This is a genomic window from Ruegeria sp. YKSD179 (genome assembly GCF_059612885.1).
In genome coordinates, this window is the sequence record NZ_JBXWRL010000007.1 from 1 (window position 1) to 112114 (window position 112114).

Genomic DNA, 112114 nt, shown 5'->3' on the forward strand with positions numbered 1-112114 from the left:
GAGTGCCGACCTCCGGCATTTCAATCAAAATGGTTGCTGCGGCCACTTCGCCTATGCCCGGGATTGATCGTAAAATTGCGTTGGCCCGGGCGCGGCTGGGGCAGTCTTGCAGCCTTACGTTAATGTCTTGTTGTAATGCCTTCAGCTGACGCGTTAGCTGTTCTATCCGTGCTTTGGTTTGCCGCCTGACGAGAGCAAGAGTTTGCGTTTGCAGACGATTTATCAATCGGGTGCGGTCCTTAATAAGAGCCCCTCGGGCACTGAATAACTCTCTGAGTTCATATTGTTTTTCGTCGGTGGGTTGGTCCGGTTCTAAGGCAAACGCATTTCCAAAGCTTGCGAGCATGCGCGCATCTACTACATCTGTCTTCACCCTGGTGCCGCAGGCCTGAGCGAACCGGCGCGCCTGCAAAGGGTTGACCTTTACCAAAGGGAGTTGCCGCGAAAGTGCGCGTTCAAAACGTCTGTGATACGGACCAGTGGCCTCAAATACGACACGGGCAGGTATGTCCTCGCCCAACCATGCTGAGAGGGCACGGAAACCGGTAGGTGTATTGGGAAAGCGCGCTGCGCCTCCATCGCTCAACCGATGCGCATCCAGAAAGTCCTTCGAAATATCAATGCCTATGCTATCATCTGTCATCATCGTCATGTCCTATGCTTGTCATGCAACCCATGAAAAATCCAGCTTGCGTATCCGTTCAGGCCTCATGCGAAGACGGCGGCTGACCATACTCGAAAACGGTCCCTCACGACCAAGCCCAAAGCGATCCAGCCGCCGCCACTGCCAGCCATAAATGGCGTGACCGGCAGTGGCTCAATCTTTGCAGATCGATAAGGAAAGCATAAGACAAGCCCGAAGCGGACATCGGAGCACCCTCCGACTTCCGCTCGGCGGCGCAACCTGAATTCAGGTCAGTCCATCCAGCAGTGCTCTTGCCTCTTTCAGGTCCGGGGTATCAAACCCCTCAGTGAACCAGTCGTAGACCGCCTGCAGCAAGTCTCCGGCGTCGTCCGTCTTTCCCTGCTGAACCCGCATACGGGCGAGGTTGGTGGCGGTTCGAAGTTCCCAGGATTTGGCCTGTTGGTTTCTGGCGATGTCCAATGATTGGAGGAAGAGCTTTTCCGCTTCCTCTACGGCGCCTGATCCATCGGCCAAGATTAGCTGTTCACCCTTCAGACGGTACAATTCCGCTTCGAAAAAGCGTTCTTCGGAGCGACCTACAGTCTCCAGCGCCGCGTCCAACAAACCGAGCGCTTTTTCGGGTTGCCCTCCGGCTGCGAGAACCTCAGCTGTCTGACCCATCACCATCGGTTGGAGGAAAAGAATGCCCGCTTTTCGCAGATTCTCCAAGCCCGATTGCGCCGTGACAATTGCTTCGTCATGGCGGCCTTGCTTTGACAGGAGCCATCCAGCGTTAACATCAGAAAACCAATTGAAAAGAGGAAAATTCTGCTCGTCGGCCAGTTTGATGAAGGAAGCGTTGCTTCTTTCGGCGTCGTCAATATCACGGCGAAAGAAGGCGTTACAAAAGTCCCCGAAGCAGCGCACGTAGCCGGTCGTATAAGCATGCTCCATCTCCTCGGCATGATCCAGTGCGGCAGTTTCCATTGTTTTAGCCTGATCCGGGTAGCCCAAAATGTGCAAAGTGTTGCCGAGGAAAGCCAAGCTGGCGGACTTGGGATTTTGCCCGAATTCGAAAGTCGAGTCCCTGTGTTGCTCTTCATCATAATAACTGATTGCTGTCTCAAATCCGGTTTTGGCTTGAGAAAACTCACCAAGAGAGTACTGGCTGGTCGCGGTGATGCGATGACCGAGAACCTTAGGCAAAGTAGCCTGCTGGGCTTCTGCCATTTCAAGGAACTGGCGAGCAATCCTAAGCGTCTCAGGCATTCTTGCGCCAGAATGATTGATGAGATTGAATACCCACTGCTGGTACAAAACCGGAAACATCAGGGTCGGATCATTGACCTGGTTTGAAAGCGCATGGGCGTGTTTGAACACCGCCACTGTTTCAGGGTCGCTGTACCCCTTAGTGGCAATCAACGGACCGGCCAGCATTGTTTGCAGTTTGAGTTCGCGTAGCGCCAAGTCGTCGCTGGCGGGGGCCGCGCGGATTACGCTGACACCAAAATTCAAATGGGCGATCGCCTCGGCATTCGCCGATCGCTCGATGGCCCGCTGTCCGGCCAGTTGCCAGTAGTCGACCGCGCGATCAACGACATCCGCTTCGCTGTAGTGGTGCGCCAGCAGTTCGGGATTGGCCTCCACCGTCTCAGGGAAATGCTTCTCTAGAAGCTCGGCGACTTGCCGGTGATACTGCTGGCGAGGGCGACGCAGGAGCGAGCCGTAGGCTGCGTCCTTCACTAGGGCGTGCTTGAAGATGTACTTGGCGGTGGGTGGGCGCCCACGCTGGTAGAGTAGTTCGGCATCGACCAGTTGACCCAATCCCTCCTTCAGCACTGTGTCGCCAATGTTGGATAGCCCCGAAATCATCTCGTAGGCAAACTCACGGCCCAGCACCGAGCCCAGCTGCGCCAATTCACGGACCTGTGGCAGGCGATCAAGCCGAGCCATCAGCGATTCCTGTAGCGTCTCGGGAATGCTCAACGACGTCAGCGGGCCGGTCAGCTCGTAGCTCTTGCCGGTGTCTCGCAGAATGTCTGAGGCGAGGATCGTCTTGGTCAACTCCTCGACATAAAGCGGCACACCGTCAGTCTTGGTAGTAATGTGATCCACCACCTCCTCCGGCAGCGGTCTAACCCCCGCAATGCGGGCGACAAGCGCCTCTGAATGGGGACGCTCTAGCCGGTTGAGTGTAATCGGCGTGATGTGGCTGCGCGCTGGCCAGGGCGGCACGAATTCCGGCCGCGCCGTTGCTACCATCAAAAGCGAGACAGTCGGTGCCTGCTCGATCAACAGAGCGATCAGCTCCAGTGTAGAGGGATCGGCCCAGTGCAGATCCTCCCAAAGCTGCAGGAAGGGCTGATTTTCCGCGACCTCCATCGTGATGCCGGTGATCATGTCCTGGGTCTGCTGCTTTTGCTGCTGCGGGCTGAGTGCCAGCGCCGGATAACAGTCCTCCGGCACTTCCAGCGATAGCAGCGAAGCCATCAGCGGCACGCTCTCACTCAATGGCTGTGTATAGTGGCAGAGCATCGCCTCAAGCTTTGCCAGACGGCTCGCCGCGTCATCTTCCGGCTGCCAACGTGAAAGCCGCCGGAAGTGCTCGATCACTGGGTAGAGCGCTGAGTTGGTGTGATAGGGCGAGCAGCGCATAGTCAGCTGTGGCCGGCCCTCGGTCCGCACCTCGGCCTTGAGCCTGTCAATCAGCGAGGACTTGCCGATCCCAGCCTCACCCGAAAGTATGACGACCTGGCCGCGGCCTTCGTCCTTGGTGCTCTGCCAAGCCCGGCGTAACAGGCCAATTTCCTCGTCGCGCCCGACCAGCACAGGGGCGGTGATGACATCATGATCGTCGCCATGAGCAACGCCGGTATCATCGTGCAGCCTAGTCACGCCCCAGGTCTGGACGAGCCCGGTGATCCCCTTCAGTTCGTGCGATCCGAGGTCCTCATAGTCGAAGGCGTCGCCAGCCAACTCACGCGTCAGCCGGCTGACGACGATGCCATTGCGCCCCGCTAACGCCTGAAGCCGGGCAGCCATGTTCGGCGCCTCACCGATCACGGTACGCTCTTGTGCCATGCCTTGACCAACAATTTCACCAACCATCACCATGCCGGTGGCGATTCCGAGCCGAACGGCGATCTCAATGCCCTTGTCTTGGCCCAGCGTCTGGTTCAACCCAACCATCGCCGCGACGATGTCCAGCGCACTGCGCACCGCCCGCTCGGCATTGCGCTCTAAAGATTTCGGGTAGCCGAAGTAGACCAGGATGCCGTCGCCCATGTATTTGGCGACAAATCCCTCATACTCCTGAATGTGGCGGGCGCAGGTTTCCTGATAGGTCCGAATGACGTCCTGCAAGTCCTCTGGATCTAGACGGGTCGACAGAGCCGTTGAATCGGCCAGATCGCAGAACAACACAGTCAGCGGGCGCCGCTCCGCGTCGCTGGTGGGCAAGATGGCTTCGGGCGGGTCGGTCAAAGGCGACACCACTGCCGGTTCGATTGCGTTCACCAATTCATTTTTCGGCGAAGCGACCTCGGGAAGGGCCAGCGGCCGCAACGCACTAATCCGCGAGCCGTCACTTTGCGCTGACGGCGATTGCGCGTTTTCCGTCGTTCCGGCCCATGTCAGAAACTCACCATCCTGATCGGCGGCGCAGCCCTTGACCTGAATGAGTTCATGACGGAGATCCTCGACCGCAGCGGCATCTAGATTATATTCCCGCTTGATGCGCCGATAAGTAAGCCTGCGCTCGCAAAGCAAAAGCCATGTCACTTCGGCCAGCACCTTGCTAAATTTCACCGCCTGACTCCCTTCGACCAATCCGCCTCCTTGGCGTAATGCAAATCTCTGGCGTCGCGACGCCAAATCGAAATAGGCGGTCTGCCACCTATGCTTCAACATCGCACAATCCGAAAAAAAAGCCAGAAATTGGTAAGACTTGTCCAGATCGAAGTAATCCGAGCCAGATTGCAAACAGTCGTTTGTCACTTTGGATCAGGACCGGCCATACCGAAGAACGCGCGAACGGAAACCTTTTCCGCAGAGCATACGTCCATCCGACCTTCGAGTGCCGCGTCAGCAAAAGGCCGGAAAGTCCCGCGGGGCAGTCATTCAAACAGTCTACCCGTTCCGCATTGCAGCGAACGGCGGGATTGTCCGCAACTGAGACGTCCGCACAGTCATTTTCGCTGCGGTTGGGCTGAACGTCTGCTTTTCTCTCTGCGGCGCGGCTAACAATTTTGGCGTTCGCGTTGCTGCATATGCGAGCGGCAGCGCAGGACCGCTTCCGGTTTGGGCTCATTCCGGCTCTTAGCCGCGATTTGCACCAAGGTCCGGTCCTGCCTGTTGCTCTGGGCAGATTGTCGATCGAAGCTGGCCGTCTTCGTGCAGCGCGGCCTGCGTGTCGCCGTTATCCCACAGATAAAGTAGGCCGATTTCGACGCCTGTTTTGATGCACGTAATCCGGCCGATGGCTTCGGCTGTTGTGCGACCACTCTCAAATTCGGGCAACACTAGCCCCTCTCGTTAAACAATTCCTTGGGAGCGACCTCGAGAGCATGCGCGATCCGCTCTAGAACATCGATCGATGCTGAGAATTTCGCGAGCTCGATCTCGCTGATATAGCTGCGATCCAGGTCAGCAGCTAAAGCTAATTGTTCTTGGCTCAATCCTTTGGAATTTCTTAGATTCCGAATATTTAACCCTACTGTTTCCCTCAATTTCATGGCCTGTATTCGGCCAGATCACAAGAATTGAGCTACGGAATATATTCCACAAAATGCGCGCGAGTGGATCTAATCCCTTTCTCGCATATGGTGTGCGGGGCGAAGTTGGGCAACAACCATCAAGATTATAGTAATGAAGTCGAAAGGCGCTTATTGATATGTGGCTCAAATCCATCCGAAATTTGCTTGGCGGGGTCGCCATAAGTGTCGTTTCTAGCTTGGCACCGCAGGCAGCAAAAGCCTACCAAGTTGATTGCGCCATTCTGCTTTGCCTGGCTGGCGGTTGGCCAGCTTCAGCAGAATGTGCCCATGCTCGTGCGGTTTTCATTAGGCGGATTACGCCTTGGCCGATCGAGCCGCCGTTGCAAATCTGGCGCTGCCCGATGGGTGTTTCTGAGCGGGTGCCTTTGCAAAGCACGGCCCCAAAGATCTGGGAGGCCAGCAACCAAACAGGTCAGACGCTCGGCCAAGTCATTCTGACACAGATGGCTGAAGGCGGTGCCGATATCGACATCAGTGGTCTGGAATTCGATTTCGTGCGCTCGATCCGCGTCTGGGATGTTCGGTACTACAGCCATCGCGAACGCGGTCGCGACGATGACTGCTCTGAGAGCTACAATATTCGCCTCGGGACCTATGGCACGCAGGGCGAATTCGGATGGCAACGCACGACACCGGCGGCCGCCCCGCAGTGGGTGTTGCCGTCGCGGCGCTGTTCGTCATCGAATTGGCGACGCGGGGTTGGCGTTGAATGGGAAGATCACGAAGGCAACCATGGATACGAGTGGGTGGCCTACTAAGGCTATTCCCCGATATCCTTCATGCGTTCCGATATATCGCCCGCAATACGCTCGTATAGGGCGGCTTGCTTGTCTCTGGGTGAGCCCGGTTGCGGGCTTCTCCGTCGGATTCGTTTGGCGAGCCAGAATAGCATTCGGGCTGCGGGGTCGCTGATGTTTTCCGGGACTGGCGCGGGGTAGTTTTCTTCAAGGACGGCAACGACCTCAGCGTTCATGCTACGGTGGTTGCTCTCGGCCGCAAGCCGTATCCGGTCACGAAGGCCATCCGGCAATCGCACGATGAACTTGTCCTGATTTTGAGCACTTTGTTCTGACATGGTGGCACTGTGCCATAAGATTCGATTGACGCAATAGTGGCTAAGTGCCACTAACGGGGTATGTTTTCAACCTGGAGGCGTTTCATGAATAGTCGTAAACCAATGCAGCTTCGGCTTCCGCAAGAGCTCAAGGAGTGGATCAAGGCGGAGTCCGATCGCAATGGCAACTCCCAAAACTCTGAAGTTATCCGAGCCATTCGCGCGGCGAAGGACAGGCGTTCCACACTCGGTTCAATTGGAAATATCAATATGAATCAGTGTGATAATGCGCGTTGTTAACGAGGTGAGAGAGGTGTCGAGACGATGACCAAAGCAAGTGCACAGACGAAAGCGAAACAAGCGGCCTCAGCCTTTATCCGCGAGGCGCGGGAGGCAGGTTGGCAGCGTGCAAAGTTCGAGATCAAGCCTGATGGCAGTGTCATCGTCGATGCGAATATGGTCGCGCCAGAGGCCGCCGACGACTTTCTCAACAGCGACTTGAGAATGGGCGAATGACCCGCAAGAGCCTGCCAAAATACGTCTATAGTGACAGGGGTTACCTACGGTTCATCCGGCGATCGCGCGGCATCTCTGTTATGATGCACGAGGAAGCGGGCACACCGGAATTTTGGGATCACTACAATCGCTTGCTGAAGGGAAAACCAGCGCCTGCGCCGGTGAAGCGCAATTTTGAGGCGTTGATTCTCAGCTACTATGAGAGCGATGCCTACAAGAAGCTGAAGCCCCGGACGAGATCCGACTATCGGCGTTACATCAGCCACATTCGTGAGATATGGGCGGAGAAAGACCCGGCCAGGATCGAAACCCATCACATTTACGAATTGCACCGCGCCAATGCGGATCACTGGCGGCAAGCCAACTATCTCGTCCAGGTCATGGTCGTCTTGATGAACCACGCCCGTCTGATTGGTTTTATCAAGAAAGAGCATGGCAATCCGGCGAAGGGCATTCCGCTCTTCAAGCAGCAAAGCGACGGGTGGGAGCCTTGGCCAAACGATGTTCGAGCAGAGTTCGAGGCCCTGGCTTCAAAACGCGCGCGGCTGGTCTACGAGCTTTGCGTTGGCACGGGCCAGCGCATTGGCGATGTCGTGAAGATGAAGTGGGCGCATTTTTCGGATGAGGGATTCGATTTCACTCAAGGCAAAACCGACAAGCCGCTGTGGATCCCGCTCACCGATCGCCTCAAGGCCCATCTCGACGGACTCGCGCGAACGGATGGTACTGTCGTGACCGATCCCAAAGGTCGACCGGTGAGCTACCGCATCGTTGCGGAGGAAATGCGCACCATCAAAAAGAAGATGAAGCATGAGAAGGCGAGCTACTACAAAACGCACGGGCTCAGGAAAAACGCGACGATCGAGCTTTATTTGGCTGGATGTGATGACGAGATGGTCAAGGCTGTCACCGGGCACTCAGGCGTTGAGATGCTGAAAAAATACGGCGGGCCGATCCGGCAAAGGGAGCTCGCGAAGCGCGCTCAAGAGGCGAGAAATCAAATGGAACGAAGCAAGAGCGAAACGTGAAAGTTTCAACGGTTGTTTCAAAAATGGCAGTGAAGGAGAGGTGGGATGACGCAAGTCATTGATTTTATTGGAGGCGAGTACCGGAATCGAACCGGTGTACACGGATTTGCAATCCGCTGCGTCACCACTCCGCCAACTCGCCTTTTCTAGCAAAATCAATTACTTGCTGTGGTGTGGTGGGCGTTCTACCAGCTTTCTAAGAAGACGTCCAGTGGTTTGAGCGGAAATCTGACGACCGGAGTCATATCAAGCTTTGGCCAGGTATCTATAGACTCGCAGTACTGTTTCGGTCTTAACGACGTTGCCGCAACCGAATGGATGTGGCACAAGCCGCAGAAAGATGGAACATGAACGAGCGATGACATGACAGATTTCGCATCCCGCCGCCTTACAATGGTTGATACTCAAGTCCGACCTTCAGATGTGACCAAGTTTCCCATCATAGACGCAATGCTGTCAGTTGAGCGCGAAAACTTCGTTCCCGACGCACAGCGCGAGGCCGCTTATGTTGAGGATTTGATCGATCTGGGTAACGGGCGCTGTATTCTAGAACCACGGACCTTCGCCAAGATTTTGGACATACTGAATATTTCCAACGACGAGGTTGTCTTGGATATTGCCCCCGCACTTGGCTATTCAACGGCGGTGGCAGCTCGAATGGCTCAGTTGGTGGTTGGCGTCGAAGATGACGAAGAACTTGCGGTAGATGCGCAGACAATTCTAATGAATGCAGATGTTGACAATGCAATTGTGCACACTGGTCCGTTGGAACTGGGCGCTGCGGAGCATGGTCCCTATGACGTCATTATGATCCAAGGCGGTGTCGAGCGGGTTCCCGAAGCAATTCTGGATCAACTAAAGGATCAAGGACGTATCGCCTGCATATTCATGGAAGGAGACTTGGGAACCGTAAAAATCGGACACAAGTCGGCCGGGCACGTTACTTGGCGATATGCATTCAACGCATCGGCCCCAGTTTTAAGTGCTTTTTCCAAAATGTTTGCATTTTCGCTATAGTCGTTCAGCAAAATTTTTTGTTGCCTTGATTACTTGAAAACAAAGACGCAAATTGTTCCAGTCGCTGCCTAAATTTGGTTTGAGAGGAATTTGACATGCGTGGGACGGCAAGTAAAAAGCTGATCAAAGCAATTGCTTTGACAGCAAGCATTGCTATGGTGGCCCTTCACGGGCGGCCTGCCTGGGCTGATAATCTAACGGACGCATTCATTGGCGCGTACAACACAAGTGGTTTGTTAGAACAGAACAGGGCTTTGTTGCGTGCAGCGGATGAAGATGTCGCAATTGCGCTTTCTGCTCTGCGGCCGATCATCGACTGGACGGCACGTGTTCGTCAGGATTTTTCGCGCGCTCGCACCGGTGGTGTTTTGACCACGGATGAACCGTCGACCTTTTTCACCGGGTTGACGCTCAGCCAATTGATATACGACGGCGGAGCATCTGTTCTGGGAAAGCAATCCGCGCAGGAAAGGGTACTTTCAACACGGCAGTCCCTTATCGATATCGAACAACAGGTCCTTTTTCGTGCAGCAAGGGCCTATTTGGGCGTGCTTTTACAGGAAGAAACGGTCGGCATCCGTCAAAACAACGTTGACCTGTCGGCTGAGGAACTTCGGGCCTCGCAAGACCGTTTTGAAGTAGGTGAAGTTACACGGACAGACGTTGCCTTGTCGGAGGCCCAGCTTGCCAGCTCTCGTGCGGACCTGGCAGGGGCACGCGGCGATTTAAGCACCGCTCAGGCGGAATATGTTAATGTTGTCGGAAAGTTACCCGGACGCACGACAGGACAGCCCGGCTTGCCAAACCTTCCAAGTTCGGAATCCGAGGCGCAGTCTCTGGCTCAGCGTAATCATCCGGCTATCTTGTCTGCCCAGCACCAGGTACGAGCATTAGACCTATTTGTTCAGCAACAAAGGTCGAATTTAGGACCCAACGTCAGATTGAACGCGGACGCTGGAATTACTGAAAGCTACGACGACGACGACTATAGGAATGACGCAAGAGTTTCTTTGGATCTAACGCAACCAATCTATGCGGGCGGGCGGTTGGCTGCGTCAGTCCGGCGGGCAATGGCGGAGCGGGACTCTTCGCGAGCGAACTTGCTGATTGTGCAAAAGGACATTACCCAAGGTGTCACGGATGCTTATGTTCGCTTTCAGACAGCAACTGCCAGCCTGACGGCTTCGACAGAACGAGTTCGTGCTTCGCAAGTCGCGTTCGATGGAATTCGCGAAGAGGCAACTCTCGGCGCTCGGACAACGTTGGACGTCCTGGCGGCGCAGCAGGACCTTTTGGACGCGCAATTGGCCGAAGTAGTTTCACGTACCGAGCGGTCGCTGGCAGCTTACCAGTTGCTTCAGGCGCAGGGTTTGCTTACCGCAGAGCGTCTTGGCCTCGCGGTGCAGATTTATGACCCTACACTGTATTACAACCTAGTCAAAAGGGCGCCTGCGCAGGTCAGCAAGCAAAGTCGTGACCTTGACCGCGTTCTCAAGGCATTGCGACGCGAATAAGAGATAATACAATCGGTTGTGAGTGCGGTCCGGATTGGGTACTATTGTTCTCAAAGGTTAGAGTGATTGAGAACTATGTCTGACAGTGTAACGAATGCGGATGTTGAAGATGTTCTGTCCTCGGTTAAGCGATTGGTCAGTGAAGAAGTACGCGAAGAATCGGAGTTCATTTTTATTCCGACGGCCGCGCGCAAACCGGGCAGGTTGGTTCTGACCGAAGCGCTTCGTGTCGGCGAGGAAGAAAAATCCGCGCCACTGAAGCTGGTCACAGAATCTGAGGGTGTCGAAGAGGCAAAGAAAGCTGAGGCTGAGACAGCAGGCATCGCTGCGCCAATGCGCTTACACCTCAGTGATATTGTTCGACCACATGCTGAAACGAGCGAACCTGACATTCAAGACGAAGAGTTCGACGACGGGCCAATGCCCATCGTCCCTTTAAGGCTTGGTGAAAGGCGGGATCTCGCGGGCAGCCTTAGCGCGAAGATCGAGGCGCTAGAGGCCGCGATAGCCAGAACTGAGGATCAGTGGGAACCGGATGGCGAAAGTGATGACGCTTATTCCGGAACGCCGAACCAAGCTGTTGAATGGCCGCAGGATCCTGCCGATCAATCGGCAGAGGAGGAAACGGAAACGCCTTTGATTTTCAGCCATCGTGCCGATGCTCCTGCGTCGGTGGAAGAGGGTTCGAAGGCGTTGGACGAAGACGTGCTTAGCGAATTGGTGGCTCAGATCGTTCGTCAGGAACTACAGGGTAAGTTGGGCGAAGGCATCACGCGCAACATACGCAAAATGGTACGACGAGAGATTAACAAGGTTATCGCTTCGCAGGAAACGAGTTAGCATCTAAGCGCGTTTTGGATTTTCTGCCATAGAAAGCAGCAAATCTAAGTCCATGTGTCTTTCCAGATGCTCAGCAAGTTCGTCCAAAATATTCTCTACGCCGTCTTCATAGGCCAGGTCAGATTTTGCGCCCAAATTTTTGAGAAAGCTGGAGCGAAAGGCATCTGACGCAAAAATTCCGTGTAAATAGCTTCCGCGAACTCGTCCATTAGGGCTGGCCGCACCTTCGGGGCGACCGTCAATCTCCAACCATGCGCGGGTGCAATCGGGTCCTTCGGTCCGACCCATGTGAATTTCATATCCGCTGACACTTTCCTTGCCTGGCATAGCGATCGCGTTGCGTAAGCTCACCTTCTTTTGCCCGGACATTGTGGTGGTTACATCAAGCATGCCCAATCCGGGTACATTCCCGGGTCTTCCGTCTACTCCGTCTGGGTCTGATATTGATTTACCAAGCATTTGGTAGCCACCGCACAGACCTAATACATGCCCCCCACGCCGCACATGCGCATAAAGATCCACATCCCAACCCTGAGCGCGAAAGAAAGCAAGATCCCCGATTGTTGACTTGCTTCCGGGCAGCAACACCAAATCAGCGTCCCCGGGCAAGGCTCGGCCGGCGGGCACAATTTCAACTGAAACTTCGGGTTCTGCAGACAGGGGGTCGAGATCGTCAAAATTGGCCATTCGCTCCAGCTGTGGCACCACTACCTTCAGCGCGCCTACGGGGTGAGAACGGATATCCATCATATCCTCTGCCGGTAGCCTCCATGCCTGATCAAACCATGGCACAACACCCAGACATGGCCATCCCGTGCGAGCCGCAATTACATCTCGTCCTTCATCAAACAAAGATACATCGCCCTTGAATCGGTTTATGGAAAAGCCGCGGATCATTGCGAGGTCATCAGAATCCAGAACGGCCTGCGTTCCAACTATTTGCGCGATGACGCCGCCACGGTGGATATCGCCGACCAAAATGACCGGAACACCAGCTGCACAGGCAAAGCCCATGTTGGCTATGTCTCCCTTGCGTAGGTTGGTTTCAGCCGGGCTACCAGCCCCTTCGATCAGAACTAGATCAGCATCTGCGCATAATCTGTCAAAACTCTCCAGCGCCGCACCAAGCAGTTTGGATTTGTCTTTTCGGTAGTCTGCGGCTCTCATCGTTCCGGCGCGTTGACCGTGCACGATGATTTGTGCTCCAGTATCTGTTTCCGGCTTTAACAGAATTGGGTTCATATCGGTGTGCGTTTTTCGTTTCGCTGCGCGGGCCTGCAATGCTTGAGCCCGTCCAATCTCGCCGCCGTTTTCGGCAACCGCAGCATTGTTTGACATGTTCTGAGGCTTAAATGGCGCCACCTTCAATCCGCGACGGGTGAAGGCGCGTGCCAGACCGGCCACAAGAACCGATTTCCCGACATTGCTGCCGGTGCCCTGTATCATAATGGACCGAGCCATAAGTTGCCTCCAGCATTTACGCGCAGATGACCTGATTTATGGACAAAGGAAAAGCCAAAGTTGAACAAGTCCGCCCATGTTTTGACAGGCGCCACAGCTTTTATCGACCTGCTTTGGATAGTTTCCTTTGGCCGGTGATAAAAGGGTCGCGGTTTAAAATCTGTTTCGTAAATTGTTTGGCCGGGGTTTCGATTTACCCTTCTAGCATCCGGTGATCGCCAATTCACTGTCACTCAAAGGGACTGGCCCTTCTGCCATGGGTCGGTTAACGCCAGCATAGGCGGATTCGACAAATCCGGCTTTATTTGCCGCACGCTGTTCCAAAGAAAAACGCGCCCCAGTTTAAAGAGCGCGTTTTTTCCATCAAATTAAGTGCGATCAGGCAGCTTCGGCCTGATGCGCTGCATTACGGCGTTCGCTTTCTTCGCGTGACAACGCGACAGAGGTCCTGACGCCACGACCGACAAACTCCATCAGGCCGCTGACGACGCGTTCGTTTGGGTCGATCCCGGCGCACGACAGTACCTCGCGTCCATCGCGCGAGCGGGCCCATCGGGCAATCTGTTCAGGGCCATTACCGTATTTCTTGTCGTCGGCTATGGCATCATCCAGTGCGGCCAGTACGACGGCCGCGAATAGTTTCCGAGCACGGTTGCCTTGCTCATTGTTAAAGGCTGTGCCGTCAACGAAATCTCTCATCTCGTTTTCCCTATTTTTCTTGCTCTTGCATTTTTCGGCGTGACGGTCCTTATGACCTATTTGTTGCGATTCGGATACACCTAAAATGCATAGTTGCGTTGCGTAATTTGCATGGCTCTCTGCAGGTGCAGCACTAGGTTTCGTTGTCTTGCCAGGGGTGTTCCCGCCAGATATAGGGACGACAACTGGCGCATCAACCATTTGTGAAGGATTTATGTCATGCCCAAGATAAATGGGAACGAAATTCGCCCGGGCAATGTGCTTGAGCACAATGACGGACTTTGGGCAGCAGTCAAAGTAGATCACGTAAAGCCCGGTAAAGGCGGCGCTTTTGCTCAGGTCGAATTGCGTAACCTGCGAAATGGTTCGAAACTGAATGAACGCTTCCGTTCGGCAGACAAAGTCGAGCGCGTGCGCCTTGAACAGAAAGATCAGCAATTTCTTTATGAAACCGACGGAATGCTGGTGTTCATGGACACCGAATCTTACGAACAGATCGAACTGCCTGCTGACCTGCTGGGTGAACGCCGACCATTTCTGCAGGACGGCATGACCATAGTTGTGGAATTCTACGAAAGCGAGGCGCTCAATGCGACGCTACCGCAAAAAGTCACTTGCAAAATCGTTGAGACTGAACCCGTAGTCAAAGGACAAACCGCAGCAAATTCGTTTAAGCCAGCGGTTTTGGACAATGGCGTCAAAGTTATGGTCCCACCATTTATCGGTCAGGACGAGATGATCGTGGTTAACACCGAAACCATGGAGTATTCGGAACGCGCCTGACTTATACATCCAGTTGGCAACAAGGACCGCTTTGGCGGTCCTTTGCGTTTTTAGGGACGCCGTATTCTGCGGTACTGCTCGGGATGGTCGCCAAATAGCTCCAACAAAAGATCGTATTTTATCCGGTTGGCGCTGACCTGACGGTAAAACGCAATAAGGAACGAAGTCGGGCCCTGAATACGACCAAGACCGCTGGTCGCCGCCACAACTGTTCCGACATCAGTTTTTCCGTTCAGAACCAGCCAACCGCCTAACATTAGGACGCCGACTGTCCCAGCGCCATTGATAACGCTAAGCAAAAATTTGGCGGACAGTTTCCATATGAACATCTTGCGACGCGTTTCAAAAATCTCATCAAACTGTACGTCGATTTCTTTCGCCAATTCATTAATGTCGCCAATTGTCAGTTTGTCCGTGGCGCTGCGTAAGATGTGGACCCTTTCGGCGACAAAAGTGTTAACTTTGCGTTGGGAGACGAGAACTATGATGATCTGAGGAATGATCATAGAAAATGCAATTAGCCCCAGACCGGGTTGGGTGGACGAAATATAGCCAATCACACTGATCAGGGTTCCGATCTGCACGACCGGATCGGAAAATGCGCCACCGGCAAATTTTCCAAGTTCCTCTGCTTCGGCGGATATGGCGGTGGTCATTGTGCCTTTGCGGACATCCTCACCCGTTTCGTTTACGTCGATGGCACGAACCAGAAGGCGTTGACGGATCAGACGAATTAGATCCTCACCCAGTGTTCCGGCGCGAAATCCGAGTATCCACTTTAAAACCAGGCTCAATAGAATGACCCCCATCATACCGGTTCCCAGCATAATGAGGTGGTCAGTTTTGATTTCTTCGCTTGTCAGGTGGTTGATGATGTCGCGCTGAAACTCCAGTGGAACTGCAGCCAACGCTGCGATCGCAAGAGAGAGTAGAATTAGGATGATCTGCCGTCCGGCGCTGGCGCGCCAGATCGCGGCGTAAAGGCGAAACATGCGAATATCCTGACCAGTTATTTGTATCCAGTGATACCGTGCATATCGCCAGGGTCAAACGAACTTGACTTGAGTTTACAGAACAGCTTGTCGGCTTGGAGGCAATTAAGGTTATTCAACTAGTCGAATTTTGGCGTCACCTGCGCGCATGTCGTTGCCTGCTCGGTCGAGGCGAAGAAAAGCTATTGCCCGATCTCCCGACTGCGTAAAAAGTGTTCCTGCTGATTTTCCGCCCGAAGTGATTTCAGTGCCAACCGGTGCCGCGCCGTCAATGGCGACTTGCCGCAGGCCCTTGCGCAATGCGGTTTTGTGCTTCATGCGGGCAGTTACTTCCTGCCCAACATAACAGCCCTTTTTGAAATCCAGACCGTTTAACGCCTCGAACCCGGACTCCAGGATATAGCTGTCAGGCGTCAATTCGATTCCCGGTTCCGGAATGCAGTGGCGAACGCGAATTTCATCCCAATCGGTTCCATCCTCGCTGGGTGCCGCACTGGTATAGGCGCGCCAGCCCAAATCCGGATGCCGAGGGTCGGGCAGGGCGCCTGCTGGCGTTTCCCCCGTTCCACGTTGCAAATTTAAGTTAGCGTCTTCTATCGATACATCCGCCCGCAATTTATACATATTTAGGCGTTTGATTAACCCATCCGCCAAACCGCCAGATACGTCCAGCAAGACGTCCGATCCATGCCGCATAAGAAAGAAATCGGCCAAATACTTGCCTTGGGGAGTCAGCAATGCTGCATAGACCAAACCGTCATCCAACCGGTTTACGTCATTAGTGACGATGCCTTGCAAAAAACTATCTGTATCTGACCCGGTTAGGCGCAATATGCGGCGGTTGTGCATTGAGTATCCTCGTCTTTCGTCTTGGCACCGTGATATAGGTGATCGCATCGCCGTGACCAGAGGGTTTCGTGAATGACCGCTCCGATCAGCATCGTGATCCCGACCTTAAACGCAGGCGCCGAACTACCTGCGACCCTGCAGGCTTTGTTCGAAGGGGTGCAAGCCGGTCTTATACACGAACTGATAATCAGTGACGGTGGGTCCACCGATTCTACTATTGAGTTGGCCGATCAAGCCGGAGCGGTCATTGTTGCCGGTGCCGCTTCTCGCGGGGGACAATTGCGTAGGGGGTGTGATCCCGCCAAGGGAGAATGGCTGCTGATACTACATGCCGATACGAGATTGCAGGAAGGCTGGAGCGAGGTCGTAGCTGATCATCTACCTTTAGGGCATCCGGCTACATTTCGTTTGCGATTTCGTGCCACTGGTTTCGGCCCAGATTGGGTAGCTGGGTGGGCGAACCTGCGCAGTCGGCTGTTTGCTTTGCCCTATGGGGATCAGGGACTGTTAGTTCGTAGGCAAGATTATTGCGCAGCTGGAGGTTTCCCAGATCAACCATTGATGGAAGATGTAGCCCTTGTTAGGGCGCTTCCGAGCGTAACCGTGCTGGATGCAGACGCAGTCACGAATGCGGAACGCTATATTCATCATGGTTGGCTGCGGCGGGGCGCTCGGAATCTTTGGGTTCTTGCCCAGTACTTTCTTGGGGCTGACACTGAGCAATTGGCCCAGAAGTATCGCCGCTGAGAGATGCGCGCAGCTCTACAACTGATTTACCCAATCGGAACGGAGCGGCAAAGCTGACCAAGCACAAAGCAATAATTTGCAAAACCAAAATATGCGCGTTCTCTTGTAAGAATTCCCATTCATCTTTCAGTTTGCTTACCTGTTCGATCAGATCATCATAGCTTTGCGCCAAAATCATGTAATCTCCGGCTATGGCGGGTACTTTGCGCCGTAAACTTTCGATAGCGGATTGGGTTGCATCATCTAACGATGTGAACACAAGAAACTGTTCAATATCGAATGCATCTGCCTTAGCAGCCATGCCGCGGGCCCCATCCATTTCGTCTTTAGAGCCGCGCCCGAACAGCAGATGAAGCCCTTGGAGCGGTGCGACTTCGTTTGTAACTGCGATAAATAGCGGGAGGTCGGCGTTGCTGGCCGTTGATGCAGACAAGAATTCGACCTTGTCGCACAAGACGGCAGTGTCCGGATCATAGGCCGGATCGCAAAATCGCAGGCGAAACCGGGCTGCATCGCGGTCAAACGCCAAAGTCGCGGCGTAGGCAACATCGATTTGGCGGTCCAGTCGTGAGCTATCAGAGGTATACAGACCAGCCAGTACTGCAACCAACGCTCCGATTCCTCCTAACACGACCCAAACCAGATCGGCGAGTTTCCAAGCGCGATGTCCGGCGGGTTTGCGGAACAAAAAGGCAGTACCGATCAAACCGGCGAGAAAAAAGAGGATCAGCAAGGAGAGTTGGTTTTCCGCAACAAAGGTCATGGGACCGAGTGTACGTCTTGAGTGAAGGCTGGCAACAGTCCTCACGCGCAGTTGTATTCGCTAAACCCGGCCAGCGATCATGAGCTGGCACTTTGACCAAATTTGCGGAATAGTTTTGTTCGATCAAAAGCCTTTTCCAGTGCGTCTGTTCGTTCCTTTACGCTGTCCCAAAGTCGTTCTTGAACCTCTGCAATCACGCATTCCAATAAAACCAACAGTGCAGCCATTGAGTCCCATGCAGATGGAACGGCGATACGCGCTGCAAATGTGTGCTTCGCCAGCCGATGGATAGGTGAACGCCACTGATCTGTAAGCAGTACAACTTCCGCCTCACGCTCGTGGCACAGTTGCCCGATTAGCAACGTGGTATTTTCGTAACGGCGAACATCCAAAGCCACTAAAATATCACCCTTGCGCACCTCTAACAGATCATGTGTCCAAGACGCGGCATCAGCCAGCAGTTTAACATCTGGCCGTATCATTTGCAGGTGCAGGTACAGATATCTCGCTAGAGTTCCGGTGATCCGGCCGCCAGTTATGAACACGCGTCGATCGGGGTCGCACAACATTCGGCAGAAGCTGTCGAACTCCTCTGGGTCGATCTCGTCGATTGAACGCTTTTGGTTTTCGAGTGCCTGACGCGAATAACGGTTGAGGATGTGTTCTTCCGGAAGGTCGTTCTGCCAGACGTCGCGCTTGGCTTCTGGCCCAGAAATCATCTCTTTGACTTCGCCACGCACGGCGGCTTGGAACTGCGGGTAGCCCTCAAATCCTGTCTTTTGCAACATGCGTGCAACGGTGGTTGTCGAAACCGAGGCGATACTGGCCAGCTCAGTTATGCTGCCAAGACCCGCCATAGGATAATCATCGAGCAACACGTTTACCAATTGACGTTCCGACGGGGTCATATCCTCCCGGTGTGCAAGGAGCTTTTCTGTCACTCGCATGGATCACTCCCTAGTTTGCAAAGGCCGGTTTGTCCATTTTTTGACATGAGAGGCAAGCCTGAATAAATTTGTACAGGAAAAATATTGACAGGTGAACATCCAATGTAGAGATTTTTCCGCATGAGCCAGATGGAATCGCATCAAGGTAAGTCAGGGTATGGCCCGGTCGTGCACAAAGTGTCCGCTCAGGGTGCGCCTTCGATTGTGGTGGTGTGTGAGCATGCGTCTAATCGGGTACCTGGGTTTCTGGATAATATGGGGCTGAGTCGTGACGCGTTGCGCACCCACATTGCCTGGGACCCCGGAGCGTTATCAGTAGCACGCGGCATCGCAGGTAGCATGTGTGCTTCACTAGTTTTCGGCGGGGTATCGAGGCTGGTTTATGACTGTAACCGCCCGCCTGATGCCGATGACGCGATGCCGTCTCAGAGCGAGGATATCACAATACCGGCGAACGCGCGTATGACCCAAAAGGAAAAGTCGAATAGAGTTACCGAGGTCTACCACCCTTTTTTTTCTGTTCTTTCTAACGAAATCGCAAAAAACCGCGAAACCTTGGAGTTGATGGTTACAATACACAGCTTCACCCCTGTCTTTCGCGGCAAGACACGCACGGTCGAGTTGGGTCTCTTGCACGGAAAGGACGCGCGGTTTGCTGAGGCAATGTTAGCGAACCGTCCCGTACCACAGCCTTACACCATCCGGTTGAACGAACCGTATTCTGCGGTCGACGGCGTTGCGCACACTTTGGATGTACATGCGGTTCAAAACGATCTGCTGAATGTAATGATAGAAATCCGAAACGACTTAATTGAAACGCCCCAACAACAAAAGACTATGGTTGACTGGTTAACGCCGTGGATTGGGCAAACGCTCGCTGGTTTGAACGAAAGGCGCTCAGCGTGATCGGATTTATGGCCAGATATGTCCGGATCGTGGACGCGGTAAATTACCGGGTTGGCCGCGTTATGATGTGGGGTCTTTTTGTGATGATGGGGATCTTGTTGTGGTCCTCAGTATCAAAGACTTTTTTTACACCATCTCTTTGGACGCTGGAAATGGCGCAGTTTGCTATGGTCACCTATTACATTGTAGGTGGGCCATATTCGATCCAATTAGGGTCCAATGTGCGAATGGACCTTTTTTACCACAATTGGAGCCCGCACAAAAAAGCGTGGTTTGATGCGTTCACTGTGCTGCTTTTGATTCTGTATTTGGGCGTATTGTTTTACGGAGGCATGGGTTCCACCGCTTACAGCCTAGGGTATTGGGGCGATGCGCCGTTTTCATATTTCACGGGGCTTTTGACTGGCAATGAGGAAATTGGACGCCTGGAACGCTCGTCCACGGCGTGGCGCCCATACATCTGGCCAGTCAAAGTCATCATGGTCTTCGGCTTTTTTCTGATGCTGCTTCAAGCGGTTTCCGAATTCTTCAAAGACATTGCCCGAATAAACGGGCAGGAAATCGGGGTCAGGCGGGCATGAGCCAGGAATACATCGCCATTTTCATGTTCGCGCTAATGATGCTGATGCTCTTTACGGGTCAACGCGTCTTTGGCGCAATCGGGGCTGTGGCGACAATTGCGGCGTTGGCGCTGTGGGGCACTGGCGGGCAGGACATAACGTTTTCTGCAGCGATGAAGCTGATGAAATGGTACCCGCTGCTGACATTGCCGATGTTCATTTTTATGGGCTACGTGCTTAGCGAGAGCCGTTTGGCCGACGATCTTTATCGCATGTTCCATGTCTGGATGGGGCCAGTGAATGGCGGTCTGGCCATAGGCACAATTGGCCTGATGGTATTGGTCTCGGCGATGAATGGTCTCAGTGTGGCAGGAATGGCCATTGGCGCGACGATAGCTTTGCCCGAACTTTTGCGGCGAGGTTATGACAAGACAATGGTGACGGGAGTCATTCAGGCCGGTTCAAGCTTGGGGATACTTGTTCCGCCATCGGTGGTGTTGGTTTTGTACGCGATGATTGCGCGCCAGCCCGTTGGTCAGCTTTGGTTGGCTGGCATCGTACCGGGGTTGATGATGGCGGGCATGTTCATTCTTTACATTTGGATTCGCTGTCGAATTCAACCGCATCTTGGTCCTGCAATGGAGGACGTGCACGAAGTAACGCAAACCGAAAAAATACGGCTGCTTGGGGCAGGGGCGCTGCCGCTAATCATTTTTGCCGCGATGATGGTGCCTTTCGTGAACGGGTGGACCTCGCTTGTAGAAAGCTCGGCCATCGGTGCGCTGACTGCTCTTGTTATTTCTGTCCTAAAGCGTCGAATGACGTGGAAGATTTTCGAGACATGTACCAAGCAGACATTGGCGATTTCCTGCATGTTCATGTGGATCATTTTGGCCGCGCTTGGGTTTGGTGCTGTGTTTGATGGTCTGGGTGCTGTGAAAGCCATCGACAATCTTTTTACAGAGCAGCTCGGTCTTTCTCCCTGGATGATCCTGATCCTGATGCAGCTAAGCTTTATTGTAATGGGGACATTTCTGGATGATACGGCGATGTTGGTTATCGTGGCGCCATTGTATGTGCCGTTGGTCGGAGCACTGGGCTTTGATTTGATTTGGTACGGTGTTCTGTACACGATCACCACGCAGATTGCCTATATGACGCCGCCATTCGGTTACAACCTGTTCCTGATGCGTGCGATGGCCCCACCTGAAATCGGGCTCAATGACATTTATCGGTCGATCATACCGTTTGTGGGCGTGATGGTTTTGGCCTTGATCATAATAATGGTTTTTCCGAAGATCGCTCTTTGGCTGCCCGGATACATTTATGGAAACTAACAAGAATGCCCGGCGAACGGGTGCGGGAACTTTAACGGAGAGGAAATTGACATGACGACAAGACGTAAGTTTCTGAAAACAGCTGGGGTTGGTGTGGCTGCTGCCCCCTTGGCAGCGCCAGCATTGGCGCAGAGCACGATAACATGGCGGATGCAGACCTATGCCGGACCTGCACTGGCGGCGCATGTGATCGATCCTGCAATCGAAATGTTCAACAAGATCGCCGGTGACAGGATGCAGATCGAACTGTTCTATGCCGACCAACTGGTTCCTACGGGTGAACTGTTCCGTGCCATGCAGAAAGGCACGATCGACGCGGTGCAATCTGATGATGACTCGATGGCTTCGCCGACAGAGGTTACGGTTTTCGGGGGATACTTCCCATTTGCTTCGCGCTATTCTCTGGACGTTCCGGTGTTATTTAATCAATGGGGCCTGAACGAGATCTGGGACGAAGAATACTCCAAAGTCGGCGTGAAACACATCAGTGCTGGCGCTTGGGACCCGTGCCACTTTGCAACAAAGGACCCAATCAACTCGTTGGAGGATATGAAGGGCAAACGTGTCTTTACATTCCCAACAGCTGGCCGTTTCCTCAGCCAGTTCGGTGTGGTTCCAGTAACTCTGCCGTGGGAAGACATTGAGGTTGCTGTTCAGACGGGCGAGTTGGATGGTATCGCGTGGTCGGGCATCACCGAAGACTACACCGTCGGTTGGGCAGATGTGACCAACTATTTCCTGACCAACAACATCTCGGGTGCTTGGGCGGGTCATTTCTTTGCCAACATGGACCGTTGGAATGAATTGCCCGAAGATCTGCAGACCCTGTTCAAAGTGTGCTGCGATCAATCGCATTATTATCGCCAATGGTGGTATTGGGGCGGTGAGGCCAACCTACGTGTGAACGGAACCAAGATGCAGCTCACCACCATTCCAGACGAAGAATGGGCAACTGTTGAAGAAGCCGCTGTGAAGTTCTGGGATGAGATAGCCGCTGAATCTGAGACTAAAGCCAAAGTCGTCGATATCTTCAAACGCTATAACGCCGAAATGCTCAAGGCGGGTCGGCCATATCGCTACGGCTGAGACGAAACGGGGCAGGCGAGGGCGCCTGCCCTGAAACTCTGGGAATGAGGCTTAAATGACGCTGGACGATCTCAAGACGCAGGTGGCAGCTGGTGAAACTGATACAGTGCTGGTCTGCATGGTCGATATGCAGGGGCGCTTGATGGGCAAGCGGTTCCACGCTGGCCACTTTGTAGCTGGGGCTTGGGAAGAAACCCATTGCTGCAATTACTTGCTAGCCACGGATATCGAGATGGGTACACCGGACGGATATGCCTCGACCAGTTGGGAAAGGGGGTACGGCGACTACGTAATGAAGCCCGACCTTGGCACTCTGCGCCCGGTTCCGTGGTTGGATGGCACAGCGATGGTAATGTGTGATGTGTTGGATCACCACACCCACGAAGAAGTTCCGCACGCGCCCAGGTCAATCCTGAAAAAGCAGGTTAATCGACTGAAAAATATGGGTTTTGAGGCCATGTGTGCTACAGAGCTGGAGTTTTTTCTTTTCGAAAAAAGCTTTGACCAGATCCGAAAGGAAGGCTTTCGCGATCTGGAACCTATTTCGGGTTATAACGAGGACTATCACATACTTCAGACCACCAAAGAAGAACATGTGATGCGCCCGATCCGCAATCATCTATGGAATGCGGGTATACCGGTAGAAAACTCTAAGGGTGAGGCCGAGACAGGACAGGAAGAGCTGAACATCAAATATGCGCCAGCGATGGCTACAGCTGAATACCACTCAATCGCCAAGAACGCGGTAAAGGAAATCGCGTGGCAGCACGGCCATGCCGCCACGTTTTTACCGAAATGGCATCACGACAAAGTTGGTAGTTCCTCACACGTGCATCAATCGCTTTGGTTGGATGGGCAGCCAGCGTTTTACGACAAGTCTGACGATCTGGGCATGTCTGCACTAATGAAAAACTACATGGCTGGATTGCTGAAATACGCTGCCGACTACACCTATTTCATGGCGCCCTACGTCAATAGCTACAAGCGCTTTATGAAAGGCACCTTTGCGCCTACAAGAATCATTTGGTCGGTAGACAACCGAACGGCTGGTTTCAGACTTTGCGGGGAAGGAACAAAGGCAGTCCGGGTCGAGTGCCGCATCCCGGGTTCCGACATGAATCCTTATCTTGCGATGGCAGGGATGCTGGCGGCAGGTATCGCCGGCATTGAGGAAAAGCTGGAGTTGCAACCGCCAGCCAAGGGCGACGTTTATCAGGGAGAAACTGGTATGATCCCTGGAAATCTGTGTTCTGCAAGGGATGCGCTCAACGATTCCAAAATGCTGCGGTCAGCGATGGGTGATGAAGTCGTAAACCATTACGTTCGCGCAGCCGAGGTCGAAATCGAAGAGTTCGATCGCGTAGTGACGGATTGGGAGGTGGCCAGGGGGTTCGAACGGGCGTGAGCTCTGATCAGGTATTCGGGCGCATCCTTTAGCCTCGGGCACAGTTTTTGGACATGGTGACGCAGTTGATCTGCATTTTTTTGATAATGGAGAGACCATGGGTCAGGTGTTAAAATGCATTTCGCCGATTGACGGATCGGTTTATGCCGCGCGTAACGTTCTGTCCCGAGATGAGGCGTTCGAGATCGCGTCAAATGCACGTGCTGCACAGCCAGCATGGGCGGCGCGGCCGTTGAGCGAACGGATTGATCTCGTGATGGCTGGCGTTGCCGCCGTCGGCGCGATGAACGAGGAAGTTGTGCTGGAACTGGCGCATATGATGGGCCGTCCTGTCCGTTATGGTGGTGAGTTTGCGGGGTTCAACGAGCGCGCAAGCTATATGGCGGAGATCGCAGACTCTTCTCTTGCTGATATAGAGGTCGGAGAAGACGAATCTTTCAGACGCTATATCAAACGCATTCCGCATGGAGTCGTCTTTGTTGTCGCGCCTTGGAACTACCCCTATATGACGGCCATCAACACAGTTGCTCCGGCACTTATTGCGGGCAATACCGTCATCCTGAAGCACGCAACACAAACCCTTTTGGTGGGCGAGCGTATGGCAAATGCCTTCCAAGCCGCAGGGGTACCCGAGGATGTCTTTCAGAACGTTTTCTTAAACCATGACCTTACCAACGAGCTGATCTCAGGTAACGCGTTTGACTTTGTGAATTTCACGGGGTCCGTTGGCGGAGGCAAATCAATGGAACTGGCAGCTGCGGGAACATTTACAGGCGTCGGAACTGAGCTGGGGGGCAAAGACCCAGGATATGTAATGGACGATGCTGATCTGGATGCAGCAGTCGAAACCTTGATCGATGGGGCAATGTTCAATTCAGGGCAGTGTTGCTGCGGGATCGAAAGAATCTATGTCCATGAAAGCCTCTATGACGATTTCGTTGGCAAGGCGATTGAGGTGGTTAAAGGATACAAATTGGGCAACCCCCTGGACGCGGAAACGACGATTGGTCCGATGGCAAATATCCGATTTGCAGACGAGGTTCGGGCCCAGATTTCTGAAGCAGTCGCGGCAGGCGCAGTCGCGCATATAGACAGAATGCCGGAAGATGACGGCGGTGCATTTGTTACACCGCAAATCCTGACTGACGTGTCCCATGACATGCGTGTAATGCGGGACGAAAGTTTTGGTCCCGTCGTCGGCATAATGAAAGTGTCTTCTGATGAACAAGCGATTGCTTTGATGAATGATAGTGAGTTTGGGCTTACCGCATCGCTTTGGACCCAGGATTTGGATCGGGCAGAGCGCGTGGGAAACGAGATTGAAACTGGGACTGTTTTCATGAACAGGGCTGACTATCTGGACCCCGGTTTATGCTGGACGGGATGTAAAAATACTGGGCGCGGGGGCGGTCTGTCTGTCATTGGATATCATAACTTGACACGTCCCAAATCGTTCCATTTGAAAAAGGTAACGGGCTGAATTCTCTATTTTAGCCCGAAAAATCAATTCTTTAGGACACCGCAAAGCAAAAAAGGAAAACAGAAATGTCTCTTGTTGGAAACTGGTCTTATCCGACCACGATCAAGTTCGGGGCAGGTCGTATCCGGGAGCTGCCAGAGGCTTGTGCAGCGGCGGGTATGAAAAATCCTCTTTTGGTTACCGACAAAGGACTGGCAGACCTTCCTATAACGCAGTCAACGTTGGATATCTTAGAAGACTCTGATCTGGGCCGCGGTTTGTTTGCCGATGTGGACCCGAACCCCAACGAAAAGAACCTCGATGCGGGCGTGGCTGCTTATAATGCAGGCGGTCATGACGGTGTGATCGCATTTGGGGGCGGATCTGGGCTGGATCTGGGCAAAATGGTTGCTTTTATGTCCGGTCAAACACGTCCGGTTTGGGACTTCGAGGACATCGGCGATTGGTGGACCCGCGCTGATGCCGACGCAATCGCACCAATTATCGCGGTACCGACAACCGCTGGAACAGGCTCTGAAGTAGGTCGCGCCAGTGTTATTACCAACTCTCAATCCCATGCCAAGAAGATCATTTTCCACCCCAAGGTCTTACCGACGGTAGTAATTTGCGATCCAGAACTGACGGTAGATATGCCAAACTTTATTACCGCCGGTACTGGGCTGGATGCGTTTGCCCATTGTGTCGAGGCGTTTTCCAGCCCGCACTACCACCCGATGAGTCAGGGGATTGCTTTGGAAGGCATGCGCCTTGTCAAAGATTATTTGCCGCGCGCATATGCTGATGGAACAGACATCGAAGCCCGGGCACAGATGATGAGCGCGGCAGCCATGGGCGCAACAGCGTTTCAGAAGGGTCTCGGCGCGATCCACGCGATGAGCCACCCGATTGGTGCAGTCTTCAACACCCACCATGGCACAACCAATGCAGTGTGCATGCCTTCGGTGCTGGATTTTAACGCAACGGCAATTGCGGATCGCTTCCAAGCCGCCGCAGCTTACCTCGGCATCGGCGGAGGTTTCGACGGATTTCGTAAGTTTGTTCAGGACTTTAACGATAGCCTTGGCATACCTCGCGGACTGTCAGAATTGGGCGTGACCGAGGCGGATATCCCCGAATTAGTGCGGGGGGCCATCATAGATCCGTCTTGTGGCGGCAACCCGATTGAGCTGACCGAGGCCAATCTGACCGCTCTGTTCAAAGCTGCGCTCTAAGGCTCTTGCGGAACATCTCCCTCACCTTTCATACTGCTATGAAACGAGGGAGCATTTTCCATGGCGAAAGAGATTGTTCTGATCCACGGTGCATTTGCCGGACCGTGGTGTATGGCGGATTACGCTGGTTTTTTTCGCGACCGGGGTTGGACTGTCCATACGCCAGCGCTGCGATATCACGGTGGTAATCCAGAGGCCGCGCCTGATCCGGGACTGACTGATACCAGTGTCATGGATTATTCAAATGATATCGCGCAATTCGTGGAAGGGCTTGATAGCAAGCCGGTTATTTTAGGCCATGCTATTGCAGGCGTCGTGGCGCAGCAGGTGGCGTCTCTCGGGTTGGCCAGCGCAATCGTACTGATCAATCCCAACGCGCCGTGGGGCACTTTGCCAGAAACTGACGACGAACGTGCAGTTCCGCGGGCGCTGATGGAGGGTGGGGCGTTTTGGAAACAGCCCATGCGCGTTGAATTCGATCTGATGGCACCCTTTGCTCTCAATAAGATGCCCGAAGCGCAGCAGCATGAGGTCTTCGATCAGTTAGGTGCCGAAAGCGGGCGGGTCATGTTCGAGATGTTTTTTTGGATGTTTGACGACGACCATGCGATGAAGGTTGATATCGAAAAGGTCGATTGCCCGGTCTTGATCGTTTCGGGGACCGAGGATCGCGCAGTGAACCCTAATACCTGTCGTGCACTAGCTAAACTGTACGGAGACCGTGCCACTTTCTTGCCTGTAAAGAACCACGCGCATTTTCTGTTTATGGAGCCCGGCTGGGAAAAACCTGCCGGGCAAATTGTGGATTGGCTTGAAAACAAGGTAAGCTAAAATACTCACCTTTCAGCGGGTTACTTGTTCAACTAGAAAGTGCTCTGAGGTCGCCACGAGAGGGATCCGTCATCGTTGCGATGGCACCGCAACAACCGCTCCTCAATCTTGCTGACGGTAGAGGTCACGGTGTTATCACCCACAAGCAGGATAAATGAATCTGGTGAATAGGCCATACCATCGTAATAGCAAAACCGCGTCTCGGCACCGTCTGGAATGGGTGAAGCGGTGCTCAGCATCTGTTGCGCCGATGCATGCGAGGCCAGCAGGGTCAGGGCCAGCCCAAGGGTCAATGTCTTCATGTCGTCCTCCCGTTCGAAAGTTTGTTGTCGTTCAACTTGGGTCTTGGACGCTCGGAACCTCAAATATCGTTCTTGGTTGACGGTTTGAGGGTAAGTGTGAACGGGATCAACAGGTTAGGCAACGAGAATTTTGCGAACCGCGTGCCGAGACGTCCTGCGCCACCAAGATTTTTTATGATGCATGGCACCATGCACGAACCCGACCCGACTTCGAAGGCGGGCCCCTTCCGTACCCTCGTGGGTAGGGCGCGTGGGTAGTGTTGGCGAAAACGGTCGCATACAGTTCGCAATTTCATAGTTTGACCGGGTTGAATATCAGTCGTAAACCGACGCTCAAGTTCGGTTGGTTGTCTTCAAGGCTTACTCCATTGTTCCAGCCGGCTTACAAGTGAATCAACATCTGCTTTGATTGCACTATTCTTAATTTCCAACGGTCGAATGCAGATTCCGCGTTCACGAACATTTACGTCATTTCCTTCCGGCACCGACCACATGATATCCACAAGCGCGTTCAATAGAACCGTCCCCACTTTGTCTTTATCAGGCTCGTTAACGACAAACCGGAAGGCTCCGGTTATGACGTCTGCAATAGACGTTAAATGAGAATGTCCCATTGCTGTATTGTCGATGTGAACTATGCGTTTTAGTTTCCTTCTTGTTTTTTTTGTTCCGACCATATCCCAAGCTTAAAGGCGTCTTTGAGGTAAGTCTTTTGTTTGTAGTCTTCCGATTTGTCGAATAGCGCTACGCCACCATCAACATTTTGTTCAAACATGAATTGTTCGAATTTATAAAGCAGGGTGTTGACGCCAAATTTAAGTTTTTTTTCATGTGGTTGTCGCTTTGCGATAACGTGAGGAACAACGTAGCAGCAAATCTTGCAACCATGTTTCGCGGCGGACGAAAGTATGCCGTTCTTAATTGCAGTGTGTTTACGACCTGAATACCCTTTGGGACTACTACCTGTTGAAAATTTCAAATCATGCTCTGAAGGAAATTCGTTTTCCTCTAATAGTGAAGCAACTTCGTCGGAAAGACTTTGAACATTTCTAAAAGGAAAAAATACACCAGTATAAACTAAGAATTCCTTTGAGCCATCTTGATCAGCCTCGTCGGCTACCATCAAATACAATTAAATCTCCTTAAACATCCAACTCTTCCACAAACCGCGCGTTCTCCTGAATGTATTGGAACCGCAGTTCGGGTTTTTTGCCCATCAGGCGTTCGACAAGGTCTCCGGTCTCACCGGGTTCGTCCTCGTCTATGGTGACCCGGATTAATTTCCGGGATTTGGGGTCCATCGTGGTTTCCTTCAGGTCCTTGGCATCCATCTCACCCAGACCTTTGAAGCGGGATACGTCAATCTTGCCCTTGCCGCCCAGACCTTTTTCCATCCACTCGTCACGCTCGGCCTCGTCCAGGCAATAGACGCGTTTCGCGCCTTGGGTCAGGCGGTATAGGGGTGGGCAGGCAAGGTACAGGTGGCCTGCATCGATCATCGGGCGCATCTGGGTGAAGAAGAACGTCATCAGCAGAGAGGCGATATGCGCCCCGTCCACATCCGCGTCTGTCATGATGATAATCTTGTCATAGCGCAGGTCATCGACATTGAAACGGGTGCCGAGACCCACGCCCAGCGCCTGCGTCAGGTCATTGATCTCGGCATTTGTGCCCAGTTTCGAACTGGCCGCGCCCAGCACGTTCAGAATCTTCCCGCGTAACGGTAGCAGGGCCTGAGTTTTGCGGTCGCGTCCCATTTTGGCCGAGCCGCCAGCCGAGTCGCCTTCGACAATGAACAATTCCGTACCGTCGCGGGTCTGCGAAGAACAATCCACCAGCTTGCCGGGCAGGCGAAGTTTCTTAGTGGCGGATTTGCGGGCGGTTTCCTTTTCCTGACGGCGTCGAAGGCGTTCTTCGGCCCGAAGGATGAGAAAGTCGAGAATCGATCCGGCGGATTTCGTATCGGCAGCCAGCCAGTTGTCGAAATGGTCACGAACCGAGTTTTCAACAAGCCGCTGCGCCTCGACCGTCGCTAGACGGTCTTTGGTCTGGCCCACAAATTCCGGTTCTCGGATGAAACAGCTGACCAAAGCGCAACCACCGGTGATCAAGTCATCGCGCGTGATTTGACCAGCTTTCTTGTTGTTGATCAGTTCACCGTACGCCTTAATACCCTTAAGGATCGCCGCCCAGAAACCCGCTACATGCGTACCGCCTTCGGGTGTTGGGACAGTATTACAATAGGACTGGATGAACCCATCGCGCGAGGGTGTCCAGTTGATTGCCCACTCGACCTTGCCGGGGGCGCCGAACTTTTCCTGAAAATCCACGGTTCCGGCAAACGGCTGATCGGCATAAGTGGACGATCCGTTCATCGTCTCGTTCAAATAGTCCGACAGGCCGCCAGGGAAGTGAAAGCTTGCCTCGGTGGGGGTTTCTCCATCGTCGATAGCTGATTTCCAACGGATTTCCACGCCCGAAAACAGATAGGCTTTGGAACGTATGGATTTGAAAAGACGCGCGGGTTTGAACCTGTGATGCCCAAAGATTTCTTCGTCCGCGTGGAAGGTAACTGTTGTACCGCGCCGGTTTGGGGCGGCCCCAAGTTTTTCGACCGGGCCCAGAGGGACGCCTCGCGAAAATCTCTGCTCGAACAATTGTTTGTCGCGAGCCACCTGAACAACCATCGAGTCGGACAAAGCATTGACCACAGATGCGCCAACCCCGTGCAAACCGCCTGACGTTTGATACGCTTTGCCTGAGAATTTGCCGCCCGCGTGCAAAGTGCAAAGGATTACTTCCAAAGCTGACTTGTCAGGGAACTTTGGATGCGGATCTATCGGTATTCCCCGACCATTGTCGCGAACAGTCAGTGCGTAATCCTCATGCAGCTCTACTTCGATCCTGTTGGCGTGTCCCGCCACGGCTTCGTCCATCGAATTGTCGAGGATTTCAGCGACCATGTGGTGCAGCGCACGTTCATCCGTGCCGCCGATATACATGCCAGGACGTTTGCGTACAGGTTCAAGTCCCTCAAGGACTTCAATCGAAGAGGCGTCATAGGCGGCAGTGGCTTCGGGCGTCAACAGATCGTCTGGCATGGGTGCTGCTCTTACTTATTTGTTTCCCACATTATGGCAGGTGATGTGGTCTGGGGGAAGGGGGGCGCGAGGTGTTGTGGATTTGTAACCGCAAAACATCATTTTCGACCTATGGGTCGTTTCCTGATAGCTTGGAAGGAACACTTCACCTTGATTGCATCGGAGACTTCATATGAGTACGAACGCTTCTGGATTCATTGGTGACATACCTAATCACTACGACAAGGGTCTGGGTCCAAATATTTTTGAGGATTATGCCAATTACCTTGTCGAAGCGTGTTGCAACGAAACAGTACTATCCGCGATCGAACTGGCGGCGGGAACCGGCATCGTCAGCCGAAAGCTGCGAGACAGCTTGTCTAACGAATGCTCCTTGGTTGTTACCGACCTTAATGGACCGATGCTGGACGTAGCAAAAGCGAAGTTTGGCGCGGGAGAAAGCGTAAAATTTTTAGTGGCAAATGCTATGGATTTGCCAGTTGAAAGCGCAAGTTTCGACCTCGTGGTCTGTCAGTTTGGCGTAATGTTCTTTCCAGACAAGGTTGCCTCGTTTCGCGAAGCCCTGAGGGTTGCGAAACCCGGCGGCCGCTATGTTTTCAACGTTTGGAGTCCAATGGAGGAAAACCCCTTCTCTAAAATGGCAAATGATGTAGCGGCGAGCTTTTTCCCCGATGATCCGCCGGGGTTCTACACAGTACCATTTCACTACGGCGATCCGAAAGTGGTATTGGCGGACCTGGCGAATGCAGGATGGCAAGAAGTCGAATATGAGACCATCCGATTGGAAAAGCTCATAAAGGATCCGGAATCTTTTGCCCAGGCCTTGGTGTTTGGCAATCCATTGATCGATGAGATAAAGGAACGGGGTCGCGTTTCACCCGAAGAAGTAGCCAAGAAAATGCTGGCTTCGATACACCGCAGTTTTGGTGCAACGGATATGAAAATGCCACTGTCTGCTACGACATTCGTGTGTCGCAAACATGGGGCCTGATTGCTTTGCCATCCTGCGAACCAGTAGATAACCTATTGTAAAAGCAGAATTTCAGAGATTGTATTGTCGCTGAATCTTCGGGGCGCAGTAGTGTTTTCTCAAAGCAGGCACTGGGAAAGAAAGGACATAGATTGACTTGGATAGAAACCATTCCTTTTGACAGGGCAACAGGCAAACTTAAGAAGCTGTACGACCGTATCACTGGCCCTGACAACAATGTCGATAATATCATGATGGCGCACAGCCTTCGGCCGCACTCGATGGAAGGTCATATGGCTATTTACAAGTCAGTCTTGCATCATTCTGGCAATAGGGTGCCCAAATGGTTTCTTGAGGTTCTCGGTGTTTGGGTGAGTTCGCTCAACTGCTGTTCCTATTGCGTCGAACACCATTTTAACGGGCTTCGACGTCTGCTAGCGGACGACCCTCGCGTTCGCGAAATTCGGATTGCGATTGAGGCCGGTGAGCCCGAGCAGGCACCGATAGACACGGCGCAGGTCAAGGCTATGAAATATGCGCGCAAGTTGACAACAGATCCAGCTGGAATGACCGAGGCAGACGTCGACGCTCTGCGCAAAGTTGGTTGGGATGATGGCGAAATTCTTGAGATCAATCAGGTTTGCGCTTATTTCGCCTATGCCAATCGCACGGTATTGGGTTTGGGATGTTCGACCGAAGGGGACGTGTTGGGGCTGTCCCCGAACAACTCCGATAACCCGGAAGACTGGGGTCACCGCTGAGCATCTCGTTTTGTTGGCTCAAAATTTACTTCAGCCAGTTAAAAATCTCTTTTGCGACCAAATCTGGTTTTTCGTGGTGAAGCCAATGGTCTGTGCCGGGAATTGAGACGCGAGTAAGGTTTGGCGCAAAAGTTTCCAGCCCTTCAGTTGATTCGGGTAGCAGGGCTATGTCATCGTCCCCCCAGAGCAAAAGATGTGGGCAAGGAACTTGCAGGCGGTTAATTGGCAATTCCGGTATATCGGTCTGCGGCTTTCCCGGCTTTGCAACAACAAGAGGCGAAGCACGGTACCAGTTCAACATAGCCTCAAGTCGACCTGGTCGAGCCCATTCATCGCGGTATTTGACCATTCGATCTTGAGTGAGCCAATCCAATCCCATGCCGTGACGAAAGAAATGTTCGAGTTTAGAAAAATTATCCTCTGACAGCGCAGCGGCGGCGTCGGGAGCCCGCAATCGATTGATGTATTGAGATGCTCGAGTTTGCGCCTTGCCAGCTGCTAATGCGCGTTGAAATGGCGCTGGGTGAACCCCATTCGCTACTATTAGGCGATCCACCAGTTGACCCCTGAACATTGCAAGGCCGTAGGCGACTGAAGCCCCCCAATCATGGCCCAGAACATTTACTGGTGATTTGAGGGTCGAAATCAGAGCCGCCATATCCGCGACAAGATGTGAAAGTGTATAGTTTTCTACGCCGTCGGGTGCCCAGCTTTGTCCATATCCGCGTTGATCAGGAGCAATGCAATAAAACCTATCGGCCAGAAACGGGGCAAGATCAGACCAGGCACCGCCGTATTCTGGAAATCCGTGCAGCATGAGTAGCGGAGGATTGTCTTCGCTTCCCCAAGTTCTGACAAAAAATGGCCGTCCGTTCAGATCGACGAATCTGCTGTCCATTGTTGGCCTTCAAATACTGTGTCGCGGTTCCGACGTTATTTCGTGATGTTAGTGTAAATCAACTTGGTGCAATCAAGCGACAGAACAGGTTCTGGAAAAACATGCTGCCTGTGAAACTTCGCAATAACGTAGTCTCAAATTGAAATTTAATCGATCTGCTCTTGTCCCGCGGTTTGGCCGGGAATATGGCTGAGACGATGAACAAGACCATGACATATCCCGGCCATTTCCGAGCCATTGCCATTTTGGGTTTGCCGTTGGTTGGCGGGCACCTAGCCCAATTCGCCATAGGACTTACAGACACTGTTATGTTGGGGTGGTATGGGGTCGAGGCTTTGGCTGCTGTGACCCTGGCTAGCAGCTATTTCTTTGTGCTTTTTTTATTCGGTGCCGGGTTCGGTTTGGCGGTCATGCCAATGGTGGCAACTGCTGCGGCGGAAGAAAATGAAACTAGTATTCGTCGCTCAACCCGCATGGGGCTTTGGCTTTCCCTTATTTACGCAGCACTAACGATGCCATTGCTCTGGTGGTCTCACCCGATTCTTGTAGCCCTGAAGCAAGAGCCACAGGTGGCACAAACCGCTTCGGAATATTTGCGTGTAGCAGGGTGGGGAATAATTCCCGCTCTACTAGTGATGGTTTTGAAATCGTACCTCGCCGCACTCGAGCGTACTCAGATCGTTCTTTGGATAACCGTCGCAGCAGCGTTGGTGAACGCTGTTACTAATTACGCGTTGATTTTTGGTAATTGGGGCGCGCCGGAACTGGGTGTTATGGGTGCTGCAATTGCCTCAGTCGTAACGCAAATTGTTTCCCTGCTTTGCGTGGTAATCTACGCGGTACGCGTATTGCCCGAACACAGCTTGTTTCAAAGGTTTTGGCGTCCTGATTGGGAGATGTTCGCAAGTGTTCTGAAACTGGGTGTACCCATCGGCCTGACGCTTTTGGCCGAAGTTTCATTGTTTGCGACTTCTGCCTTTATGATGGGGTGGATAGGTAAGGTTCCGTTGGCCGCTCACGGCATCGCGCTAAATCTCGCCTCGGCTACGTTCATGATCCATTTGGGGCTTTCTAACGCGGCTACGATCCGAGCCGGCAACGCTTTGGGTCGTCGCGACCGGGCACATCTGGAAAGAGGTGCAATTGCTGTGACGGTAATGTCATTGGCCGTGTCTATCCTGACGATTATCCTATTTTTGACCTGCGCCGAGCCGCTTATTTCCTTGTTCATGGAACCAGATAACCCGCAGCGCACACAGATTTTGGCGATCGGTTCGGGTCTTTTGGCAATGGCTGCTTTATTCCAGTTGGTGGACGGTGCACAGGTGATCGCGTTGGGTCTGTTACGCGGACTACAGGATGCGAAAATCCCTATGATAATGGCAGCGCTCAGTTACTGGGCTGTGGGTATCCCCTCGTCCTATTATTTTGGATTCGTTCAGGGGATGGATGGTATTGGAATATGGCTGGGTCTTGTGCTTGGGCTGGCATGTGCCGCGGTTTTGCTTATGGCACGGTTTTGGCTGCGCTCTGTCCGCACTGTCGCAGCCTCGGCAGGATAGGTTAATCAGTCTTTCGCAACCGATCCGCTTTTTTCCTTACAAGTACTGAGCGAAGGTCGTGCATCGCCATCAACAAGTTGTCTGTTATTTCTTCAAGCTGATCTTCCGTAGCCTTTGATTGCGCCCATTGCGCCGTCAAGTTCAGGTGATCGACAGCCCGATGGATATCGTCGATGTCCCTTCTTTCCAAAAGGTTCTTGCGGCTTGCCACCCATCGCGCGATTTCTGCGTTATCAGCCTCGGACAATATACGTTGCCCGTGTGGTTTGACCTCACCATTTCGAATGTTGATCACAGCAATCTGGTCCATTTCGATCCGACGCTGGCGATTTTCGGTGTCGATCTTGAAAACCACGGCGCCATTTTCACGTACCCGAAAGTAATATTCTGGCAACTCGGTTGACATAATAATACTCCGTCAGGTCAGTGCTGCGCAAAAGCGTTGAATCCGCAAGCAAGCCTCTTTCAGCGCTTCGTCAGAGGTCGCATAGCTAACCCGGAAATTCGGAGACAGGCCAAATGCCGCTCCAAACACGACCGCTACATCTGCTTCTTCCAGCAGGGCTGATGCAAAGGTTTCATCATCGACGATGACCGTCCCCGCTGGCGTGATTTTCCCGATTAATCCCGAAATCGACGGGTAAACGTAAAATGCGCCCTCGGGTGTTGGGCACGAGATACCTTCCACTGCATTCAACATCTCCACGACAAGGTCGCGGCGCCGTTTGAAAGTTTCATTGTTCGGCGCCAAGAAGTCCTGTGTCCCGTTTAGGGCTTCGACTGCTGCCCATTGACTGATCGAGCACGGATTCGACGTAGATTGAGACTGAATTTTTCGCATCGCGGCTATGATTTCAACCGGACCAGCCGCATACCCTATACGCCAGCCAGTCATGGCATAGGCTTTGGACACGCCGTTGCACGTGAGAGTGCGGTCATAAAGACGAGGCTCAACTTCTGCTGGTGTGCAGAATTCGAAGCCATCATAGGCCAGATGCTCGTACATATCGTCGGACATGATCCAAACGTGCGGGTGACGCATCAGCACATCAGTCAACTCTTTCAACTCTGCCCTACTGTATCCGGCTCCGGTGGGGTTTGACGGTGAATTGAAGATGAACCACTTGGTTTTGGGTGTGATTGCTGCTTCAAGTTGATCTGCAGTCAATTTGAAATTGGTCTGAAGAGATGTTTCAGCAATCACAGGAGTTCCGCCCGCCAGAAGAACCATATCGGGATAGCTGACCCAGTAAGGGGCGGGAATTACCACTTCGTCTCCTTCGTTCATGGTGGCCATCAGTGCATTATACAGCGTCTGCTTGCCGCCAGTCCCGACTGAAATTTGTGCAGGTGTGTAATCAAGCCCATGATCTCGCTTCATTTTAGCGCAAGCGGCCTGTTTCAGTTCAGGAATTCCGTCAGGAGCGGTGTATTTCGTTTTTCCCGCTGCAATGGCTGCAACTGCTGCGTCTTTGATGTTCTGAGGAGTATCAAAATCCGGTTCGCCGGCGCTTAGACCAATGACGTCGCGCCCAGCGGCTTTCAACTCGGCTGCCTTTGCTGTCATCGCAATGGTGGGCGATGGTTTTACGCGTGACAATGTCGCAGACAGGAAACTCATGGGCGGCCTCGGTTTGTATGTTCAGCCTGACTGTCATAGGGTGCGCCCGAACAACGATCAAGCCAAAGAAAAATACGAGTTGGAGGCTCTGATGAGCACGGAAAACGACTGGTTCGGACCAGACGCAGCGACCTTTGGGGACAGGCTGGCCGGCGCACGTGAGGCTGCGGGAATGACCCAGTCGGATCTCGCTCGTCGGCTGGGGGTAAAAAAGTCGACTATCGCGGCGTGGGAAAATGACTTGTCCGAACCACGCGCGAATCGCCTTTCAATGATGGCGGGCATGGTCAATGTTTCGATCATGTGGCTATTGACCGGCGAAGGTGAAGGAATGGACGAACCCTTCGATGCCGATGAAGAGCGACCGGAACTGGCAGGCGTCGTAGCTGAACTACGTGCGATCCGCGGCGAGATGCGGGCAAGTGCTGAGCGAGCCGCCCGACTTGAGAAAAAACTTCGGCTGATGTTGGAAGAGACAAAGTGAACGAAACCAGAGAGACGCGGATCAAGCGCATGAAGATGCGTTCGATGCGGCGCGGTATTAAAGAGATGGATTTGATTCTGTCAGCTTACGCTGATCGAAACCTGCAAAATATGGATGCTGTGGGGTTGGCGAACTATGACGCGCTTCTGCAAGAAAATGATCAAGACCTTTATCAATGGGTGACCGGACAAACCTCACCACCTGAACAATTTGTCGATTTGGTCGCAGACATTTCAAAGACATTTCAAAAATAATGCAAAATTGGCTTAACTGAATTTTGGGAATTTCCTCTCATCCTGCCTGAAACAGTACGATTGAATCGGAGGGTTAGATGAGTATGGAAATGCAGGTTTCAGTGCCAGGAACTAAAGGGTTCATGACCAGCTATCTTGAGTCGCTTGCTTTGGTAGAGCGTCTGCACCGTTTGCTTTTGGATGTCATCAAGGATGAATTCGAGCGCGTCGGTGTGTTGGAGATCAACGCTGTTCAGGCCTTATTGCTGTTCAACATCGGTGATCATGAGGTAACAGCAGGGGAGCTGAAAAGCCGTGGATACTATCAGGGCAGCAACGTTAGCTACAACCTGAAAAAACTGGTGGAAATGGGTTATATGCATCATCAACGATGCGAGATTGACCGCAGGTCAGTCCGGGTGCGGCTTACGCCTAGAGGACGTGAAATTCGTGACGTTGTTGCAGAGCTTTTTGCCCGTCATGCAGAAGGTCTGCAAAGTCGCGACGTATTGGGCCCCGGGGTGATAGATGAGATCACTGGATCGTTACGCAGAGTCGAACGATATTGGACCGATCAGATCCGGTATATTTATTGATTTGGCAAGCTGAGCTGTGACAGGCTCAGCCCCTTAAGTTCACGGATCAGTTTGCGGGTCATTGCTGCCTCGTAGTCGTCAAATCCCAGCGCCACCTCAATAAACGCGTTGGGACCCAAAATAACCCATGTTTTGTAGTATGCAGAAAGTTCTCCTACTTGAACGTAGCGTTTATCGCCATTGTTCGGATCATCGGCTCCGACCACCAGTCCGTTTATCGTTATTCCGGCCGTTTGAAGTGCAGATTTGACTTCGCGCGGGTGCGGTCCGAGATTGTGCTTGCCGTCACCGGACAGGTCCAGCGTACGTTTCCAACAGTTACCTTGATCTGCAAGAAGGTTGGCTCCGAAAAGCATTGCCGATCCAACAGCAGTGCCAAGCGGTGCGTTGCTACGTGGCGATGCCTCCAGCGTTTGCGCAATTTTCAAAATGTCATCTGGCGATTGAACAGTGGTCCATTCTATCAAAACGCGTTGGTGTCTTGGTTCGCTCCATTCAAAAACCGCCAATCGAACTGGTGCCTTTGGGTTTGACAGGATCAGTTGCATAACCTCTGGCTGTCGCATCGCGGCGGCTAACCCGTTCAGTTGTAAACGATATTCGGACCCATCTACTGAACCAGAAACGTCCAATCCTAAAACCAAGGCCTGGCGGCATTGGGCGGTCAGAGATCCGGCCAAAAGGCAGAGGAAAAGAACCATTATCCGCATCATTGAACCGTCGTTTTCCGCATCTCGCTTAGCTGAAAACTCTTCAACTCACGCTCTAATTTGCGGCGCATGGCACGTTCGAAATCTTGAAATCCGTCAGCGATTTCAAGAAAGGCTCCGGCGCCGTGCAGGACGTTTTCCCGAAAGAACGGAATAAGATCGATCTCGCCTTCGAAATCTGCAGCATTTATGACCAGCCCATTGACCGTGATGTTGTGAAATGGAAAGTGTCGATATGCGATTTGCGGCGCATAACCATCGTTATTCTTGCCGTCACCAGAAATATCTATGGTTTGATACAAGCACATAGGTGCGCGCTGCATAAGTGTCGCGCCGTACGCCAAGGCATGGCCCATAGCGGTCGGAGAGTCCTGCGCTGAACGTTCTGACGCGCTGATCTTTTGAGCGACGAATAGAAGGTCATCCTGGGAATCCACCAAATGCCAGTCCAACAGCAAAGTTTGGTTGAAACTCCCTGACCATTCGTAGACTGCCAAAGCTACCGGTGATGGATTCGACAAAAAGGCGTCAACAACCTCCGGAGCGATCAGGGCTGCAGCCAAGCCGTGTCTTTGTAATGCGTCTTCCTGGGCATCTACTGACGTCGAAATGTCAATGGCTAGCGCCAGCGCGAGGCGACATTGTTCGGCTTGGACCGGGCCGGCCAAACCGACCAGCCCAATGGTTATCAATCTGGGAATCACCAGTGGCCGACGCTTTCCATGCTCACCCAAGGCTCGGCCGGTGCTAACGAGTCGCCATTCTGTAATAGCTCGACTGAGATATTGTCAGGCGAGCGAACAAAGGCCATACGCCCATCCCGTGGGGGACGGTTGATTACAACGCCATTGTCCTGAAGATGTTGGCAGGTCTCGTAAATATTATCGACGCCATAGGCCAGATGACCAAAGTGGCGGCTGTCGCTTGGCAAGTCGGCGTCACCATCCCAGTTGTAAGTCAGTTCGATCGGCGCATCCTCTTGCCCGGGTGGCGCCAGAAAGATCAATGAAAAACGGCCAGCTTCGCTGTCGTAGCGGCGTGTTTCCTTCAGGCCAAGCAATTGGTAAAAAGCAAGGGATTTCTCTAGGTCCTTCACGCGAACCATAGTGTGAAGATATTTCAGCCCCATCGTGGCTTTCCTTATGTCAATTTAGATTGGTTGCAGCTTAGCGCGCAGCGGGAGCGTGTCGAGAGGGCAAGGGAAATACAATTTAGATGTTACTTCGCGAGCCGCACATATCGCGGTTTCGAAGGCGCTTGTATCGATATATAGTGGTCGGCGACTCATTTCTGGAAAGGACCGTTTCATGCTGCTGTCTTCCGAGCAATTGGCCGAAATCGAAGAACAACGTGCGCAGGTGACACAAACCCGCCGCGTCGTTTCTGAGGGTATGGAAGACCACCTGTACACAGCGCATCAGGTTCTGGATCACGGATTTGTCCGCGTAATCGATTATATGGGTGACGACGCTGCAATCTGTCAGGCTGCTCGGGTGTCATATGGCAAAGGCACAAAGTCGGTGCAGAATGACGAGGGGTTGATCCGCTATCTTATGCGGCATTGGCATTCGACACCGTTTGAAATGTGCGAAGTCAAGTTGCACGTCAAGCTGCCGGTCTTTGTCGCTCGTCAATGGATTCGCCATCGTACTGCTAATGTGAACGAATACTCAGCGCGGTATTCGATACTTGACCGTGAGTTCTATATTCCGGCGCCGGAGCACATTGCCGCGCAGTCTGCGGTTAACAACCAAGGCAGAGGGGAGATGTTAACCGGCGAGGAAGCCGCACGTGTTCTTGAGATACTCAAAGCCGACAGCTCCCGCTGTTATGATAACTATGAAGCTATGATCGGGCAGAACGGGCAGCAGGGTCTTGCGCGCGAACTTGCTCGGATGAACCTGCCTGCGAACATCTACACGCAGTGGTATTGGAAAGTGGATCTGCACAACCTGTTCCATTTTCTTCGCCTTCGCGCAGATCCGCATGCTCAGTACGAGATTCGGATTTATGCTGAAACCATGTGCAAAATAGTGGCGGATTGGGTTCCTTTTGCTTACCGCGCCTTTGAAGACTACCGTCTCGGGGCGGTGAATCTATCCGCACAGATGGTTTCATGTTTGCGCCGGATGCTGTCAGGTGAAGAGGTTACTCGGGAAAACTCTGGAATGACTGCGCGAGAATGGCGAGAGTTCGAAGATGTGATTCGAGAGAGCTGATTTCGCATATCATTTGTCTATACGTTTTGTCATGAACCTGTTACATTAGGTTTATGAGGACATACAAAGTTTTCACGTGCTTACTCCTTGCGATGATGCTTGGGGACCATGCTCAAGCGAAATCACCAATTGCGGACATTATCTGTGAGCCCACTAGCCGTATGCATGACAAGTTGACCCGCCAATTCGGGTCGCACAGGGTTGCAACAGGCGTCCGCAGTCCCGAGCAGGTAATGGAAGTTTGGACGAGCAGGTCAGGTGCTTGGACAATGGTTATCACTTATGCAAATGGCACATCCTGCATCGTGGCAATGGGAGAAGATTGGCTCGCTCATAAAATCGAAGAGCCTGCACGCGGTTGAACCCGGGTAAGACGGTTAACGGCCAAATCGGGGCCGCTAACCTTGCTCAAAAATTCTCCGCCAAAGGCGGAAATGCAGTCATAATGGCTTCAAATCAGCCGCCATTTGGCGTCCGTCGCGTCCGTCCTGCAACTCATACGCGACTTTTTGATTGTCTGCGAGCCCGGTCAAACCGGAGCGTTCAACGGCTGAGATATGAACAAACACGTCTTTGCCGCCTTCATCGGGGGCGATAAACCCATAGCCTTTGGTTGTATTAAACCACTTCACGGTGCCAGTTGGCATTTCCCGTGTCTCCTTCTACCTTCACGTTTTCCCCTAAATTGACGGGGTAGTGGTTGACGCTACCGCAACGCATCACTGTTTCGCCCAAACGAGACGGCCCGAATTGCGTGTTTCGTCTTTTTCAACATTGCACGGTAATGTAAAAAATCAAGAATAACTGGGTTAAGATGATATTATTGCCCAATTTTTAACTACCACGGGAACTTCCAAAAAATGCGCCTATACGGTCTGAAAACTTGCGATACTTGCCGCAAGGCCTTGAAAGTTATTTCAAAAATTGAATTTGTAGACGTTCGCGCTCAAGGCGTTCCGGACGAAGTGATGCAAAAGGCCCTCAAAAATTTCGGCAAAGCTTTGCTCAATACGCGATCAACTACCTGGCGTGAGCTGGATGAAAAAGCTCGTCAGCAGCCGATAGAGGTGTTGTTGCAGGAATACCCGACTCTGATGAAACGCCCACTGATCGAGTCAGATGGCAATCTGTTCCTTGGATGGACAGAAGAAACACGCAAGGGTCTTGGCGTCACATAAGCGGTTGCATATGTAGGTCCGACAACTTTGGAGAGTAGTAGATGCGTAACGCCACTATGGTTTTGGGCGTAATAGCTGGGCTTGTCGGTATGATCGTCGGGTTTTTTGGTTATGGGTTTGTCGAATTCATTGACCAGTTTGGCGAGATAGAAGGAATCGCCGAGCAGGTTGAAAACCCGCAATTGGTGCAAACTGCCTCCATCCTGGCACCTTTACTTGCCATCGCAGGTGGGGCCATGGCGCACGCAAGGGCACTGCTAGCTGGGATGTTGTTGCTGATTTCCGCAGCGGGCATGTACTACGCCTTTGGATTTGGCGTTTTTACTATGTTCCCCATAGCTTTTGCTGGTGTAGCAGGGCTCCTTGGGCTGGCCGCAGGAAAACCGGACGAGCCCAAGGCGCATTTCTAAATTATTTAAGGCGTAGGACTCGATCCAGCGAAATAGGACCTGCGCCGTTGATCGCAATCACAAGGAACAAGAAGGTCCACATCACTCTTTGATCCATCAGTGTCACGGCATTGTCGAACAATCCGCCAAGCTTCACGCCGTGTCCGTTAACGTCGACCAATGTTTGGACCCAAACAAACCCGATCATGCCAAGGGCAGCCAGCCGAGTAAGCAGACCAACCAACAGAAGCGCCGGTAAGACAAACTCAGCTACCGTGCCGAAAAAAATCACTATCCTCTGAAAAAAGGTCATTTGGGTGACATCATACAGTACGGCCTCGGCGGCCTTGGGGAAAATCTGACCGAACGCGCCAGCAGACGGAGAGAAGATTGATCCGTCAATCTTCAACATGGCCGAGTTCCAATAATAAACCAACAGAACGGAAATAAAGACCAGCCTCGCCAAGGTCGGCGTCAACCAACCAGAGGCCAAGTCTACCTTTTCCATTGAGTTGTTGTAGCTTGAGATCAGAGCATTCATGTCCCGGGCCTTTCAATATTCACTGATGTTATTGCGCCGCCCTGCAAAAGCAGCGCCAGAGTGCTTCCGAGGTCAAATTCAGGGGTTTCGGTCACGGTGATTTCGAATGCTTCGCCGATTGACGTCCCGTTCTGGATTAGGTCAATCCAAATCACGCCTCCTTCAGATAGAAGGCCCGGTAGGGGGTCGAACTCAGGTCGTGTAACCAGAATATCTTGCGCTTGGGACTCTGGCTTGGCTGCATTTGGTTGCGTATTGTACCGCCAAATCGAATAGATCGGCCAATCTGATGACAGAACCTGAATAGCTGGTGCCAGTGTCAACCTCGCTTGCATCAGGTCTTCTGGTGGAATGGCAAGCGATTGGGGGTCAATGGCCGTGCTGTCAGCGGCATGGTAGGCACGTCGCATGGCCAACTCTAGACGCGCAACATCTGGCAGGTAACCCAGATGAGATAATTGCGCCATTCCACCCAGAAACTCCGGAAACTCCTCGCCGTAGAACATCATCAAAGGTGAGGAGGGCGGGTGTTGCCGCAAGAATATTCCCGCTAGGCCGTCCATATTCTGTTTGCCAAGCAGTTTGGTAACGACAGGAAAAGCTTGTTGCATTGCCTCGGTAAGCGACACTGCCACGTTATTACGATAAACACTGAAACGGCCTCCCGCCGGTTGAGCCTTTGCGTCGATCAAACCCTCGGGTACGGGATGGGTGGCATCCAAGATGGCCGCGCTGAATGCTGTTTGCGAAACACTCATGCCGGAACCCGTTCTAGGGCCGCAAGCGCTCGGTCCGCTTCCGCTTGTAGGATAGGCCAGTCTGGAATGTCAGTGTCCCACTCTACCAAAACCGGTTTCGGACCAGATTTTTCCAAAACGTAGTCAAGCAACTTCCAAACAGGATTGGCAACCTCTCGCCCATGGCTATCGATCAAAAGAGGATGACCGTGGTCGTCTTTGTCTTCGTCATGGCCGCCAAGGTGGATTTCGCCAACTTTATCCAATGGATAAGCGTCGATATATTCTTGTGGTGAAAAATCCAGATTGGTGGCCGATACGAAAACGTTGTTCACGTCTAAAAGCATCCCGCATCCGGTCCGGGATACGATTTCACGTAAAAAGTCAGGCTCGGACCAAGTGCTTTCTTCAAATGCCAGATAGCTGGACGGGTTCTCTAGCAACATTTGGCGTCCGACTGTTTCCTGAACCTGCTCAATGTGTTCGCAGACCCTTGTAAGGGTCGCGCCAGTGTAAGGCAGGGGCAGAAGGTCGTTTAGAAAATGACTGTTATGGGTTGACCACGCTAGGTGCTCGGAAAAGCTGGCTGGGTTTAGCCAACCCACCAGATGCTTCAATCTGGCTAGGTGGTCCAAATCCAATGGGGTTTCTCCACCGATTGATAGGCCAACACCGTGCACGGAAATGGGAAACTGCTTTGATAAATGCCGCAGCTGCGCCAACGGCCTGCCACCATCCCCCATATAGTTTTCGGCGTGTATTTCCAGCCAAGCTACGGGCTGTGCGTTTTCAAGGATTTGCGAGAAATGTTGCGGTTTGTAGCCAACACCAGGCGCGGCGGGCAAACGGTTTGACCTGAGCGCATCATCTAACATAAGCAATTCCCTTGATCACGAAGAAGGGGGCGGACGACGCTGCCCGCCCCCGACAATTCGCTTAGTCGACTTTATGCCGGCAGGTCGCGATCCAGCGGCTCAAGAGAACCCTTACGGTTGTCCGGCAGTTCGATATCTGCACAGGTTCCTGCATCGACCAGAGTCCAGGCGTTACCTTGATAATCAACGGTCGATGTGCCCGCACAAGTCGTGCCGGGGCCTGCGGCGCAATCGTTTTGTCCGGCCAGCGAAACGCCATAGCACTTTTCTTTGGCTTGAGCGGATGCGGTTGTTGCAGCGCCTGAAACGGCTGCTGCTACGGCACTTGCGATAACCAGGGTTTTTGCGGTGTTCGACATCTCGTGTAATCCTTTTGATGACTGCGTATGTCTGCTTGTGACATGACAAAAGTAGTGGCTTAGGCGTGTCAGGTGAATTCACGAGCCCGTGTCTCACAACCCCGTCAAAGATCGTCATGTATTATCGCAGGTTAACACATTGTTTTTTAACTTAAAAATAGAAAATGTTTCAATCCGACCCCAAATTGGGGTCGGAATATTAGCCTATTTCCAGCCGATTGTTACAACAGGTCGGGCGGCGTCGCGGCTTGCGACAACTCATTTGTTACAGTGTCAAGCGGTTGCACATGCGTTTGTTTTTCGCCCAACCGCCGGACGCTTACGGTGCGATCATCCACCTCGCGATGACCGACCGCCAGAATGACAGGAACTTTGCCGACCGAATGTTCGCGAACTTTGTAGTTGATCTTTTCGTTGCGGATATCGGCCTCGGCGCGGACGCCTGCGACTTTGAGAGTGTTGACCACCTCTAACACGTAGTCATCCGCTTCGGATGTGATTGAGGCAACGACAACTTGTCGAGGAGCCAACCAAAACGGAAGCTTGCCAGCATGCTCTTCGATCAAAATACCGATGAAACGCTCGAACGATCCCAGACACGCACGATGCAGCATGTACGGACGGTGCTTGGATCCATCCGCGCCAATGAAAGTCGCATCGAGGCGTTCTGGCAGGTTCGAGTCGACCTGTAGGGTGCCGCATTGCCAGGTTCTCCCGATTGCATCGGTCAAGGTGAACTCAAGCTTTGGTCCATAGAATGCTCCTTCACCTTCGAGTATTTCAAAATCGTACCCGGCAGCCCTGCAGGCATCTCCAAGGGCTTTTTCAAGAAAGTCCCAACTTTCATCGCTGCCAATGCGCTTTTCAGGCCGCGTTGAAAGTTTGATGTTCCAATCGTGGAAGCCGAGATCGGCGTAGACCTTTGATAGGAACGAGATGAATTTCGCGGTTTCGGGTTCAATCTGATCTTCTGCGCAGAAGATATGACCATCATCCTGCGTGAACCCACGCACACGCATAATCCCGTGTAACGCGCCCGACGGTTCGTACCGCGCGCACGACCCAAATTCCGCCATTCTGAGCGGCAGGTCGCGATATGATTTTAAACCTTGATTGAATACCTGAACATGGCAGGGGCAATTCATGGGCTTGAGCGCGTTGATAGCCTTTTCGCGCGCATGTTCTTCGTCGACCTCAACAATGAACATATGCTCTTGGTACTTATCCCAATGGCCCGAAGCTTCCCAAAGTTTGCGGTCGACAACCTGCGGGGTGTTCACCTCGACATAGCCATCACGTTCCTGCATCCGGCGCATATAGTCCTGCAGAGTGGTATAGATTTTCCAACCGTTAGGGTGCCAAAACACCTGACCCGGCGCTTCTTCCTGCATGTGATAAAGGTCCATCTCGCGACCTAGCTTGCGGTGATCGCGTTTGGCGGCCTCTTCCAACATGTGCAGATGGGCCTTGAGCTTTTCCTTACCGGTAAAGGCTACGCCGTAGATTCGCTGTAGCATCGCGCGGTCACTGTCACCGCGCCAGTAGGCGCCGGCAATAGACATCAGCTTGAACGCGTCGCCCGGAACTTGACCTGTGTGCTGAAGGTGAGGGCCGCGACACAGGTCTTGCCAGTCGCCATGCCAGTACATGCGCAGCGGTTCATCCCCGGGAATGGCCTCGATCAGTTCGACCTTATAAGGCTCGTTATTCTGAGTGTAGAAATCCACCGCACGCTGACGATCCCAGACTTCTGTGGTCACGGGGTCGCGTTTGTTGATGATTTCCTTCATCTTTTTCTCGATCAGACCCAGATCTTCTGGTGTAAACGGATCCGCGCGGTCAAAGTCATAGTACCAGCCGTTCTCGATGACCGGACCGATGGTTACTTTGGTGTCGGGCCAAATTTCCTGAACGGCACGGGCCATAATGTGAGCCAAGTCGTGACGAACCAGCTCATTGGCCTGCTCCTCATCCTTCATGGTGTGGATGGCGATCTGAGCATCTGAATTAATAGGCCATTGCAAATCCCAGTGCTTTCCGTTCACCGTTGCCGAAATGGCTTTCTTTGCAAGAGAGGTGGAGATATCGGCAGCGACTTGCGCAGGGGTAACCCCAGCGTCATAGGATCGTGAGTTGCCATCAGGAAAAGTTAGGGAGATTGACTGTGAGTCCAAGGCCATGGCTGGCTCTCCTCGTCGGTTTGGCGCCCACTGAACGCCCGGTTGCGGGTTATGAATGTTCGGCTGATTTGGCAGGCGCACAAGCGCATGTCAAGGGAAGATGCCGATAGTACCCCGACCCGCTATCGCAATCGGACCAATACACCAATCACTCCTCGGGATGTATTTGGGTACAGGTCGCGGATCCCGGCAATTGCACTTAGGGGTAGGGCGTGCATGATGCGGAAAACACAAAGAGGATTTTATGGCAGCTACGGAATTTCTGCAGACGGCGCAAGGAAGGCGATTGGCTTATCACAAAAGTGAAGGGACAGGGCCAACCATTGTTTTCCTTGGGGGCCTCAAATCGGACATGGAAGGCACCAAAGCGGTGCATCTTGAGGCTTGGGCCAAATCGCGGGGGTATCCGTTTTTGCGTTTCGATTATTCAGGTCACGGAGAGAGTTCCGGGGCATTTACGGACGGATGTATTGGGGACTGGCACGAGGATACAATCGCGGCCATGAGGTCTCTGACGGATGGCCCGCTTATAGTAGTGGGATCCTCGATGGGCGGATGGCAGGCCCTGCTTTTGGCGCGCGTGTTACCTGATCGAATTTCTGGAATGGTGACAATTGCAGCCGCACCGGATTTTACCGAGGATGGTTATTGGGCGAGTTTCTCAGATGAGCAAAAAGCCGCGTTGGAAACCGTTGGCCATGTTGAATTGCCGTCGGACTACATGGAACCCTACATTATTACCAAGCGGATGATCGAAGACGGTCGTCAGCATCTGATTTTGCGCGAACCACTTGATCTGACGTACCCAGTTCGATTTTTGCAAGGCACCGAAGATACAGCAGTGTCAATTGAGACCGCAGTCCGACTGTTGGAGCATGCAACCGGACCTGATATGCGGCTGCTCTTAGTCAAGGACGCAGATCATCGGTTTTCGGACATGCGCTGTCTTGCCTTGATAGAACAGGCCGTGGAAGACGTGATGAGGATTGATGCGTGAGGGTTATAGGACGGTCTTTGCTGGCCCTATTTTGCTTGAGTGCGGTAATCTACTTTTTTGGACCGCGCGAACAAGTAGACCTGAACCCCAGCTTCGATCCACGTAAATTTGGCGAAGGCGTTCAAGTTTACTTTGAGAGCATTGAATCAGCTTTCGACGACATAGTGCCGGGTGTCGAAAAGCGGGTGATCTGGCAGCCTGGTTTCAAAGAACAACGAACTCCGTTTTCTGTTCTTTACGTTCACGGTTTCTCGGCTACTTCTGAAGAAATTCGCCCGGTACCGGATATGGTTGCAGACGCCCTTGGCGCAAATCTGGTGTACACGCGTTTGCGCGGCCACGGTCGTAGCGGTCGTGCGATGGGTGAAGCTACGGCTTCAGGCTGGATGCAAGATATGGCCGAGGGGCTGGCTGCCGCCCGAGCTGTTGGAGACAAGGTAATTTTAGTTTCGACCTCGACTGGCGGAACACTTGCCTCGGCCGTTTCAGTGAACCCGGAATTAAGCAGAGATGTGGCCGCCATGGTTATGGTTTCACCGAATTATGGCGTGAACACGGTTGGAGCTTGGATTCCAACTTTACCGTGGGCCAGAAACTGGTTGCCGTTTTTGATGGGGCAGGAACGGAGTGCTTCATCGACAAATTCTGCGAAAGAGAAATATTGGACTCTTACTTATCCGTGGGAAGCTGTGGTGCCTATGTCCGTCTTGGTTGATGCAGTCTACGCTCTGGACTTCGCAAAAGCACAGGTCCCGGCATTATTCTGGTTTTCTACCGACGATCAGGTCGTTCGTCCCGACCTGACGCAAAAAGTTGCCGCAGTATGGGGATCACCTGCAACAATCAATGTGGTACAAATGGGGCCTGAGGACGATCCTTTATCTCACGTTGTTGCAGGTGCTTTGATGTCTCCTAGTCAGACAAACGCTACCGTTGCGGGCATTTTGGATTGGCTTGCAGGATTGGGAATAACCTGAAGGCGCGTTCATGAGAAAACCCGGCAGCATGTGGAGTTTAGAGACGCTGGGCCGCGTTCGATTGTCCCGCCATTTTTTCATGCGGGATTTTCTGTATTCCGAGATCGGTAACTTTCACGAATTGCAGAATATTCCTGAAAACCCAGACCTCGCCATCGAAACGGGCAAAGCTCTGTGTGAAACCCTTCTGGATCCGCTTGAGGAAACGTTCGGACGTATCGCTGTTCGATCAGGGTATCGGTCGCCCTCACTCAATCAGTTCGGAAATGAAAACCGCCTCAATTGTGCCCGAAATGACAATCCGCTGGAATGTCATATATGGGATCGCGGCGAGGGGGAGGCGCGGATTGCTGGCGCTTCAATTGTTGTGCCGTGGTTCGCGGACCGTTTTCAGCAGGGGCGCGATTGGCGTGATCTGGCGTGGTGGATACACGACCATTTGACATATTCTGAAATCTGGTTTTTCCCAAAACTCTGCGCCTTTAACCTTGTATGGCGACCTAATCCGCTGCGTCGTATCGACAGCTATATTGCGCCGCGCGGTTGTCTGCTCCGTCCGGGTGCTTTGCCTGATGACAGTCTCGAACAACGGCAGGCCAGATACTCAGATTTCCCTGCATTTCGCGGATTGCCATTGCCTTAAAGTTTCGCATGCCGATCGAACCAAGGACCAACACCCAATATTGAAAACCAAAACGTAAAGTCGTTGTTAAACCGATGCCGCAAGGCTTCGGGCCATTTGCATGCTGTGGTTTAGCACTATTTTTGGTTCCGCCTGTAGCGGCCATCTAAGTAAACTAATCGTAGAGGCCAACACGTTGCTCTTGGCTAAGAACGATCGGCACAACAACCGGAATATTGGATTCAACATCGAAGAACGGGGTTTTCTTCCAACGGCCGGTCAATCGGGACCTAACGACGCGGGTTACCAAGCGCAAAACCGCATGATGCAGACCTTTGTGCGATTGCTTTCCTTCGGGGCCGGGGACAAATCCCCTGGTCAATACTGGCCCTAATGCATCAGAGTTTGCCATTCGCTTTACGATGAAACCCACAAACGGAAATTTTGGCGTTCGTGCTGTTGTGGCGAGGGGTGCGTTGCAGCATTTTGCGTACCAACGGAGCATACCATTGTGGCTGAGCTTCATTAAGGCCAACTGTTCCGACCCTGTGTCAAAGATCACGTCTTCGGGTGTTGTTTGCAAAACTTCGACAGGCCCCGGCGCCGGGTCGGGTTGCCCAAAATACAGTTGCGCGGCCCGGCAATCATGACAGAAGCACTCTGCGTGGGTTCCTGATGCGACACCTTGGGCGGTTATGTGACCGCGCATTGTGCCACATGAGCAAGAAAAAGCGACATCACAAGCCGAAGACCGGCTCATGACTATTATGCAACCTTGTTCTTGTTTGCGGCGCGACGCTTAGGTTTGCGGCTGTTTTCATTCATGAATTCGATGACCAGTGGGCGGATGTTGTCACGCCAGCTGCGACCCGCGAATATACCGTAATGTCCTGCGCCCGGCTCGACGTGGCTGGCTTTTTTGTTTTGGGGAAGACCAGAACACAATTCTAATGCTGCGATACATTGTCCTGGGGCCGAGATGTCGTCATTCGCACCCTCGACAGTTTTGACCGCAACATCGGTGATTTTGCCAATGTCGACCTTGTGACCGTCAACGACAAATTCGTTTTGGGCAATTTCACGTTCTTTAAAGATACGCTCGACAGTGGACAGGTAAAATTCGGCGGTCATATCCATTACGGCTAGGTATTCGTCGTAGAACCGGTTATGCGCGTCCTGATCCGAAGCCTCACCTCGAATAACCCTATGAATTTGATTGGAAAACGCCTTGCTATGACGTTCGGCATTCATTGACATGAATGAAGCAAGCTGCAACAGGCCTGGATAGACCATCCGTCCAACACCCTTGTACTTGAAGCCGACCCTCTGGATCATTGTCTCTTCAAGTTGCCCCATGGTTACGCGCCGTCCGAAATCGGTTACTTCTGTTGGGGTCGCGTCAGGATCGACCGGCCCACCGATCAGGGTCAGCGTGCTGGGTTGAGCCTGTGGATCCAATTCCGCCAGATAGGCTGTGGCCGCGAGTGCTAGGGGGGCAGGCTGACAGACCGCAACAACGTGTGTTTCCGGCCCGAGCTCTTTCATAAAATCGACAAGATAGAGGGTGTAGTCTTCTACATCGAACTTGCCTTCGGACACAGGAATGTCCCGCGCATTATGCCAGTCTGTGATGTAGACCTCGCAATCGACCAGCAAACTTTTGACCGTCGAGCGCAAAAGGGTGGCGTAGTGACCGGACATTGGGGCAACCAGCAAAACCTTGCGTGGTTGTTCCTCTCGGCCATTGACTCGAAAATGGACGAGATCTCCAAAAGGACGTTCAAGTACTGTGGTCGCTTCTACCAAATGGTCTTTTCCGTCCTCGCATGTAAAGGTACGGATCCCCCAGTCCGGTTTTGCGACCATGCGCTGAAATGTTCTTTCAGTAACCTCACCCCACGCCGCCATCCAGTTGAAAGCCGGATTTGGAACCATCGAAAACTGAGGGTACGAGGCAATCGCGCTGGCCGTAGCACCAAGCCATTGATTGGTGTTACGAATGGTTTCCATCATGTCATATGTCATCATGTAGCGCATAAGACGGGCCTCCTGGGTGTCAGCCTGAAAATTCGGGCCATTCGTCGCTTTGCCCTACAACGAGGACGACGTTATTCTGCATGGCAGCAAAGTTAGGGGGGAATTGTTAAAATGACAACTAGCGATGGCCAAACGCCTGAAATGACCGAAGAACATATTGATCGACTTAAAGAAAATTTGGAAAAGGTCGAGGCTTTGTCTAAGCGGCTGGTCGAAGTGATGGCTGGAAAAAAAGGTCACACCCCTGCTTTGGACGGCCCGAATCAAGAGCTTTTTGCAAAGGCAGCAACTGCATATTGGGCAGATGCATGGCAGAACCCCGCCAAGTTGTTGGAACAACAGATAGAGTTTTGGGGAAAATCAGTATTGAATTTTGCTGAGGCGCAGCAAGCTTTGACAACTGGTGAAGTTGAAGACGACGACAATGCCCCAAAAGATCGGCGGTTTTCCAATCCAATGTGGGAAACCAACCCCTATTTTCGCTTTATTCGTCAGCAGTACCAAACCAATGCCCAAGCGATTGAGCAAGCAGTCGCTTCGGTGGATGACCTTGATCAAAAGGATCTTCAGCGCTTGAGGTACTTTTCCCAACAGATAATCGACATGATGGCGCCCACGAATTTTCTGGCGACCAACCCTGACGCGCTGGAAAGGGCGGTCGAAACAGAAGGGCAATCCTTGATCAAAGGTCTGGAAAACTTGGTCTCGGACTTAGAAGCGAATGATGGAGAACTGGTGGTTAAACTCGCGGATGAAACTGCCTTTCAGGTTGGTGGAAACATAGCTACGACACCGGGTGACGTGGTTTTCCGCAATCAAATGATGGAATTGATTCAGTACAAACCGGCAACCGAAATGGTACACGAGACGCCGATTGTTTTGTTCCCACCTTGGATCAACAAGTTCTACATTCTGGATTTAAAGGCGCAAAACAGCCTGATCAAATGGGTGACTGAACAGGGCTATACAATATTTGTTGTCAGCTGGGTAAATGCAGACAGCTCACACGCTGACATTGGGTTGGAAGACTATATTGAAGAGGGCTATCTAACCGCGATTTCCGAGGTCAAGAAGATCTGCAACGTGAAACAGATCAATGCCGTTGGGTACTGCATTGCCGGAACGACGCTCAGCCTGACCCTTTCTCTTATGAAAAAGCGTGGTGACAAATCGATTAAGTCCGCCACTTTCTTCACTACATTGACAGATTTTGGCGAGCAGGGGGAATTCACCCCGTTTCTGCAAAACGATTTTGTGAATGGCATTGAAGAACAGGTTAATCGGGACGGCATCCTAAAGGCTTGGATCATCGGGCGCACCATGTCTTTTTTGCGTTCCACGGATCTAATCTATACCCCCGCGATCCGCAGCTACATGATGGGCGAGACGCCACCTGCCTTCGATCTGCTATTTTGGAATGGTGACGGCGCTAACCTTCCCGGGCGCATGGCGATGCAATATCTGCGGGGCTTGTGCCAAAGCAATGATTTCGTCAGCGATGGATTCAAGATGCTGGGTCATAAACTGCACATCAAGGATGTAGATGTGCCGTTAATGGCGATTACATGCGAAACCGATCACATCGCCGCATGGAAAGATTGCTATCGCGGAGTTCAACAAATGGGGTCCCGGTCCAAGACCTTTGTCGTCTCAGAATCCGGTCATATCGCAGGGATCGTGAACCCACCCAGTAAGAAGAAATATGGTCACTATATCAATCCGGATATGAAGGCCGACGCCGAAACCTGGTTGAAAGAAGCCGACTTTCATGAAGGATCCTGGTGGCCGTTGTGGGAAGCCTGGTTAAAAAAGCGATCCGGAAAACAAGTGCCAGCCCGTGAAGCAGGTGATTCGGAACATCTTTCTTTAGGACCCGCGCCTGGAACTTATGTTTTGGTCAAGGCAAGCCGCTGAATTTATTTCAATATTTTAATATTTTCTGCATCGCAGCAAAAAATACTTGAAATGCTGCGATGCGGCATACATATTGTCCTCAAGCTGATGAAAACCGGGGTGGGCCCGGACCGGCTAAGAGGATTGAGACAATGGCAAAGACCCAAGACTTTACCGCAGTCATGAAAGACATGATGGGCGCATTTCCGGTGGACACCGGCGCTCTGGAAGACGCATTCAAATCGACCGCTTCGTTGAACGAAAAGCTGTCGGGTGTTGCTCTGGACGCGGCTGAAAAGTCGGCAGAGATTTCGAACAAGTGGACCAAGGAAACGCTGGCCAAGCTGACCGAAGTATCCAAAGCAAAGGCTGAGCCTGCTGACTACGCCAAAGCTGCAACAGATTTTGCCAGCGCATCGGCCGAAGTGGCGGCTGAGAACATGGCTGCCTTCGCCGAAATCGCGAAAAAAGTGCAGACCGAAACCGTCGAGCTTCTGATGGCCGCTGGCAAGAACGCAGCAGAAGACGCAACCGCTGCTGTCAAGAAAGCAACCAACGAGGTCACAGCTGCTGCCAAAAAAGCAACTGCTGCCAAGTAAGGTAAGTACGCGATCCGCACCCATCCCTCCCATTCGGTGCAATCGTGCTGGGCAGGTCCTTTGACCTGCCCTTTCTTTTTGTTCTGCACTCGCATAATCTGTGCTGCAATGCATCATCCTTGGGGAGGGTAAACGGTGTCAGAACAAGAAAATCCGCTGTTGATCAAACGGTATGCCAGTCGGCGGCTGTATAACACCGAGACCAGCGATTATGTCACACTCGAAGACATTGCTGGCTTTATCCGCGACGGACGCGAGGTTCAGATCATCGATCTGAAAACTGGTGACGACCTGACGCGGCAGTACCTTCTACAAATCATTGCGGAACATGAAAGCCGCGGCGAAAATGTTCTGCCGGTTAACGTACTAAACGACTTGGTGCGCAGCTACATGCTGCCAGGTGGGGGTATGATGCCGCAGTTTTTACAGAGCTCGTTTGAAATGTTGCGTGAAAGTCAGGCCAAGATGATGGAAAATATGAACGCAATGAATCCAATGTCCCAAATGCCGGGTTTCGAGGCAATGCAAGCGCAGCAGCAGGCCTTTTTGAAAGCGATGACAGGAGGCTTGTCGGGAGGTTGGTCAGGTCCGGGTGACGAAGACTCTTCAGAGGCTCAACCGAAGGAAGACCTGGATGACATTAAAAAGCAACTGGCCGAATTGCAGCAAAAACTGTCCAAGCTTAGCTGAGTTCACGAAGTGCGTCTGCTTGCCCTAATTGCGGCGTCGCTTTTTTCAGGGCCAGCGTTAGCTCAGGGTACATATTCCACGGTTTGGGAACCTGTGTGTACTCTTGGCGCTAACGCGCAAGCAGGGTGCGAAGATATACGCGCCCGTGAGATATTGGATGCTTCGACAGCGCCATGGCGTGCCATTGGACGGGTAAATTTCGCCAGCCAGAGCCAACGATCCCATTGTACGGGTGTTCTTGTATCTGAACGCCACGTCCTAACTGCAGCACATTGCCTGTACAACGGCGCGCGTAAGCGATGGATTCCTCCGGCCAGTATGCGCTTCGCCGCTGGCTATCAGCGCGGGGAGTATTCGGAATTTTCATTTGTTGAAGATTATCGGCTTGCTCCAGATCAAGGTCAGGACGGAGCCTTTGATAATCGCGCCAACCGGGATTGGGCCGTGTTGACGTTACAAGATCCAATCGGGCAGAAGGTGGGATACCTGCCGTTGGTAAAGCCGGAAGCACAGCCGACTTTCGTCGCAGGCTATCCCGGGCTTCGCCCTCATGTTCTAAGTCGAACTCCTGAATGTGTTCATCGTCCGCTGACCAAAGACGTGCTAACAGCCATTTGTCCTGTGATGATGGGTGATTCAGGCGCGCCCCTATTGGTGCAAACAGAAACTGGATTGGCCGTAGCAGGCATCCTTTCGCGCATAGCGCCAACCCCTCAAGGGATCGACGCTATGTTCTTGTCTGTCGATTTGTTTGCTGTGACCGCGCAATAAGGCTCAGGTACCATAAACTGGCACTGGACCAGTCACCTCGGCCACTGATGCCAACAAAATATCGGCTATTAAATCCAACTCGTCACGAGTTAGGCGCACAGGAAGACGAACGTCACAGGCTTTCATCAGCATTTCCCGTGTTTGAGGCAAGTCCACTTGTTCCGGCAGGAATTTCCAATTCCAAAACGCGCGGGCATTGTCTTCGCTTAGGCCGAAAACCTGAACCTTGACGCCTCGACCTTCCGCCGCAGCAGCAAAGGCACGAATGTCGGCCTCTTCCATACCGACCAGATTGAATTGGATGGAATCCGGCGCGCGTTGTTCTGGCGCGAGCGGAGCCGGCACATCAATGTAAGGCGAACCATTCAGGCGGTGAGCGACATAGTCGTGATTGGCCAAACCATCCCGTACCCGACGGGCAAGTTCGGGCATCTGTGGCCGGATCACAGCCGCGCTCAGGTTGCTCATTCGCAAGTTGTACAGCGGTAAATGATTTTGCCAGTTTGCAAAGGCATGCTCAAGCTCATGAGAGTTTTCGCCGTGCGGTCCTTTGTGCTTTTTCCAATTATGCTCGTAGGCGCCGGACATTATGACTGCACGCGCTATCAGTTCTGGGTCATCGGTGATCATGATGCCGCCTTCACCGGCATTTATCATCTTGTAGGACTGAAACGAAAAACAGCCGATTCTACCGATTGTCCCGATGTTTCGACCGTGCCATGTAGTCCCCAGCGAATGCGCGGCGTCTTCGATTACTGGAATATTGCGTTCGTCGCACAATTCCATAATGGCATCCATATCCGAGGTATGGCCGCGCATATGGCTGATGATGACAGCTTGAACATCGTCTAGTTTGGCGGCGAAATCCGCCATATCTACACGGTAGTTTGCGCCAACTTCGCACAAAACAGGAATACAGTCGGCGTGGACGACTGATGAGGGTACGGCGGCAAATGTAAAGCCAGGGATCAAAACCCGCGCATCACGCGGCAGGTTCAACGCCTTTAGGGACAGAAACAAAGCAGCCGAGCAAGAAGAAACTGCCAGCGCGTACTTTGTACCCAACAGTTCAGCAAACTCTGCCTCCAACAGCGCCACCGGAGCATCTTGTGGCGCTGTGTAACGGAAAAGGTCACCAGACTGCATCAATGCGTCGATTGCGTCTCGGGCTGTGGCTGGGATGGGTTCGGCGTCATGGACGTTTGGAGGAAGCGTCATATTAGGAATTCCCAAATTCTACCTTTGGAAAAGATAAAGCCAGACGGGTCTCAAGCCAAGACCTCATTCACCCACTCGGCGAAATTTCACCTAAATGTAGCATTTGATTGGCTCAAACCCCCAACCGGTCGCGCATCGCGTACCAAGTCATGGCAAGTACCAGCAAAGGGCTGCGTAGCGCGGGACCGCCAGGAAAAGGGAGCGTTGGCACACGGGCCAATGTGTCGAAACCTTCAGCCTGACCCTGGATTGCCAATGCCATCAATTGCCCAGCATGGGTCGCTGTGCCGACGCCGTGACCGGAATATCCGGACGCGGACAAGATATTGTCGGCCAGCCGCGTCAAATAAGGCATGCGTCGCATCGTAATAGCCAATGTCCCGCCCCAGGCATATTCGATACGAACGTCATGAAGATGGGGAAATATCTCAGTCATTGGTTTGCGAACCTTGCCTGCGATGTCGTTTGGAAACCGATAACCATAGCTTTCGCCGCCGCCAAACAGCAAACGCCCGTCAGCGCTAAGCCGGAAATAATTCACCACGAATTTTGTGTCCGCAACTGCTACATCACGCATTAGAACTTTTTGAGTGTCGGCACCCAAAGGCTCTGTGGCGGCGATGAAGTTGTTGATCGGCATTACACGTGATGCGACCCGATGGTTCAGATTTCCGAGATACCCATTGCACGCGAGGATTACGTTATCCGCCTTAATCTGCCCAGTTTCAGATTGGACAACTACGCGACTGCCTTCACTGATATTCTGCACCTCGGTTTCTTCATGAATCCGTGCACCGGCTCTGGCAGCAGCTTGCGCGAGTCCGAGGGCATAGTTCAGTGGATGAAGATGCGCGGCGCCCATATCCAAATAGCCGCCTTTGTATGTTGGTGAGGGACACAGTGCATGCCCGGCATCCGCATCCAGCAACTCGATCTGGTCGTAACCGTATTTCCCGGACAGGTGCGCAGCATGGTCGTGCAGGTCACGACGTTCTGAATCGCTAAATCCCAGCGCCGCAATGCCAGGTTTGAGATCACAGTCAATTTTGTGTTTTTTTATCAGTGATTTGACTAGTTCTTTGGCATCTTCCGCCAGGTGCCAGAGCTTTGCAGCGTCCGATTCCCCGACTAGATTTTCCAGGTCTTCCTGATCCATCCGCTGAGCGCTTCCCAATTGACCACCGTTGCGGCCAGATGCGCCAAAGCCAACACGATGAGCCTCCAGAAGAACTACGTCATATCCGGCCTCGGCCAAGTGAAGCGCGGCTGACAGTCCAGTGTACCCGCCGCCAATGACGCAGACATCCGCGGTGGTGTCGCCTTTTAGCGCAGGAAAACGTTGGATCTGGTTGGCTGTTGCCGAATACCAACTGGGCGGAAACTCAGCCTTGCGATCATTCGAATAAAGAAGGTTCAGGGAGGACATGGTTATACATTCAACAACAGGTGCTCTCGTTCCCAAGGAGAGATAACCTGCAGGAACTCTTCGTATTCCGAACGCTTGACGATCCCATAAACCCGCGCGAATTCAGGGCCTAAAACCTCGTGCAACGCTTCGGCCCCGTCAAAAAGGTCCAGCGCATTACCCATGACTTGGGGGATGTCACCTTCACCTTCGTAAGCATCGCCATAGAACTGCTTGCGCGGACGTTCCTGATTGACCAGACCTAAGTAGCCGCAGGCCAGCGATACGGCGATGCCCAGATATGGGTTGCAGTCCATTCCGGCGATGCGGTTCTCAATCCGTCGCGCTTCGGGGCCGGAAAGCGGGATACGAATTCCTGTAGTACGATTATCTCGAGCCCATTCCAGATTGATGGGCGCGGCGTGATCCTTAACGTATCGGCGATATGAATTAACATAAGGTGCCATGACTGCGAGACCTGCGGGCAGGTGGTTTTGAAGGCCTGCGATAAAGTTATAGAAGGCATCTGTTTCGCCCCCCTGTGGTCCCGAGAAAATGTTCTGGCCGGTATCAACGTCTGTAATCGAATGATGAATATGCATCGCCGAACCCGGCTCATCTTCGATTGGTTTGGCCATAAAGGTGGCAAAACAATTGTGGCGCAGTGCTGCTTCGCGGATCAGGCGTTTGAAGTAAAAAACTTCGTCTGCCAGCTTTACCGGATCGCCGTGGCGCAGGTTGATTTCCAACTGACCAGCGCCGCCCTCTTGTGTGATGCCATCTATTTCGAACCCCTGATGTTCGGCAAAATCATAAATATCGTCGATTACGGGGCCAAATTCATCAACGGCGGTCATCGAATACGCCTGACGTGCCGCAGCAGGTCGCCCCGAACGGCCCATCATTGGTTCGATACCCTGCGCAGGGTCGACATTTCGGGCCACAAGAAAGAACTCCATCTCGGGCGCTACGATAGGGTTCCAACCCTTGTCGCGATACAGTTGCACGACCCGCTTTAGGACATTGCGGGGGCTGTATGGGATTGCCTCTCCTTCGCGGTCATAAGCGTCGTGGATAACTTGCAATGTCCAGTCGCCCGTCCAAGGAGCGGCAGAAGCGGTGGAAAAATCAGGTTTCAGGATCATGTCCCGCTCGATGAACCCATCTTCTCCTGCGGCTTCGCCCCAGTCGCCGGTTATAGTCTGATAAAAAATGCTATCGGGCAGATAAAAATAGGATTGCCGCGCGAATTTTGTCGCAGGAACGGCTTTACCTCTTGCGATGCCGGGAAGGTCGGAAATGATGCATTCGACTTCATCCAGACGTTTGCCATCCAGATAATTGCGGGCTGCCTGCGGCAGCTGGTCTGTCCAATCGGCCATCAGGCCCTCACTTTCTTCAGGAACGAGGCCATATGTTGTCCGATTTTCGCGTTATCATCTGGCCCGCCTGCTCGATTTGCAGCGGCTATCATCAATTCATCAGGGACGAGGCCCTTGCCGCGGGTTTCTATTAAACCCTGGATAAAGTCATCGCCATATTCCGGGTGTGCTTGAACCGTCCAGATAGTGTCACCGTAAGCGACCATCGCGTATTTGCAGAACTCATTGGCACCGGTCACACGCGCACCGCTGGGAAGTTCTACGACCTGATCCTGATGCCACGCATTTAGTGTTACGGTTTGTCCGTCGTGGTCGTATTCCGTTCGTCCAACGGACCAGCCTCCGTTAAATTTTTCAACTTTACCACCTAAAGCCTGAGCTATGATTTGATGACCAAAACAAACGCCAATCAAAGGCTTGCCCATGTCGCGGATTTCACGGATCAAATTCTCCAATGGCGGAATCCAAGGGTGATCTTCGTATGCACCGTGCCGCGAACCAGTGATGATCCAGCCATCTGCCTGTTCTGCTGATTTTGGAAATTGGTTGTCGACTACGTTGTAGGTTGCAAACTCAAAGTTATTGCCGTCCAGCAAGGCGCGGAACATTCCATCATATTCGCCGAATTGGTCGTAGAGTTCGTCCGGGGGGTGGCCTGTTACCAGAATGCCAATTTTCATGGGTCACCAAATTTGATCAAATTTATTCTAACCGACTCCCATTGGTCGGGCAAGGGGATCATACGGCTTCAAGATAGCTGAGCCAGTGCTCGTCCGAAGGCCGGTCCGAAAAGCGGGCTATTTCCTGTCGTTTGGTCATTGCCAAATTGCGCACCAGTTCCTTGGAAAAGATACGGGTGATGATCGGATCGGTTTCGAACGCGGCGATGGAGGATTTCCAATCACCTGCCAATTGTGGAACGCCGTCCAGTTCATAGGCGTTGCCTTTGATCGGGGGAGGGGGACGAAGATCATCCTCGATACCAACTAAGGCTGCACCCAGCACAGCGGTTAACATCAGGTAAGGGTTTATATCGCCACCCGCGACACGATGTTCTATCCGTCTCGCCGCAGGGGCTCCGCCCGGTATGCGGATCGCCGCTGTTCGGTTTTCATAAGCCCAGCTGGCCCCGGTCGGTGCATGTGCACCTGGGACAAGCCGAGTATATGAATTTCCGTGAGGTGCAAAAATCAGCGTGCTTCCAGGCATTGCCGAGAGACACCCCGCCACAGCCGCACGTAGGATTTCAGTACCGTCAGGTCCTCCATTATCGAAAACATTGCGCCCGCTCCCGTCGGTGACCGAGAAATGGACATGCATACCATTGCCTGCGTCGTCAGCGTACGGTTTTGCCATGAACGTAGCGGTAAACCCGTGTTTCCGTGCAAGACCACGTGTCAAGGCTTTGAAAAGCCACGTATCATCTGCACAGCGCAATGCATCCTGATGGCTCAGGTTGATCTCGAATTGGCCAATTCCACTCTCTGAGATAGCGGTTTGCGCCGGGATGCCCATCGCCGCACATCCATCGTATAGATCGGTGAAAAAGGAGTCGAAGGCATCCATCTGCGCTATGGATAGAACGGCTTCGTCACTGAGGCGACGTCCTGTCACCGGGTTCAGTGGAGGCTTTGGTTGAGAGCCCGAAGCGTCAAGTAGGGTAAACTCTAACTCCGTCGCAGCGATAACCGACCAACCTCGCTTTGCATAACGAGACAGGATACTCGCCAGGGCGTGTCGCGGGTCGCCGGAAAATGGAGTTCCATTGTCGTCATACAATCCCATCGGGATAAGCGCTGTCGGCGTATCGAGCCAGGGCATCGGCACCGGCCCACGGTCCGTGGGCAGCAATACACCATCGGCATCCCCGCTTTCGAATACCAGCGGGCTTCCATCTATGTCGGCTCCCCAAAGGTCGACATTAAGGGCTGAAAACGGCATACGCACCACGCCCTTTTCCAATTTGGGCGCATAAGATGGGGGAACACGCTTACCGCGCATCTGACCGTTCAGGTCACAAGCCGCCACGCGGAAAGTGTGCAGGCTGCTCAGGTCCATAGAAACCTCCGTCGGACTTCTTTTGACTGGTTTAAAGGAGCCGACGAGGGATGTCACGGAATTTGATCAAATTTTGGATACGGTAACTGAATGGACCTGACTAAATGAATTTCCTCTCAGTCTAGCTCGGTCTATGGTTTGTGCATGTACGTTGTTCTTGTCATATTAATGCTTATCGGGGCTTTCTCGAGCTATCGGTATTGGTCCAGATCGCAAATCAGGTCGCGGCTGCTGTCGACACCGCTTTCTGATCGCGATCAGGCGATTATCCAAGCTCATGTGCCTATAGTCCGAAAGCTACCATCAGATCTACGTGCCAAATTGGACGGCAAAGTGAACCTGTTTCTGGAACAAGTCGATTTTTACGGCTGCGATGGGCTGGAAGTTACCGAAGACATGCAGCTTTCGATCGCAGCGCAAGCCTGCCTGCTAATTGTTAACAGTGACCTATGGTACGACAATCTAACGACGGTTCTTATTTATCCAAATGCCTTTAAATCGCGCCAACGAAGACATTCAGGATATGTCGTAACAGAAAAGGAGATCGTCAGAACCGGAGAAAGTTGGGATCGCGGACCAGTGATCCTGTCATGGGCTCACAGCGAGCAGGGTGCGCTGAACGACCACGATGGGCACAACGTCGTATTTCACGAATTCGCCCACCAAATCGATGATCTTTCCGGTGGCACTAATGGAGTTCCGGTGCTCGCCAAAGGACAAAGTTTTGCCGAGTGGGAGCGGGTATTTTTGACCGCGTACAAAGCGCATGTCCAAGCAGTTGAGAAAGGTTCATCCACTGTTATCGACCCTTATGGTGCCGAAGGCCACGAGGAGTTCTTTGCAGTTTCGGTAGAGGTTTTCTTTGAGCGACCATTGGGCTTAAAGAAATCCGTGCCCGAGGTGTATGCTCAGCTGTCGCAGTTGTTTCACCTTGATCCGGCCACATGGCAATAAAGATCGCTTGCAAAGTATGTTCAGCGCGCAAGATTTAGCCGAAGGCGCATCTTTGCTTTTTTGGCAGCTGGCAGATGTCGGTTCAGGCGTTTGTTCACTAATCCAAAGCACCAGATGACGACTAACGTCATCAAGATAAAGTAAAACGCCAGGATTGGGTAAGGGATGAAAGGATTGAATGTCTTATCCGCAAAATAGCTGGCGTAATACAACGCGTCTCCGCGCTGTTGCCACGCTGGGAATGCCGAGAAAAACACCAAAGTCGTCGCGTGAAACAGAAAAATCGCTTCATTTGTATATGCGGGCCAGGCAAGTCGCAGCATGGTTGGCCAGACGACCCTTCGAAACCGTGACCATCCGGACATTCCATATGCGTCCGCTGCCTCGATATCACCTTTGGGGATTGAGCGCAGCGCGCCGTAAAAAATTTCACCTGAATAGGCCGCTGTGTTCAGAAACAACACGATCAGTGCGCCCAGCCAAGCTGAAGTAAACGCATCGAAAAGAGGATATGTTTTCTTCAAAGACAGAAAAAAGAAATATGCAAAAAAGAACTGGATAAACAGTGGCGAACCCCTGAACAGGAATATGAACCACTCAGACGGCTTGCGCAGCCACTTGTTTTGCGAAGCCTTGCCCACGGCCAGTGCCGTCGCCAAAAAAAATCCTGTCGCCAGTGCCATGAGCCCGAAGTACACATTCCAGATCATCCCGGAACCGATCAGCGTAAATTGTTCACACAGTGTGAAATCGGTTTTTGGCAGCAGGCGTTCTCCGATACCGATCGAACGGAGGCCGTAATCCTGAATGGTTTGCAAACAGCTCATGCAGTGGTCTCCTTGCGCAAAAGCTCACCGCCAGATGTGGCCTGACCGTGCGACAGACGACGCATAAGCTTTTCCAGGCCGAGTTCTGATACACGGGTCATCCCAAGGTAAAAAATCAGGAGAAACAAAAAGTACCACATGCGCCAGTCGCCGTGGGGGTATTGCGTAAATTTCGACGTTTTCGTTCCTCCCAGCTCCCTCGCCCAATAGACGATGTCCTCGATGCCCAGAAGGAACAGCAAGGGCGTAGCCTTAATCAAAACCATCCATAAGTTTGACAGGCCGGGCAGGGCATAAACCCACATCTGTGGCACGAGAATACGCCAAAAGGTTTGGCGTCGCGTCATCCCATACGCTTCAGCTGTTTCCAATTGGGCGTGCGGCACGGCACGCATACCGCCGAACAAGACGTTGGCGGCAAAAGCGCCGAAAACAATGGAAAACGTGATGACAGCCAGGAAGAAGCCATAAGTTTCGTGAACCCATTCAGGGGCTGTGCCCAAGGGCAATTTCGCGGCCTGACATACAAGGAAATCGTTTCCCTGCCGAACCGAATCGGTCCAATCAGGGCAAAGAACCTTGTGGCGTATCCATTCAAAACCCTGATCCAAGGCAATAACAAAAAAGAGGAAAAAAGCGATGTCCGGGACACCACGTACAATCGCGATGTAGCCTTTTCCAAGCCAACTGAGCGGTGGAAAATGTGAGCGGGCAGCCATTGCGCCGACGAAACCAAAGCTAAGCGCCACCGGTGCAGTCACCGCGAGCAAGAGCAGCACCTTTAAAAAGGATACATAAAACGACCAATGAACGCCTGTTGTCAGGTAACACGAAAACCAGCGGAGTGTGCCGAGCGTATCGGGATCAGTGCAATAGGAAAACATTCACAAGCCTCTGCAGGCGGGTATAAAAACTGGGCACTTCGAATTGTACAATGGCCTGTGCCCGAACCGGGCACAGGCCGGTTGTTAAGTATCAGTCATAAACGACAGCGTTTTCGCCGAACCATTTTTTGATCATGGTGTTTAGCGTGCCATCAGCTTTCATCGAGTCGATCGCGGTGTCAAACTTGCCACGCAATTCTCCGTCGGATTCGCGAAGCCCCATTCCGACGCCACCACCCAATGGAACGTCATCCCCAACAAAAATCAGGTCTCCACCGGATTCTTCGACGATCGGAACCAGGTAGTCTTTATCGGCGAACACGGCGTCAGCTTCGCCGTTGCGAACTGCGGCAATTGTTTCTTCAGGCGTTGCGAACTCAACAAGAGTTGCGCCACCTTCTGCGACATGGCCTGCCTGAATCGTTGCAGTCTGGGCTGCAATCACGCCGCCCTCCAGATCGGCCGCGTCGGATGCAGCTACGTAAGCGGAAGCAGCTGGTGGGATATAGTTCTGGGTGAAGTCGATGACTTCATCGCGCTCATCAGTGATGGACATGCCAGCGATGATCGTGTCGTAGTTTCCCGAAACCAGGTTTGGAATAATCGAGTCCCAATCATTCTTTACCCACTCGCATTCTAGCTCGGCACGTTTGCACAACTCGTCGCCCAACTCACGTTCGAAACCGTCGATTTCGCCCGCGTCATTGATGAAGTTGTACGGAGGATACGCGCCTTCGGTACCCATGCGCACAGTATCTGCCATGGACATACCGGCAGTCAGCGCAAGCGCCGCAGTGGTCAGAATCAGGTTTTTCATTTGTTACTCCCCTATTTGGTTCTGTCCTGAAGTTATGCCGCCTTGGTGGCGGAGAGAAAACCCTGAAGCCGTTCGGATTCGGGGTTCGTAAAGATGTTTTTGGGAGGTCCTTCCTCTTCGATTTTGCCTTGGTGGAGGAACACCACATGGCTAGAAATGTCAGCAGCCATCTGCATATCATGGGTCACGATCAGCATCGTGCGCCCTTCAGCAGCCAGATCCTTGATTACTTTGATGACTTCCTGTTCAAGTTCTGGGTCCAAAGCAGAAGTCGGTTCGTCAAACAACAATGCTTCGGGCTCCATGCAAAGCCCCCTTGCAATTGCCGCGCGCTGCTGTTGTCCGCCGGACAATTGCGCTGGATATACGTCGCATTTGTCACCGATGCCCACTTTCTCCAAGTACTTTCGCGCGCTGGTTTCAACTTCCGACTTGTCGCGACCCAGAACGGTAACTGGTGCTTCCATAACGTTTTGAAGGATGGTCATGTGAGCCCAAAGGTTGAACTGTTGGAACACCATCGACAGATTTGTGCGAATTCGCAGAACTTGTTTGGGGTCTGCTGGTCGGCGATTGTTGCCGCTACCGCTCCATCGCACTGGTTCGCCCTTGAAAAGAATTTCACCTTCCTGACTGTCCTCCAGCAGATTGCAGCATCGCAACAGCGTGGATTTGCCTGAGCCCGAAGATCCGATCAAAGAAACTACGTCGCCCCGATGAGCTGTGATATCTACGCCCTTGAGGACTTCGAGATGTCCAAAGCTTTTGTGGAGGTTTCTGATCTGGATAACGGGGTCGGTTTCTGTCACTGGCAATCTCGGAGTGGTTTGTGTTGATGCGGTACTAGGGCCGAAAAAACGAGCCAATGCAATGCGCAAATAAGAATATGTACCGCGTAAACCACCAAATTGACCAAACGTTTTGCTCAAAATTGTCAGTTTCGCGCCATCAATGTCTTTGGTTTGGGCGGGTTGGGAACGGCCAAATACTCTGCGGGCGTTACTTGTGTCAGCCGCTTCAGGTGCAGAAGCCGCCGATCGGATGCAGCAAGGTCGTTGATGGCTGCACTTACTGCCGTCGCGACGCATGCCGCGTCCTGCCCGATGGCCGTGATGTAGGGTAACGCGGGGGTAGGAGGCGTTATTGCAACTTCCCGCAGGGTTTGCCCCAGGTTTGAGTGTTCGGTCAGCAGCGCCCATGTCAGTGCGTCCAAAGACGCGAAATCTGCACGACCTTCGACCACAGCCTGAGCTGAAAGAGCGTGCGCTCCTGTTTCCAGCAGTTTCTCTGGTTTTAGGTTTTGATCCAAGAGATAGGTAATAGGCGCGGCCCAGCCTGATTGTGAAAGCCCTTCGTTATACGCAAATGTACCCGAAACAAGTTCTCTCATTTCCCGGCCGTCTTTTGTACGGGCAACCAGAACCGAGTAATAATGACCCCGTGGACAATGCGGTAGCGCATAGTCTGGTGTGCCCACAAGCTTTACCTGTTCATGCAGGCGCGTCCGGTATGGCATTCCGCAAGTTTGGGCAAACAGTAATTCCGGGTCCAGCCAAACATCCCAAAAGTCGCGGTCCCGGGTCAGATATTGCGGGCCGAAACCAAGATGACCTTGGATCAGCTTCCAGAAACGGTCATTTGCGTCTTTCGTGGCGGGCATGTCGTACATGCCCAGCATCGCGATCACGACTTGGCCGCCTTTTGCCTGGCTAGAGCAGAGTCAACGTCGCTAACGCCCAGCAGACTAACCACCAAACGCAGCAGCGAATCCTCTTCGCCGGTGCGCTGTCCATCTGCCAGCACAACAGACCACATGGCTTGAACTACGCCGAGGCGGTCGCTGTAAGCCACTGCTTCTTTTATCGCGCGAGTGAAACGAACCGTGTCAGGCGCTTCGGCCTCAAGATCTTCCGCCTGCGAACGCAATGCGGCGGCCTCGAACGGAGATAGACCAAATCGCTCGGCCGATATGCGATCAATACGCGCCATTTCGGTGTCGGCATAATCATTATCAGAGCGTGCGATGCGCACCAAAAGAGCCGTCAGGGCCAGACGAGCGTCATCGTCGACCAGCGGATCAGGTTTTGGCTGAGTAAGCCGAGATAGAAAATCACTGAACATGGGCGAGATATAGATCCGGTTTAACTTGCTTCCAACCGCGATTGCACCCTTTCACGCGCGGCCTTGCTGTCGTTGAAACTCAACCCCATTGCAATACGGGCTTCTTCTACAATCTTGACCTCGCCCTCGTCGGTGTCGCCGTCGGCCAACACAATCTCCCACAAGGCATCCAGTGCGGCCAAGCGTTCCTTTTCCCCCGTCATCTCGCGGATCAACTTACCGAATGTGTCGGTTTCGGGCGCAGCGGCATGAAGCTTTTCACACGTCGCGCGAACCTTGGCAGCTTCGATGGCGTTATGTTGGTAAAGGCGAGCCAAAATGCGGTCAATAAGGCTGATTTCTTCAAGCTTATAGTCACGGTCAGCTTGCGCGACGCGCACCATCAACGCGCCTAATGCCAGTTCAGCGTCAGGGTCCGGCAGATGTGAGTGCTCTGGCGGGCGAAAAGCCTGAAAGAACTTTTTCAACATAGGGTCAGGTTATCCCATATTTTGTGTTCCGCCAAGTGTTTGCTACACGTCATAGCCTCGGATTATAACTAGATCACCAGTAGACACTGGATCACGCAAAGCTTTTGCGCTTTGGTATCCGACGCTATTGTAGCAGGCCAAGGCGCTTTCGTAGCTGGGGAATTCTATCACAACCGTGCGGTTGCGCGTAGTGCCTTCCATTAAAGTTTGTTCGCCGCCCCTAACCAAGAATTTTGCGCCGTATTCGGCAAAAGGCGCAGCGTTTGCAGCAATGTACTTCTTATATGATTCCATATCGTCAACATCGACATGGGCAACCCAATATCCTTTGGCCAAAAGGTATCCTCCCGCAAATTTTCAGCAGGTTGAGGATGAATGGACTTAAAAGCAATCCCCTATTATGATTGAAATGCAGAACGCGCTTTGTCTTGAAGCCACGCTAACATTTCGCGATAGGGCACAGGGCCGTAACTAATCCGCGCTACACCCAATTCCGCCAATTTGGGAGTATCAGGGGTACCAGGCAGGGCAATGATGTTTACCGGTAGCTCCGTGGAATCACACAGGCGAGCGATAAGCCTTTCATCCCTCAGACCCGGAGCGAAAAACCCGCTGGCTCCTGCATCGGCATATGCCTGAGCTCGTGCCATAGCGTCTTCCAGCATAACCTCGTCATGGGTGTCGGGGTGCGCTTTAAGGAAAATGTCAGTGCGCGCGTTTATGAATGCGGGAATCCCTGCCGCGTCACATCCCTCGCGCATTGCGGCAACGCGCGCTGACTGGGTTTCAATGTCGTATAAATCCTTGGTGCCCACGATTTGGTCTTCAAAGTTGAAACCAACGACCCCTGTTTCAAGTGCGCGTTGGACATTTGCCAGGATACCCAATGGCTTTTCGGCATAAGCGCCTTCAAAGTCCATCGTAACTGGTATGTCGACCGCGTCGACTATCCGGCCTGCGTTGTCCAGAGCCATGTCCAAAGGGATTTTTTGCCCATCCGAAAAACCTTGCGCCATTGCGACAGGGGCGCTGCCTGTTGCCAAGGCTTTGGCGCCTGCGTCCCGTACAGCAGTAGCGCTTCCTGCATCCCAAATGTTATACAGGATGACTGGATTCCCCTTTTCGTGCAGCGAAGTAAATGTTTCTGCATGCGTAATCTGTTTGTTCATAACCGACCTCCTGAAGAATGCAGCGGAAACCTCTAACCATGTATTTGACGTATCGCACAGAAGTGCGTGCCCAAGCCGTCACATTAGGGTGAACTAAAAAATAGAGATCATACCAGCCTGGATGTGTCTTTCGCAGCTCGCACGAAGTCCCTGAACAATGGATGAGGATCGAAGGGCTTTGACTTTAACTCTGGGTGATATTGCACGCCGATAAACCACGGGTGATCCGACCACTCAACGATTTCTGGCAAGCGACCGTCCGGTGACATACCTGAGAAGTTCAAACCCGCTTGTTCCAGCTTGTCACGATATTTTATGTCCACCTCGTAGCGGTGGCGGTGACGTTCTTCAATTGCAGTGCTTCCGTAAACTTCGGCCACCTTGGAACCTTCGCTGAGGACCGCGTCGTAGGCGCCAAGTCTCATGGTGCCCCCTTTGTCGTCGCCTACTTTGCGCTCGACTTTGTGATTACCTTGCACCCATTCCTTTAGGTGATAAACAACTGGTTCAAAACGCCTTTTCCCGGCTTCGTGGTCGAACTCCTCGGACCCGGCCTCGGAAATACCGGCGGCGTTCCGGGCTGCCTCGATGACAGCCATCTGCATACCCAGACATATACCAAGGTAGGGCACTTTATGCTCGCGCGCATATTGTGCTGCTTTAATTTTGCCCTCTGTACCGCGCTCACCAAACCCTCCGGGAACAAGAATAGCGTGGAATCCTTCAAGATGCGGCGCGGCATCCTCGGTGTCAAAAATTTCGGCATCCACCCATTCAACCTTTACCTTGACCCGGTTTGCCATGCCTCCGTGTGTAAGCGCCTCGGCAATCGACTTATAGGCGTCTTCGAGCTGAGTGTATTTGCCAACGATGGCGACCTTCACTTCGCCTTCGGCATTGTGGATACGGTCACTGACGTCTTCCCATTTTGCTAAATCGGGTTTGGGGGCTGGGCTGATTTGGAAAGCGTCCAGAACGGCTTGATCCAAACCCTCTCGGTGATAGGCAAGCGGTGCGTCGTATATCGTAGACAAATCCTGTGCGGCGATCACTGAATCAGGGCGCACATTACAGAACAGTGCCAGTTTCTCGCGTTCTTTAGTCGGAATCGGGCCTTCGGACCTGCAGACCAGAATATCGGGCGCCAGACCGATCGAGCGTAATTCCTTAACAGAGTGTTGAGTGGGCTTGGTTTTTAATTCGCCCGAAGCTTTGATGTAGGGCAGCAGGGTAAGATGCATGAAAATACACTGACCACGTGGTTTGTCCTGGCTGAACTGCCGGATTGCTTCGAAAAAGGGCAGGCCTTCGATATCGCCTACCGTACCGCCGATTTCACACAGCATGAAATCCACTTCGTCCTCGCCGATGGCGATGAAGTCCTTTATCTCATTGGTAACGTGAGGGATCACCTGAATCGTCTTTCCAAGGTAGTCGCCTCGACGTTCTTTTTCGAGCACGTTTGAGTATATCCGTCCGGAACTAACCGAGTCGGTCTTGCGAGCGGCGACCCCGGTAAAACGCTCATAGTGCCCAAGATCCAGATCGGTTTCGGCACCATCGTCGGTCACGAAAACTTCGCCATGTTCAAATGGGGACATGGTTCCGGGATCAACGTTGAGGTAAGGGTCGAGTTTTCGCAATCGGACAGAATATCCCCGCGCCTGCAACAAGGCTCCAAGCGCCGCCGAAGCAAGTCCTTTACCCAAAGATGAAACCACACCACCAGTGATGAAAATAAAACGAGCCATGTTTTTTCGGCTGCTCCCGTGAGACGTCATTATTAGCTGCCCGGCGGTTTAAAAAACCGCAGCACCACGGGACTTCACATATAAAGGATTCGCGTCAAAAGCGCAAGAGAACCGCAAGATGCTGTTGCTGTTCTTCTTTAGGTTTCTAGGTTTTGTGGCTTAGTCGGCCTGTGGGATCAGCGGTGCGTTATCGCCTTGCGCAGGAGGCAGCAAGTCATCGGCCAACGGAACCGCCGGTGTGCTTTCTTCGGTCGGAGCCGATGCGGGTACGCCAAGACGATCAATCACCGAGCTGCCCGAACTTTTCTGGGCCGCGAGAATGGTAAGCGTGATTGACGTAACAATGAAACACGCAGCAAGTATCCAGGTCAACTTGCCCAACGCGGTTGCAGCAGCGCGACCGGTCATGGCACCGCCACCGCCGCCGCCCATGCCAAGGCCACCGCCTTCGGACCGCTGCATCAAGACAACAGCAATCAGGCCAAGGGCCAAGAGGAGGTGGATGATGAGAACGACGTTTTCCATGGTCTTCCTGTGCGGCGTGACGTGTATCGCGTGGTACTTATGCAAGTTTGCAGTCGGGGGCAAGTGATGAGTTGGCCTCCAATTGCGTAATGGGTCAGATCACAGCAAAGGGGCTGGACAGCGTAGCAGGGACTCGCGCATGTTTCGGCCATGCCTCATGATGATCACGATCACCCGCACGCCCTTTTACCGCCCGAACCTGCGCTTCGTGTAAGGGCGCTCGAGACTGTTTTGATCCGCAAAGGTTTGATCGACCCCGCGGCGCTGGATGAAATCATCGACACCTATCAGAACAAGATAGGGCCGCAGAACGGTGCGCACGTGATTGCAAAAGCTTGGACTGATCCTGAATTCAAGCAGGCATTACTGGAAGATGCGACCTCTGTGGTGGCAGAATTAGGGTACCATGGGCGCCAGGGCGAGCACATCGTAGTGGCGGAAAACACTCCGGAACAGCATAACATGGTCGTCTGCACGTTATGTAGTTGCTACCCTTGGCCTCTGTTGGGCATACCACCGGGCTGGTACAAATCCGACGCCTATCGTGCAAGGGCGGTCCGAGAACCTCGTAAAGTGCTGTCCGAATTCGGTGTAACCTTACCCGTAGAAACGGCGGTGCGCGTGTGGGACTCAACCGCCGAAATACGATATCTCGTTTTGCCAATTCGTCCGGAAGGAAGCGAAAGTTTGAACGAAGAGGAGCTTGCTGCGCTTGTAACTCGGGACAGTATGATAGGTACCGGAATGCCAAGGGTGCCGTCATGACAAGAGTGCATGACATGGGTGGTCGTTTTGGCGATGGCGCGGTGACCCCAGAACCTGTGGATGCCCCTGTTTTTCAACATGACTGGCATGCGCGGGCTTTGGCGGTAACCCTTGCCGCTGGATCGTTGGGGCAATGGAATATCGACATATCGCGCCACGCCAGAGAAAAACTGTCACCAAAGGATTACACCCGGTTTTCTTATTATGAAAAGTGGATTTCAGCGCTTGCAGATCTCTTGGTCGAAAGCGGAGTTTTAACAGAGAATGATCTAAAAAATGTCGAAGAGGCTGGGGAACACCCGCTGGCAGACCGGAAATTGAAAGCCGAAGCTGTTGCAAAAGTACTGGCAAGTGGCGGCCCCGCAGATAGACCCTCAGATATACCATTTGCTTTTGATGTAGGGCAGGCAGTCCTTACAACGCGGCCTGCCGCTAATAGGTTGGTTGATGGCGGCCATACCCGTTTGCCTGCCTATGCTGCCGGGGCAAAAGGAAGAATACTGATGGTCCATGGAACTCATGTGTTGCCTGATTCCAGCGCGCATCGATTGGGGGATGCTCCAGAGCCACTCTACGCGGTTGCCTTCCCCGCTGCTGAACTTTGGGCGGATCCGGAGCATCCGAAAGATGAAGTAGTATTGGACCTTTGGCAAAGTTATTTGGAACCCGCATGAGCGGATGCATGTCGCACTCTGCCCCGGAACCAGCCTTTGCTGAGCCATGGCATGCACAGCTGTTTGCAGTGACAGTTGCGTTGAACGAAGCTGGACAGTTTGATTGGCCTGACTGGGCGGTGCGTTTTTCGCAAACACTAAAACGACATGGTTTGGATCGTGAATTGAATGGCGGCAATGACTATTTTTTTGCTTGGTTGGAAACTCTTGAGGCTTTGCTTGAAGAGCAGGGTGCCGCCAGCTCCAACGAAGTTGTTGAACTGCGAGTCGCCTGGGAAGACGCCTACCTTAGTACGCCGCATGGCCAACCCGTTCAGTTGAATGGCGAGTGAGATCTAAAACTCGTCAACTGCGGCGAAAAATCGGTTTCCCTGCTGCGCGAGCCTCGTTATATCAGCCGGGTTTGATATCTCAGCGCAAAAGGACCGGATATGGCCAATGTGGTTGTTGTCGGCGCCCAATGGGGTGACGAAGGAAAAGGCAAGATCGTGGATTGGCTCAGCGAACGGGCTGACGTGATCGCTCGCTTCCAAGGTGGACACAACGCCGGGCATACTCTGGTCATCGACGGTGAAGTTTACAAACTGCATGCGCTGCCATCGGGCGTTGTGCGCGGCGGAAAGTTGAGCGTCATCGGCAATGGTGTCGTGCTGGATCCATGGCATCTGATGAAGGAAATTGGCACGATCCGAGAGCAAGGAGTCGAAATCACACCGAATTCCTTAATGATTGCCGAGAATACCCCTTTGATCCTTCCGATCCACGGAGAGCTAGACCGAGCGCGTGAAGAAGCGGCCAGCAAAGGCACCAAAATTGGAACAACCGGCCGAGGTATTGGTCCTGCCTACGAGGATAAAGTAGGGCGCCGTTCAGTAAGGGTGGCTGACCTAGCCGACGAAGCAACATTGGAAGCTCGCGTAGATCGGGCATTGCAACACCATGATCCGCTTAGAAAAGGACTTGGTATTGTGTCTGTGGATCGCGACGCTTTGGTAGCGCAGCTAAAAGAGATTGCTCCGCAGATATTGCCATTTGCGGCACCGGTTTGGAAGGTTCTGAACGAAAAGCGCAAGGCGGGAAAACGCATCCTTTTCGAGGGAGCGCAAGGAGCTTTGCTCGACATCGATTTCGGTACTTACCCGTTTGTTACCTCGTCCAACGTAATCGCGGGTCAGGCAGCAACGGGCGTGGGAATCGGCCCGGGCTCGATTGATTTCGTACTCGGCATCGTTAAGGCCTATACAACGCGCGTGGGTGAGGGACCTTTCCCAACGGAACTTCACGATTCGGATGGGCAGCGATTGGGTGAACGGGGTCATGAGATCGGAACAACGACCGGTCGTCAACGCCGTTGTGGTTGGTTCGATGCCTGTTTGGTCCGCCAAACTTGTGCGACGAGCGGTGTAAATGGCATCTCACTTACCAAACTGGACGTGTTAGACGGTTTTGAGACATTGAAAATCTGCACTGGATACGACTTGGATGGAGAGCGGCTGGACTATCTTCCGATTGCGGCTGATCAACAGGCACGCTGCACTCCGATATACGAAGAAGTGCCGGGTTGGAGCGAATCCACAGAAGGCGCGCGCAGTTGGGCGGATTTACCCGCAAACGCGATAAAATATGTCCGTCGAATTGAAGAGTTGATTGAATGTCCAGTTGCATTGCTTTCGACCAGCCCGGAGCGGGACGACACCATTTTGGTGACAGACCCGTTTGCTGACTGATGGGCGGTGATCAGAAACCGGGCCTAAGTTATAAGGCGCGACGGAGATGGTCGCTGATGATCCTTGTGATCGGCTTGCCGCTTTATATCGTGGCTGTTGTGACTGTTGTAAACCTTCTCAATCGTCCGCCAATTTGGGTCGAGTTGCTGGTATATATCGTGCTGGGAATTTTGTGGGCACTGCCGTTCAAGTTTGTTTTCCGTGGTGTCGGCAAAGAGGACCCAGATCAAAACGGCAAATGACCGATCTGATTGTTTTTCAATAGTATCTTAAACGAAAATGGGCCAGAGAATGCTCTGGCCCAATAGGGATAAAATTGATTTGCGAGTTGCCTTAGCCTGCGGCGCGCGTGTCGTCCGGGCGGAACCCAATTTCGTTTGATGCAGCAAACCGGCCGCCGCCAGCCTTTTCAATCTTTCCATCGCGCAGCAGCTGTCCAAAGGTACGAAGGCTTTCCTCACGATTGAACGACTCTTGCTTTAGCGACCGCACCTTGTTCATCAATTGTGGACGCGAAAACTGTTCCTGTCCCTCGATAAACGAAAGATATGCAGCGGCCGCCTCCAGAAGATCCGGCAGCGACTGGGCGCCTTGTTCCCGTGCAAAGTGAGCAAACCCGCCTTCTTCTTCATCCACCTCCAGTTCATCTGAAGTAACGCGGCGGGGAGTTACAGGACCCGTATCGCGGTCATCCGTATCTATGCGCTGTTCGGCAACGAGTTTCAGCGGAGCCACAGTAGATCCTGGACGAGGGCTCTTTACCTGAACCTCAGGGCGTCGCGGACTGACAACCGATTCCAAATCGTCGCGATATTCCTTGTCGCTCTTTTCCTTACCCTCTGCACCCTTGCTGGCGCGTTCTGCCTCGGCCGCAGCCACGGCAGTCCGCAGATGTGAATAAGTTTCACGCTGATCCGAGGTTGAAGGATCGTCAAAACGTTCGTCCGCCTTGTCCATAAGGCGCGAAACGTCTTCTTCCAGACCGGTTTCCTCGTGGTAAGCGGTACGAATTGCTAGTTCGGATTCTACCAAAGAGATTTCGTCCAGCAGCCTTGCTTCATCTGCCGCAGTAAGGATGTTCTGATTTGCTTCAGGTTCATCACTTATAGCTTCATCCTGATCTTCCGAAGTATCCTGATCAGCCTCGAGAGTGGTCACAACTTCATCGGGTTCAATTTCCAAGGCTGCGTCGTCTTCGAGATCGGTGAACAGCACGTCACTTGATGCAACTTCGACCTCTTCTTCAGGCTCTTTCTGCTCAGGAATCTCGGCAGCTACCTCAATGGTCTCAGTTATTTCTACGTCGGTTTCTTCAATCTCGCCTTCAAGAAGTACGTCATCCTTAGCATCGACTTCGTCGGGAGCATTGATTTCTTGGATCAGCTCGGCCAAATCCTCGGCAGACGCTTCAGAGATTGGTTCTTGAATAGATAGTTCGTCAGTTTCGGCGACTTCGACTGATGGCGCTTCGGCTGTGGTCGGTTCTTCCTCAACATTTTCCTGCAGATCGCCCGCGCTGAGTGCGCCAGCCTCGAAAGCAGCAGAGATCGCATCGACCGGAGGTTGTGCAGGGGAAACGAATCCGCCGCCGTCTTCTTCGTCTTCACTGTATCGCGATGTGGTCTCACCAGAATGCGAAACAACAGCGCGAATGCGCTGCAACTTAGCTGCGATACTGTCTTCTTCGGCGGATTCACCCGCTTCGGAATCTGCAAAAAACTCTGCAGTGTCGTCAGCTGACGGTGTTTGTTGTGAAACAGTGGTGGGGGCCACAACCGAAGGCGACGCTGGGCCCGGCACTTCGTCAGCTGCGCGCAGCAGCAAACCGTCGTCGCTTTGGCTGGCTTCAATGTTTCGGGCGCGATTGCGTTGTGCAATTTGGGTCAACATTTCAGCGTCTGGCTGGGGGGGCTCGGAACCGAAATAACGGTCATCCGCTGCAAGATCGCGGAAGTATTCGGCAATCGCTTTCATTGTCTCAAACGAATCGTCGAAACCTTCCAATGTGCAGGAGAATGTACCGTAAGAAACGGTTAACACCTTGTTGTTCTGTACCATCAGACGCAGGTCCTCTACAAACTACCAAGTCACATTGTTGGGCGGAGTGCCCACCAATCGACTCTTAACTTTGCCTATGAGTCTATCATTTTGTGGTCTCATTATGTCCAAAACCGGGAATTATGGTCAATCTTGCCAAAATCAAACCAATTGTACGCGCTGAGGAGCCAATAGCGCTATTCGGCGGTGGCAAGATCGGCCCGCAAGATTTGAGTTTGGCGCTGAGTCGCGTCGATCGCTTGGTGGCCGCGGATGGCGGCGCGGCAATTCTTATCGATTCGGGTCACATGCCGGAGGCAGTAATCGGCGATCTGGACTCACTGGAACCACGACACCGAGATCGGATCCCTCCGGACCGTCTATTTCCGATCACCGAACAGGACAGCACCGATTTTGACAAGTCACTGCGTCATATTCAGGCGCCCTTGGTTTTGGGTTTGGGGTTTCTTGGCGAGCGAGTGGATCATAAACTGGCGACTTTTAATTCTCTTATCAGGCGCCAAGACCGTCCCTGCGTTCTGTTGGGTTCCAAAGAGATCGTGTTTCATGCTCCGCCACAGATTGAGTTGCCAATTGAACCTGAGCAAACCGTTTCGCTGTTTCCTTTGCGTCGCGTAACGGGGAGCAGCAAGGGGCTGGAGTGGCCGATTGACGAACTGGTAATGGAACCCGATGGTTTGGTAGGAACTTCGAACAAAGCGGTTGCGAATGTCGAGCTGCGGATCGACGGTCCTGGGCTACTTGTGATCCTCCCGCGTAGCGCGCTGGATATCGTTATGCAGGCGTTTCTGTCGGGCCAGACTGGACGCTGGCCCGCTCCCGTAGAATGACGTAAAGCCCTGCGGCGATCGTGATTAATATGCCAATTGCAGCGATTCCATTGGGTAGATCATTGAAGACCAGCCACCCGATCAGGGTTGCGACAGGAATTTCCAAGTACTGCATGGGGGCTAGCGTGGCGGACGGCGCATACCGCAAAGACCACGTCATCATTAGGTGGGCAAGTGTTCCGAGTAGGCCAATTGCAAATAAAAGCCAGTGAACATCCCTGTCGGGAATGATCAAGGAGATTTCCCAGATTTCACTAAAGGTACCAATAGCAAGCATTGGCATTAGAACGACGCTCGCCATTAGGCCTGAGACAGCTTGAAGAGCTATTGGGTCGGTGTCCTTGGCAATCTGTCGTGTCACGAGCATGAACAACGCAAAGACTACTGCTACAAACAAAGGCAGTAGCGCCGGAGCCCCGACTTCGGCAAAGCTGGGTTGGATGACAAGCAATGTACCGAGGAAACCGACAATACATGCGATCAACCGGCGCGGCCCAACCTCTTCGTTCAAAACATATCGGCCCAACAGCAACAATATAGAGGGCATGACAAATGCGATGGCGATTGCATCCGCCAATGGCAGGTATTGCAAGGCGCTGAACATCGCCGCGATACCGAGAATATGCAAAACGGTACGAAGAACCGTCAATCGCAACACGCGCCCATGCATGCGGAACGATCTACGGGTCAGCACTACTAATGGAACTAATATCACAGCCTGAGCAGCAAAGCGGACAAACACAAGGAGGCCGACAGGGGTCGACTCTGCCAACAGCTTGGCCATGGCGTCGCCCCAAGGGGCGAGTACACAAAAACCTAGCATCAGAAAGATGCCGAATACGGGCCGATCTTGAGTCATTACGGAGACGCTAACTTCTTACCAAGTAAGTGAAAAGGTGCCTCGCGCATTAATTTTCAACTATTGGTTGATACTTGGTGTAATCCGGTCCGATACAGCCGGGTAACTCGTCGCTCAGCGCCAACCAACTTAGTTTTTCTTCAACTGCAACGTTGAGCGAAGGTTCCAACAGACCGGGATTTTCGAGTGTGGCAACATACAAATGCATGACGTCCGACATTTTGACGGATCTAAATGAAATCGGAGTGCCGCAATGTGAGCAAAACGAACGCTCTACTCCGGGTGACGAAGCAAAACGCTTTGGTTCCTCACCCGTCCATCTCCACTGGCCGTCCCGAACTCCGAAATAGGTGGTCATCGGAGCTGCGCATTGGCGTCGGCAACTGTCGCAATGGCAATTCACGCAAGAAAGTATTGGCAGATCGACTTCGAAGCGGACTGCGCCGCATAAACAATGTCCTTGCATGGAATTCCTCGGATTTTGAAGTTTAAGGTTGGTGTCAGCAATTAGGCACGTTGACAGCCAGACCACCCAATGAGGTCTCCTTGTACTTCTCGTGCATGTCAAGCCCGGTTTGGCGCATGGTCTCAATGACTGCGTCCAGCGGCACAAAATGCTTTCCATCGCCGCGCAGTGCAAGTGATGCGGCAGAGACGGCCTTTATCGCGCCGAGACCATTGCGTTCGATACACGGTACCTGAACAAGACCCGCGACTGGATCGCAGGTCATACCTAAATGATGCTCGAGAGCGATTTCGGCCGCGTTTTCCACTTGCTCGGGAGAACCACCTAAAACTGCACACAAGCCGGCTGCAGCCATCGCAGAAGCGCTGCCGACCTCGGCTTGGCAGCCCGCCTCGGCGCCTGAAATCGAGGCATTGAACTTCACCAAACCACCAATGGCCGCAGCGGTGAGCAGGAAATCTTCAATCTTATTTTCTGACGCTCCCGGAACATGATCAAGATAATAGCGTATAACCGCAGGCAAAACGCCCGCTGCGCCGTTTGTCGGGGCAGTGACGACTTGACCCCCGGCGGCGTTTTCTTCATTCACCGCCATGGCATAAACGCTCATCCAATCGTTTATGGTATGCGGTGCATTCAGGTTCATTCCTCGTTCGGCTTGCAAAGCGTCATAGATACCCTTGGCGCGGCGGCGTACGTGCAATCCGCCTGGCAGAATGCCATCGGTTGTCAGTCCTCTTTCGATACAATCGTTCATTACTTGCCAAAGCCGCGCCGATCCTTTCGCGAAACCGTCGGCGCATCCACGGGCTATTTCGTTGTCCCGCTTCATTTGAGCTATGCTTTTGCCGCTATCTTTTGCCATCTGCAACATTTCGACCGCAGATTTGAAAGGGAAGGGAACCGGGGCTCCTTCTTCCGTTGCCTTGCCTTCGGCCAACTCTTCTTCGGTCAACACAAAACCGCCGCCGATCGAGTAATAAACCTGCCGTAAGATGACATCGCCCTGAGCATCGGTCGCCATTAGGATCATTCCGTTGGCGTGACCGGGCAAGGTGTTGTCGAAATCAAAGGTCAGGTCAGTCTTTGGGTCGAATGTGAGAGTGGGTAGTCCTTCGGGCGACACGGACTGGGTTTCGGCTATGTTTGCAAGAGCGATTTCAGCCTTTTCGTGATTGTAGGTATCGGGAACAAAGCCGGCTAACCCGAGAATTGTCGCCCGGTCTGTCGCGTGACCCACGCCTGTAAATGCCAGTGAACCGTGCAGCGAACCGCGCAGACCAGTGAATTCGAATGGTGAGGAACGCAGCAACTCCAAAAACCGTGCAGCTGCCACCATCGGTCCCATGGTATGCGAAGATGACGGGCCGATGCCCACTTTGAACATATCGAAGACAGAAAGAAACATTTCAGGTTGCAGACCCTTCTGGAGGATTGGCGTAATTTGGCGCAGTAAAAGGTGTAGCTCCCAAGGCCTCTGCAGCGACAGCTGCTCGTGTCGCTGGACGCGACTCCAGTTGCATCAGAATAGACTGCAGGTGGGGTGTGTCGGATAGCTGGAGCCAGCTACGATCCTCGCCAGAAGGATAAAGCGCCATCCAGCGCATCATGCAGGCAATGTAATAGGTTAAGATCGAAGGTTGTTCCGCTTTCAGCCAGTCCGGTTTAGTTTTCGCAAGAGCATCCAGCACACTTAGATGCCGCCGCAAACGACGCTGTACTCCCGAACGTAATGCTTGGGCGTACGAGGGATCGATATAAGCGTCGGCGTAGAAAACAAGGCGTAGGTCGGCGTGCAATGTATTTGATGCAAAGAACAGCCATTTCAAAAACGCCGCGCGATCCAGACTTTCTGGGCTTGGGGCCAATTGCCCGTGTCTGTCGGAAAGCCATAGCAAGATTGCCGCAGTTTCAAAAATCGGCCCCTGTTCGGTTTCCAGCACGGGGATCAAACCATTTGGATTGAGATTTCGGTAAGTTTCACTGTTTTGTTCGTTGCTGCGGCGGTCAACCAAAACAGTTTCAAAGGGCAGGCCCATCTCTTCTAGTGCCAGTCGGATCACCAGCGATGCATTGTCGGGCGCGTAATGTAGGCGGTAGCGTGTTTTCATGTCTCCTATGTAAGCGAAGTGATTGCATAGCGAAGACCTGATTGCGACGCTTCCCATTGGAAACGCGTATTGGGTTGGACAGTTAATATTGGTGCAAGCAAGATTGGCTCTCGCAGTTGCTGAAAGCTTTCCGTATATAACCCGCAGAAGACTGAGGGGAAGTTGCCATGACTGGTGAAATGTCGCCGATTGAACAGGCTAAATTCGTTGCGGCCAACCGCGCGGCTGAACTCGTTCAGGACGGGATGCGTGTCGGGCTTGGAACCGGATCAACGGCCGCATGGTTGGTTCGACGCCTGGGAGAGCGTGTGTCGAAAGAAGGGCTGAAAATTCGGGGTGTGCCAACTTCGACCGCGACAGCCCAACTGGCGCGAGAGGTCGGAATAGAAGTCGTTTCACTGGACCAAGCAGGATGGTTGGATCTGACTATCGATGGTGCCGACGAGTTTGATGGCGAGTTAAACCTGATCAAGGGCGGCGGGGCGGCTTTGTTGCAGGAAAAGATTGTGGCCACTGCAAGCGATCAAATGGTGGTAATCGCAGATGCTGGCAAAGAAGTGGAAACACTGGGCGCCTTCCCTTTGCCTGTGGAAGTGATCCCTTTCGGATGGCAAACAACAAAATTGCTGATCGAAGAGGCGTTGGACACAATGGATGTGCTTGGTAACTCAGTCACGTTACGCATGAACAGTGAGGCTCCCAAGGTCACGGATGAGGGCAACCACATTCTGGACCTGCATTTGAAGCGAATAGGTAACGCTCGGCAATTGGCGCTTGTTCTCAATCAAATCCCAGGCGTTGTGGAGAATGGTCTTTTTATCGATATCTGCGACAAAGTTGTTATCGGCCACGGGGATGGCAGGGTCGAACTGCGCAATTTGAATGAAGGTACAGTGGAAGTAGGTGAGCCCCGAAGTGGAGATAACCTGTTTTCCGATCTCGCAGGTTGAGCGGTGGTCAAGATGCTGAGTTCAGGGCTCAGGACATTCGGACTTTCGAACGTAGCGGGGTTGGCGGATATCAGGTCGCTCCCGAATACACATTGACTTTTAGTGAGCTGAACGAAGGAAACCAGCATGAGCTTTGACTATGATCTGTTTGTCATTGGTGGCGGATCAGGTGGCGTCCGTGCTGCGCGCGTCGCGGCAGGCGAAAACGGGGCCAAAGTGGCGCTGGCAGAAGAGGACCGCTATGGCGGCACCTGCGTAATTCGGGGATGTGTTCCAAAGAAACTAATGGTCTTTGCTAGCGAATACGCCGGTATGGTTGGGGAAGCACAGGCCTATGGCTGGGATATTGAGCCCGGGACATTCAATTGGGACAGCTTCCGCAGCAAGCTTCATAAAGAATTGGATCGACTGGAAGGTATCTATCGCAACATCCTGAAAAACAATGGCGTAGAAACATTTGATCAACGCGCGCGCCTCGTCGATGCACACACAGTTGAAATGGCGGATGGAGCACGCAAGACAGCTAAACATATTCTGGTGGCGACCGGAGGAAGACCAGTTGTACCTGATTTTCCCGGTTCGGAACTGGCGATTACTTCAAATGAAATATTTCATCTGGAGAAACTGCCGGAAACCATGCTGATCGTTGGGGGCGGCTACATAGCGTGTGAATTTGCCGGGATAATGAACGGAATGGGTGTAAAGACTACGCAATTCTATCGAGGAGCTCAGATTCTTCGTGGTTTTGACGATGAGGCACGCGGCTTGATAAGTGAAGAAATGTGCCAAAACGGAATTGACCTGCATCTGGGCACCAACGTGCTTGAGATGGAACGGCGTGGCGACAAGATTTGGGTCAAAGCGACTAATGGATCAGAGCTGCTGTTTGATGTCGTGATGTTCGCAACCGGACGTACGCCGAACTCGGATGATTTAGGCCTTGAGGCGCTGGGCGTCGCGCGGGGAAGAAAAGGTGAAATCATCGTCGATGAGTACAGCCAAACTGGTGTTCCGTCGATTTTTGCGATTGGCGATGTGACCGACCGCGTGAACCTGACGCCTGTTGCAATTCGTGAGGGGGTGGCCTTTGTGGAAACGATTTTCAAAGGCAATCCGACACCCGTCGATCACGAGTTGATTCCGACTGCGATTTTCACTCAACCCGAAATGGGAACTGTTGGTCTCAGCGAAGAAGAGGCCGCAGAGCAAGAGCCGATCGAGGTTTACGCGACTTCGTTCAAACCAATGCAAAAGGCATTTGCCGGGGGAACGCAGCGTGTGCTTATGAAACTGATCGTCAGTCAGGCTTCCCGAAAGGTGTTGGGTTGCCACATTGTTGCACCCGGCGCGGGAGAGATGATCCAGTTGGCCGGCATCGCCGTAAAGATGGGCGCAACCAAAGAAGATTTTGACAGAACGGTTGCGGTTCATCCAGTGATGGCCGAAGAACTGGTGACGATGCGGCAACCTGTTCGCACTGCTTGATTTGCAAGCGCGCGCACACAAGTTACAAGGGACCCCGTGATCACACGGACCTAAATGAAGGAACAGACACATATGGCGGGCAACAGCGGTGGCCCCTGGGGGGGCGGAGGCTCATCCGGCGGCGGAGGAAATCGGGGCAACAACGGCGACGGGCGTAAACCCCCCGAAGGCGATGGCCCACAGATTCCCGAAATCGACGAGCTTATGAAAAAAGGGCAGGAACAGCTGCGCGTGTTGATGGGTGGTCGTGGCGGTTCGGGTCGAGGCGGCAATGGTTCGGGTTCCGGGGGGGGTGGACCAGCTTTTACGAAGGGCACTGTCGCGGTCGCCATAGTTGCTGCAGCGATATTGTGGGGAGTGGCGAGTTTCTACACAGTTAAGCCCGAAGAACAGTCGGTTGAACTGTTTCTGGGTGAGTTTTCTGCTGTTGGAAACCCAGGCCTGAACTTCGCGCCTTGGCCAGTTGTAACGGCGGAGGTCATTCCAGTAACACGCGAACAGACCGAGGACATGGGCGGCGCGCGTGGCAGTGATGATGGTTTGATGCTGACCGGCGATGAAAATGTCGTCGATATTGACTATCAGGTTGTGTGGAACATCAATGACCCGGCCAAGTTCCTGTTTAACTTGCGCGATCCCCGACAGACGATCCGGGCCGTTTCGGAATCAGCGATGCGCGAGATTATCGCGCAAAGCGAGCTCGCTCCGATCCTGAACCGAGATCGCGGTATTATCGCCGACCGATTGCAGGAGCTGATCCAGTCTACGATGGACAGCTACGATTCGGGTGTGAACATAATCCGTGTGAACTTTGACAAAGCTGACCCACCGCAAGACGTAATTGCCTCATTCCGGGATGTTCAGGCTGCCGCACAAGAACGCGACCGTCTTCAGAACGTGGCCGATGCCTATGCGAACCGCGTCCTCGCTGAGGCGCGAGGTGAAGCAGCTCAGGTTCTTGAGGAAGCAGAGGCCTACCGCGCCCAGCAGATAAACAGCGCGATGGGTGAAGCAAGCCGTTTCAGCGCGGTCCTGGAAGAATACTCTAAGGCTCCGGAAGTGACCCGAAAACGCCTGTACCTCGAACGCATGGAGCAGGTGTTGGGTGATGTGGACAAGATTATCATAGACGAGAATTCAACCGGTCAAGGGCAAGGCGTCGTGCCTTATTTGCCGCTGAATGAATTGCGTCGCAACCAGGCTGAGGAGAGCAACTGATGCGTAAGTCAACATTAATCCTGCCGGTTGTTTTTGTCGCCATCGTTGCAGTTTTGTCCTCGATTTTCATCGTTGACGAACGTGAACGCGCCTTGGTCCTGCAGTTTGGCCGGGTCGTCGCCGTCAAGGAAGAGCCGGGTTTGGCATTCAAAATTCCTCTAATTCAGGAAGTTGTTCGCTACGACGACAGGATTCTGTCGATTGATGTTCAACCGCTGGAAGTCACGCCTCTGGATGATCGGCGATTGGTCGTAGATGCTTTTGCGCGGTATCGAATTGCCGATCTTGAGCAGTTCCGGCAAGCCGTAGGTGTAGGCGGAGTGCCGGTCGCAGAGGATCGTTTGGATCGAATCTTGCGCGCAGAAACTCGTGAAGTTCTGGGTTCGGTCTCGTCTCGGGATATTCTAAGTTCGGATCGTGCCGCGCTGATGCTGCGAATTCGTAACAGCGCGATTGCAGAAGCACAGGCGCTTGGTGTCAATGTAATCGACGTACGGCTCAAGGCTACTGATCTGCCGCAGGCCAACCTGGAAGCTACATTCGATAGGATGAAGGCCGAGCGGGAACGCGAGGCCACTGATGAACGTGCCCGCGGTAACGAGGCGGCGCAGCGTGTGCGAGCGCAGGCGGACAGGACAGTGGTGGAGCTTGTATCGGATGCACGCCGCGAAGCTGAGATTATTCGAGGCGAGGCGGATGCCGAGCGAAATGCGATCTTTGCCGAAGCTTACGGCGCAGATCCTGAGTTCTTTGAATTTTACCGTTCGCTCTCGGCCTACGAGCAGGCTCTGGGCGGGGGAAATAGTTCGATGGTGCTCAGTCCGGACTCCGATTTCTTCAACTATCTAAAGTCGCCCACAGGGCAGGCGGCCCAGTAATGGGTTTGATCCTACTGGCCATTGGGCTGGTATTGATTGTCGAGGGGCTGGCCTATGCGCTGGCCCCTTCGTTAATCGAGCGCATGCTCGAAGCGCTCCGTTCCTTGCCAGAGCAAGCGAGGCGAATTGCAGGTTTGCTTTGCGTTGTCAGTGGATTTGTCTTGGTTTGGGCAGCATATCAAATGGGTTTCTGATCCTGTGGTTTCACTTGACAGTGATTTCCCAGCGATCACGAGTTGCGGGTTAGGACAAACTGACTACATTGGTCAGTAAGTATGGGGGCCTTCGGGCCGTCACAGTAAGAGTTGTCTACAAGGAGACCCCAAGTGCAGGCGAAATCGCGCAGTATTTCCGTCCGGCGGGACGATGCAAGTGTCATGGTACGGTTAATGTGGCTGACTATTGTCGGGGCTCTGCTTGTTTTGGCACAAACAGTCGCTGCGCAAGCGCGCGGTGAAAGTCTGGCGCCGCTAGCGGAACAAATAAGCCCGGCGGTAGTGAATATTACAACCTCGACACTCGTTGAAGGACAAACCGGCCCACAGGGGATCGTGCCGGAAGGCTCTCCTTTCGAAGATTTTTTCCGCGAATTTCAGGATCGTAATGGTGACGATGACAATCGCCCTCGCCGTAGCAACGCTTTGGGGTCAGGATTTGTCATTTCAGAGGATGGCTTCATCGTCACCAACAACCACGTGATCGCTGAGGCCGATGAAATTCTAGTGGAGTTTTTTCCGGGCGACGGACAGCCTGTCAAAGAGCTGCCCGCCAAAGTGATTGGAACCGATGAAAAAACGGACATCGCGCTGCTTAAGGTTGAAGCAACGGGACCTTTGAAATACGTGACATTCGGTGACAGCGATACCGCGCGTGTGGGTGATTGGGTTATCGCAATGGGTAATCCCCTGGGTCAGGGTTTTTCAGTATCGGCAGGAATCGTTTCGGCAAGAAATCGTGCTTTGAGCGGGTCCTATGATGACTATATCCAAACCGACGCGGCTATTAACCGTGGAAACTCGGGTGGGCCCCTATTCAACATGGATGGAGAAGTAATCGGCGTTAATACCGCGATTCTGTCGCCTAATGGAGGGTCTATTGGGATCGGTTTTTCGATGGCGTCGAATGTGGTCATCAAGGTAGTTGACCAGCTGCGCGAATTTGGTGAAACGCGTCGAGGTTGGTTGGGCGTCCGAATTCAGGATGTGACCGAAGACATGGCAGAAGCGATGGGCTTGGATAAGCCTGGCGGAGCTTTGATCAGCGATGTTCCGGAAGGACCAGCTAAAGAGGCGGGACTGTTAGCAGGTGATGTCATCCTCAGCTTTGATGGCGTCGAGGTTGAAGACACGCGTGGGCTGGTGCGGCAAGTTGGTGAAACAACCGTTGGTAAGTCAGTGCGTGTCGTTGTGCACCGTGACGGAAGCACGCAGACCGTATTGGTGACACTGGGCCGCCGGGAAGATGCAGAACGTGTGGAAGAGGAAGAAGTCGAAGCGATAGAGGAGCAGGATGAAGAGAACAAGGACATTCTGGGTCTCACGGTTTCGCCACTGACTGAAACACTGCGCGAAGACATGGGTTTGGACCCTGAAATGGAGGGCTTGGTCGTTTCGAACGTCGACGAAGCCTCTGAAGCGTTTGCCAAAGGGTTGCGTGCCGGTGATGTGATCACCGAGGCTGGCCAACAAAAGGTAGCTTCGATCAGCGACCTGGAAGCTCGCATGGAAGAGGCAAGAGAAGCTGGCCGTAAATCTCTCCTTCTTCTTGTTCGACGCGGGGGTGAGCCACGGTTTGTTGCGTTGAGCCTGGAAGAATAGCGCTCTATCCACGGTTAAGAAGCTATAGGTCGGGGCGATGGTTCCGACCTAGCTGACTTTAATTTGGCCAGCAGTTTTTGTACCTTTGAAAAGTATAGAGCCATATGCCTGTAATGGCATATGGCTCCTGTACAGGGAGAGGTCGGTGGACAGATATCGGGGATGATAACCCGACCTCCTACGGTAACAGGAATCATCTTACTGCCGAAGCAGGCACAGGTATGTGAACCCGGTCACAGCCGGACGTTTCGTCAGATTAAGTCTGACTCCGCCAGCTGTTGTAGGGCGGCGATGTCGTGAATTTGAACACCTCCGCGCGAGGCCTCGACAACATTTATGCGTTTCCAGCCAGAAATAGTTTTGGACACAGCTTCTCTCGTTGCGCCGACAAATTCTGCCAGCTCACTCTGCGACAAGGTAATGCGCTGTGACGGGTCGTCTTGTAAATTTGCAAGGTGCAACAGCTTACGTGCCAATCGCACGGGCATTGGCAAGAAAACCTGCTCGTTCAATTGGCTTCCCATCCAACGCATCCTCAGTCCAGCAAGGCGGATCATATCGACCGCCAAATCAGGGTGTTGGCGAATCTGGTCCATCACGTCTTTCTGACGAACCCTTAGTACCCTAGACTTTTCAGCCGCAGTTACTGTTGCAGTTCGCGGTCCATTGTCGAAAAGCGCGATTTCTCCAAAAACCTCGCCAGGGCGCATCAAGCTAAGAGCCAGCTTTCGCCCGCTCATCGCTAGAAAGGAAACTTCCAACGTGCCGTCGAGAATTGCAAAAAGAGCGTCTCCTTCGTCGCCTTGCTCAAAAAGAACGTCACCGCGATTCAGAGTAAGCTCAGACGCTTGGGCGGCGAGCATCGAGCGCAGCCGTTCCGAAGCTTTCGAAAGGAATCCGCTGTTTGGAAATTCCATCATATGAGTGCGCGATTCTCTGCTAAAGTGGTGCCGGTGGTTACTCAACCTTCCACAGGTTGAACGCTAAGCCAAGGATTTTTCAAATTTCTTGCATTCTGCACCGGCGACAAAAACCGCTCATTGCTTGTCGGGGTCGTCCATATAGCTCTGCAACATGCTGAATTGCAGCATCAGAAATACCATCAGAGCGATAGGAAAGCCGAAGGTTTCGATCTTTACCCACAGATCGGTCGATAACGTGCGCCAGACTAACTCGTTGGCTGCCGCCAGAATTGCAAAGCATGCGCATAGACGACGCGTCAGAATCATCCAACCCTCATTTCTCATCGGCAACATCCCATCCAGCACATATGCCAGGTACGACTTACCTTGAAGCAGCCCAATGCCAAGTATGGCTGAAAAGAACCCATAGACCAGCGTGGTTTTCATTTTGAAAAACCGCTCGTCATTGAACCACGCGGTAAGCCCGCCGAAGAAAATCACCATAAACGCAGTGAAAATCTGCATTCTGCTAAGCTTACCCGTCAGCAGCCACAGAATACCCATCGCGCCCAGCATCAACGGCACAAAAATAACCGTTGCGACGATAAAGCCAGAGTATTCGACATTTCCGATTAGAAAGCTGTCATCACGCAGACGCAGGTAGATAAAGAAAAAGGCGAGTGGGGGACCAAGCTCTAACGCTTGTTTGAGAAAAGGGTTAATTTCTTTTTTGCCTGTCATGATCTGCGTCCTGCTGATTACCCGCCCATTTCAACTATTATTGCGCCGAGTGCAATCAATGCCATCAGTGCTATTCGTCTGGGACCCACGGTTTCCTTCAAAACTAACCAGCCAATCAGTGCAGCAAACACCGTCGACGTTTCCCGCAAAACTGCGGCTTCGCCAACTTTGTCCAATCGTGTCGCCAGCATGATCGATCCAAAAGAAAGTGGTGCGATAATGCCGCCTGAAACTCCGCGAAGCATTAGTGGACCAAGCGTTGGGCGGTTGATCATGGCCCGCCACCTCAAAAACGCATAGATCGGCATCACGGCACCATCGATCATGAAAAACCAGGCTAGAAACGTGAAAGGGTCGGCTGTGGCGCGGATACCGTATGCATCGTAAGTGGTGTAAAGCGCCACGAATAATCCCGTTGCAATCGCTAGCGTCAAGGCGATCCCCAGAGTTTCCCGGTCGGTTTCCAGATATCGAAGGTTGTACGCGGCTAGCCCAAAGATTCCTGACAGCAGTACCAATACACCCAACCACTGCGTGCCGGAAAAAGTTTCCCCAAACAACAGATATGCGCCGATTACAGTAAATAAGGGTCCAGTGCCGCGTACAACAGGGTAGACCACCGTATAGGAGCCTTTTGTGTAGGCCAAGGCCTGCAGAGTCTTATAGGCAATGTGGATCAACCAAACCACGCCAAAGATGGGCCACATGTATGGTTCGGGCCAAGGCACCACGAACAGTGCAAATGGCGCGGCCATCAGGCAATAGCTGGCGTCGATAGCACCGCGTGAAAGCCAGGGATCGTGGCGACCTTTCTGAAGAGCGCCGAAGACGGCGTGCAGAAAAGCCGCCATAACAGCAAGCAATAGTGCCAGCCTATGACCGGCATCGGTGCCTTCCAATGAGATCAGCCAGTCGCTCAAGTCTCGCTTCTTTCGAAAGATGATGGATAATGGGGCCCGACAAATCGGGTCTCAAGTAGTGCAATTCAGGTCAAGAATTTATCAGTCTTGGTCAAGACCGGTAAGCGCGGCAGCGAACTCATCTGGATCGAATGGGGCGAGGTCGTCAATCTGCTCGCCAACACCAATCGCGTGAATTGGCAAGCCGAATTTATCCGCAAGGGCAACCAGAACACCACCTTTTGCTGTCCCGTCAAGTTTTGTCATTACAAGCCCCGACACGTCGGCTAGGTTGCGAAATGTTTCTACCTGGCTGAGCGCGTTTTGCCCGGTGGTCGCGTCCAGAACCAACAGAGTGTTGTGAGGGGCGGTTTCGTCCTTCTTGCGAATAACGCGGACAATCTTGGCCAGTTCTTCCATCAGGTCGGCACGATTTTGTAGACGGCCAGCAGTATCGATCATCAGCAAATCCGCTCCGTCTTCCTGTGCCTTGGTCAACGCGTCGAAAGCCAGGGAGGCTGGGTCACTTCCTTCGGGCGCGGTCAAAACCGGTACGCCAGCGCGGTCGCCCCAAACTTGCAACTGTTCAACTGCTGCTGCGCGAAACGTATCACCGGCAGCGATTACCACTTTTTTTCCAGCATCTTTGAACTGGCTGGCGAGTTTTCCAATCGTAGTGGTTTTGCCTGATCCGTTGACACCGACAACCAAAACCACTTGCGGGCGCTTGGGATAGATCGGCATAGGTTTAGCGACTGGTTCCATAACCCTTGCCACTTCCTGTGCTAGTAGCTGCTTGATTTCGCGAGTAGAAAGTTTCCGGCCAAAACGCCCCTCGGCCATATTGGAGGTAACGCGCAGCGCGGTGTCTACACCCATGTCTGAGGCAATTAACAGCTCTTCAAGCTGTTCCAGCATATCGTCATCCAATGTTCGGCGAATTACCGTGTGATTTTCGTTTCGCCCAAACAGCCGGTTCAACACACCTTTAGGTTTTTCGACGGCCACTTCGGGCGGAGGCGGCACGGGCATGGGATCAGCTGGTTCAGGGGCTACTGGTTCAACAGGTTGCGGTGCTGGCGTCGTTTCGGGGACTTCCGGAACCGGTTGCGGCTCTGGTTCGGGGTCAGGAATGACGGGATCGGGCGAGACTGTTTCCTCGCCACCTTCTTCGACAATTGCTTCAAGCCCTTGTTCAAGCCGGGAAGATGATTTGAACAACCGGTCCTTTAGCTTTGAGAAAAATGCCATTTACAGTCTCCGCAGGTGTTCCCTTCACCTAATGCGGATTTGCAGCGGTTGCAAAGGGTCCCGAATAGACGACCAAAAATTCTGTCTGTGCACAACAATAAAGCTGCCAGATCAGTTAAGTAGTTTGTTTCTGCGCCGGGTAGAGTCAAAGTAACAGAAACTCGTTGGTTGCAAGGTTTTAGTCCAAAGAGATAGACGTGACCGCCGCCAGCAAAGCAATTGGCGTTGAGGGATAGCATCTGACACTATGGCGACATGTTAAGAAACCTTGTGATTCTTGTCGCGCTGTCCACCCAGGGCGCAATGGCGCAAACTGCTCTGTCCGGGTCCGAGTTTGATGCCTATACACGAGGAAAAACTCTTTTTTATGGTTTTGGCGGAACGGTTTACGGCGTTGAACGTTATCTGCCCAATCGCCGTGTAATCTGGTCCTTTTTGGATGGTGATTGCCAAAATGGCGTTTGGTACGAACGAGATGGTCAGATTTGCTTTGTGTACGAAGACCGGCTGGATCCGCAATGCTGGGTTTTTACCCAAACCGAGAAAGGATTGGTTGCGCAGTTCGAAGGGGACCCATCGTCAACAGAGCTGTACGAGGCAGATGATTTAGGCGAAGAAATGATCTGCTATGGACCAGACGTAGGAGTCTAATAGCAAAGATGATTAATGCGTTTTGCACCTTCAGAAGCCTTGATGAGCTTAACGAGCGAACAACTCCGGAAGATTTTGACCAGCAACCTCAAATTTTATCGTTCCGAGCCAACTGTTTAACCTAGAATAGTGAGCCTTGATCAGGCGGAGCAGGTTTTTGTTTTTTAGTAGCTGGTTTCGACGTTGTCGATCCGGTTGTCAGCTTTCCATCCGAAAACTCAATTTCAAGCACCTGGTGCCCAGCTGCCTGTGCCTTGGTTGTAATCAACTTATTTTCAGCCCTTACGACCGCGTAACCTCTGTCTAAGGTCGCCCGATAGCTAAGGGTTTCACGTAAGCGATCTGTTGCAACAAGTTGCTGCCGCATGCGCTCCAACCGCACAATTTGCGCCGCGTTCAATCGTTCTGAAAGACGAAGCAGCGCGTCGTTTTGCGCTCCCAACTCCCGTTCTAATGGTCGCCGAGAAAGGCGTGACGAAAGATTTCGCCATCTGTCTTTTCTGGTGTCGACCAAATTGCGCAGCGTCGAAGGGCGCAAATGAGCAGAAATATCCAACAGTTTGACGCGTCGGTTCTGCACGCCACGTAGCAAAGCGTTCGGTAGCCGTTCGGTGACCTGATCAAGCCGTTGACGGGGGCTGTCCAACAGGGCTTCGGCGCGAGGCAAGGCGCGCGACAAATCCCGCAACCGCTGGCTGCGACGTTGCACGGCATCAGCGGCAGAACGGGAAAGTCGGGCACCTTGTTCCCCTGTCCATGCCAGCAATTCCATCCGCACAGGCACGGCCAGTTCAGCGGCTGCCGTTGGCGTCGGAGCACGGCGGTCTGATACGAAATCTATCAGGGTCGTGTCAGTTTCGTGACCCACGGCAGAGATCAACGGAATATCCGAAGCTGCAGCTGCGCGGGCAACGGCCTCTTCATTGAACCCCCATAAGTCCTCGATCGAGCCGCCGCCGCGTGCAACGATGATCAAATCTGGTCTCGGTAACGCACCACCGGGTGTAAGCTGGTTAAAACCTTCGATGGCCCGCGCGACCTCTGGAGCGCAGTTGGCACCTTGGACGGCGACCGGCCAGATCAATACTTTGCGGGGAAAGCGGTCTCGCAACCGGTGCAAAATGTCGCGGATCACCGCGCCCGAAGGCGAGGTTACGACACCGATGATCTGCGGTAGATAGGGCAGGGGTTTCTTACGTTCCGGTGCGAACAATCCTTCGGTTTCTAGCTGTTTCTTCCGCTTCTCCAAAAGCGCCATTAATGCACCTTGGCCTGCGACAGCTACTTCTTCGACATTGAGGTTGTACTTGGACTGAGCGCCAAATGCGGTAAGACGCCCAGTAACGACGACCTCTAATCCTTCTTCGGGCACGACGGACAGGCCGCTGATTTGGCCTTTCCACGTGGTACAGGCCAGAACGTTCCGATCATCCTTGATGTCATAATACAAATGGCCCGAGCGCGCCTTAAACACACGACCGACTTCTCCGCGGACACGGATTCGGCCGAATGCGCCTTCCAGTGTGCGCTTTACCTCACCGGATATGTCCGAGACTGTGTATTCAGGAGTGTTCTGACCCGGTGTCGGGTCGTCAAGCAAGTCGGACATATCAGCGCCTTGTGTCAATTGCGCCCTCAGCTTAGAACGCCGCAAAGGCGAGGCCAAGCAGATCGGAGTGCATTTATGAACATCCTAATTCTCGGCAGCGGAGGGCGCGAACATTCGCTTGCCTGGGCGGTCATGCAAAACCCAAAATGCGACCGTCTGATTGTGGCTCCGGGCAATGCCGGGATTGCACAGATTGCTGATTGCGCTACGTTGGATATTGAAAATGGGGGCGCAGTCGTCAGCTTTGCCGAGGAAAACGCGATTGATTTCGTAATAATCGGTCCAGAAGCGCCCTTGGCAACTGGTGTTGCGGATCGCCTGCGCGAGGCTGGCGTCTTGGTATTCGGCCCTTCGGCAGATGCTGCTCAGCTGGAAGCGTCAAAAAGTTTCACCAAGGAAATCTGCGATGCGTCTAACGCACCTACGGCGGCATACGCGCGTTTCACCGAAGCCGCACCAGCCAAGGACTACATCCGAAAACAAGGAGCGCCGATTGTGGTCAAGGCCGATGGCCTTGCTGCTGGAAAGGGCGTGATCGTCGCGATGGACGAAAAAACCGCTCTTAATGCGATTGACGATATGTTCAGTGGTGTGTTCGGCGGAGCAGGCGCAGAAGTCGTGATAGAGGAGTTCATGGAGGGCGAGGAAGCGTCGCTGTTTGTCCTTTGCGACGGCACCGAGACTCTATCTATCGGTACAGCACAGGATCACAAGCGGGTAGGCGAAGGCGACACGGGGCTAAACACAGGCGGAATGGGAGCTTATTCCCCAGCCCCAGTATTGAGCGCAGAAATCGAAGCGCGGGCGATGGACGAAATAATTCGTCCGACTATAGCAGAGATGACGAAACGCGGCATGCCGTTTCAAGGTGTTCTATACGCGGGCCTTATGATCAAGGATGGCCAGCCTCGCCTGGTCGAATACAATGTTCGTTTTGGCGATCCCGAATGTCAGGTGCTGATGATGCGCCTCGGCGCACAAGTTCTTGATCTATTACAGGCTGCGGCAGAAGGCAGATTAAGCGAGACACAAGTCAACTGGGCGGATGATCACGCCATAACAGTAGTGATGGCGGCCAAGGGTTATCCTGGTGCGTATGAAAAAGGAACTGTTATTAAAGGGTTGGACGGCATTCCTGAAGATAGCCGGAACATGGTTTTTCATGCCGGGACAAAAGCTGTGGATGGCCAGGTTCTTGCCTCGGGGGGGCGTGTGCTGAATGTTACGGCCCGGGCTGATACCTTGCAGGAGGCCAAGGACCAAGCGTATGCAATGATCGAAGATATTGATTGGCCAGAAGGTTTCTTTCGCAGCGATATCGGTTGGCGCGCGCTTTGACGAAGGATGCTGTTAAGGCTTTTAGGTGCTAGCTAAGATCAGCACTCCATAGCATTGATCAGGCTGTTTGGGCTAAAATAGGGACCTAGATCAGATTTTATCCACTTTCCCTTGTAAGTTACGCTGATGACCCGGGTCCAACTACCGTTTGCAAGTATCAGTTCCGGGGTGTTTTCGCAGTGGCGCAGACCGCCAGAAATATAGTCTTCGCCGATGCGGTGGTTGGTTAAATCGGGCAATTCAATAATTTCAGTTAGGTCGCCTTGTTTGAACCGCCAGATGCGAAGAGTTTTGGCGAGATGTGGACGGTCTACATATGCAATCTCGGTAAACCCGTCGCCGTCCAGATCGCCCGCACCGACAGGCGCCAGCCAGCGATAGCGTGTGCCGATATGCGGCGTTGCGGCAATCTTTTGCCCTTCCGCCCCGTATATTGCTAATTGAGCGCCTTTTTCTGCATGAGACTCAACAACGATCACTTCGGGCGAGCCATCGCTGTCGATATCGATCATACGGGGTGAGAGGTCCTCGAACACACGATCTTGGGGCAGGCGTACGGTTATCTTACGCCGGTTTTCGCCTGTAACCGTTGCGTCAACTGTTAGTTCGAGCGCGCCGTATTCTATGCCATCGCCCAGTACACCATGCGCGTATCGCGTTGTCGGTTCTGTGAACCGGGCTGCTGTTATTGTGTCAGCCAATGACGAATGCACCGCTGCCGCCGTCAAAAAGCACGACAATAGCCCTGCGCCACGCGTCAGTTTGCTGCGCCTACGCGCGGTTGGACGCGGCGCTTTTGAAAGCATCAGATCTGTTTTTCGGGCATCTGTACGATTAGGCCGTCCAATTCATCAGTGACCTTGATCTGGCAGGTCAGGCGCGAGCGTTCTGGATCTGGTTCATAAGCAAAGTCCAGCATGTCTTCTTCCATGTCGTCCTTGGCCGGGATTTTTTCGACCCAGTCTGGGTGGACATAGACGTGGCAGGTCGAGCAGGCGCACGCGCCGCCACAATCCGCCTCGATGCCGGGTATGTTGTTGTCGCGAGCCCCCTCCATAACGGTCAGGCCGTTTGCTACGTCGACAGTATGCTCGGTACCGCCATGCTCGACATAGGTGATCTTTGCCATTGCGTGCGTATTCCTTTTGCGATGTTCGGAGTCTTCCTTAGTCAACGCATTTGTCTCTTTCCAGCCTCATTTGCGACTCAGTACGCCGCGACTGGACTTTCCTTGCGTTTGTTCTATTTTTGTTCTCATGCTTGTTGTCCCCACTCGCCCCATAGTGTCAGATCGACACTGGCCACGCCCACCTGCGTGTTTACCCGCCCGTCAATTGGACGCGCCGCCAGAGGGCGCGCTTGTTACAGTGGCAGGGCTGGTGATCCTGCGGCAAAGGCCGGGGACGGCCAAGGGCGTGATCTTTGTCACACTTGAAGATGAAACCGGCATCGTAAACGTAGTGGTCTGGCGAAAGATCTATGAACGCTTCCGCCGGGCGGTAATTTCGGGACGCCTGTTACGGGTTACGGGCCGGATGCAGCGAGCACATTCGGTGACCCATGTGATCGCGGAAGAGATTGAGGATATCTCGGGAATGTTGGATGTGCTGGTGCAGGGAGAGGCGGGGGAAATACGCGACAAGAAGGAGCTTCGTCAAAACCCAAACATATGATAAAGTTTGAATAATACAGGCAAAACCAAAAGGCAGTACCTAAAAAAACGCTATCTATCCGGGGAGATGACGATATGAGACACTTGGCCATCGGTACTGTTGCTGTAACTTTGGCAGTTGGCGTCGGAGTGGGGTCATGGATTGAGCGAGCCGACATTTCGGTCGGCCATGTGCTTAAAAACACTTTTGACGCGTTATCTCCTGGAATGGCGTTGGCAGATGAAACCGAACCGGAAATCTCGCCTATACAAGTACGAGACCGGCCGAGAGACGCATATTACCCCAATACAGAAGATCTGGACCCTAATGAGATGCGTGTTGTCGCATGCGGCACAGGCATGCCAACAACCCGAGCGGCGCAAGCCGCCGCGTGTTTTCTTGTAGAGCTTGGCAATGGCGACAAATTCTTCTTTGACATAGGTTCGGGTTCGTCCGAGCGAATATCCTCACTGCAGATTCCGTACAACTATCTAGACAAAGTCTTTGTTGGGCATCTTCACACAGACCATTTTGGTGCTTTGCACGAGCTTTTCATCGGTGGCGCGCTGATGGGGCGGAACAGACCGCTGCGTGTTTGGGGCCCAAGCGGATCGGTGCCTGAACTTGGAACGGCAGCGGCAACCGACAGTATGAAAGACATGTTGCTGTGGGACCTTAGCGCACGAGTCGGAGCAACCGACCCACGTGGCTATCAGATGGATGTGACCGAGTTTGATTACAAAGGCGAAAACGAAATAATTTACGAAGAGAATGGTGTTGTCGTGCGAAGCTTCCCGGCAATTCATGGAATTGACGGGGCAGTTAGTTTTTCGCTCGAATGGAATGATCTCAAGTTTGTATACAGTTCAGATACTTATCCGAACAAGTGGTTCATCGAATATGCCAAGGACGCCGATATCGCAATTCATGAGTGCTTCATCGCGGTTCCTGACATTGTCGGTAAGTTAGGTTTCACACCGGAGTCTGCGCTTGAGGTTGGAACACAGATTCATACAGCACCTGAAGCATTCGGAAAGGTGATGTCTGAAATCCAGCCCAGAATCGCTGTCGCGTATCACTTCTTTAATGACTTCGACACCGCAGGAGGCGTAGAAGAGCGTATTCGCACGACCTATGACGGGCCGCTAAGTTTAGCCGAAGATTTCATGGTCTGGAATGTTACCAAGGACGATATCCGCGTGCGAATGGCTGTAACCGAGGAACACACCTGGTCGCCACCACTTTCCGAACCACCAATTCCACCAGGAGAAAATGACCGACAGACCTTTGCCGAGAAACAGGGAATACCAGTTGAGTCGGTTGGGTTTTCGGATTTTATCGAAGGTGGGAAGTGGGATGTAGACGACGCGCTGCGGCCGATATACGAACAAGCCAGCGAAGCATTGGGCAGAGACTTTCCATATCCCGGCGATTAATCAGTTTTATCACTTTGTGGAATGGTTAGGGGCTGCTCTGGTAGTTGTTCGGCCAAAATTCAATCGAATTGGCGTTTGAACACGCTGTTTGTTATGAAAATTGGTGACATCGGTCGAGATGCCACCATTTCAACGAAATTACTTGCGTCTGTTTGCCTATTTAAACGCGAACAAGGGGTCGTGGTCCATCGTTCTATCGCCTAGCGCACTCAGGCATATCTTGAAAACAACATGTCAATTTCAGAAAGGTTGAACTCATTCATAATGCAAGCAGCCAAATGCACACGTGATTTTGCGGGATTGAGACAACGTGAACCAATCAATCCAGCAACCGCATTTTGCGATAGTGCAGCAGTAGGGCCAATGGTGGCCCTCGACGACATAACGATCGGGATACCTGCTTCCCTGGCTTGGTTCAGTTCTCTTCTTTGTTCTGGTGTTGCGTATCCGGGAGCGAGCCCGGCAACAACGATTCCTGCCGCACCACTAGCAAGCGCTGCACGTATCTGCGCTCCGTCAGCCCCAGCATATGACATGACGATTTCAACGCGAGGCCATTCTGCGCCGCTTCTCCATTCCAGTGCTGGATGTCTTGGCGGAGAAGTTCTACGAAAGACTAACGACGCCCCTTCGACCCTACCGACCTCCCCCGCAGGTTCAGACTGAAACGCATTCAATCCAAAATTACTAATCTTAGTGACGTCAGCAGCTGTATGGATGCCGCCGTCGATGACGACAAGAACGCCGCGGCCACGAGCGTCTATGGTGGAGGCGACTTTCAGGGCGCTCCAGAAATTGTATGCGACATCGGACGAAAGCGTTCCGTTCGGACGCTGCGCCCCGGTAAAAACAATGGGAACGTCCGCGCTCGAGAAAAGATCAATAGCGAACGCCGTCTCTTCTAAAGTCCCAGTCCCGTGGGTTATTACGATGCCGTCGATCTGGTTTTGAACACCGGAAATTTCTGCCAGCAACCTACCCCAAAACGGTGGACCAATTTCTGTACTGGAAACAGGGTCAAAGTCACTGAACGTTAGGTTGAAATCAGTTTTCTCATCCACGATTAACGATAGCAATTCTTTGCTGTTAACGCGCTTCCCAGACAAAGGGTAATTCAAGTAGTCGATTGTTGTCGCGCCAACAGACGAAATTGTTCCGCCTGTTCCGATAACGTGAACCTTTGGTAACATAGAGAAATGCTCTCACTAGGTTGATAATCCAGAATTGCCAACATCGAAGGAATGACAGTTCTATTAAGGTGGTTGAAGAAATTTGAAATCGTTAGTTTTCGCTACCGCTAAAACAAGATCTCTCGCGCCTGTTTGCTCCTTTGATTGGCACGTACTTCGAAATGTATTGTAGAAATAGTTGCTTTCCTCCCCTCAGGCTTGACCGACTCCAGAACGACATATCAGCAATAAAGAAAATGCTACCAGCGACGACCTCATTTTGAGCCAATCGACGGTAAAGCGGGCCGTATAACCCCGAGACTTCTGCCCTGTCGCGAAGTTTGGTGTATGGCAAATGCCGTGGCATATCGAGTTGAGGGGCTTATTTCTAGAAACGGTACACTCGGGCGATCATTAGGCAGTCACTACCCGACTGCCGCGTTATTACTCCTCGAATACAACTTTCTTACGCTGTGTTTCGCTAAAAGGCCGACCGCACTTGCAGGCCGGGTACATTTAAGTCGCGCCGCTCTCAAAGGCCGAAATCGTAGTACCATCCTGACCGTCGGGATAGACAATTTTAGGTATCCAATTGATTGGGATGACATTTGGAGTTTTGGGTCGGTTAGTTCACCTTTGCCGGTATTGATCAGATGGATTTGATAAAGAAATTCCATTTCTTCCAGTGCGAAGGATGTTTTCCAATCTTTCGGCGTGACCCAGAAGTACAGGTCGATCACGCCATTTCCCCAAATACTGAGATCATCAGGCTTTCTGTGCACACGGCAGGAGCTTTTGCGGTCGAGGCAGCGCAAAAAGCCGGGACCAACGTCTTTGATGATACGACGGCAGACCGGCACGCAAGTTTCCCAGACTTATTCGTTCAGGATTGCGTAGTAGTGCATTGTATAAGCGCAACAAACCGGGCCGTGTGTAGCTGGACCAATGGCAGATTCGGCGCTGTGGAGCCGCGACAGGCAAAGCAAGATTGGACAAATGATCAAGGGTGGCTGGGCAATCGATCTGCAGGGTCACGGCGTTTTTCGCTTGTATCCCCGAACCAATACTCCGGTCGCCGAGGGTAGGAGGTTGAATAATTCGTTCGTATAGAAAATCGAACAGGTCGTTTTCCCTACTAGTGATGTTTATCAACTCTGCTTGATGACCGGCTGGAGTGAGCAAGGCCCGTAAGGTGCGAGACCGATATGCCGCGCCTGTCATGGAGATTATTCGACGAATTGCTCCGGGTTGGATGTGATGCAAAGCTTCGAGCGCGAGTTCCACGCCCATTGAATGACCAATAAAATGAACCGGTCTGTCGTGGTGGCAATGGTGCAATTCGTTGATGACTTTAGCAAGAACACGCCCTGCTGCTAATGCACGGCTACGTGTTTTCCAAAGTGGTCCGCTGGCATCCCAGCCAAAAGCAAGAGCCAATCCTTCATTTTCGAACCCCGCACCGAACCCAAGCTGTTGTGGCCAACTGGGACAGCTATCGCCCTGCATCCGTGGCTGCAGAGAAAGAATGTGGCGGTGCGGGCAGGTTTTGCGATTGTAAGGTTGATACTTGAAACCGTGGGTCATGATGATGACAGGCCCGGGAATATTGCGCAGCTGCCGTAATACGCGGGTTGTCGATTTCGGGCTGCAGTGCAACTGGGCTTGGCCATTTACGGCATTGATCCTGATAACTGGCATTGTCGTGCCTCACACAAGATGTTGTGGTGCTCGTTTTTCACAACACCATGACGTTTAGATGAAGGCACGGTTACAGAACCGTGACGAAACCGCGCGAAAGCTTGACGACAACTGTGCTGAGGCGTATGGGCAACAAGGTACTACGTGGCGATTTGTTACCGGATTGCGGGCCACGTTAAACAACGCCGCTAAAAGGTCAGGATGAAAGACCCCTTTCGCTTGGCCGCGTCTGGGGTTTTTTGTTTGCCTCACGAATAGAGGCTGAAAGGAATGACATGAGCCAAAGCTGGAACAAACGCACGCAAGCCGTCCATGGCGGAACTAGGCGCAGCCAATATAATGAGGTCAGCGAAGCGATCTTTCTGACCCAAGGATTTGTCTATGAAACGGCCGAACAGGCCGAAGCCCGCTTTTTGGAGTGCGGCCCTGATGAGTTCATATACGCGCGGTATGGCAACCCTACGGTTTCAATGTTCGAAAAACGCATCGCCGCTTTGGAGGGCGCCGAGGATGCATTTGCTACGGCCTCGGGGATGGCGGCGGTGAATGGGGCGCTTGTTTCAATGTTGAAAGCAGGTGATCACGTTGTTTCGGCTAGGGCCTTGTTCGGTTCTTGTCTATACATTCTGGAAAATATTCTGACCCGGTACGGTGTAGAAGTGACTTTCGTCGACGGTACGGATTTGGATCAGTGGAAATCAGCCATTCGCCAAAACACCAAGGCTGTTTTCTTTGAATCAATGTCGAACCCCACGCTGGAAATCATTGATATAGAAGCAGTTTCAAAGCTGGCTCATGCGGTCGGTGCGCAGGTTATTGTGGACAATGTGTTTTCGACCCCGGTGTTTTCCCGCGCAATTGAACAGGGCGCTGACGTAGTTGTGTATTCTGCGACCAAGCACATCGATGGGCAGGGCCGTGCTCTGGGTGGCGTGATCATTGGATCGGAAGAATTCATTCGGGGCACCGTTGAGCCATATCTCAAACATACAGGTGGGGCGCTTAGTCCATTCAATGCGTGGGTCATGCTAAAGGGCTTAGAAACGATTTCTTTGCGAGTGAATGCACAGGCCGAGACTGCGATGGCCATTGCCGAGACATTCGAAAACCATCCGGCCCTAGAGCAAATGATGTACCCGGGATTGAAAAGCCATGCTCAGAACGCTTTGGTTCAGTCTCAGCTTGGTGGTAAGGGTGGGACAGTTCTATCGATGGATATCAAAGGCGGCAAAGGGGCAGCGTTTGCGTTTTTAAATACCCTTGCAATCCCAGTCATTTCGAACAACCTGGGTGATGCGAAATCGATAGCGACCCATCCAGCAACCACAACGCATCAACGTCTGAGCGAAGCTCAAAAAGACGAACTGGGTATCACACCCGGGCTTATTAGGTATTCGGTTGGCTTGGAAGATTCGGCTGATTTAATTGCAGATATTGAGCGTGCACTCGACGTGTCCCAAAAATAAGATTGGATCCGCTAAATGGCCCTGGCTGTTCGGCGGGTCGCAAAAATGGTAGGGTACCGTTGAAAATAATAGTCGATCTAACGCAAGTTTTTCCGATCCGATTAGGTGGCTTATGCGTATCGAAGTGGACTGGCATAAGAACTGAAACCGCTTATATTCCAGCGGCGAGACAAGGATACCCTGCCTATGAACGTGCATCCCCGTGAACTTGACGAGACACCTGACCGTGACGAAGCGGAAGCTGCGCTAAAAGTGTTGCGCAAGTGGGCAGTTAAAGCGTCGGACACCGAAATCAGTCAGCTGGACCCTGCTGTTTCACGTCTGATCCCGGGGCTTTCTCCGGTAAATTACCCAGATCTCTCAAGAAATTACCCGGAAGAGTTCAACATAGATGAAGTTTACAAGGCTTCTTTGCCTGACTTGCAGAACGGGCCATCAAGCCTGATCCGCGGTGCAAAGCAGCAAATCCAGCACGTTGGAATTTCGAATTTCCGCCTACCGATTCGATTTCACCGAAAACATGGGGATGATCTAACGCTCGAGACATCTGTCACAGGGTCAGTCAGCCTTGAAGCTGAAAAAAAGGGAATAAACATGTCCCGTATCATGCGTTCTTTTTATAAGCACGCAGAGCGGACCTTCAGCTTTGAAGTAATGGAAGCAGCGCTCAATGATTACATGACCGATTTGGACAGTATGGACGCTCGAATTCAGATGCGGTTTTCCTATCCTGACCAAGTGGCAAGCCTACGGTCAGGCCTGATGGGTTATCAGTATTATGATATCGCCCTGGAACTGATTGAAACGGGCGGCCAACGCCTAAAGATCATGCACCTCGACTATGTATACTCATCGACGTGCCCGTGTTCGCTGGAACTGAGCGAACATGCGCGGTCGACACGTGGTCAATTGGCCACTCCACATTCTCAACGATCTGTCGCGCGAATTTCAGTTGTAGTTGATTGCGACGCAGATTGCTTATGGTTCGAAGATTTGATTGCCTTGTGCCGCCGCGCCGTGCCGACAGAAACGCAAGTAATGGTCAAGCGAGAAGACGAACAGGCATTCGCAGAATTGAATGCTGCCAATCCAATTTTCGTTGAGGATGCGGTAAGGCTGTTCTGTGCCGAATTGCAGGCTGACCACCACGTCGGAGATTTTCGTGTTATCGCAAGTCACCAAGAAAGCCTTCATAGCCATGACGCGATATCGATTCTGACTGAAGGTCCAACCTTCGAATCGGTCAGTGTGGACCCTCGCTTGTTCATGGCTCTCTTTCATGTTGGTTAACATCTACGCAGAACCTTTTGTGATCTGGTTGTAATTTCCGCATTTGGCGTTTTTTTGCCGCAGTGCAGCAAGAATTGCTGCATATGCTGCGACATTGGCGTAAAAGAAACGACGAAAGCAGTTGCTGCGCCGTTGCAAATAGTCCGAGTGAAAAGACTCACGACGAAATTCTGAGGTGCAGCCTTAGAGGAAACCGGTACGTGAATGGCCTTGGACCGCGACTCTGCGTATCAGCCCGATCAATCCGGGCAGCAGAAGTCTTTTCTCTAATTGCTCGCTTCACATTTTTCACAGGAGAGACTCGCAATGAATCCTATTTCCCAACCGCTTGAGTTCCAGGCTGCCGCGTTCCGGGTCGCGGGATATGCAATGGTAAGCCACTTGAAGATCATGCAGATTATGGCGCGTTCCGCTTTTGATCTGCCTATGGCGCCTGTGCATGCGTTGCATGCTGCTTCGTCGACTTCTGGGTCGGTAAAACCAAAACCGACACCACAAAAAGCTACTTCCAAACCGAAGCCTGCAACTGTCAGAGCTAAGGTAAACCCATCAAAACAAGTCAAACAAACAATGGCTTCTAAACCGAAGTTAGCAGCTAGTCCCAAACCAAAAGCTGAGTTGAGCATTAGAAAATCTGCAGTTAAGGAAACACCAAAGGCTGCTCCACCCGCGAACAAGACCAAAGCGGCGACAGCGACTAAACGATCATCGGTTGCCAAACTTGAGACTGTCCCGCCCAAACCTGTGCAGGCGGCTAACAAACCAAAGACAAAGGCTGTCTCTCCGACGGTCAAAGCAGTTTCAGGAGACAAATCCGCATCGGCAAAACCAGCCACTGCTAAGCGAGTGCCTGCGGCCTCAAAACCTGTGTTCACGACCACTAAGCAAGCGACCCCGGCATCAGTTTCCAAGCCATCGACGCCAAAATCTGTTGAGTCATCCAAATCTGAAGAGGCGCATAAAACCGCCATGCGGAGGACGCGGGCTCCTTCCAAACCACCTGCAATGCCAGCAAAAACGGCTAAATCGGACGACTAATCCGATATCACCCGCTTGACACCGTCGGGTAGGCACGCCAACCCTGCGCGTGATGATGGACTTTCGCCCGGTCGGATATGTGATTGGCCTGCTGGTCGCCATTCTAGGGGCGACCATGCTGTTGCCTATGCTTGCGGACCTGATCGAGGGTCGAGGGGAATGGCACGTTTTCTTTGAAAGCGCAGTCATCACTATGCTGACGGGTGTCATTCTCGCAGTAAGTTGCTCAAATGGCGTAGGCGAAGGGTTGACCATTCGACAAACGTTTCTGTTGACCACAGGCGTTTGGGTCGCGCTGCCAGTTTTTGGTGCCATACCGTTTCTGTTTGGTGAAACAGAGTTTCGTTTCGTTGACGCCTATTTTGAGGCGATGTCTGGTTTGACCACAACCGGTTCAACCGTGATCTCGGGGCTGGAAAACATGCCAAGAGGCTTGTTGTTATGGCGTGGTCTTCTTCAGTGGTTGGGCGGTATCGGTATCATCGTTGTAGCAATGGTTTTCTTGCCCGAACTGCGTGTGGGTGGAATGCAGATCTTCCGGTCGGAAGGTTTTGAAACAATGGGGAAAATCCTACCGCGTGCGCAAGAGATCGCAGGCCAGATATCCATGATATACGTGTCACTGACGGTGGTGTGTGCCTTGGTATATGCCGGACTCGGGATGAATTTTTTCGACGCAACGGTACACGCAATGACGACGATCGCCACTGGCGGGTTTTCGAATTATGACAGCTCCTTTGCAGTGTTTTCAGGGGCAACGGAATACGCGGCGGCGATCTTTATGATCCTCGCAGCGTTACCATTTGTGCGCTATGTGCAACTGGCAAACGGTCATACGACGTCGCTGTTTGAGGATAGTCAGGTTCGAGGGTTCTTGGTGACCGTTTTCGCACTCGTTCTTATCATGACGGTATTTCTGACATCGGTGTTTCCGCATCATTGGGAACAAGCGCTACGTGAGTCCCTGTTCAATATAACGTCGATCATTTCAGGGACGGGCTATGCCAGTGTCGACTACATGGGGTGGGGTAGTTTTCCTGTTATGTTGTTTTTTCTCATCGGGCTAATCGGAGGCTGCGCCGGTTCAACCGCCTGTTCGATCAAGATATTCCGCTACCAGTTGTTGATCGCGTCGATCAAAACCCAAATCAACCGGATCAGGACACCGCATGGTGTTTTCATGCCTACTTATGACGGGCGTCCGATCAGCCGCGATGTTCTGACATCTGTCATGAGCTTTTTCATGTTTTTCGTTCTTTCGCTGGGGGTTCTGTCTTGGGCCCTCGCGTTGACGGGGCTGGATTTCATTACTTCGGTGTCGGGCGCTGCAACTGCGTTGGCAAATGTTGGTCCCGGGCTGGGCGACCAGATAGGTCCAGCTGGGAACTTTGCTGGTTTAAACGACACGGCCAAGTGGCTGCTGACCATTGGTATGTTGGTTGGACGTCTGGAGTTGCTGGCCGTCTACGCAATCTTTACCGTCCAGTTCTGGAGAAGATAATGAAAAGACCCCTGGGCGCGCAAATCTCGCACGCACTGAAAGACCGTGGCGTAGACGTCATCTTTGGTATTCCCGGTGTCCACAATCAGGAAATGTACCGAGGGATTGAAGAAGCCGGGATCAAGCACGTACTGGCCCGTCATGAGCAGGGGGCAGGCTTTATGGCTGATGGCTATGCACGCGCGACTGGAAACCCCGGCGTGGCTTATGTCATTACTGGTCCGGGTTTATGCAATATCATGACACCAATTGGTCAAGCATACAGCGACTCGGTTCCGATGCTGGTGATCTCGTCCTGCCTTGACGAAACGCAATTGCAACGCGGGCAACTGCACCAAATGAAGGATCAACGCGGTGCGGCAGAAACGGTCGCAGATTGGTCCTGTCAGGCGAATGACGCAAAAGCTGCCTATGGCTTAATTGAGAGGGCTTTTGAGGAATTCGAACTTTCTCGTCCCCGGCCAAAACACATTCAGGTCCCGATTGCCCGGCTTGAAGCCGAGGCCGACCCACCGCCGTTTCCCAACCAGCCGGGATTGCATACAAAGGCTCTGCCGCCTGATATCGCACCAGTTCTGTCGCTGTTGAATATCTCGCGGCGGCCTTTGTTCATTCTGGGCGGCGGAGCGCGTTCGAACCTTTGGCGGCAAATTCTCACGCAATTGGGTGCTGCATGCTTCACCACTTATGCCGGACGCGGAATGGCCGGCTCGGGCTATGCGTTGGATTTTGGGGCGATGCTGCCTCGGCCTGGTAGCGCCGAAATTATCGCTTCAGCAGATCTTGTTGTTGCTGTAGGTGCGGAATTGGCGGAAGTGGACCTGTGGAGAACCCACTTGGGAAACTCTGCCCATCTTGTCCGGATCGATCTGGATCCTGAGGTGCTTGCCGATCGACATCGGGCATCAGTCAAGCTTCAGGCGGATGGCGAGAGTTTCGCGCAGGCTTTGTGGGCAGTTGCAGAGCAGGTCAAACCCGCAACTGGCTGGACGTCCCGTGAGGTTGCAGAAGTGCGTACCCGTTGGCGTACAGAAGTTGATGCTGAACGGCCGGGCATTGTCCCGGTGGTGGATGCGTTGCGTGCTGCAATACCGGCAGACACAATGATCTATTCCGACATGACCCAGTTTGCTTATGTTGCCAAAGAGGTATGGGACATGGCTTATCCATACCACTGGCATCATCCCACTGGTTTTGGCACTTTGGGTTATGCTTTGCCAGCGGGCATAGGCGGGGCAGTCGCCAGAAGCGGTAAACCAACCGCTGTAATCGCGGGAGATTACGGATTTCAATATACTTTGCAGGAACTGGGAACCGCCGTCGAGCTGGGTCTGTCGTTACCGATTATCGTTTGGGACAACGGCAAATTGAAAGAAATCGAAGATAGTATGGTTCGGGGGCAGATTGCGCCCAATGCTGTGGTCGCGGGTAATCCAGATTTCTGCAAGCTTGCAGAGGCGTTTGGGGCTCGGTCTGCTGAACCTGAAAGCTTGCGGAATATGCAGGCGGCTGTACGCGATGCGTTCGATGCTCCTGTTCCAACATTGATCCGTGTTAAAACGGATATTCTTTAGCGGGTGATTAGTTCAGGCGCCGCCATTGGGCAGCGCCACTTTACGATTTGGCTTCAATCCCAGCAGTGGATCAAAACGGTCATGCCGTTTGCGCGGCGGCTAAGCTCTCCAGGTGATATTTGCCCGGTGTTTTGACCGGGCTGTCCTGCGACACCGGCCTTTGCAAGAACTTCCGTGAGGCGTTCAACGTTGGCCGCCAAACTAACACTCTGTGGCAGTGTTCGATCGCTGGATGGAGACGGCATAAGCATTCCGACAACATTTCCACTATCGTCGAATACGGGTCCCCCGGCGTCGCCCGGAAGTGCTGAAAGGTCCAGACGCTTGACGCCTTCTTCTCCGTTCAGGCCTCGTATGTCGGCAATTTGTCCAAAAGTCAGCGTTGGTGCACCCAATGCGCCCTCATAAGAGAAACCGGAAACCGCCACGTTCGATTGAATACGAGGCTTGGACGGGTTGAGTTCGGCGACGCTGATAGGGGCCAGTGTTTGTGTTGGTCGCAGAACTGCGACGCCCAAGTCGGTGTCGGACCAAGCGACTTGAACGTTTTGATCACCCTCCAGAGTTATACGTGAGCAACCGGCCGCGACCTCAGACACGGTCAAGATCGAACCATTAGGGTCAGCAAAAAAACCTGATCTAGAAAGGCGGGGCTTGCGGATTCGCAGGCCTGAAACCAGGTCAATACTTTGTTCTGCTTCCGCACCTGCACCGTCATCCAGAACAGCGTTGGTGACGTTAAAGCTGTTTCGAATTGCGGCTAAAACCCGCACGCGTCTGGCGTCATCGCCTTCGGGCCAAATCAGCGTAAAACCCTTGATATTGCCGTTTTCCAACGTCGCCTGGGTATAAGAGATTATTCCTTTTCCGCGTCCTTCGATCGAAAAGCTGTTGCCGCGCAACTCGCGAGGTCCACCAAGTGGCACGATCTCAAGAGACTGCATTACGTCATACAAGGCCCTCAGGGTGGCTGGGGTACCTTTCTGGCTTATTAACATTGCCTTGGCATTAAGATCCGAGGCCGGTTTGAAATGGACAAAGGGTGCCTGGTATCGGTCGAACGCCATAACGTTCAGAGGTAGGTCCAGCTCGATTCCTGCGCGCGCGTCCGTGTATTTGCCCATTCCGACGCTATCCAACGGCGCGTTGTATGCATCCATTAGAGCCTTTCGTTGAAGGGTGGTCAGAACGCCCGTAGGTTCGTAACCATTGAACCTTTGCCATTCTTGCATAGAACGCCGCGTGCCAACTCCAAACGCACCATCGATGGTGGCGTTGTAAAAACCGGACGCTTGCAGCGCCATCTGCAGGTCTTTGCGCTCTTGTTCAGTCAGAAGACGCTCTCCTCTAAGGGCTTGCGATCTGGTCTCCTGTGAAGGCTGAAGCGTTGCGTTTTCCTGTATTCGTTCACTTGGCTCAACGGGCGTTGCAACAGTTCCACGGTTCAGTACGTTTGCGCCAATCGGCCAAAACTGCTGAGCAAACGAATTCGAAACTGCGATGTAGCTGTCTGCGGGAATTTGACCTTCCGCTCGGTAGACACTTAAAACTTGCTCGGCGTCAGATCGTAAATACGGCCCAATCACAATAGCATACCAGCCACTATTGAGGCGAAATCCGTTCACGTCAGGCAAAGAGCGGGAGTAGACTTGAGCCCTTTCCTGCGCGTCGCGCAAGGATGGCTGTGCCTCCACTTGCACCCAAACACCCAAATCCTGCTGGGCATTTGCTGCCCGCAGTCCAAAAAGCAAAACCAAAAATATTGCCGAAACTATTCGTGTCATCTTCTGCCCGTTTTGCTGCCTTTGATTTGGACGCCAGACTATGCGATTCCCAATGGTAAACGCCATGCCTCTATTGAGGGGAAATTTCAATGTGGCGGCACAGTGACATCCTGAGGTTATTGGACCGTTGACGCCCCTTTACCCCTTGCATAGGAAAGGCGAAACATACCTGAACTAGGCGCGTAGGCGCCAAAAAAGGAAGTCCATGACTGAACCGTCCAGCGCACCACGTTCATTTCAAGAAATAATTCTGCGGCTGCAGACCTATTGGGCGTCCAAAGGCTGTGCTATTTTGCAACCTTACGACATGGAAGTTGGGGCAGGGACATTCCACCCCGCGACTACCTTGCGTGCATTGGGTTCAAAGGCATGGGCGGCTGCGTATGTTCAACCCTCCAGACGCCCGACCGACGGGCGTTACGGCGAGAACCCAAACCGTCTGCAGCACTACTATCAGTACCAAGTTTTGATTAAACCCAGCCCTCCGGACCTGCAGGATCTTTACCTTGGCTCATTGCAGGCGATTGGTATTGATATGGAATTGCACGACATCCGTTTTGTCGAAGATGATTGGGAAAGTCCCACTCTGGGCGCCTGGGGCCTTGGTTGGGAGGTTTGGTGTGACGGTATGGAAGTCAGCCAATTCACTTATTTCCAGCAAGTTGGAGGCCACGACTGCGCACCCGTCTCGGGCGAATTGACTTATGGACTCGAAAGGCTTGCGATGTATGTGCTTGGTATAGACCACGTGATGGATATGCCTTTTAACGACCCGCAGTCGCCTAGCCCGTTGACTTACGGCGAAATTTTCAAGCAAACAGAAGAAGAATATGCCCGCTGGAACTTCGACGTGGCTAACACCGATGTTCTGTTGCGCCAATTTGAAGAGGCCGAGGCCGAATGTGCGGCCATTTTGGCGCAGGAGCATAAAGACCCCAAGACTGGAAAGCGCATTATCATGGCGCATCCCGCCTATGATCAATGCATCAAGGCCAGCCACATCTTCAATCTGCTGGACGCGCGCGGTGTCATCTCGGTGACGGAACGGCAGGCGTATATTGGCCGAGTACGTGCATTGGCCAAACAATGCGCAGATGCTTTTGTCATGACAGAGGCCGCCGGGCACGCCGTCTAATGCGCCAGTCAAGCCAATCCAGGCAACAATACTTTGAGACCCGCGGCGATCATTCCAATGGCAATAGCCGACAGGATCATCCCCATGAAACGGCTCATTATCACCCGGGCATGTACCGAAAGATGTTTGGCAAGCGTCGACGCGTTCCAGAACGTCACAAAAAGCAAAAGAAGAACAATCAGGAAAACGCTTGCATAAACAATAATATCTGTCGCATTTTTGATGTGATGTGCGTACAGGATCAAGGTTGTAATCGTTCCCGGCCCAACCAAAATAGGAAAGGCCAGCGGATAGAAAGCCACGGTTTCCGGCTCAGGGTAGGATTGCCTTTCACCTTCTGTTCCGTGGTGCGAGGTACTCTGGGTTCCATTCAGCATATTCAGGCCAATCATAAGGACGACCAATCCCCCTGCGACACGCAGATCATCCACACTGATCCCGAACAGGCCGAGCGCCTGATTACCGATGGCGGCAAATGTTCCGCCAAGGACAAGGCAACAGGTAATTGTTTTTATAGCGACTTTCCGTTGCTCGGCCGGTTGCAGGCCATCGGTCACACTCAGATACACAGGCAAATTGGTGACCGGGTTCATAATCGCAAACAGCGCGCCGAAAAATCCGACGGCAAGGGTTGTATCCATTCCTATAATCTCGTGTGGCCCTGTTCTGGAACGAAACCTGTCCTATTTTCAGCATTCTGGAAAGAGGCATCGTGAGCAGGAGGTTTTTACGATGACTGGAAAACTGCTTGCCATTCTTCTTTTGATTTCGGCGGTAGTGGCTGGAGTGGGCATGTATTACCTTCAGATTTACGGGTTTTACTATGATGTAGAGGCTGAGCCCGGGCAGGATGTTGTCCTACTGGAAAGTGGCGCGGACGCTCCTTCGCCTATCCCGTATACCGATTTTGAGGCGATAGATGCGGACAGTTCTCCTATTCGTTACCGTGCTTGCTTTGAAACTGAGCTGAGGCCGTACAATATGCAGGACGATTATATTGTCGTACCGAAGGCCGAGCCGCTAACGGCGCCGGGATGGTTCGAATGCTACGATGCTCTGGCTTTGGCTGATGCGTTGAAATCCGGGGAAGCACAAGCATTTATGGGGATTAAAAACGTCCATTTCGGTGTGGATCGAATCGTGGCAGTGACTAATGAAGGTAAGGGGTTTGCTTGGCACTCCCTGAACAATTGCGGGGAAAAGGCGTACGATGGGACTGTAGTCGGCGAGGAATGCCCGCCGCGAGCAAATGATTGATGGTATGTTTTACCAAGAGATCTTTTAGATTTTCAGTTTTTCGTCGCGTTTGACACTGGTGCCAAGTACATCATTTCTGGACGGTGTCGCAAACTCAACCTCAAGCTAATAATTTGGATGCCGTAGGTCTTCCAAAAAGCAGTTGATCGAAAATATGAAACTTGTCTTCGGGCTATGTGGCCTATCACCTATTGCCTTTATAGTGCCCGGCCTTGTATCCGCCTTCATTGTGGATATCACAATTAACATAGTCATCCTGACAATCGCCAATTTCTAAGGACTGAAAATGCCTGACCTGCTGATTGAACTGTTTTCCGAGGAAATTCCCGCGCGCATGCAGGCCCGCGCTGGCGAAGACTTGAAAAAGCGGATTACCAGCGGTTTGGTCGAAGCAGGTTTGACGTATTCATCAGCAGTCGTACTTACCACACCTCGCCGTCTGGCTCTGGCGGTCGAAGGGGTTTTGGCGGAGAGCCCAACAATCCGCGAAGAACGTAAAGGTCCGAAAGTTGGCGCCCCGGATAAAGCGATAGAAGGGTTTCTACGCGGGGCAGGTTTAACCCGGGATCAATTGGA

The 112114-nt window shown here is 52.7% G+C and carries 118 protein-coding genes, 1 tRNA gene, 1 pseudogene and 1 riboswitch (1 of these 121 cut by a window edge); of the genes and pseudogenes, 58 read left to right on the top strand and 62 right to left on the bottom strand.

Translation table 11 applies throughout. The annotated features are described in order from the left end of the window. The 4 genes from AC2FNE_RS05665 to AC2FNE_RS05680 all read right to left on the bottom strand — a co-directional run. Positions 1-646 (bottom strand): IS110 family transposase (locus AC2FNE_RS05665; RefSeq protein WP_496804937.1); only part of this gene is annotated, 646 nt, incomplete at its 3' end. A gap of 264 nt (positions 647-910) precedes the next feature. Beyond that, positions 911-4453, bottom strand: a complete 3543-nt coding sequence (locus AC2FNE_RS05670; protein ID WP_496804938.1) for an AAA family ATPase — start codon at positions 4451-4453, stop codon at positions 911-913. Between the two features lie 489 nt (positions 4454-4942). Continuing rightward, positions 4943-5143: a hypothetical protein gene (locus AC2FNE_RS05675; protein ID WP_138162255.1), complete on the bottom strand. Its 201-nt coding sequence runs from the start codon at positions 5141-5143 to the stop codon at positions 4943-4945. Positions 5144-5145: 2 nt separating this feature from the next. Continuing rightward, entirely contained in the window at positions 5146-5358 is a 213-nt protein-coding gene (locus AC2FNE_RS05680) for a helix-turn-helix domain-containing protein (RefSeq protein WP_138162254.1), read from the bottom strand. 158 nt (positions 5359-5516) lie between these two features. Between AC2FNE_RS05680 and AC2FNE_RS05685 the strand changes: the two genes are divergently transcribed. Next, on the top strand, positions 5517-6158 hold the full coding sequence (locus AC2FNE_RS05685; RefSeq protein WP_138162253.1) for a hypothetical protein: 642 nt from the start codon (positions 5517-5519) through the stop codon (positions 6156-6158). A gap of 2 nt (positions 6159-6160) precedes the next feature. On the opposite strand, the gene AC2FNE_RS05690 is transcribed toward AC2FNE_RS05685, so the two are convergent. Further along, a complete protein-coding gene (locus AC2FNE_RS05690; RefSeq protein WP_138162252.1) occupies positions 6161-6475 on the bottom strand; it encodes an Arc family DNA-binding protein in 315 nt (104 codons plus the stop codon). 102 nt (positions 6476-6577) lie between these two features. Between AC2FNE_RS05690 and AC2FNE_RS05695 the strand changes: the two genes are divergently transcribed. Genes AC2FNE_RS05695 through AC2FNE_RS05705 form a run of 3 tightly spaced genes read left to right on the top strand, consistent with a single transcriptional unit; the run spans position 6578 to position 7998 of the window. Beyond that, entirely contained in the window at positions 6578-6754 is a 177-nt protein-coding gene (locus AC2FNE_RS05695; protein WP_496715285.1) for an Arc family DNA-binding protein, read from the top strand. Between the two features lie 24 nt (positions 6755-6778). Then, the gene (locus AC2FNE_RS05700; protein ID WP_024096637.1) at positions 6779-6970 is read left to right on the top strand and encodes a hypothetical protein; all 192 of its coding nucleotides are present in this window, start codon (positions 6779-6781) and stop codon (positions 6968-6970) included. Beyond that, the gene (locus AC2FNE_RS05705) at positions 6967-7998 is read left to right on the top strand and encodes a site-specific integrase (RefSeq protein ID WP_496714988.1); all 1032 of its coding nucleotides are present in this window, start codon (positions 6967-6969) and stop codon (positions 7996-7998) included. The genes AC2FNE_RS05700 and AC2FNE_RS05705 overlap by 4 nt, the downstream gene beginning before the upstream one ends. A gap of 68 nt (positions 7999-8066) precedes the next feature. Here the strand turns inward: AC2FNE_RS05705 and AC2FNE_RS05710 are convergent. Then, positions 8067-8140: transfer RNA gene (locus AC2FNE_RS05710), tRNA-Cys, on the bottom strand. Between the two features lie 221 nt (positions 8141-8361). On the opposite strand from AC2FNE_RS05710, the gene AC2FNE_RS05715 reads away from it, so the two are divergent. From AC2FNE_RS05715 to AC2FNE_RS05725, 3 genes are all read left to right on the top strand, one after another. After that, a complete protein-coding gene (locus AC2FNE_RS05715) occupies positions 8362-9015 on the top strand; it encodes a protein-L-isoaspartate O-methyltransferase family protein (protein ID WP_170475932.1) in 654 nt (217 codons plus the stop codon). 95 nt (positions 9016-9110) lie between these two features. Then, positions 9111-10529 carry a TolC family outer membrane protein gene (locus AC2FNE_RS05720; protein ID WP_496804939.1) on the top strand — a complete coding sequence of 473 codons (1419 nt, stop codon included), beginning with the start codon at positions 9111-9113 and terminating at the stop codon, positions 10527-10529. A gap of 75 nt (positions 10530-10604) precedes the next feature. Further along, on the top strand, positions 10605-11369 hold the full coding sequence (locus AC2FNE_RS05725) for a hypothetical protein (RefSeq protein ID WP_496804940.1): 765 nt from the start codon (positions 10605-10607) through the stop codon (positions 11367-11369). 3 nt (positions 11370-11372) lie between these two features. On the opposite strand, the gene AC2FNE_RS05730 is transcribed toward AC2FNE_RS05725, so the two are convergent. Further along, positions 11373-12830, bottom strand: a complete 1458-nt coding sequence (locus AC2FNE_RS05730) for a cobyric acid synthase (protein ID WP_496804941.1) — start codon at positions 12828-12830, stop codon at positions 11373-11375. A 378-nt stretch (positions 12831-13208) separates the two neighbouring features. Further along, positions 13209-13529: a DUF6280 family protein gene (locus tag AC2FNE_RS05735; protein WP_039525333.1), complete on the bottom strand. Its 321-nt coding sequence runs from the start codon at positions 13527-13529 to the stop codon at positions 13209-13211. A gap of 219 nt (positions 13530-13748) precedes the next feature. Between AC2FNE_RS05735 and efp the strand changes: the two genes are divergently transcribed. Next, a complete protein-coding gene (gene efp, locus AC2FNE_RS05740; RefSeq protein ID WP_170475925.1) occupies positions 13749-14312 on the top strand; it encodes an elongation factor P in 564 nt (187 codons plus the stop codon). 50 nt (positions 14313-14362) lie between these two features. Here the strand turns inward: efp and AC2FNE_RS05745 are convergent, their stop codons facing one another. Together AC2FNE_RS05745 and ygfZ are read right to left on the bottom strand one after the other, a co-directional pair. Beyond that, on the bottom strand, positions 14363-15304 hold the full coding sequence (locus tag AC2FNE_RS05745) for an ABC transporter transmembrane domain-containing protein (protein ID WP_170475924.1): 942 nt from the start codon (positions 15302-15304) through the stop codon (positions 14363-14365). Positions 15305-15415: 111 nt separating this feature from the next. After that, on the bottom strand, positions 15416-16153 hold the full coding sequence (gene ygfZ, locus AC2FNE_RS05750) for a CAF17-like 4Fe-4S cluster assembly/insertion protein YgfZ (RefSeq protein WP_170603856.1): 738 nt from the start codon (positions 16151-16153) through the stop codon (positions 15416-15418). A 72-nt stretch (positions 16154-16225) separates the two neighbouring features. On the opposite strand from ygfZ, the gene AC2FNE_RS05755 reads away from it, so the two are divergent. Further along, positions 16226-16900, top strand: coding sequence for a TIGR04283 family arsenosugar biosynthesis glycosyltransferase (locus AC2FNE_RS05755; protein WP_496804942.1), 675 nt, complete (start codon positions 16226-16228; stop codon positions 16898-16900). Between the two features lie 7 nt (positions 16901-16907). On the opposite strand, the pseudogene AC2FNE_RS05760 reads toward AC2FNE_RS05755, so the two are convergent. Further along, positions 16908-17663 (bottom strand): annotated as a pseudogene (locus tag AC2FNE_RS05760) (hypothetical protein); the annotation flags it as partial. A 77-nt stretch (positions 17664-17740) separates the two neighbouring features. After that, the gene (locus AC2FNE_RS05765; protein ID WP_170603855.1) at positions 17741-18610 is read right to left on the bottom strand and encodes a MurR/RpiR family transcriptional regulator; all 870 of its coding nucleotides are present in this window, start codon (positions 18608-18610) and stop codon (positions 17741-17743) included. Between the two features lie 120 nt (positions 18611-18730). Here AC2FNE_RS05765 and AC2FNE_RS05770 point away from each other — a divergent pair, with 120 nt between their 5' ends. The 8 genes from AC2FNE_RS05770 to AC2FNE_RS05805 all read left to right on the top strand — a co-directional run bounded on the left by AC2FNE_RS05770 (position 18731) and on the right by AC2FNE_RS05805 (position 27426). Further along, the gene (locus AC2FNE_RS05770) at positions 18731-19516 is read left to right on the top strand and encodes an N-formylglutamate amidohydrolase (RefSeq protein WP_170603854.1); all 786 of its coding nucleotides are present in this window, start codon (positions 18731-18733) and stop codon (positions 19514-19516) included. Between the two features lie 8 nt (positions 19517-19524). Beyond that, on the top strand, positions 19525-20097 hold the full coding sequence (locus AC2FNE_RS05775; RefSeq protein WP_170603853.1) for a TRAP transporter small permease subunit: 573 nt from the start codon (positions 19525-19527) through the stop codon (positions 20095-20097). Then, a complete protein-coding gene (locus AC2FNE_RS05780; RefSeq protein WP_496804943.1) occupies positions 20094-21413 on the top strand; it encodes a TRAP transporter large permease in 1320 nt (439 codons plus the stop codon). Before AC2FNE_RS05775 ends, AC2FNE_RS05780 begins: the two co-directional genes overlap by 4 nt. Positions 21414-21464: 51 nt before the next feature. Then, a complete protein-coding gene (locus AC2FNE_RS05785) occupies positions 21465-22499 on the top strand; it encodes a TRAP transporter substrate-binding protein (RefSeq protein WP_170603851.1) in 1035 nt (344 codons plus the stop codon). Positions 22500-22554: 55 nt separating this feature from the next. Beyond that, complete coding sequence (locus AC2FNE_RS05790) at positions 22555-23904, top strand: glutamine synthetase family protein (protein ID WP_496804944.1); 1350 nt, start codon at positions 22555-22557, stop codon at positions 23902-23904. A gap of 97 nt (positions 23905-24001) precedes the next feature. Continuing rightward, complete coding sequence (locus AC2FNE_RS05795) at positions 24002-25384, top strand: aldehyde dehydrogenase family protein (RefSeq protein ID WP_496804945.1); 1383 nt, start codon at positions 24002-24004, stop codon at positions 25382-25384. 65 nt (positions 25385-25449) lie between these two features. After that, positions 25450-26595, top strand: coding sequence for an iron-containing alcohol dehydrogenase (locus AC2FNE_RS05800; RefSeq protein ID WP_170603848.1), 1146 nt, complete (start codon positions 25450-25452; stop codon positions 26593-26595). A gap of 60 nt (positions 26596-26655) precedes the next feature. Next, positions 26656-27426, top strand: coding sequence for an alpha/beta hydrolase (locus AC2FNE_RS05805; protein WP_496804946.1), 771 nt, complete (start codon positions 26656-26658; stop codon positions 27424-27426). 32 nt (positions 27427-27458) lie between these two features. Here the strand turns inward: AC2FNE_RS05805 and AC2FNE_RS05810 are convergent, their stop codons facing one another. From AC2FNE_RS05810 to parE, 3 genes are all read right to left on the bottom strand, one after another. Beyond that, positions 27459-27728 carry a hypothetical protein gene (locus tag AC2FNE_RS05810; RefSeq protein ID WP_496804947.1) on the bottom strand — a complete coding sequence of 90 codons (270 nt, stop codon included), beginning with the start codon at positions 27726-27728 and terminating at the stop codon, positions 27459-27461. A gap of 643 nt (positions 27729-28371) precedes the next feature. Then, positions 28372-28860 carry a hypothetical protein gene (locus AC2FNE_RS05815; protein WP_496804948.1) on the bottom strand — a complete coding sequence of 163 codons (489 nt, stop codon included), beginning with the start codon at positions 28858-28860 and terminating at the stop codon, positions 28372-28374. A 10-nt stretch (positions 28861-28870) separates the two neighbouring features. Next, on the bottom strand, positions 28871-30829 hold the full coding sequence (gene parE, locus AC2FNE_RS05820; protein WP_170475897.1) for a DNA topoisomerase IV subunit B: 1959 nt from the start codon (positions 30827-30829) through the stop codon (positions 28871-28873). A gap of 172 nt (positions 30830-31001) precedes the next feature. Between parE and AC2FNE_RS05825 the strand changes: the two genes are divergently transcribed. Further along, positions 31002-31820, top strand: a complete 819-nt coding sequence (locus AC2FNE_RS05825) for a class I SAM-dependent methyltransferase (RefSeq protein WP_170603844.1) — start codon at positions 31002-31004, stop codon at positions 31818-31820. Between the two features lie 131 nt (positions 31821-31951). Next, positions 31952-32560, top strand: a complete 609-nt coding sequence (locus tag AC2FNE_RS05830) for a carboxymuconolactone decarboxylase family protein (protein ID WP_170475893.1) — start codon at positions 31952-31954, stop codon at positions 32558-32560. Between the two features lie 25 nt (positions 32561-32585). On the opposite strand, the gene AC2FNE_RS05835 is transcribed toward AC2FNE_RS05830, so the two are convergent. Continuing rightward, positions 32586-33458, bottom strand: coding sequence for an alpha/beta fold hydrolase (locus tag AC2FNE_RS05835; protein ID WP_170603843.1), 873 nt, complete (start codon positions 33456-33458; stop codon positions 32586-32588). Between the two features lie 197 nt (positions 33459-33655). Between AC2FNE_RS05835 and AC2FNE_RS05840 the strand changes: the two genes are divergently transcribed. After that, complete coding sequence (locus tag AC2FNE_RS05840) at positions 33656-35020, top strand: MATE family efflux transporter (protein WP_170603842.1); 1365 nt, start codon at positions 33656-33658, stop codon at positions 35018-35020. Between the two features lies 1 nt (position 35021). Here the strand turns inward: AC2FNE_RS05840 and AC2FNE_RS05845 are convergent, their stop codons facing one another. Beyond that, positions 35022-35426: a hypothetical protein gene (locus AC2FNE_RS05845; RefSeq protein WP_170475887.1), complete on the bottom strand. Its 405-nt coding sequence runs from the start codon at positions 35424-35426 to the stop codon at positions 35022-35024. 12 nt (positions 35427-35438) lie between these two features. Next, a complete protein-coding gene (locus AC2FNE_RS05850; RefSeq protein ID WP_496804949.1) occupies positions 35439-36641 on the bottom strand; it encodes a pyridoxal phosphate-dependent aminotransferase in 1203 nt (400 codons plus the stop codon). Positions 36642-36732: 91 nt separating this feature from the next. Between AC2FNE_RS05850 and AC2FNE_RS05855 the strand changes: the two genes are divergently transcribed. The 3 genes from AC2FNE_RS05855 (at position 36733) to AC2FNE_RS05865 (ending at position 37954) form a co-directional block, all read left to right on the top strand. After that, positions 36733-37125 carry a helix-turn-helix domain-containing protein gene (locus tag AC2FNE_RS05855; RefSeq protein ID WP_170603841.1) on the top strand — a complete coding sequence of 131 codons (393 nt, stop codon included), beginning with the start codon at positions 36733-36735 and terminating at the stop codon, positions 37123-37125. After that, positions 37122-37379 carry a succinate dehydrogenase assembly factor 2 gene (locus AC2FNE_RS05860; protein WP_367648104.1) on the top strand — a complete coding sequence of 86 codons (258 nt, stop codon included), beginning with the start codon at positions 37122-37124 and terminating at the stop codon, positions 37377-37379. The genes AC2FNE_RS05855 and AC2FNE_RS05860 overlap by 4 nt, the downstream gene beginning before the upstream one ends. Before the next feature lie 77 nt (positions 37380-37456). Then, positions 37457-37954 (top strand): MarR family winged helix-turn-helix transcriptional regulator, encoded by a 498-nt coding sequence (locus AC2FNE_RS05865; protein ID WP_496804950.1) that lies wholly within the window; start codon positions 37457-37459, stop codon positions 37952-37954. Here AC2FNE_RS05865 and AC2FNE_RS05870 read toward each other — a convergent pair. The 3 genes from AC2FNE_RS05870 to AC2FNE_RS05880 are packed head-to-tail and all read right to left on the bottom strand — an operon-like array spanning position 37948 to position 39793. Further along, entirely contained in the window at positions 37948-38667 is a 720-nt protein-coding gene (locus tag AC2FNE_RS05870) for a DUF1194 domain-containing protein (RefSeq protein ID WP_496804951.1), read from the bottom strand. The two genes, AC2FNE_RS05865 and AC2FNE_RS05870, sit on opposite strands and share 7 nt — an antisense overlap. Beyond that, positions 38664-39368 carry a DUF1194 domain-containing protein gene (locus AC2FNE_RS05875; RefSeq protein WP_437436808.1) on the bottom strand — a complete coding sequence of 235 codons (705 nt, stop codon included), beginning with the start codon at positions 39366-39368 and terminating at the stop codon, positions 38664-38666. Before AC2FNE_RS05875 ends, AC2FNE_RS05870 begins: the two co-directional genes overlap by 4 nt. Then, positions 39365-39793 (bottom strand): VOC family protein, encoded by a 429-nt coding sequence (locus AC2FNE_RS05880; RefSeq protein ID WP_170603838.1) that lies wholly within the window; start codon positions 39791-39793, stop codon positions 39365-39367. Before AC2FNE_RS05880 ends, AC2FNE_RS05875 begins: the two co-directional genes overlap by 4 nt. 178 nt (positions 39794-39971) lie before the next feature. On the opposite strand from AC2FNE_RS05880, the gene thyX reads away from it, so the two are divergent. Further along, on the top strand, positions 39972-40883 hold the full coding sequence (thyX, locus tag AC2FNE_RS05885; RefSeq protein WP_170603837.1) for an FAD-dependent thymidylate synthase: 912 nt from the start codon (positions 39972-39974) through the stop codon (positions 40881-40883). A 233-nt stretch (positions 40884-41116) separates the two neighbouring features. Beyond that, on the top strand, positions 41117-41245 hold the full coding sequence (locus AC2FNE_RS05890; RefSeq protein ID WP_302478001.1) for a hypothetical protein: 129 nt from the start codon (positions 41117-41119) through the stop codon (positions 41243-41245). A gap of 78 nt (positions 41246-41323) precedes the next feature. Here the strand turns inward: AC2FNE_RS05890 and AC2FNE_RS05895 are convergent, their stop codons facing one another. After that, positions 41324-41530: a cold-shock protein gene (locus AC2FNE_RS05895; protein WP_170475872.1), complete on the bottom strand. Its 207-nt coding sequence runs from the start codon at positions 41528-41530 to the stop codon at positions 41324-41326. 213 nt (positions 41531-41743) lie between these two features. On the opposite strand from AC2FNE_RS05895, the gene AC2FNE_RS05900 reads away from it, so the two are divergent. Further along, complete coding sequence (locus AC2FNE_RS05900; RefSeq protein WP_170603835.1) at positions 41744-42061, top strand: ArsC/Spx/MgsR family protein; 318 nt, start codon at positions 41744-41746, stop codon at positions 42059-42061. A 41-nt stretch (positions 42062-42102) separates the two neighbouring features. Beyond that, the gene (locus AC2FNE_RS05905) at positions 42103-42471 is read left to right on the top strand and encodes a hypothetical protein (protein WP_170603834.1); all 369 of its coding nucleotides are present in this window, start codon (positions 42103-42105) and stop codon (positions 42469-42471) included. A 1-nt stretch (position 42472) separates the two neighbouring features. On the opposite strand, the gene AC2FNE_RS05910 is transcribed toward AC2FNE_RS05905, so the two are convergent. The 5 genes from AC2FNE_RS05910 to thrS form a co-directional block, all read right to left on the bottom strand. Beyond that, complete coding sequence (locus AC2FNE_RS05910) at positions 42473-42991, bottom strand: DoxX family membrane protein (RefSeq protein ID WP_170603833.1); 519 nt, start codon at positions 42989-42991, stop codon at positions 42473-42475. Continuing rightward, the gene (locus AC2FNE_RS05915; RefSeq protein WP_170603832.1) at positions 42988-43749 is read right to left on the bottom strand and encodes an HvfC/BufC N-terminal domain-containing protein; all 762 of its coding nucleotides are present in this window, start codon (positions 43747-43749) and stop codon (positions 42988-42990) included. The genes AC2FNE_RS05910 and AC2FNE_RS05915 overlap by 4 nt, the downstream gene beginning before the upstream one ends. Then, the gene (bufB, locus tag AC2FNE_RS05920; protein ID WP_170603831.1) at positions 43746-44603 is read right to left on the bottom strand and encodes an MNIO family bufferin maturase; all 858 of its coding nucleotides are present in this window, start codon (positions 44601-44603) and stop codon (positions 43746-43748) included. The genes AC2FNE_RS05915 and bufB overlap by 4 nt, the downstream gene beginning before the upstream one ends. Before the next feature lie 71 nt (positions 44604-44674). Then, positions 44675-44962, bottom strand: coding sequence for a BufA1 family periplasmic bufferin-type metallophore (locus AC2FNE_RS05925; RefSeq protein ID WP_039531480.1), 288 nt, complete (start codon positions 44960-44962; stop codon positions 44675-44677). Between the two features lie 221 nt (positions 44963-45183). After that, positions 45184-47142, bottom strand: a complete 1959-nt coding sequence (thrS, locus tag AC2FNE_RS05930) for a threonine--tRNA ligase (RefSeq protein ID WP_496804952.1) — start codon at positions 47140-47142, stop codon at positions 45184-45186. Between the two features lie 244 nt (positions 47143-47386). Here thrS and AC2FNE_RS05935 point away from each other — a divergent pair, with 244 nt between their 5' ends. Genes AC2FNE_RS05935 through AC2FNE_RS05945 form a run of 3 tightly spaced genes read left to right on the top strand, consistent with a single transcriptional unit; the run spans position 47387 to position 49759 of the window. Beyond that, positions 47387-48139: an alpha/beta fold hydrolase gene (locus tag AC2FNE_RS05935; RefSeq protein WP_496804953.1), complete on the top strand. Its 753-nt coding sequence runs from the start codon at positions 47387-47389 to the stop codon at positions 48137-48139. Continuing rightward, on the top strand, positions 48136-49116 hold the full coding sequence (locus tag AC2FNE_RS05940; protein ID WP_496804954.1) for an alpha/beta hydrolase: 981 nt from the start codon (positions 48136-48138) through the stop codon (positions 49114-49116). Before AC2FNE_RS05935 ends, AC2FNE_RS05940 begins: the two co-directional genes overlap by 4 nt. Positions 49117-49144: 28 nt before the next feature. After that, positions 49145-49759: a hypothetical protein gene (locus AC2FNE_RS05945; RefSeq protein ID WP_496804988.1), complete on the top strand. Its 615-nt coding sequence runs from the start codon at positions 49145-49147 to the stop codon at positions 49757-49759. Between the two features lie 154 nt (positions 49760-49913). Here the strand turns inward: AC2FNE_RS05945 and AC2FNE_RS05950 are convergent, their stop codons facing one another. Then, a complete protein-coding gene (locus AC2FNE_RS05950) occupies positions 49914-50498 on the bottom strand; it encodes a DUF6151 family protein (protein WP_170603827.1) in 585 nt (194 codons plus the stop codon). Between the two features lie 5 nt (positions 50499-50503). Then, positions 50504-51775 (bottom strand): polyhydroxyalkanoate depolymerase, encoded by a 1272-nt coding sequence (gene phaZ, locus AC2FNE_RS05955; protein ID WP_170603826.1) that lies wholly within the window; start codon positions 51773-51775, stop codon positions 50504-50506. A gap of 111 nt (positions 51776-51886) precedes the next feature. Between phaZ and AC2FNE_RS05960 the strand changes: the two genes are divergently transcribed. The 4 genes from AC2FNE_RS05960 to AC2FNE_RS05975 all read left to right on the top strand — a co-directional run bounded on the left by AC2FNE_RS05960 (position 51887) and on the right by AC2FNE_RS05975 (position 55728). Continuing rightward, the gene (locus AC2FNE_RS05960; protein ID WP_496804955.1) at positions 51887-53689 is read left to right on the top strand and encodes a PHA/PHB synthase family protein; all 1803 of its coding nucleotides are present in this window, start codon (positions 51887-51889) and stop codon (positions 53687-53689) included. Positions 53690-53820: 131 nt separating this feature from the next. Then, the gene (locus tag AC2FNE_RS05965) at positions 53821-54267 is read left to right on the top strand and encodes a phasin family protein (RefSeq protein WP_170475848.1); all 447 of its coding nucleotides are present in this window, start codon (positions 53821-53823) and stop codon (positions 54265-54267) included. A 135-nt stretch (positions 54268-54402) separates the two neighbouring features. Continuing rightward, positions 54403-54957 (top strand): polyhydroxyalkanoate synthesis repressor PhaR, encoded by a 555-nt coding sequence (gene phaR, locus AC2FNE_RS05970; protein WP_170603824.1) that lies wholly within the window; start codon positions 54403-54405, stop codon positions 54955-54957. A 9-nt stretch (positions 54958-54966) separates the two neighbouring features. Then, complete coding sequence (locus tag AC2FNE_RS05975) at positions 54967-55728, top strand: trypsin-like serine peptidase (protein ID WP_496804956.1); 762 nt, start codon at positions 54967-54969, stop codon at positions 55726-55728. 3 nt (positions 55729-55731) lie between these two features. Here AC2FNE_RS05975 and AC2FNE_RS05980 read toward each other — a convergent pair whose 3' ends face one another. The 5 genes from AC2FNE_RS05980 to AC2FNE_RS06000 all read right to left on the bottom strand — a co-directional run bounded on the left by AC2FNE_RS05980 (position 55732) and on the right by AC2FNE_RS06000 (position 61791). Beyond that, entirely contained in the window at positions 55732-56946 is a 1215-nt protein-coding gene (locus AC2FNE_RS05980) for a DegT/DnrJ/EryC1/StrS family aminotransferase (protein WP_496804957.1), read from the bottom strand. A gap of 112 nt (positions 56947-57058) precedes the next feature. Next, a complete protein-coding gene (locus AC2FNE_RS05985) occupies positions 57059-58363 on the bottom strand; it encodes an NAD(P)/FAD-dependent oxidoreductase (protein WP_437436811.1) in 1305 nt (434 codons plus the stop codon). An 11-nt stretch (positions 58364-58374) separates the two neighbouring features. Continuing rightward, positions 58375-59733: a glutamine synthetase family protein gene (locus AC2FNE_RS05990; RefSeq protein WP_170475841.1), complete on the bottom strand. Its 1359-nt coding sequence runs from the start codon at positions 59731-59733 to the stop codon at positions 58375-58377. Beyond that, positions 59733-60413, bottom strand: a complete 681-nt coding sequence (locus AC2FNE_RS05995) for a type 1 glutamine amidotransferase (RefSeq protein ID WP_170610302.1) — start codon at positions 60411-60413, stop codon at positions 59733-59735. Before AC2FNE_RS05995 ends, AC2FNE_RS05990 begins: the two co-directional genes overlap by 1 nt. Before the next feature lie 58 nt (positions 60414-60471). Beyond that, on the bottom strand, positions 60472-61791 hold the full coding sequence (locus tag AC2FNE_RS06000) for a glutamine synthetase family protein (RefSeq protein WP_170603819.1): 1320 nt from the start codon (positions 61789-61791) through the stop codon (positions 60472-60474). Between the two features lie 144 nt (positions 61792-61935). Here AC2FNE_RS06000 and AC2FNE_RS06005 point away from each other — a divergent pair, with 144 nt between their 5' ends. After that, positions 61936-62745 carry a M90 family metallopeptidase gene (locus AC2FNE_RS06005; RefSeq protein WP_496804958.1) on the top strand — a complete coding sequence of 270 codons (810 nt, stop codon included), beginning with the start codon at positions 61936-61938 and terminating at the stop codon, positions 62743-62745. Between the two features lie 20 nt (positions 62746-62765). Here AC2FNE_RS06005 and AC2FNE_RS06010 read toward each other — a convergent pair whose 3' ends face one another. The 11 genes from AC2FNE_RS06010 to secG all read right to left on the bottom strand — a co-directional run bounded on the left by AC2FNE_RS06010 (position 62766) and on the right by secG (position 71309). Continuing rightward, positions 62766-63572 (bottom strand): ABC transporter permease, encoded by an 807-nt coding sequence (locus tag AC2FNE_RS06010; protein WP_170475833.1) that lies wholly within the window; start codon positions 63570-63572, stop codon positions 62766-62768. Beyond that, positions 63569-64456, bottom strand: a complete 888-nt coding sequence (locus tag AC2FNE_RS06015; RefSeq protein WP_170603817.1) for an ABC transporter permease — start codon at positions 64454-64456, stop codon at positions 63569-63571. Before AC2FNE_RS06015 ends, AC2FNE_RS06010 begins: the two co-directional genes overlap by 4 nt. A gap of 91 nt (positions 64457-64547) precedes the next feature. Continuing rightward, positions 64548-65273 (bottom strand): transporter substrate-binding domain-containing protein, encoded by a 726-nt coding sequence (locus AC2FNE_RS06020; RefSeq protein WP_170475829.1) that lies wholly within the window; start codon positions 65271-65273, stop codon positions 64548-64550. Positions 65274-65305: 32 nt separating this feature from the next. Continuing rightward, positions 65306-66082: an ABC transporter ATP-binding protein gene (locus AC2FNE_RS06025; RefSeq protein ID WP_170475827.1), complete on the bottom strand. Its 777-nt coding sequence runs from the start codon at positions 66080-66082 to the stop codon at positions 65306-65308. A gap of 125 nt (positions 66083-66207) precedes the next feature. Further along, positions 66208-66951: a phosphate/phosphite/phosphonate ABC transporter substrate-binding protein gene (locus AC2FNE_RS06030; RefSeq protein ID WP_174823122.1), complete on the bottom strand. Its 744-nt coding sequence runs from the start codon at positions 66949-66951 to the stop codon at positions 66208-66210. A gap of 5 nt (positions 66952-66956) precedes the next feature. Beyond that, complete coding sequence (locus AC2FNE_RS06035; protein WP_170603815.1) at positions 66957-67394, bottom strand: tellurite resistance TerB family protein; 438 nt, start codon at positions 67392-67394, stop codon at positions 66957-66959. Positions 67395-67414: 20 nt separating this feature from the next. Further along, positions 67415-67864: a tellurite resistance TerB family protein gene (locus AC2FNE_RS06040; protein ID WP_170475821.1), complete on the bottom strand. Its 450-nt coding sequence runs from the start codon at positions 67862-67864 to the stop codon at positions 67415-67417. 42 nt (positions 67865-67906) lie between these two features. Further along, the gene (locus AC2FNE_RS06045; RefSeq protein ID WP_170475819.1) at positions 67907-68200 is read right to left on the bottom strand and encodes a DUF1330 domain-containing protein; all 294 of its coding nucleotides are present in this window, start codon (positions 68198-68200) and stop codon (positions 67907-67909) included. Between the two features lie 62 nt (positions 68201-68262). Further along, positions 68263-69033, bottom strand: a complete 771-nt coding sequence (locus tag AC2FNE_RS06050) for an isocitrate lyase/PEP mutase family protein (protein ID WP_170475817.1) — start codon at positions 69031-69033, stop codon at positions 68263-68265. Positions 69034-69140: 107 nt separating this feature from the next. After that, positions 69141-70784 carry a CTP synthase gene (pyrG, locus tag AC2FNE_RS06055; RefSeq protein ID WP_170475815.1) on the bottom strand — a complete coding sequence of 548 codons (1644 nt, stop codon included), beginning with the start codon at positions 70782-70784 and terminating at the stop codon, positions 69141-69143. A 159-nt stretch (positions 70785-70943) separates the two neighbouring features. Then, positions 70944-71309, bottom strand: a complete 366-nt coding sequence (secG, locus tag AC2FNE_RS06060) for a preprotein translocase subunit SecG (RefSeq protein ID WP_170476577.1) — start codon at positions 71307-71309, stop codon at positions 70944-70946. Between the two features lie 150 nt (positions 71310-71459). Here secG and nthA point away from each other — a divergent pair, with 150 nt between their 5' ends. The 5 genes from nthA to AC2FNE_RS06085 all read left to right on the top strand — a co-directional run bounded on the left by nthA (position 71460) and on the right by AC2FNE_RS06085 (position 74717). Continuing rightward, positions 71460-72074 carry a nitrile hydratase subunit alpha gene (gene nthA / locus AC2FNE_RS06065; protein ID WP_170603813.1) on the top strand — a complete coding sequence of 205 codons (615 nt, stop codon included), beginning with the start codon at positions 71460-71462 and terminating at the stop codon, positions 72072-72074. After that, positions 72071-72748 (top strand): nitrile hydratase subunit beta, encoded by a 678-nt coding sequence (gene nthB, locus AC2FNE_RS06070; protein ID WP_496804959.1) that lies wholly within the window; start codon positions 72071-72073, stop codon positions 72746-72748. The genes nthA and nthB overlap by 4 nt, the downstream gene beginning before the upstream one ends. Then, positions 72745-73080 carry a nitrile hydratase accessory protein gene (locus AC2FNE_RS06075; RefSeq protein ID WP_170603811.1) on the top strand — a complete coding sequence of 112 codons (336 nt, stop codon included), beginning with the start codon at positions 72745-72747 and terminating at the stop codon, positions 73078-73080. Before nthB ends, AC2FNE_RS06075 begins: the two co-directional genes overlap by 4 nt. Before the next feature lie 99 nt (positions 73081-73179). Further along, entirely contained in the window at positions 73180-74475 is a 1296-nt protein-coding gene (locus AC2FNE_RS06080) for an adenylosuccinate synthase (RefSeq protein ID WP_496804960.1), read from the top strand. Beyond that, positions 74475-74717, top strand: coding sequence for a DUF2842 domain-containing protein (locus AC2FNE_RS06085; RefSeq protein ID WP_170475805.1), 243 nt, complete (start codon positions 74475-74477; stop codon positions 74715-74717). Before AC2FNE_RS06080 ends, AC2FNE_RS06085 begins: the two co-directional genes overlap by 1 nt. A gap of 91 nt (positions 74718-74808) precedes the next feature. Here the strand turns inward: AC2FNE_RS06085 and AC2FNE_RS06090 are convergent, their stop codons facing one another. Further along, positions 74809-76533 carry a hypothetical protein gene (locus tag AC2FNE_RS06090; protein ID WP_496804961.1) on the bottom strand — a complete coding sequence of 575 codons (1725 nt, stop codon included), beginning with the start codon at positions 76531-76533 and terminating at the stop codon, positions 74809-74811. A 122-nt stretch (positions 76534-76655) separates the two neighbouring features. On the opposite strand from AC2FNE_RS06090, the gene AC2FNE_RS06095 reads away from it, so the two are divergent. Continuing rightward, positions 76656-77363 (top strand): thiamine diphosphokinase, encoded by a 708-nt coding sequence (locus AC2FNE_RS06095; RefSeq protein WP_170475801.1) that lies wholly within the window; start codon positions 76656-76658, stop codon positions 77361-77363. Here the strand turns inward: AC2FNE_RS06095 and AC2FNE_RS06100 are convergent. Genes AC2FNE_RS06100 through AC2FNE_RS06115 form a run of 4 tightly spaced genes read right to left on the bottom strand, consistent with a single transcriptional unit; the run spans position 77308 to position 80799 of the window. Next, positions 77308-78222, bottom strand: coding sequence for a DMT family transporter (locus tag AC2FNE_RS06100; protein WP_496804962.1), 915 nt, complete (start codon positions 78220-78222; stop codon positions 77308-77310). The two genes, AC2FNE_RS06095 and AC2FNE_RS06100, sit on opposite strands and share 56 nt — an antisense overlap. A 49-nt stretch (positions 78223-78271) precedes the next feature. Then, entirely contained in the window at positions 78272-78688 is a 417-nt protein-coding gene (locus AC2FNE_RS06105) for a GFA family protein (protein WP_170475798.1), read from the bottom strand. Positions 78689-78722: 34 nt separating this feature from the next. Further along, positions 78723-80096: an L-serine ammonia-lyase gene (locus AC2FNE_RS06110; protein ID WP_496804963.1), complete on the bottom strand. Its 1374-nt coding sequence runs from the start codon at positions 80094-80096 to the stop codon at positions 78723-78725. Between the two features lies 1 nt (position 80097). Further along, complete coding sequence (locus AC2FNE_RS06115) at positions 80098-80799, bottom strand: glutathione S-transferase family protein (protein WP_496804964.1); 702 nt, start codon at positions 80797-80799, stop codon at positions 80098-80100. 167 nt (positions 80800-80966) lie between these two features. On the opposite strand from AC2FNE_RS06115, the gene rpiA reads away from it, so the two are divergent. From rpiA to AC2FNE_RS06145, 6 genes are all read left to right on the top strand, one after another. Next, entirely contained in the window at positions 80967-81749 is a 783-nt protein-coding gene (gene rpiA, locus AC2FNE_RS06120) for a ribose-5-phosphate isomerase RpiA (RefSeq protein WP_170475792.1), read from the top strand. A 126-nt stretch (positions 81750-81875) separates the two neighbouring features. After that, the gene (gor, locus tag AC2FNE_RS06125) at positions 81876-83234 is read left to right on the top strand and encodes a glutathione-disulfide reductase (protein WP_170603806.1); all 1359 of its coding nucleotides are present in this window, start codon (positions 81876-81878) and stop codon (positions 83232-83234) included. A 72-nt stretch (positions 83235-83306) separates the two neighbouring features. Continuing rightward, on the top strand, positions 83307-84452 hold the full coding sequence (gene hflK, locus AC2FNE_RS06130; RefSeq protein ID WP_496804965.1) for an FtsH protease activity modulator HflK: 1146 nt from the start codon (positions 83307-83309) through the stop codon (positions 84450-84452). Beyond that, complete coding sequence (gene hflC / locus AC2FNE_RS06135) at positions 84452-85330, top strand: protease modulator HflC (RefSeq protein WP_170475788.1); 879 nt, start codon at positions 84452-84454, stop codon at positions 85328-85330. Before hflK ends, hflC begins: the two co-directional genes overlap by 1 nt. Continuing rightward, entirely contained in the window at positions 85330-85524 is a 195-nt protein-coding gene (locus AC2FNE_RS06140) for a DUF2065 domain-containing protein (protein WP_170475786.1), read from the top strand. Before hflC ends, AC2FNE_RS06140 begins: the two co-directional genes overlap by 1 nt. A gap of 183 nt (positions 85525-85707) precedes the next feature. After that, positions 85708-87147: a Do family serine endopeptidase gene (locus AC2FNE_RS06145; RefSeq protein WP_496804989.1), complete on the top strand. Its 1440-nt coding sequence runs from the start codon at positions 85708-85710 to the stop codon at positions 87145-87147. 251 nt (positions 87148-87398) lie between these two features. On the opposite strand, the gene AC2FNE_RS06150 is transcribed toward AC2FNE_RS06145, so the two are convergent. The 4 genes from AC2FNE_RS06150 to ftsY form a co-directional block, all read right to left on the bottom strand. After that, positions 87399-88067 carry a Crp/Fnr family transcriptional regulator gene (locus AC2FNE_RS06150; RefSeq protein ID WP_170475782.1) on the bottom strand — a complete coding sequence of 223 codons (669 nt, stop codon included), beginning with the start codon at positions 88065-88067 and terminating at the stop codon, positions 87399-87401. Between the two features lie 117 nt (positions 88068-88184). Further along, positions 88185-88790 (bottom strand): inner membrane-spanning protein YciB, encoded by a 606-nt coding sequence (locus AC2FNE_RS06155; RefSeq protein ID WP_170475780.1) that lies wholly within the window; start codon positions 88788-88790, stop codon positions 88185-88187. A gap of 17 nt (positions 88791-88807) precedes the next feature. Beyond that, positions 88808-89710 (bottom strand): EamA family transporter, encoded by a 903-nt coding sequence (locus AC2FNE_RS06160; RefSeq protein WP_170475778.1) that lies wholly within the window; start codon positions 89708-89710, stop codon positions 88808-88810. Positions 89711-89791: 81 nt separating this feature from the next. Then, positions 89792-90940: a signal recognition particle-docking protein FtsY gene (ftsY, locus tag AC2FNE_RS06165; protein ID WP_496804966.1), complete on the bottom strand. Its 1149-nt coding sequence runs from the start codon at positions 90938-90940 to the stop codon at positions 89792-89794. A 255-nt stretch (positions 90941-91195) separates the two neighbouring features. Between ftsY and AC2FNE_RS06170 the strand changes: the two genes are divergently transcribed. After that, entirely contained in the window at positions 91196-91591 is a 396-nt protein-coding gene (locus tag AC2FNE_RS06170) for a hypothetical protein (RefSeq protein ID WP_170603803.1), read from the top strand. A 121-nt stretch (positions 91592-91712) separates the two neighbouring features. Here the strand turns inward: AC2FNE_RS06170 and xseA are convergent, their stop codons facing one another. Then, on the bottom strand, positions 91713-93200 hold the full coding sequence (gene xseA / locus AC2FNE_RS06175) for an exodeoxyribonuclease VII large subunit (RefSeq protein WP_170603802.1): 1488 nt from the start codon (positions 93198-93200) through the stop codon (positions 91713-91715). A 75-nt stretch (positions 93201-93275) separates the two neighbouring features. On the opposite strand from xseA, the gene purD reads away from it, so the two are divergent. Further along, positions 93276-94538, top strand: a complete 1263-nt coding sequence (purD, locus tag AC2FNE_RS06180) for a phosphoribosylamine--glycine ligase (RefSeq protein WP_170603801.1) — start codon at positions 93276-93278, stop codon at positions 94536-94538. A 38-nt stretch (positions 94539-94576) separates the two neighbouring features. On the opposite strand, the gene AC2FNE_RS06185 is transcribed toward purD, so the two are convergent. Both AC2FNE_RS06185 and AC2FNE_RS06190 read right to left on the bottom strand, forming a co-directional pair. After that, on the bottom strand, positions 94577-95344 hold the full coding sequence (locus AC2FNE_RS06185) for an FG-GAP repeat domain-containing protein (protein ID WP_170603800.1): 768 nt from the start codon (positions 95342-95344) through the stop codon (positions 94577-94579). Next, positions 95344-95667, bottom strand: a complete 324-nt coding sequence (locus tag AC2FNE_RS06190) for a 2Fe-2S iron-sulfur cluster-binding protein (RefSeq protein ID WP_170475766.1) — start codon at positions 95665-95667, stop codon at positions 95344-95346. The genes AC2FNE_RS06185 and AC2FNE_RS06190 overlap by 1 nt, the downstream gene beginning before the upstream one ends. Before the next feature lie 127 nt (positions 95668-95794). Between AC2FNE_RS06190 and AC2FNE_RS06195 the strand changes: the two genes are divergently transcribed. Beyond that, positions 95795-96211 carry an OB-fold nucleic acid binding domain-containing protein gene (locus AC2FNE_RS06195; protein WP_170475764.1) on the top strand — a complete coding sequence of 139 codons (417 nt, stop codon included), beginning with the start codon at positions 95795-95797 and terminating at the stop codon, positions 96209-96211. Positions 96212-96285: 74 nt separating this feature from the next. Beyond that, positions 96286-97626 (top strand): guanitoxin biosynthesis MBL fold metallo-hydrolase GntH, encoded by a 1341-nt coding sequence (gene gntH, locus AC2FNE_RS06200; protein WP_170475762.1) that lies wholly within the window; start codon positions 96286-96288, stop codon positions 97624-97626. A gap of 209 nt (positions 97627-97835) precedes the next feature. Here gntH and AC2FNE_RS06205 read toward each other — a convergent pair whose 3' ends face one another. Together AC2FNE_RS06205 and AC2FNE_RS06210 are read right to left on the bottom strand one after the other, a co-directional pair. Further along, positions 97836-98816, bottom strand: coding sequence for an asparaginase (locus AC2FNE_RS06205; RefSeq protein ID WP_496804967.1), 981 nt, complete (start codon positions 98814-98816; stop codon positions 97836-97838). A 744-nt stretch (positions 98817-99560) separates the two neighbouring features. After that, positions 99561-100493 carry an alpha/beta hydrolase gene (locus tag AC2FNE_RS06210; RefSeq protein WP_496804968.1) on the bottom strand — a complete coding sequence of 311 codons (933 nt, stop codon included), beginning with the start codon at positions 100491-100493 and terminating at the stop codon, positions 99561-99563. Positions 100494-100627: 134 nt separating this feature from the next. Further along, positions 100628-100705, top strand: a riboswitch (SAM riboswitch). Between the two features lie 63 nt (positions 100706-100768). Between AC2FNE_RS06210 and metZ the strand changes: the two genes are divergently transcribed. Beyond that, entirely contained in the window at positions 100769-101959 is a 1191-nt protein-coding gene (gene metZ, locus AC2FNE_RS06215) for an O-succinylhomoserine sulfhydrylase (RefSeq protein ID WP_170603797.1), read from the top strand. Positions 101960-102145: 186 nt separating this feature from the next. Then, the gene (gene folE2, locus AC2FNE_RS06220; protein ID WP_496804969.1) at positions 102146-103249 is read left to right on the top strand and encodes a GTP cyclohydrolase FolE2; all 1104 of its coding nucleotides are present in this window, start codon (positions 102146-102148) and stop codon (positions 103247-103249) included. Positions 103250-103515: 266 nt separating this feature from the next. Here the strand turns inward: folE2 and AC2FNE_RS06225 are convergent, their stop codons facing one another. Continuing rightward, positions 103516-104220: a hypothetical protein gene (locus tag AC2FNE_RS06225; protein ID WP_170603795.1), complete on the bottom strand. Its 705-nt coding sequence runs from the start codon at positions 104218-104220 to the stop codon at positions 103516-103518. Between the two features lie 119 nt (positions 104221-104339). Between AC2FNE_RS06225 and AC2FNE_RS06230 the strand changes: the two genes are divergently transcribed. Together AC2FNE_RS06230 and AC2FNE_RS06235 are read left to right on the top strand one after the other, a co-directional pair. After that, positions 104340-105788 carry a TrkH family potassium uptake protein gene (locus AC2FNE_RS06230; RefSeq protein ID WP_496773088.1) on the top strand — a complete coding sequence of 483 codons (1449 nt, stop codon included), beginning with the start codon at positions 104340-104342 and terminating at the stop codon, positions 105786-105788. Then, positions 105788-107362, top strand: a complete 1575-nt coding sequence (locus tag AC2FNE_RS06235) for a thiamine pyrophosphate-binding protein (RefSeq protein ID WP_496804970.1) — start codon at positions 105788-105790, stop codon at positions 107360-107362. Before AC2FNE_RS06230 ends, AC2FNE_RS06235 begins: the two co-directional genes overlap by 1 nt. A gap of 53 nt (positions 107363-107415) precedes the next feature. Here AC2FNE_RS06235 and AC2FNE_RS06240 read toward each other — a convergent pair whose 3' ends face one another. After that, a complete protein-coding gene (locus AC2FNE_RS06240) occupies positions 107416-109146 on the bottom strand; it encodes a serine protease (RefSeq protein ID WP_170603793.1) in 1731 nt (576 codons plus the stop codon). Positions 109147-109351: 205 nt separating this feature from the next. Between AC2FNE_RS06240 and AC2FNE_RS06245 the strand changes: the two genes are divergently transcribed. Continuing rightward, positions 109352-110281: a glycine--tRNA ligase subunit alpha gene (locus AC2FNE_RS06245; protein WP_170475744.1), complete on the top strand. Its 930-nt coding sequence runs from the start codon at positions 109352-109354 to the stop codon at positions 110279-110281. A gap of 8 nt (positions 110282-110289) precedes the next feature. On the opposite strand, the gene AC2FNE_RS06250 is transcribed toward AC2FNE_RS06245, so the two are convergent. Continuing rightward, a complete protein-coding gene (locus tag AC2FNE_RS06250; RefSeq protein ID WP_170603792.1) occupies positions 110290-110922 on the bottom strand; it encodes a MarC family protein in 633 nt (210 codons plus the stop codon). A gap of 91 nt (positions 110923-111013) precedes the next feature. On the opposite strand from AC2FNE_RS06250, the gene AC2FNE_RS06255 reads away from it, so the two are divergent. Continuing rightward, positions 111014-111538, top strand: a complete 525-nt coding sequence (locus tag AC2FNE_RS06255) for a DUF6446 family protein (RefSeq protein ID WP_170475740.1) — start codon at positions 111014-111016, stop codon at positions 111536-111538. A 286-nt stretch (positions 111539-111824) separates the two neighbouring features. Then, a protein-coding gene (glyS, locus tag AC2FNE_RS06260) for a glycine--tRNA ligase subunit beta (RefSeq protein WP_496804971.1) crosses the window boundary here: on the top strand, positions 111825-112114 show its 5' end (the start). 1930 nt of this gene lie beyond the right edge of the window; 290 of the gene's 2220 nt are visible here — the first part of the coding sequence; its start codon is at positions 111825-111827; the stop codon falls past the right edge of the window.

Excerpts from the sequence above, each read along its gene's own strand:
- AC2FNE_RS05690 (WP_138162252.1), bottom strand. The coding sequence starts at position 6,475 with ATGTCAGAACAAAGTGCTCAAAATCAGGACAAGTTCATCGTGCGATTG.
- AC2FNE_RS06010 (WP_170475833.1), bottom strand. The coding sequence starts at position 63,572 with ATGAGCTGTTTGCAAACCATTCAGGATTACGGCCTCCGTTCGATCGGT.
- AC2FNE_RS05880 (WP_170603838.1), bottom strand. The coding sequence starts at position 39,793 with ATGGGGCTGAAATATCTTCACACTATGGTTCGCGTGAAGGACCTAGAG.
- AC2FNE_RS06155 (WP_170475780.1), bottom strand. The coding sequence starts at position 88,790 with ATGACAGGCAAAAAAGAAATTAACCCTTTTCTCAAACAAGCGTTAGAG.
- thrS (WP_496804952.1), bottom strand. The coding sequence starts at position 47,142 with ATGGCCTTGGACTCACAGTCAATCTCCCTAACTTTTCCTGATGGCAAC.
- AC2FNE_RS06185 (WP_170603800.1), bottom strand. The coding sequence starts at position 95,344 with ATGCTTTCAAAAGCGCCGCGTCCAACCGCGCGTAGGCGCAGCAAACTG.
- AC2FNE_RS06005 (WP_496804958.1), top strand. The coding sequence starts at position 61,936 with ATGTACGTTGTTCTTGTCATATTAATGCTTATCGGGGCTTTCTCGAGC.
- AC2FNE_RS05870 (WP_496804951.1), bottom strand. The coding sequence starts at position 38,667 with ATGATGCGGATAATGGTTCTTTTCCTCTGCCTTTTGGCCGGATCTCTG.
- gor (WP_170603806.1), top strand. The coding sequence starts at position 81,876 with ATGAGCTTTGACTATGATCTGTTTGTCATTGGTGGCGGATCAGGTGGC.
- AC2FNE_RS06140 (WP_170475786.1), top strand. The coding sequence starts at position 85,330 with ATGGGTTTGATCCTACTGGCCATTGGGCTGGTATTGATTGTCGAGGGG.
- AC2FNE_RS06195 (WP_170475764.1), top strand. The coding sequence starts at position 95,795 with ATGCTTGTTGTCCCCACTCGCCCCATAGTGTCAGATCGACACTGGCCA.
- AC2FNE_RS05925 (WP_039531480.1), bottom strand. The coding sequence starts at position 44,962 with ATGTCGAACACCGCAAAAACCCTGGTTATCGCAAGTGCCGTAGCAGCA.
- AC2FNE_RS06080 (WP_496804960.1), top strand. The coding sequence starts at position 73,180 with ATGGCCAATGTGGTTGTTGTCGGCGCCCAATGGGGTGACGAAGGAAAA.
- AC2FNE_RS06020 (WP_170475829.1), bottom strand. The coding sequence starts at position 65,273 with ATGAAAAACCTGATTCTGACCACTGCGGCGCTTGCGCTGACTGCCGGT.
- AC2FNE_RS06040 (WP_170475821.1), bottom strand. The coding sequence starts at position 67,864 with ATGTTGAAAAAGTTCTTTCAGGCTTTTCGCCCGCCAGAGCACTCACAT.
- AC2FNE_RS05900 (WP_170603835.1), top strand. The coding sequence starts at position 41,744 with ATGCGCCTATACGGTCTGAAAACTTGCGATACTTGCCGCAAGGCCTTG.
- phaZ (WP_170603826.1), bottom strand. The coding sequence starts at position 51,775 with ATGCGCTACATGATGACATATGACATGATGGAAACCATTCGTAACACC.
- AC2FNE_RS06090 (WP_496804961.1), bottom strand. The coding sequence starts at position 76,533 with ATGGTACAGAACAACAAGGTGTTAACCGTTTCTTACGGTACATTCTCC.
- ygfZ (WP_170603856.1), bottom strand. The coding sequence starts at position 16,153 with ATGCACAACCGCCGCATATTGCGCCTAACCGGGTCAGATACAGATAGT.
- AC2FNE_RS05935 (WP_496804953.1), top strand. The coding sequence starts at position 47,387 with ATGGCAGCTACGGAATTTCTGCAGACGGCGCAAGGAAGGCGATTGGCT.
- AC2FNE_RS06210 (WP_496804968.1), bottom strand. The coding sequence starts at position 100,493 with ATGCCAGTTATCAGGATCAATGCCGTAAATGGCCAAGCCCAGTTGCAC.
- AC2FNE_RS06250 (WP_170603792.1), bottom strand. The coding sequence starts at position 110,922 with ATGGATACAACCCTTGCCGTCGGATTTTTCGGCGCGCTGTTTGCGATT.
- AC2FNE_RS05745 (WP_170475924.1), bottom strand. The coding sequence starts at position 15,304 with ATGTTTCGCCTTTACGCCGCGATCTGGCGCGCCAGCGCCGGACGGCAG.
- AC2FNE_RS05790 (WP_496804944.1), top strand. The coding sequence starts at position 22,555 with ATGACGCTGGACGATCTCAAGACGCAGGTGGCAGCTGGTGAAACTGAT.
- AC2FNE_RS06255 (WP_170475740.1), top strand. The coding sequence starts at position 111,014 with ATGACTGGAAAACTGCTTGCCATTCTTCTTTTGATTTCGGCGGTAGTG.
- AC2FNE_RS05700 (WP_024096637.1), top strand. The coding sequence starts at position 6,779 with ATGACCAAAGCAAGTGCACAGACGAAAGCGAAACAAGCGGCCTCAGCC.
- AC2FNE_RS06150 (WP_170475782.1), bottom strand. The coding sequence starts at position 88,067 with ATGATGGAATTTCCAAACAGCGGATTCCTTTCGAAAGCTTCGGAACGG.
- hflC (WP_170475788.1), top strand. The coding sequence starts at position 84,452 with ATGCGTAAGTCAACATTAATCCTGCCGGTTGTTTTTGTCGCCATCGTT.
- AC2FNE_RS06015 (WP_170603817.1), bottom strand. The coding sequence starts at position 64,456 with ATGTTTTCCTATTGCACTGATCCCGATACGCTCGGCACACTCCGCTGG.
- AC2FNE_RS05795 (WP_496804945.1), top strand. The coding sequence starts at position 24,002 with ATGGGTCAGGTGTTAAAATGCATTTCGCCGATTGACGGATCGGTTTAT.
- nthB (WP_496804959.1), top strand. The coding sequence starts at position 72,071 with ATGACAAGAGTGCATGACATGGGTGGTCGTTTTGGCGATGGCGCGGTG.
- AC2FNE_RS05895 (WP_170475872.1), bottom strand. The coding sequence starts at position 41,530 with ATGCCAACTGGCACCGTGAAGTGGTTTAATACAACCAAAGGCTATGGG.
- AC2FNE_RS05695 (WP_496715285.1), top strand. The coding sequence starts at position 6,578 with ATGCAGCTTCGGCTTCCGCAAGAGCTCAAGGAGTGGATCAAGGCGGAG.
- AC2FNE_RS06170 (WP_170603803.1), top strand. The coding sequence starts at position 91,196 with ATGTTAAGAAACCTTGTGATTCTTGTCGCGCTGTCCACCCAGGGCGCA.
- AC2FNE_RS06115 (WP_496804964.1), bottom strand. The coding sequence starts at position 80,799 with ATGAAAACACGCTACCGCCTACATTACGCGCCCGACAATGCATCGCTG.
- folE2 (WP_496804969.1), top strand. The coding sequence starts at position 102,146 with ATGAACGTGCATCCCCGTGAACTTGACGAGACACCTGACCGTGACGAA.
- AC2FNE_RS05705 (WP_496714988.1), top strand. The coding sequence starts at position 6,967 with ATGACCCGCAAGAGCCTGCCAAAATACGTCTATAGTGACAGGGGTTAC.
- AC2FNE_RS05855 (WP_170603841.1), top strand. The coding sequence starts at position 36,733 with ATGAGCACGGAAAACGACTGGTTCGGACCAGACGCAGCGACCTTTGGG.
- AC2FNE_RS06030 (WP_174823122.1), bottom strand. The coding sequence starts at position 66,951 with ATGCTGGGCATGTACGACATGCCCGCCACGAAAGACGCAAATGACCGT.
- AC2FNE_RS05950 (WP_170603827.1), bottom strand. The coding sequence starts at position 50,498 with ATGAGCCGGTCTTCGGCTTGTGATGTCGCTTTTTCTTGCTCATGTGGC.
- AC2FNE_RS06000 (WP_170603819.1), bottom strand. The coding sequence starts at position 61,791 with ATGGACCTGAGCAGCCTGCACACTTTCCGCGTGGCGGCTTGTGACCTG.
- AC2FNE_RS05800 (WP_170603848.1), top strand. The coding sequence starts at position 25,450 with ATGTCTCTTGTTGGAAACTGGTCTTATCCGACCACGATCAAGTTCGGG.
- AC2FNE_RS05825 (WP_170603844.1), top strand. The coding sequence starts at position 31,002 with ATGAGTACGAACGCTTCTGGATTCATTGGTGACATACCTAATCACTAC.
- AC2FNE_RS06145 (WP_496804989.1), top strand. The coding sequence starts at position 85,708 with ATGGTACGGTTAATGTGGCTGACTATTGTCGGGGCTCTGCTTGTTTTG.
- AC2FNE_RS05990 (WP_170475841.1), bottom strand. The coding sequence starts at position 59,733 with ATGGCCGATTGGACAGACCAGCTGCCGCAGGCAGCCCGCAATTATCTG.
- AC2FNE_RS05775 (WP_170603853.1), top strand. The coding sequence starts at position 19,525 with ATGGCCAGATATGTCCGGATCGTGGACGCGGTAAATTACCGGGTTGGC.
- AC2FNE_RS05770 (WP_170603854.1), top strand. The coding sequence starts at position 18,731 with ATGAGCCAGATGGAATCGCATCAAGGTAAGTCAGGGTATGGCCCGGTC.
- AC2FNE_RS05785 (WP_170603851.1), top strand. The coding sequence starts at position 21,465 with ATGACGACAAGACGTAAGTTTCTGAAAACAGCTGGGGTTGGTGTGGCT.
- rpiA (WP_170475792.1), top strand. The coding sequence starts at position 80,967 with ATGACTGGTGAAATGTCGCCGATTGAACAGGCTAAATTCGTTGCGGCC.
- AC2FNE_RS05945 (WP_496804988.1), top strand. The coding sequence starts at position 49,145 with ATGTGGAGTTTAGAGACGCTGGGCCGCGTTCGATTGTCCCGCCATTTT.
- AC2FNE_RS05865 (WP_496804950.1), top strand. The coding sequence starts at position 37,457 with ATGAGTATGGAAATGCAGGTTTCAGTGCCAGGAACTAAAGGGTTCATG.
- AC2FNE_RS05805 (WP_496804946.1), top strand. The coding sequence starts at position 26,656 with ATGGCGAAAGAGATTGTTCTGATCCACGGTGCATTTGCCGGACCGTGG.
- AC2FNE_RS05810 (WP_496804947.1), bottom strand. The coding sequence starts at position 27,728 with ATGAAGACATTGACCCTTGGGCTGGCCCTGACCCTGCTGGCCTCGCAT.
- AC2FNE_RS06230 (WP_496773088.1), top strand. The coding sequence starts at position 104,340 with ATGATGGACTTTCGCCCGGTCGGATATGTGATTGGCCTGCTGGTCGCC.
- AC2FNE_RS06075 (WP_170603811.1), top strand. The coding sequence starts at position 72,745 with ATGAGCGGATGCATGTCGCACTCTGCCCCGGAACCAGCCTTTGCTGAG.
- AC2FNE_RS05980 (WP_496804957.1), bottom strand. The coding sequence starts at position 56,946 with ATGACGCTTCCTCCAAACGTCCATGACGCCGAACCCATCCCAGCCACA.
- AC2FNE_RS06035 (WP_170603815.1), bottom strand. The coding sequence starts at position 67,394 with ATGTTCAGTGATTTTCTATCTCGGCTTACTCAGCCAAAACCTGATCCG.
- secG (WP_170476577.1), bottom strand. The coding sequence starts at position 71,309 with ATGGAAAACGTCGTTCTCATCATCCACCTCCTCTTGGCCCTTGGCCTG.
- AC2FNE_RS05680 (WP_138162254.1), bottom strand. The coding sequence starts at position 5,358 with ATGAAATTGAGGGAAACAGTAGGGTTAAATATTCGGAATCTAAGAAAT.
- AC2FNE_RS06190 (WP_170475766.1), bottom strand. The coding sequence starts at position 95,667 with ATGGCAAAGATCACCTATGTCGAGCATGGCGGTACCGAGCATACTGTC.
- AC2FNE_RS05765 (WP_170603855.1), bottom strand. The coding sequence starts at position 18,610 with ATGCGAGTGACAGAAAAGCTCCTTGCACACCGGGAGGATATGACCCCG.
- AC2FNE_RS05725 (WP_496804940.1), top strand. The coding sequence starts at position 10,605 with ATGTCTGACAGTGTAACGAATGCGGATGTTGAAGATGTTCTGTCCTCG.
- AC2FNE_RS05915 (WP_170603832.1), bottom strand. The coding sequence starts at position 43,749 with ATGAGTGTTTCGCAAACAGCATTCAGCGCGGCCATCTTGGATGCCACC.
- AC2FNE_RS06050 (WP_170475817.1), bottom strand. The coding sequence starts at position 69,033 with ATGAACAAACAGATTACGCATGCAGAAACATTTACTTCGCTGCACGAA.
- AC2FNE_RS06095 (WP_170475801.1), top strand. The coding sequence starts at position 76,656 with ATGGTCAATCTTGCCAAAATCAAACCAATTGTACGCGCTGAGGAGCCA.
- AC2FNE_RS06110 (WP_496804963.1), bottom strand. The coding sequence starts at position 80,096 with ATGTTTCTTTCTGTCTTCGATATGTTCAAAGTGGGCATCGGCCCGTCA.
- AC2FNE_RS06105 (WP_170475798.1), bottom strand. The coding sequence starts at position 78,688 with ATGCAAGGACATTGTTTATGCGGCGCAGTCCGCTTCGAAGTCGATCTG.
- hflK (WP_496804965.1), top strand. The coding sequence starts at position 83,307 with ATGGCGGGCAACAGCGGTGGCCCCTGGGGGGGCGGAGGCTCATCCGGC.
- AC2FNE_RS05965 (WP_170475848.1), top strand. The coding sequence starts at position 53,821 with ATGGCAAAGACCCAAGACTTTACCGCAGTCATGAAAGACATGATGGGC.
- AC2FNE_RS06225 (WP_170603795.1), bottom strand. The coding sequence starts at position 104,220 with ATGGCGGTTTTATGCGCCTCTTCAGATTTGGATGACTCAACAGATTTT.
- AC2FNE_RS05845 (WP_170475887.1), bottom strand. The coding sequence starts at position 35,426 with ATGTCAACCGAGTTGCCAGAATATTACTTTCGGGTACGTGAAAATGGC.
- AC2FNE_RS06085 (WP_170475805.1), top strand. The coding sequence starts at position 74,475 with ATGGGCGGTGATCAGAAACCGGGCCTAAGTTATAAGGCGCGACGGAGA.
- AC2FNE_RS05685 (WP_138162253.1), top strand. The coding sequence starts at position 5,517 with ATGTGGCTCAAATCCATCCGAAATTTGCTTGGCGGGGTCGCCATAAGT.
- nthA (WP_170603813.1), top strand. The coding sequence starts at position 71,460 with ATGCCTCATGATGATCACGATCACCCGCACGCCCTTTTACCGCCCGAA.
- xseA (WP_170603802.1), bottom strand. The coding sequence starts at position 93,200 with ATGTCCGACTTGCTTGACGACCCGACACCGGGTCAGAACACTCCTGAA.
- AC2FNE_RS06245 (WP_170475744.1), top strand. The coding sequence starts at position 109,352 with ATGACTGAACCGTCCAGCGCACCACGTTCATTTCAAGAAATAATTCTG.
- AC2FNE_RS05910 (WP_170603833.1), bottom strand. The coding sequence starts at position 42,991 with ATGAATGCTCTGATCTCAAGCTACAACAACTCAATGGAAAAGGTAGAC.
- AC2FNE_RS06235 (WP_496804970.1), top strand. The coding sequence starts at position 105,788 with ATGAAAAGACCCCTGGGCGCGCAAATCTCGCACGCACTGAAAGACCGT.
- AC2FNE_RS06205 (WP_496804967.1), bottom strand. The coding sequence starts at position 98,816 with ATGTTACCAAAGGTTCACGTTATCGGAACAGGCGGAACAATTTCGTCT.
- pyrG (WP_170475815.1), bottom strand. The coding sequence starts at position 70,784 with ATGGCTCGTTTTATTTTCATCACTGGTGGTGTGGTTTCATCTTTGGGT.
- AC2FNE_RS05890 (WP_302478001.1), top strand. The coding sequence starts at position 41,117 with ATGGAAGTTTGGACGAGCAGGTCAGGTGCTTGGACAATGGTTATCACT.
- AC2FNE_RS05840 (WP_170603842.1), top strand. The coding sequence starts at position 33,656 with ATGAACAAGACCATGACATATCCCGGCCATTTCCGAGCCATTGCCATT.
- gntH (WP_170475762.1), top strand. The coding sequence starts at position 96,286 with ATGAGACACTTGGCCATCGGTACTGTTGCTGTAACTTTGGCAGTTGGC.
- purD (WP_170603801.1), top strand. The coding sequence starts at position 93,276 with ATGAACATCCTAATTCTCGGCAGCGGAGGGCGCGAACATTCGCTTGCC.
- ftsY (WP_496804966.1), bottom strand. The coding sequence starts at position 90,940 with ATGGCATTTTTCTCAAAGCTAAAGGACCGGTTGTTCAAATCATCTTCC.
- parE (WP_170475897.1), bottom strand. The coding sequence starts at position 30,829 with ATGCCAGACGATCTGTTGACGCCCGAAGCCACTGCCGCCTATGACGCC.
- thyX (WP_170603837.1), top strand. The coding sequence starts at position 39,972 with ATGCTGCTGTCTTCCGAGCAATTGGCCGAAATCGAAGAACAACGTGCG.
- AC2FNE_RS06240 (WP_170603793.1), bottom strand. The coding sequence starts at position 109,146 with ATGACACGAATAGTTTCGGCAATATTTTTGGTTTTGCTTTTTGGACTG.
- AC2FNE_RS05835 (WP_170603843.1), bottom strand. The coding sequence starts at position 33,458 with ATGGACAGCAGATTCGTCGATCTGAACGGACGGCCATTTTTTGTCAGA.
- bufB (WP_170603831.1), bottom strand. The coding sequence starts at position 44,603 with ATGTTAGATGATGCGCTCAGGTCAAACCGTTTGCCCGCCGCGCCTGGT.
- efp (WP_170475925.1), top strand. The coding sequence starts at position 13,749 with ATGCCCAAGATAAATGGGAACGAAATTCGCCCGGGCAATGTGCTTGAG.
- AC2FNE_RS05780 (WP_496804943.1), top strand. The coding sequence starts at position 20,094 with ATGAGCCAGGAATACATCGCCATTTTCATGTTCGCGCTAATGATGCTG.
- AC2FNE_RS05735 (WP_039525333.1), bottom strand. The coding sequence starts at position 13,529 with ATGAGAGATTTCGTTGACGGCACAGCCTTTAACAATGAGCAAGGCAAC.
- AC2FNE_RS05995 (WP_170610302.1), bottom strand. The coding sequence starts at position 60,413 with ATGAAAATTGGCATTCTGGTAACAGGCCACCCCCCGGACGAACTCTAC.
- AC2FNE_RS05905 (WP_170603834.1), top strand. The coding sequence starts at position 42,103 with ATGCGTAACGCCACTATGGTTTTGGGCGTAATAGCTGGGCTTGTCGGT.
- AC2FNE_RS05715 (WP_170475932.1), top strand. The coding sequence starts at position 8,362 with ATGACAGATTTCGCATCCCGCCGCCTTACAATGGTTGATACTCAAGTC.
- AC2FNE_RS05755 (WP_496804942.1), top strand. The coding sequence starts at position 16,226 with ATGACCGCTCCGATCAGCATCGTGATCCCGACCTTAAACGCAGGCGCC.
- AC2FNE_RS05730 (WP_496804941.1), bottom strand. The coding sequence starts at position 12,830 with ATGGCTCGGTCCATTATGATACAGGGCACCGGCAGCAATGTCGGGAAA.
- metZ (WP_170603797.1), top strand. The coding sequence starts at position 100,769 with ATGAGCCAAAGCTGGAACAAACGCACGCAAGCCGTCCATGGCGGAACT.
- AC2FNE_RS05720 (WP_496804939.1), top strand. The coding sequence starts at position 9,111 with ATGCGTGGGACGGCAAGTAAAAAGCTGATCAAAGCAATTGCTTTGACA.
- AC2FNE_RS06100 (WP_496804962.1), bottom strand. The coding sequence starts at position 78,222 with ATGACTCAAGATCGGCCCGTATTCGGCATCTTTCTGATGCTAGGTTTT.
- AC2FNE_RS05960 (WP_496804955.1), top strand. The coding sequence starts at position 51,887 with ATGACAACTAGCGATGGCCAAACGCCTGAAATGACCGAAGAACATATT.
- AC2FNE_RS05850 (WP_496804949.1), bottom strand. The coding sequence starts at position 36,641 with ATGAGTTTCCTGTCTGCGACATTGTCACGCGTAAAACCATCGCCCACC.